General features: G+C 71.3%; 113 protein-coding genes (2 of these 113 running past the window's edge). 68 read left to right on the plus strand and 45 right to left on the minus strand.

Going from position 1 to position 110,603, the window contains the following annotated elements:
• Both AB0J42_RS18825 and AB0J42_RS18830 read right to left on the minus strand, forming a co-directional pair.
• On the minus strand, window positions 1–201 hold the start of the coding sequence (locus tag AB0J42_RS18825; protein WP_364295932.1) for an endonuclease/exonuclease/phosphatase family protein. Its footprint begins 792 nt before the window's first position; the window shows 201 of its 993 coding nt (coding positions 1–201); the start codon lies at window positions 199–201; the stop codon falls past the left edge of the window.
• 88 nt (window positions 202–289) lie between these two features.
• On the minus strand, window positions 290–1,036 hold the full coding sequence (locus AB0J42_RS18830; RefSeq protein ID WP_364295934.1) for an SDR family oxidoreductase: 747 nt from the start codon (window positions 1,034–1,036) through the stop codon (window positions 290–292).
• A 53-nt stretch (window positions 1,037–1,089) separates the two neighbouring features.
• Here AB0J42_RS18830 and AB0J42_RS18835 point away from each other — a divergent pair, with 53 nt between their 5' ends.
• The 4 genes from AB0J42_RS18835 (at window position 1,090) to AB0J42_RS18850 (ending at window position 3,306) form a co-directional block, all read left to right on the plus strand.
• Window positions 1,090–1,440 carry a helix-turn-helix domain-containing protein gene (locus AB0J42_RS18835; RefSeq protein WP_364295936.1) on the plus strand — a complete coding sequence of 117 codons (351 nt, stop codon included), beginning with the start codon at window positions 1,090–1,092 and terminating at the stop codon, window positions 1,438–1,440.
• Window positions 1,441–1,447: 7 nt separating this feature from the next.
• Entirely contained in the window at window positions 1,448–1,969 is a 522-nt protein-coding gene (locus AB0J42_RS18840; protein ID WP_364295938.1) for a GNAT family N-acetyltransferase, read from the plus strand.
• Window positions 1,966–2,448, plus strand: a complete 483-nt coding sequence (locus AB0J42_RS18845; protein WP_364295940.1) for a metallophosphoesterase family protein — start codon at window positions 1,966–1,968, stop codon at window positions 2,446–2,448. The genes AB0J42_RS18840 and AB0J42_RS18845 overlap by 4 nt, the downstream gene beginning before the upstream one ends.
• Window positions 2,449–2,520: 72 nt before the next feature.
• Window positions 2,521–3,306, plus strand: coding sequence for a hypothetical protein (locus AB0J42_RS18850; RefSeq protein WP_364295942.1), 786 nt, complete (start codon window positions 2,521–2,523; stop codon window positions 3,304–3,306).
• Here AB0J42_RS18850 and AB0J42_RS18855 read toward each other — a convergent pair whose 3' ends face one another.
• Together AB0J42_RS18855 and ctaD are read right to left on the minus strand one after the other, a co-directional pair.
• The gene (locus tag AB0J42_RS18855; RefSeq protein ID WP_364295944.1) at window positions 3,307–3,534 is read right to left on the minus strand and encodes a hypothetical protein; all 228 of its coding nucleotides are present in this window, start codon (window positions 3,532–3,534) and stop codon (window positions 3,307–3,309) included.
• Between the two features lie 72 nt (window positions 3,535–3,606).
• Entirely contained in the window at window positions 3,607–5,238 is a 1,632-nt protein-coding gene (gene ctaD / locus AB0J42_RS18860) for a cytochrome c oxidase subunit I (protein ID WP_364296180.1), read from the minus strand.
• A gap of 186 nt (window positions 5,239–5,424) precedes the next feature.
• On the opposite strand from ctaD, the gene AB0J42_RS18865 reads away from it, so the two are divergent.
• The 5 genes from AB0J42_RS18865 to AB0J42_RS18885 all read left to right on the plus strand — a co-directional run bounded on the left by AB0J42_RS18865 (window position 5,425) and on the right by AB0J42_RS18885 (window position 8,314).
• Window positions 5,425–5,688 carry a sigma-70 family RNA polymerase sigma factor gene (locus AB0J42_RS18865; protein ID WP_364295946.1) on the plus strand — a complete coding sequence of 88 codons (264 nt, stop codon included), beginning with the start codon at window positions 5,425–5,427 and terminating at the stop codon, window positions 5,686–5,688.
• The gene (locus AB0J42_RS18870) at window positions 5,685–5,915 is read left to right on the plus strand and encodes a hypothetical protein (RefSeq protein ID WP_364295948.1); all 231 of its coding nucleotides are present in this window, start codon (window positions 5,685–5,687) and stop codon (window positions 5,913–5,915) included. Before AB0J42_RS18865 ends, AB0J42_RS18870 begins: the two co-directional genes overlap by 4 nt.
• Before the next feature lie 57 nt (window positions 5,916–5,972).
• Entirely contained in the window at window positions 5,973–6,770 is a 798-nt protein-coding gene (locus tag AB0J42_RS18875) for a DUF1206 domain-containing protein (RefSeq protein WP_364295950.1), read from the plus strand.
• Window positions 6,771–6,790: 20 nt separating this feature from the next.
• Window positions 6,791–7,282, plus strand: coding sequence for an STAS domain-containing protein (locus AB0J42_RS18880; RefSeq protein WP_364295952.1), 492 nt, complete (start codon window positions 6,791–6,793; stop codon window positions 7,280–7,282).
• Window positions 7,283–7,348: 66 nt separating this feature from the next.
• Window positions 7,349–8,314, plus strand: a complete 966-nt coding sequence (locus tag AB0J42_RS18885) for a chemotaxis protein CheB (RefSeq protein WP_364295954.1) — start codon at window positions 7,349–7,351, stop codon at window positions 8,312–8,314.
• Window positions 8,315–8,428: 114 nt separating this feature from the next.
• Here the strand turns inward: AB0J42_RS18885 and AB0J42_RS18890 are convergent, their stop codons facing one another.
• Entirely contained in the window at window positions 8,429–9,943 is a 1,515-nt protein-coding gene (locus AB0J42_RS18890) for an N-acetylmuramoyl-L-alanine amidase (RefSeq protein WP_364295956.1), read from the minus strand.
• A gap of 188 nt (window positions 9,944–10,131) precedes the next feature.
• On the opposite strand from AB0J42_RS18890, the gene AB0J42_RS18895 reads away from it, so the two are divergent.
• Window positions 10,132–12,087, plus strand: coding sequence for a family 10 glycosylhydrolase (locus AB0J42_RS18895; protein WP_364295958.1), 1,956 nt, complete (start codon window positions 10,132–10,134; stop codon window positions 12,085–12,087).
• Here the strand turns inward: AB0J42_RS18895 and AB0J42_RS18900 are convergent.
• Window positions 12,074–12,670 (minus strand): AAA family ATPase, encoded by a 597-nt coding sequence (locus AB0J42_RS18900; RefSeq protein ID WP_364295960.1) that lies wholly within the window; start codon window positions 12,668–12,670, stop codon window positions 12,074–12,076. The two genes, AB0J42_RS18895 and AB0J42_RS18900, sit on opposite strands and share 14 nt — an antisense overlap.
• A gap of 78 nt (window positions 12,671–12,748) precedes the next feature.
• Here AB0J42_RS18900 and AB0J42_RS18905 point away from each other — a divergent pair, with 78 nt between their 5' ends.
• Entirely contained in the window at window positions 12,749–13,342 is a 594-nt protein-coding gene (locus tag AB0J42_RS18905) for a TetR/AcrR family transcriptional regulator (protein WP_364295962.1), read from the plus strand.
• Window positions 13,339–14,055: a phytanoyl-CoA dioxygenase family protein gene (locus tag AB0J42_RS18910; RefSeq protein ID WP_364295964.1), complete on the plus strand. Its 717-nt coding sequence runs from the start codon at window positions 13,339–13,341 to the stop codon at window positions 14,053–14,055. The genes AB0J42_RS18905 and AB0J42_RS18910 overlap by 4 nt, the downstream gene beginning before the upstream one ends.
• Window positions 14,056–14,151: 96 nt before the next feature.
• Here AB0J42_RS18910 and AB0J42_RS18915 read toward each other — a convergent pair whose 3' ends face one another.
• Window positions 14,152–15,078, minus strand: coding sequence for a helix-turn-helix domain-containing protein (locus AB0J42_RS18915; RefSeq protein WP_364295966.1), 927 nt, complete (start codon window positions 15,076–15,078; stop codon window positions 14,152–14,154).
• A 94-nt stretch (window positions 15,079–15,172) separates the two neighbouring features.
• Here AB0J42_RS18915 and AB0J42_RS18920 point away from each other — a divergent pair, with 94 nt between their 5' ends.
• From AB0J42_RS18920 to AB0J42_RS18940, 5 genes are all read left to right on the plus strand, one after another.
• Window positions 15,173–15,484, plus strand: coding sequence for a hypothetical protein (locus AB0J42_RS18920; RefSeq protein ID WP_364295968.1), 312 nt, complete (start codon window positions 15,173–15,175; stop codon window positions 15,482–15,484).
• Between the two features lie 39 nt (window positions 15,485–15,523).
• Window positions 15,524–16,084, plus strand: coding sequence for a TetR/AcrR family transcriptional regulator (locus tag AB0J42_RS18925; RefSeq protein ID WP_364295970.1), 561 nt, complete (start codon window positions 15,524–15,526; stop codon window positions 16,082–16,084).
• A gap of 168 nt (window positions 16,085–16,252) precedes the next feature.
• A complete protein-coding gene (locus tag AB0J42_RS18930) occupies window positions 16,253–16,999 on the plus strand; it encodes an alpha/beta hydrolase (protein WP_364295972.1) in 747 nt (248 codons plus the stop codon).
• Complete coding sequence (locus tag AB0J42_RS18935) at window positions 16,996–17,535, plus strand: DinB family protein (protein ID WP_364295974.1); 540 nt, start codon at window positions 16,996–16,998, stop codon at window positions 17,533–17,535. The genes AB0J42_RS18930 and AB0J42_RS18935 overlap by 4 nt, the downstream gene beginning before the upstream one ends.
• 112 nt (window positions 17,536–17,647) lie before the next feature.
• Window positions 17,648–18,508 (plus strand): SDR family oxidoreductase, encoded by an 861-nt coding sequence (locus AB0J42_RS18940; RefSeq protein WP_364295976.1) that lies wholly within the window; start codon window positions 17,648–17,650, stop codon window positions 18,506–18,508.
• A 15-nt stretch (window positions 18,509–18,523) separates the two neighbouring features.
• Here the strand turns inward: AB0J42_RS18940 and AB0J42_RS18945 are convergent, their stop codons facing one another.
• Both AB0J42_RS18945 and AB0J42_RS18950 read right to left on the minus strand, forming a co-directional pair.
• Window positions 18,524–18,889, minus strand: a complete 366-nt coding sequence (locus AB0J42_RS18945; RefSeq protein WP_364295978.1) for a helix-turn-helix domain-containing protein — start codon at window positions 18,887–18,889, stop codon at window positions 18,524–18,526.
• Window positions 18,890–18,915: 26 nt separating this feature from the next.
• Complete coding sequence (locus tag AB0J42_RS18950) at window positions 18,916–19,938, minus strand: LacI family DNA-binding transcriptional regulator (RefSeq protein WP_364295980.1); 1,023 nt, start codon at window positions 19,936–19,938, stop codon at window positions 18,916–18,918.
• 332 nt (window positions 19,939–20,270) lie between these two features.
• Here AB0J42_RS18950 and AB0J42_RS18955 point away from each other — a divergent pair, with 332 nt between their 5' ends.
• From AB0J42_RS18955 to AB0J42_RS18980, 6 genes are all read left to right on the plus strand, one after another.
• Entirely contained in the window at window positions 20,271–22,028 is a 1,758-nt protein-coding gene (locus AB0J42_RS18955; protein WP_364295982.1) for an ABC transporter substrate-binding protein, read from the plus strand.
• Window positions 22,029–22,094: 66 nt separating this feature from the next.
• Window positions 22,095–23,090 carry an ABC transporter permease gene (locus AB0J42_RS18960; protein ID WP_364295984.1) on the plus strand — a complete coding sequence of 332 codons (996 nt, stop codon included), beginning with the start codon at window positions 22,095–22,097 and terminating at the stop codon, window positions 23,088–23,090.
• Window positions 23,087–23,977 carry an ABC transporter permease gene (locus AB0J42_RS18965; protein ID WP_364295986.1) on the plus strand — a complete coding sequence of 297 codons (891 nt, stop codon included), beginning with the start codon at window positions 23,087–23,089 and terminating at the stop codon, window positions 23,975–23,977. The genes AB0J42_RS18960 and AB0J42_RS18965 overlap by 4 nt, the downstream gene beginning before the upstream one ends.
• Window positions 23,974–24,918 carry an ABC transporter ATP-binding protein gene (locus AB0J42_RS18970; RefSeq protein WP_364295988.1) on the plus strand — a complete coding sequence of 315 codons (945 nt, stop codon included), beginning with the start codon at window positions 23,974–23,976 and terminating at the stop codon, window positions 24,916–24,918. The genes AB0J42_RS18965 and AB0J42_RS18970 overlap by 4 nt, the downstream gene beginning before the upstream one ends.
• On the plus strand, window positions 24,918–25,808 hold the full coding sequence (locus tag AB0J42_RS18975) for an ATP-binding cassette domain-containing protein (RefSeq protein WP_364295990.1): 891 nt from the start codon (window positions 24,918–24,920) through the stop codon (window positions 25,806–25,808). The genes AB0J42_RS18970 and AB0J42_RS18975 overlap by 1 nt, the downstream gene beginning before the upstream one ends.
• Window positions 25,805–28,162: a glycoside hydrolase family 2 protein gene (locus AB0J42_RS18980; RefSeq protein ID WP_364295992.1), complete on the plus strand. Its 2,358-nt coding sequence runs from the start codon at window positions 25,805–25,807 to the stop codon at window positions 28,160–28,162. Before AB0J42_RS18975 ends, AB0J42_RS18980 begins: the two co-directional genes overlap by 4 nt.
• Before the next feature lie 12 nt (window positions 28,163–28,174).
• On the opposite strand, the gene AB0J42_RS18985 is transcribed toward AB0J42_RS18980, so the two are convergent.
• The 4 genes from AB0J42_RS18985 to AB0J42_RS19000 all read right to left on the minus strand — a co-directional run bounded on the left by AB0J42_RS18985 (window position 28,175) and on the right by AB0J42_RS19000 (window position 30,034).
• Window positions 28,175–28,525 (minus strand): VOC family protein, encoded by a 351-nt coding sequence (locus AB0J42_RS18985; protein WP_364295994.1) that lies wholly within the window; start codon window positions 28,523–28,525, stop codon window positions 28,175–28,177.
• 27 nt (window positions 28,526–28,552) lie between these two features.
• Window positions 28,553–28,765 (minus strand): hypothetical protein, encoded by a 213-nt coding sequence (locus AB0J42_RS18990; RefSeq protein ID WP_364295996.1) that lies wholly within the window; start codon window positions 28,763–28,765, stop codon window positions 28,553–28,555.
• A 164-nt stretch (window positions 28,766–28,929) separates the two neighbouring features.
• Window positions 28,930–29,142, minus strand: a complete 213-nt coding sequence (locus AB0J42_RS18995; protein ID WP_364295998.1) for a DUF397 domain-containing protein — start codon at window positions 29,140–29,142, stop codon at window positions 28,930–28,932.
• A gap of 31 nt (window positions 29,143–29,173) precedes the next feature.
• Complete coding sequence (locus AB0J42_RS19000; RefSeq protein WP_364296000.1) at window positions 29,174–30,034, minus strand: helix-turn-helix transcriptional regulator; 861 nt, start codon at window positions 30,032–30,034, stop codon at window positions 29,174–29,176.
• A 275-nt stretch (window positions 30,035–30,309) separates the two neighbouring features.
• Here AB0J42_RS19000 and AB0J42_RS19005 point away from each other — a divergent pair, with 275 nt between their 5' ends.
• Window positions 30,310–30,690, plus strand: a complete 381-nt coding sequence (locus tag AB0J42_RS19005) for an ATP-binding protein (RefSeq protein ID WP_364296182.1) — start codon at window positions 30,310–30,312, stop codon at window positions 30,688–30,690.
• Here the strand turns inward: AB0J42_RS19005 and AB0J42_RS19010 are convergent.
• On the minus strand, window positions 30,674–31,660 hold the full coding sequence (locus AB0J42_RS19010) for an RDD family protein (RefSeq protein ID WP_364296002.1): 987 nt from the start codon (window positions 31,658–31,660) through the stop codon (window positions 30,674–30,676). The two genes, AB0J42_RS19005 and AB0J42_RS19010, sit on opposite strands and share 17 nt — an antisense overlap.
• 154 nt (window positions 31,661–31,814) lie before the next feature.
• On the opposite strand from AB0J42_RS19010, the gene AB0J42_RS19015 reads away from it, so the two are divergent.
• Window positions 31,815–32,306, plus strand: coding sequence for a hypothetical protein (locus tag AB0J42_RS19015; RefSeq protein ID WP_364296004.1), 492 nt, complete (start codon window positions 31,815–31,817; stop codon window positions 32,304–32,306).
• A gap of 110 nt (window positions 32,307–32,416) precedes the next feature.
• Here the strand turns inward: AB0J42_RS19015 and AB0J42_RS19020 are convergent, their stop codons facing one another.
• A complete protein-coding gene (locus AB0J42_RS19020; protein ID WP_364296006.1) occupies window positions 32,417–33,835 on the minus strand; it encodes an aspartate aminotransferase family protein in 1,419 nt (472 codons plus the stop codon).
• Between the two features lie 99 nt (window positions 33,836–33,934).
• Here AB0J42_RS19020 and AB0J42_RS19025 point away from each other — a divergent pair, with 99 nt between their 5' ends.
• The gene (locus tag AB0J42_RS19025) at window positions 33,935–34,966 is read left to right on the plus strand and encodes a LacI family DNA-binding transcriptional regulator (protein ID WP_364296008.1); all 1,032 of its coding nucleotides are present in this window, start codon (window positions 33,935–33,937) and stop codon (window positions 34,964–34,966) included.
• Between the two features lie 18 nt (window positions 34,967–34,984).
• Here AB0J42_RS19025 and AB0J42_RS19030 read toward each other — a convergent pair whose 3' ends face one another.
• From AB0J42_RS19030 to AB0J42_RS19040, 3 genes are all read right to left on the minus strand, one after another.
• Complete coding sequence (locus AB0J42_RS19030) at window positions 34,985–35,413, minus strand: PIN domain-containing protein (RefSeq protein WP_364296010.1); 429 nt, start codon at window positions 35,411–35,413, stop codon at window positions 34,985–34,987.
• Window positions 35,410–35,652, minus strand: coding sequence for a type II toxin-antitoxin system CcdA family antitoxin (locus AB0J42_RS19035; protein ID WP_364296012.1), 243 nt, complete (start codon window positions 35,650–35,652; stop codon window positions 35,410–35,412). The genes AB0J42_RS19030 and AB0J42_RS19035 overlap by 4 nt, the downstream gene beginning before the upstream one ends.
• 253 nt (window positions 35,653–35,905) lie before the next feature.
• A complete protein-coding gene (locus AB0J42_RS19040; RefSeq protein ID WP_364296014.1) occupies window positions 35,906–37,396 on the minus strand; it encodes an alpha-N-arabinofuranosidase in 1,491 nt (496 codons plus the stop codon).
• A gap of 186 nt (window positions 37,397–37,582) precedes the next feature.
• On the opposite strand from AB0J42_RS19040, the gene AB0J42_RS19045 reads away from it, so the two are divergent.
• The 5 genes from AB0J42_RS19045 to AB0J42_RS19065 all read left to right on the plus strand — a co-directional run bounded on the left by AB0J42_RS19045 (window position 37,583) and on the right by AB0J42_RS19065 (window position 41,251).
• Window positions 37,583–38,914, plus strand: coding sequence for an extracellular solute-binding protein (locus AB0J42_RS19045; RefSeq protein ID WP_364296016.1), 1,332 nt, complete (start codon window positions 37,583–37,585; stop codon window positions 38,912–38,914).
• Window positions 38,911–39,546 carry a sugar ABC transporter permease gene (locus AB0J42_RS19050; protein ID WP_364296018.1) on the plus strand — a complete coding sequence of 212 codons (636 nt, stop codon included), beginning with the start codon at window positions 38,911–38,913 and terminating at the stop codon, window positions 39,544–39,546. The genes AB0J42_RS19045 and AB0J42_RS19050 overlap by 4 nt, the downstream gene beginning before the upstream one ends.
• A 27-nt stretch (window positions 39,547–39,573) precedes the next feature.
• Window positions 39,574–39,834, plus strand: coding sequence for a hypothetical protein (locus tag AB0J42_RS19055; protein ID WP_364296020.1), 261 nt, complete (start codon window positions 39,574–39,576; stop codon window positions 39,832–39,834).
• Window positions 39,831–40,664, plus strand: a complete 834-nt coding sequence (locus AB0J42_RS19060) for a carbohydrate ABC transporter permease (protein WP_364296022.1) — start codon at window positions 39,831–39,833, stop codon at window positions 40,662–40,664. The genes AB0J42_RS19055 and AB0J42_RS19060 overlap by 4 nt, the downstream gene beginning before the upstream one ends.
• Window positions 40,665–40,810: 146 nt before the next feature.
• Complete coding sequence (locus tag AB0J42_RS19065; protein ID WP_364296024.1) at window positions 40,811–41,251, plus strand: ATP-binding protein; 441 nt, start codon at window positions 40,811–40,813, stop codon at window positions 41,249–41,251.
• On the opposite strand, the gene AB0J42_RS19070 is transcribed toward AB0J42_RS19065, so the two are convergent.
• The 6 genes from AB0J42_RS19070 to AB0J42_RS19095 form a co-directional block, all read right to left on the minus strand.
• Window positions 41,252–41,857, minus strand: a complete 606-nt coding sequence (locus AB0J42_RS19070) for a VOC family protein (RefSeq protein ID WP_364296026.1) — start codon at window positions 41,855–41,857, stop codon at window positions 41,252–41,254. It lies immediately after the preceding gene.
• 36 nt (window positions 41,858–41,893) lie between these two features.
• Entirely contained in the window at window positions 41,894–43,009 is a 1,116-nt protein-coding gene (locus AB0J42_RS19075; RefSeq protein ID WP_364296028.1) for a class I SAM-dependent methyltransferase, read from the minus strand.
• 176 nt (window positions 43,010–43,185) lie between these two features.
• Window positions 43,186–46,371 carry a DUF87 domain-containing protein gene (locus AB0J42_RS19080; RefSeq protein WP_364296030.1) on the minus strand — a complete coding sequence of 1,062 codons (3,186 nt, stop codon included), beginning with the start codon at window positions 46,369–46,371 and terminating at the stop codon, window positions 43,186–43,188.
• Window positions 46,368–46,994 carry a hypothetical protein gene (locus tag AB0J42_RS19085; RefSeq protein WP_364296032.1) on the minus strand — a complete coding sequence of 209 codons (627 nt, stop codon included), beginning with the start codon at window positions 46,992–46,994 and terminating at the stop codon, window positions 46,368–46,370. Before AB0J42_RS19085 ends, AB0J42_RS19080 begins: the two co-directional genes overlap by 4 nt.
• 3 nt (window positions 46,995–46,997) lie before the next feature.
• Window positions 46,998–47,966: a DUF559 domain-containing protein gene (locus AB0J42_RS19090; RefSeq protein WP_364296034.1), complete on the minus strand. Its 969-nt coding sequence runs from the start codon at window positions 47,964–47,966 to the stop codon at window positions 46,998–47,000.
• 104 nt (window positions 47,967–48,070) lie between these two features.
• Window positions 48,071–48,838, minus strand: coding sequence for an intradiol ring-cleavage dioxygenase (locus AB0J42_RS19095; protein WP_364296036.1), 768 nt, complete (start codon window positions 48,836–48,838; stop codon window positions 48,071–48,073).
• Window positions 48,839–48,974: 136 nt separating this feature from the next.
• On the opposite strand from AB0J42_RS19095, the gene AB0J42_RS19100 reads away from it, so the two are divergent.
• The 9 genes from AB0J42_RS19100 (at window position 48,975) to AB0J42_RS19140 (ending at window position 59,169) form a co-directional block, all read left to right on the plus strand.
• Window positions 48,975–49,472, plus strand: coding sequence for a hypothetical protein (locus tag AB0J42_RS19100; RefSeq protein WP_364296038.1), 498 nt, complete (start codon window positions 48,975–48,977; stop codon window positions 49,470–49,472).
• Entirely contained in the window at window positions 49,472–50,923 is a 1,452-nt protein-coding gene (locus tag AB0J42_RS19105) for a hypothetical protein (RefSeq protein WP_364296040.1), read from the plus strand. Before AB0J42_RS19100 ends, AB0J42_RS19105 begins: the two co-directional genes overlap by 1 nt.
• Window positions 50,920–52,329: a VWA domain-containing protein gene (locus AB0J42_RS19110; RefSeq protein WP_364296042.1), complete on the plus strand. Its 1,410-nt coding sequence runs from the start codon at window positions 50,920–50,922 to the stop codon at window positions 52,327–52,329. The genes AB0J42_RS19105 and AB0J42_RS19110 overlap by 4 nt, the downstream gene beginning before the upstream one ends.
• Before the next feature lie 8 nt (window positions 52,330–52,337).
• Window positions 52,338–53,450 (plus strand): AAA family ATPase, encoded by a 1,113-nt coding sequence (locus tag AB0J42_RS19115; protein ID WP_364296044.1) that lies wholly within the window; start codon window positions 52,338–52,340, stop codon window positions 53,448–53,450.
• Window positions 53,451–53,499: 49 nt separating this feature from the next.
• Window positions 53,500–56,205, plus strand: a complete 2,706-nt coding sequence (locus AB0J42_RS19120; protein WP_364296046.1) for a DUF5682 family protein — start codon at window positions 53,500–53,502, stop codon at window positions 56,203–56,205.
• 207 nt (window positions 56,206–56,412) lie between these two features.
• The gene (locus AB0J42_RS19125; protein WP_364296048.1) at window positions 56,413–57,081 is read left to right on the plus strand and encodes a sensor domain-containing protein; all 669 of its coding nucleotides are present in this window, start codon (window positions 56,413–56,415) and stop codon (window positions 57,079–57,081) included.
• A 16-nt stretch (window positions 57,082–57,097) separates the two neighbouring features.
• Window positions 57,098–57,760: an AIM24 family protein gene (locus tag AB0J42_RS19130; protein ID WP_364296050.1), complete on the plus strand. Its 663-nt coding sequence runs from the start codon at window positions 57,098–57,100 to the stop codon at window positions 57,758–57,760.
• A 39-nt stretch (window positions 57,761–57,799) separates the two neighbouring features.
• Window positions 57,800–58,378 (plus strand): TetR/AcrR family transcriptional regulator, encoded by a 579-nt coding sequence (locus AB0J42_RS19135; RefSeq protein ID WP_364296052.1) that lies wholly within the window; start codon window positions 57,800–57,802, stop codon window positions 58,376–58,378.
• A gap of 56 nt (window positions 58,379–58,434) precedes the next feature.
• Window positions 58,435–59,169, plus strand: coding sequence for a glucose 1-dehydrogenase (locus tag AB0J42_RS19140; RefSeq protein WP_364296054.1), 735 nt, complete (start codon window positions 58,435–58,437; stop codon window positions 59,167–59,169).
• On the opposite strand, the gene AB0J42_RS19145 is transcribed toward AB0J42_RS19140, so the two are convergent.
• Window positions 59,166–59,447, minus strand: a complete 282-nt coding sequence (locus tag AB0J42_RS19145) for a hypothetical protein (RefSeq protein WP_364296055.1) — start codon at window positions 59,445–59,447, stop codon at window positions 59,166–59,168. The genes AB0J42_RS19140 and AB0J42_RS19145 overlap by 4 nt on opposite strands.
• A gap of 150 nt (window positions 59,448–59,597) precedes the next feature.
• Here AB0J42_RS19145 and AB0J42_RS19150 point away from each other — a divergent pair, with 150 nt between their 5' ends.
• On the plus strand, window positions 59,598–60,041 hold the full coding sequence (locus AB0J42_RS19150) for a hypothetical protein (RefSeq protein WP_364296057.1): 444 nt from the start codon (window positions 59,598–59,600) through the stop codon (window positions 60,039–60,041).
• Window positions 60,042–60,234: 193 nt separating this feature from the next.
• On the opposite strand, the gene AB0J42_RS19155 is transcribed toward AB0J42_RS19150, so the two are convergent.
• The gene (locus tag AB0J42_RS19155) at window positions 60,235–60,810 is read right to left on the minus strand and encodes a hemerythrin domain-containing protein (protein ID WP_364296059.1); all 576 of its coding nucleotides are present in this window, start codon (window positions 60,808–60,810) and stop codon (window positions 60,235–60,237) included.
• Between the two features lie 251 nt (window positions 60,811–61,061).
• Between AB0J42_RS19155 and AB0J42_RS19160 the strand changes: the two genes are divergently transcribed.
• Together AB0J42_RS19160 and AB0J42_RS19165 are read left to right on the plus strand one after the other, a co-directional pair.
• A complete protein-coding gene (locus AB0J42_RS19160) occupies window positions 61,062–62,264 on the plus strand; it encodes a hypothetical protein (RefSeq protein WP_364296061.1) in 1,203 nt (400 codons plus the stop codon).
• Complete coding sequence (locus AB0J42_RS19165; protein ID WP_364296063.1) at window positions 62,254–62,970, plus strand: hypothetical protein; 717 nt, start codon at window positions 62,254–62,256, stop codon at window positions 62,968–62,970. The genes AB0J42_RS19160 and AB0J42_RS19165 overlap by 11 nt, the downstream gene beginning before the upstream one ends.
• A gap of 72 nt (window positions 62,971–63,042) precedes the next feature.
• Here the strand turns inward: AB0J42_RS19165 and AB0J42_RS19170 are convergent, their stop codons facing one another.
• The 6 genes from AB0J42_RS19170 to AB0J42_RS19195 are packed head-to-tail and all read right to left on the minus strand — an operon-like array spanning window position 63,043 to window position 68,039.
• Entirely contained in the window at window positions 63,043–63,858 is an 816-nt protein-coding gene (locus AB0J42_RS19170; RefSeq protein ID WP_364296065.1) for an SAM-dependent methyltransferase, read from the minus strand.
• A 47-nt stretch (window positions 63,859–63,905) separates the two neighbouring features.
• Entirely contained in the window at window positions 63,906–64,862 is a 957-nt protein-coding gene (locus AB0J42_RS19175) for a zinc-binding dehydrogenase (RefSeq protein ID WP_364296184.1), read from the minus strand.
• A 2-nt stretch (window positions 64,863–64,864) separates the two neighbouring features.
• On the minus strand, window positions 64,865–65,227 hold the full coding sequence (locus AB0J42_RS19180) for a hypothetical protein (RefSeq protein ID WP_364296067.1): 363 nt from the start codon (window positions 65,225–65,227) through the stop codon (window positions 64,865–64,867).
• On the minus strand, window positions 65,224–66,087 hold the full coding sequence (locus tag AB0J42_RS19185) for an extradiol ring-cleavage dioxygenase (protein WP_364296068.1): 864 nt from the start codon (window positions 66,085–66,087) through the stop codon (window positions 65,224–65,226). Before AB0J42_RS19185 ends, AB0J42_RS19180 begins: the two co-directional genes overlap by 4 nt.
• Entirely contained in the window at window positions 66,080–66,889 is an 810-nt protein-coding gene (locus tag AB0J42_RS19190; protein ID WP_364296070.1) for a citryl-CoA lyase, read from the minus strand. The genes AB0J42_RS19185 and AB0J42_RS19190 overlap by 8 nt, the downstream gene beginning before the upstream one ends.
• The gene (locus tag AB0J42_RS19195) at window positions 66,882–68,039 is read right to left on the minus strand and encodes a CoA transferase (protein ID WP_364296072.1); all 1,158 of its coding nucleotides are present in this window, start codon (window positions 68,037–68,039) and stop codon (window positions 66,882–66,884) included. The genes AB0J42_RS19190 and AB0J42_RS19195 overlap by 8 nt, the downstream gene beginning before the upstream one ends.
• A gap of 178 nt (window positions 68,040–68,217) precedes the next feature.
• Here AB0J42_RS19195 and AB0J42_RS19200 point away from each other — a divergent pair, with 178 nt between their 5' ends.
• Both AB0J42_RS19200 and AB0J42_RS19205 read left to right on the plus strand, forming a co-directional pair.
• The gene (locus tag AB0J42_RS19200) at window positions 68,218–69,654 is read left to right on the plus strand and encodes an amidohydrolase family protein (RefSeq protein ID WP_364296074.1); all 1,437 of its coding nucleotides are present in this window, start codon (window positions 68,218–68,220) and stop codon (window positions 69,652–69,654) included.
• 36 nt (window positions 69,655–69,690) lie between these two features.
• The gene (locus AB0J42_RS19205; RefSeq protein ID WP_364296076.1) at window positions 69,691–70,491 is read left to right on the plus strand and encodes an IclR family transcriptional regulator C-terminal domain-containing protein; all 801 of its coding nucleotides are present in this window, start codon (window positions 69,691–69,693) and stop codon (window positions 70,489–70,491) included.
• On the opposite strand, the gene AB0J42_RS19210 is transcribed toward AB0J42_RS19205, so the two are convergent.
• Window positions 70,478–71,434: an NAD-dependent epimerase/dehydratase family protein gene (locus AB0J42_RS19210; protein ID WP_364296078.1), complete on the minus strand. Its 957-nt coding sequence runs from the start codon at window positions 71,432–71,434 to the stop codon at window positions 70,478–70,480. The genes AB0J42_RS19205 and AB0J42_RS19210 overlap by 14 nt on opposite strands.
• Before the next feature lie 58 nt (window positions 71,435–71,492).
• On the opposite strand from AB0J42_RS19210, the gene AB0J42_RS19215 reads away from it, so the two are divergent.
• From AB0J42_RS19215 to AB0J42_RS19240, 6 genes are all read left to right on the plus strand, one after another.
• The gene (locus AB0J42_RS19215) at window positions 71,493–72,041 is read left to right on the plus strand and encodes a hypothetical protein (protein WP_364296080.1); all 549 of its coding nucleotides are present in this window, start codon (window positions 71,493–71,495) and stop codon (window positions 72,039–72,041) included.
• 45 nt (window positions 72,042–72,086) lie between these two features.
• A complete protein-coding gene (locus AB0J42_RS19220) occupies window positions 72,087–72,233 on the plus strand; it encodes a hypothetical protein (RefSeq protein WP_364296082.1) in 147 nt (48 codons plus the stop codon).
• A 126-nt stretch (window positions 72,234–72,359) separates the two neighbouring features.
• A complete protein-coding gene (locus AB0J42_RS19225) occupies window positions 72,360–73,496 on the plus strand; it encodes an AI-2E family transporter (RefSeq protein ID WP_364296084.1) in 1,137 nt (378 codons plus the stop codon).
• 86 nt (window positions 73,497–73,582) lie between these two features.
• On the plus strand, window positions 73,583–73,792 hold the full coding sequence (locus tag AB0J42_RS19230; protein WP_364296086.1) for a hypothetical protein: 210 nt from the start codon (window positions 73,583–73,585) through the stop codon (window positions 73,790–73,792).
• Between the two features lie 24 nt (window positions 73,793–73,816).
• Window positions 73,817–75,340 carry a helix-turn-helix domain-containing protein gene (locus tag AB0J42_RS19235; RefSeq protein WP_364296088.1) on the plus strand — a complete coding sequence of 508 codons (1,524 nt, stop codon included), beginning with the start codon at window positions 73,817–73,819 and terminating at the stop codon, window positions 75,338–75,340.
• Window positions 75,341–75,449: 109 nt separating this feature from the next.
• Window positions 75,450–76,700, plus strand: a complete 1,251-nt coding sequence (locus tag AB0J42_RS19240; RefSeq protein WP_364296090.1) for an FAD-dependent oxidoreductase — start codon at window positions 75,450–75,452, stop codon at window positions 76,698–76,700.
• A gap of 111 nt (window positions 76,701–76,811) precedes the next feature.
• On the opposite strand, the gene AB0J42_RS19245 is transcribed toward AB0J42_RS19240, so the two are convergent.
• Window positions 76,812–77,123: a hypothetical protein gene (locus AB0J42_RS19245; RefSeq protein WP_364296092.1), complete on the minus strand. Its 312-nt coding sequence runs from the start codon at window positions 77,121–77,123 to the stop codon at window positions 76,812–76,814.
• Between the two features lie 290 nt (window positions 77,124–77,413).
• On the opposite strand from AB0J42_RS19245, the gene AB0J42_RS19250 reads away from it, so the two are divergent.
• Window positions 77,414–78,661: a C39 family peptidase gene (locus AB0J42_RS19250; protein WP_364296094.1), complete on the plus strand. Its 1,248-nt coding sequence runs from the start codon at window positions 77,414–77,416 to the stop codon at window positions 78,659–78,661.
• Here AB0J42_RS19250 and AB0J42_RS19255 read toward each other — a convergent pair whose 3' ends face one another.
• Window positions 78,662–79,912 carry a serine/threonine-protein kinase gene (locus AB0J42_RS19255; RefSeq protein WP_364296096.1) on the minus strand — a complete coding sequence of 417 codons (1,251 nt, stop codon included), beginning with the start codon at window positions 79,910–79,912 and terminating at the stop codon, window positions 78,662–78,664. It lies immediately after the preceding gene.
• A gap of 67 nt (window positions 79,913–79,979) precedes the next feature.
• A complete protein-coding gene (locus tag AB0J42_RS19260; protein ID WP_364296098.1) occupies window positions 79,980–81,500 on the minus strand; it encodes a D-aminoacylase in 1,521 nt (506 codons plus the stop codon).
• 118 nt (window positions 81,501–81,618) lie between these two features.
• Here AB0J42_RS19260 and AB0J42_RS19265 point away from each other — a divergent pair, with 118 nt between their 5' ends.
• Genes AB0J42_RS19265 through AB0J42_RS19275 form a run of 3 tightly spaced genes read left to right on the plus strand, consistent with a single transcriptional unit; the run spans window position 81,619 to window position 85,221 of the window.
• Window positions 81,619–82,890: a serine hydrolase domain-containing protein gene (locus tag AB0J42_RS19265; RefSeq protein ID WP_364296100.1), complete on the plus strand. Its 1,272-nt coding sequence runs from the start codon at window positions 81,619–81,621 to the stop codon at window positions 82,888–82,890.
• Window positions 82,887–83,666 (plus strand): GNAT family N-acetyltransferase, encoded by a 780-nt coding sequence (locus AB0J42_RS19270; RefSeq protein WP_364296102.1) that lies wholly within the window; start codon window positions 82,887–82,889, stop codon window positions 83,664–83,666. Before AB0J42_RS19265 ends, AB0J42_RS19270 begins: the two co-directional genes overlap by 4 nt.
• Complete coding sequence (locus AB0J42_RS19275; protein WP_364296104.1) at window positions 83,629–85,221, plus strand: helix-turn-helix domain-containing protein; 1,593 nt, start codon at window positions 83,629–83,631, stop codon at window positions 85,219–85,221. The genes AB0J42_RS19270 and AB0J42_RS19275 overlap by 38 nt, the downstream gene beginning before the upstream one ends.
• A 44-nt stretch (window positions 85,222–85,265) precedes the next feature.
• Here the strand turns inward: AB0J42_RS19275 and AB0J42_RS19280 are convergent, their stop codons facing one another.
• On the minus strand, window positions 85,266–86,855 hold the full coding sequence (locus AB0J42_RS19280; RefSeq protein WP_364296106.1) for an ABC transporter substrate-binding protein: 1,590 nt from the start codon (window positions 86,853–86,855) through the stop codon (window positions 85,266–85,268).
• A gap of 196 nt (window positions 86,856–87,051) precedes the next feature.
• Here AB0J42_RS19280 and AB0J42_RS19285 point away from each other — a divergent pair, with 196 nt between their 5' ends.
• From AB0J42_RS19285 to AB0J42_RS19295, 3 genes are all read left to right on the plus strand, one after another.
• Window positions 87,052–88,023 carry an ABC transporter permease gene (locus AB0J42_RS19285; RefSeq protein ID WP_364296108.1) on the plus strand — a complete coding sequence of 324 codons (972 nt, stop codon included), beginning with the start codon at window positions 87,052–87,054 and terminating at the stop codon, window positions 88,021–88,023.
• 1 nt (window position 88,024) lies between these two features.
• Entirely contained in the window at window positions 88,025–89,794 is a 1,770-nt protein-coding gene (locus AB0J42_RS19290) for a dipeptide/oligopeptide/nickel ABC transporter permease/ATP-binding protein (protein WP_364296110.1), read from the plus strand.
• 72 nt (window positions 89,795–89,866) lie between these two features.
• A complete protein-coding gene (locus tag AB0J42_RS19295) occupies window positions 89,867–90,607 on the plus strand; it encodes an ATP-binding cassette domain-containing protein (protein ID WP_364296112.1) in 741 nt (246 codons plus the stop codon).
• Here the strand turns inward: AB0J42_RS19295 and AB0J42_RS19300 are convergent.
• Window positions 90,604–93,003: a penicillin acylase family protein gene (locus AB0J42_RS19300; RefSeq protein ID WP_364296114.1), complete on the minus strand. Its 2,400-nt coding sequence runs from the start codon at window positions 93,001–93,003 to the stop codon at window positions 90,604–90,606. The two genes, AB0J42_RS19295 and AB0J42_RS19300, sit on opposite strands and share 4 nt — an antisense overlap.
• Before the next feature lie 78 nt (window positions 93,004–93,081).
• The gene (locus AB0J42_RS19305; RefSeq protein WP_364296116.1) at window positions 93,082–93,435 is read right to left on the minus strand and encodes a DUF488 family protein; all 354 of its coding nucleotides are present in this window, start codon (window positions 93,433–93,435) and stop codon (window positions 93,082–93,084) included.
• 147 nt (window positions 93,436–93,582) lie between these two features.
• On the opposite strand from AB0J42_RS19305, the gene AB0J42_RS19310 reads away from it, so the two are divergent.
• From AB0J42_RS19310 to mreC, 4 genes are all read left to right on the plus strand, one after another.
• A complete protein-coding gene (locus AB0J42_RS19310) occupies window positions 93,583–94,122 on the plus strand; it encodes a hypothetical protein (protein ID WP_364296118.1) in 540 nt (179 codons plus the stop codon).
• Between the two features lie 114 nt (window positions 94,123–94,236).
• Complete coding sequence (locus AB0J42_RS19315; RefSeq protein ID WP_364296120.1) at window positions 94,237–94,431, plus strand: CsbD family protein; 195 nt, start codon at window positions 94,237–94,239, stop codon at window positions 94,429–94,431.
• A 260-nt stretch (window positions 94,432–94,691) separates the two neighbouring features.
• The gene (locus tag AB0J42_RS19320; RefSeq protein WP_364296122.1) at window positions 94,692–95,723 is read left to right on the plus strand and encodes a rod shape-determining protein; all 1,032 of its coding nucleotides are present in this window, start codon (window positions 94,692–94,694) and stop codon (window positions 95,721–95,723) included.
• A 25-nt stretch (window positions 95,724–95,748) separates the two neighbouring features.
• Window positions 95,749–96,516 carry a rod shape-determining protein MreC gene (gene mreC, locus AB0J42_RS19325; RefSeq protein WP_364296124.1) on the plus strand — a complete coding sequence of 256 codons (768 nt, stop codon included), beginning with the start codon at window positions 95,749–95,751 and terminating at the stop codon, window positions 96,514–96,516.
• Here mreC and AB0J42_RS19330 read toward each other — a convergent pair.
• Window positions 96,479–97,057, minus strand: coding sequence for a hypothetical protein (locus tag AB0J42_RS19330; protein WP_364296126.1), 579 nt, complete (start codon window positions 97,055–97,057; stop codon window positions 96,479–96,481). The genes mreC and AB0J42_RS19330 overlap by 38 nt on opposite strands.
• 41 nt (window positions 97,058–97,098) lie before the next feature.
• On the opposite strand from AB0J42_RS19330, the gene mrdA reads away from it, so the two are divergent.
• Together mrdA and rodA are read left to right on the plus strand one after the other, a co-directional pair.
• Window positions 97,099–99,039 carry a penicillin-binding protein 2 gene (gene mrdA / locus AB0J42_RS19335; RefSeq protein ID WP_364296128.1) on the plus strand — a complete coding sequence of 647 codons (1,941 nt, stop codon included), beginning with the start codon at window positions 97,099–97,101 and terminating at the stop codon, window positions 99,037–99,039.
• Window positions 99,036–100,235, plus strand: coding sequence for a rod shape-determining protein RodA (gene rodA, locus AB0J42_RS19340; RefSeq protein ID WP_364296130.1), 1,200 nt, complete (start codon window positions 99,036–99,038; stop codon window positions 100,233–100,235). The genes mrdA and rodA overlap by 4 nt, the downstream gene beginning before the upstream one ends.
• A 4-nt stretch (window positions 100,236–100,239) precedes the next feature.
• Here rodA and AB0J42_RS19345 read toward each other — a convergent pair whose 3' ends face one another.
• Together AB0J42_RS19345 and AB0J42_RS19350 are read right to left on the minus strand one after the other, a co-directional pair.
• Complete coding sequence (locus AB0J42_RS19345; RefSeq protein WP_364296132.1) at window positions 100,240–100,974, minus strand: GntR family transcriptional regulator; 735 nt, start codon at window positions 100,972–100,974, stop codon at window positions 100,240–100,242.
• Entirely contained in the window at window positions 100,971–101,921 is a 951-nt protein-coding gene (locus AB0J42_RS19350; RefSeq protein WP_364296134.1) for a MaoC family dehydratase, read from the minus strand. Before AB0J42_RS19350 ends, AB0J42_RS19345 begins: the two co-directional genes overlap by 4 nt.
• Window positions 101,922–102,038: 117 nt before the next feature.
• Here AB0J42_RS19350 and AB0J42_RS19355 point away from each other — a divergent pair, with 117 nt between their 5' ends.
• The gene (locus AB0J42_RS19355) at window positions 102,039–103,241 is read left to right on the plus strand and encodes an acyl-CoA dehydrogenase family protein (RefSeq protein ID WP_364296136.1); all 1,203 of its coding nucleotides are present in this window, start codon (window positions 102,039–102,041) and stop codon (window positions 103,239–103,241) included.
• On the opposite strand, the gene AB0J42_RS19360 is transcribed toward AB0J42_RS19355, so the two are convergent.
• Both AB0J42_RS19360 and fabG read right to left on the minus strand, forming a co-directional pair.
• Window positions 103,226–103,684: a MaoC family dehydratase gene (locus tag AB0J42_RS19360; RefSeq protein WP_364296138.1), complete on the minus strand. Its 459-nt coding sequence runs from the start codon at window positions 103,682–103,684 to the stop codon at window positions 103,226–103,228. The two genes, AB0J42_RS19355 and AB0J42_RS19360, sit on opposite strands and share 16 nt — an antisense overlap.
• A complete protein-coding gene (gene fabG, locus AB0J42_RS19365) occupies window positions 103,684–104,433 on the minus strand; it encodes a 3-oxoacyl-ACP reductase FabG (protein ID WP_364296140.1) in 750 nt (249 codons plus the stop codon). Before fabG ends, AB0J42_RS19360 begins: the two co-directional genes overlap by 1 nt.
• A 161-nt stretch (window positions 104,434–104,594) precedes the next feature.
• Here fabG and AB0J42_RS19370 point away from each other — a divergent pair, with 161 nt between their 5' ends.
• Both AB0J42_RS19370 and AB0J42_RS19375 read left to right on the plus strand, forming a co-directional pair.
• Complete coding sequence (locus tag AB0J42_RS19370; RefSeq protein WP_364296142.1) at window positions 104,595–105,731, plus strand: MFS transporter; 1,137 nt, start codon at window positions 104,595–104,597, stop codon at window positions 105,729–105,731.
• 369 nt (window positions 105,732–106,100) lie between these two features.
• Complete coding sequence (locus tag AB0J42_RS19375; RefSeq protein ID WP_364296144.1) at window positions 106,101–107,945, plus strand: ABC transporter ATP-binding protein; 1,845 nt, start codon at window positions 106,101–106,103, stop codon at window positions 107,943–107,945.
• Window positions 107,946–107,993: 48 nt separating this feature from the next.
• Here AB0J42_RS19375 and AB0J42_RS19380 read toward each other — a convergent pair whose 3' ends face one another.
• Window positions 107,994–109,952, minus strand: a complete 1,959-nt coding sequence (locus tag AB0J42_RS19380; RefSeq protein ID WP_364296146.1) for a glycosyl hydrolase family 18 protein — start codon at window positions 109,950–109,952, stop codon at window positions 107,994–107,996.
• A 167-nt stretch (window positions 109,953–110,119) separates the two neighbouring features.
• On the opposite strand from AB0J42_RS19380, the gene AB0J42_RS19385 reads away from it, so the two are divergent.
• Window positions 110,120–110,603, plus strand: the start of a protein-coding gene (locus AB0J42_RS19385) for a serine/threonine-protein kinase (RefSeq protein WP_364296148.1). The gene runs 1,175 nt beyond the window's last position; 484 of the gene's 1,659 nt are visible here — the first part of the coding sequence; it begins with the start codon at window positions 110,120–110,122; its stop codon lies beyond the right edge, outside the window.

Raw genomic sequence — 110,603 nt, forward strand, 5'->3', positions numbered from 1 at the left:
CGCCAGCAGCAGACCGAGCACGGCACCGTACGGGGTGACGGTCATGAGCTGGGTGAGGAACGATCCAGACTCCAGCCCGCCGACCCGCACCACCGCCCATGCGGCGAGGCCCGTGACGGCCAGCCAGGAGACCCAGCGCCTCCGGAACCCACCCGCGGATCCCCGGCCTGCCGCCTGCTCCGCCTCGACGGTGATGCCCAACCTCTGCCGCCCGGTTCGTACGAGAGACCTTTACGGGGCGAGCCTAAGGGCTGGCGGGGGATCGGCGGTGATGCCTCGCGTTGCGTGATCAGGTCAGGTCGAGGCCGCCGTCGAGAGTGAGCACCTGGCCGGTGAGCCAGGTCGAGGCGGGGTCGGCCAGCCGGACGATCCAGGAGGCGACCTCCTCGGGCGTGCCGCGCCGGCCGAGCGGGATCCGGCCGGCCTCGTCGCGCTTGATCTGGTCCACCTCGGCCTCCGGCAGCCCCGCCCGCGCCAGCGCCCGGCTCTCCGTGGGCCCGGGCGCCAGGGCGTTGACCCGCACCCCGGACCCGGCCAGCTCCAGCGCCCAGCTCCGGGTGAGCTGTTCCAGGGCCGCCTTGGAGGCGGCGTAGTGGGATCCGCCCGGCAGCGGCCGGTGGCCGTAGGTGCTGGAGACGTTGACGATGGAGCCGCCGGACCGGCGCAGGTGAGGCAGCGCGGCCTGGGCGAGCAGGCTGGGCACGGTCACGTTCAGCTCGAACAGGTTCCGCGCCCGGCCGGCGTCGAACTGTTCCAGGGGCATGACGGCGGTGGCTCCGGCGTTGTTGACGAGCACGTCCAGGCCGCCCCACCGTTCGGCCGCGGCCCGGACGACCGCTTCCGGCGCGCCCGGGGCCGTGAGGTCGGCGGGGTGCACGGCGATGCCGGGGTGCTGCCCGGCGGTGTGGTCGAGTGCGTCCCGGTCCCGGCCGACGCCGAGCACCTGAGCGCCCGCGCGGGCGAACGCGACGGCGGTCGCGCGGCCGATGCCCGAGCTCGCCCCGGTCACGATGACGGTCTTGCCGTTCAGATCCATATGTCTCCTTCGTTCGATGTTCGTGAAACATCGAACAAGCTAGCATGGGATATATGAAACAAGCTCGCCATCCCTCCGTCGACGAGATGACGCTCGTCGCGGCGATGGCGGCGCTGAGCGACCCCATCCGCATCGGCCTGGTGCGGGTGCTGTCCCGCGGAGGTGAGCGCGGCTGGGGCGAGCTGCGCGCCCCGGTGGCCAAGTCCACGCTGAGCCACCACCTCAAGGTGCTCCGCGACGCCGGTATCACCCGTACCCGCCAGGAGGGCATCCGCTGCTACGTCGAGCTGCGCCGCGCCGACCTGGACCTGCGCTTCCCCGGGCTGCTCGACGCGGTGCTGGCCGCGGCCGACGGCGAGGACGTGGGCGACCAGGTGGGCCTCGCCCGGGAAGGGGATCGATAATGGAGGCGTGGAGCGACTCGACGGCCCCGCCTGTGTGACGATCTCCGATGAGATCTCCGGCCTCTACCGGCAGTGCTTCTCCGAGCCGCCGTGGTACGAGACCGAAGAGGACTTCGCGGCGTTCCCCGGCAAGCTGGCGCGGCAGGTCGAGCGGCCCGGGTTCGCGGCGTGGGTGGAGCGTGACGGCGGCGAGCTGGTGGGGGTCTGCTTCGGCTGGCCGACGCCCGCCGAGTTCTCGGGCAACGCGATCTACGAGGAGCTTCAGCGCAGCTGCACCCAGGCGACGGTGGCCTGGATGACCAAGGGTTCGTTCGAGGTGGTCGAGCTGTTCGTGAGCCCGCGCGCGCAGGGGCGGGGGATCGGGCGGCGGCTGCTGGGCGCGGCCGTGGACGGGTGGTCGCGGGCCTGGCTGCTCACCTCGCCGGCGGCGCCGGCCGCCCGCTTCTACCGTTCGCTCGGCTGGAAACGGGTCGGCTCGCTGCCCGAGCGGGCCCTGGAGGTGCTGGTGTTCCGGGCGGGCCGGTCATGAGGGTGGTGGCGCTGTCCGACACGCACGCGCCGCGCCGCTGGAAGTCGTGCCCGCCGCGGGTGGCCGGGCTGCTCGCCGGGGCCGACGTGATCCTGCACGCCGGTGACGTGTGCGTGCCGTCCGTGATCGACGAGCTTTCCGCGTACGCGCCCGTACACGTGGTGAAGGGCAACAACGACGGGCCGGACCTGGACGCGCCCGAGACGCTGGAGCTGGAGCTGGACGGGCTGCGGGTCGGGATGATCCACGACAGCGGGCCCGCGAAGGGGCGGCTGGCCCGGATGCGGCGGCGGTTCCCTGAGGCGGATCTGGTGGTGTTCGGTCACTCGCACATCCCGCTGGACGAGTCGGAGGCCGGGTTCCGCATCTTCAACCCGGGGTCGCCGACCGATCGGCGCCGCCAGCCGCACGGCACCGTGGGGGTGCTGCGAATCGAGGGCGGCGAGCTGGTGGCGGCCGAGATCGTCCCGGTGACCTGAACGGGTTTGCCGCGATGCCCTGGCGGTATGTCGATTACGATGAGTGACATATCGGCTACAAGGCGGCGCGACATGGACAGAGCGAGGCAGATCGCACAGGCCGTGCTGCACGATGGCCGCCCCTTCCACCGGCTGCTCAAGGACGGGCACCTGCACGGCCTCCACCCGGAGCCGTACGCCCGGGAGCACGCCGGCCTTCCCTGGCTCATGCAGACCCAGTGCCTGGTCGAGGCCGGGCCGGACGACACCGTGGACGTGCACGTACGGTTCCTGCAACTCATCACCCGTGAGGTGGCGCGGGCGCGCGGCAGCGAGCTGGAGCCCGCGACCGAGCTGATCGTCGACGGCACCCGCCACGTCCCGGGGCTGGAGGCGCGCGAGCGCGAGGCGGCCGTGTCGGGGCTGGCGCTCACCGACCTGGCGGGCGGCTCCTACACCATGCGCGTGGACGTGCCCGGCGACCAGGAGGCGATCTGGCTGATCGACGCCCGCGGCCGGGCCGGGGCGGTGCTGCGCTGCTGGGAGACGCTGCTCGGCCGGGCCGAGGTGCGCGCCGAGCCGCTGCGCGACCGCCTGTTCAGGCTCACGGTCACGGTGGCCAACAGCACCGACTGGCGGGGCGGCGACCGGGCGGCGGCGCTCAGGCACGCGTTCGTGTCGGCGCAGAGCGTGGTCCGCACCCGGGGCGGGCGGTTCGTCTCTCTCCTGAACCCGCCACCCGAGCTGCGCCCGCTGGCCGAGGGCTGCCGCAACATCGGCACCTGGCCGGTGCTGGTGGGCGAGATCGGCGAGCGCCACACGATGCTGTCGGCCCCCGTGTTCCTCTGCGACCACCCCCGGCTCAGCCACCTGGTGTGATCACGCCGGCGCGCGCTCGGCGGCGATGACCAGCACGACGCCCAGGGCGGCCAGGGCGAGGTTGGCGAAGAGCTCGTAGCCGGTGAGCGCGCCGATCCGGGGAATGATCACCCGGTTGAAGAAGTTCAGGAAGATGCCGAAGAACGGCTGGACGGCCAGGTGGTCGATGGCGCCGCTGATGCCTTGGAGCGCCAGGACCACGCCGGCGATCTGGATGGCTTTGCGCATGTCACGACGGTAGAGCGCGGCCACCCTCCGGCGGGTCGGCCCGAAGGATGCGCCGCCCCGACCAAAGTATGCTCACGCCTCGATCTCCTCCCGCTCCGGATGGCTGCGCGGGAAGTGCAGGTCGAACGCGGGCCGCTCGGAGCGGATGGGCGGGATGAAGGAGAAGTTGTGCCGGGGCGGCGGGCAGCTGGTGGCCCATTCGAGCGAGTTGCCGAAGCCCCACGGGTCGTCCAGCGTCACCCAGCGCGGCTTGCGCGAGGTGATCCAGACGTTGTAGAGGAACGGGATCGTCGACAGGCCGAGGATGAGCGCGCCCACCGACGAGATCTGGTTGAGCGTGGTGAACCCGTCGTTGACGCCGTAGTCGGCGTAGCGGCGCGGGAACCCGGCCCAGCCCAGCCAGTGCTGCACCAGGAACGTGGTGTGGAAGCCGATGAACAGCAGCCAGAAGTGCCAGAGGCCCAGCCGGTTGTCCAGCATCCGGCCGGTCATCTTCGGCCACCAGAAGTAGAAGCCGGAGAACATCGCGAACACCACGGTGCCGAACACCACGTAGTGGAAGTGGGCGACCACGAAGTAGGTGTCGGTCACATGAAAGTCCAGCGGCGGCGAGGCCAGGATGACGCCGGTGAGCCCGCCGAGCAGGAACGTGAGCAGGAACCCGATGGAGAACATCATCGGCGCCTCGAAGGTCAGATGACCCCGCCACATCGTGCCGACCCAGTTGAAGAACTTCACCCCGGTGGGCACTGCGATCAGGAACGACATGAAGGAGAAGAACGGCAGCAGCACCTGCCCGGTGCCGAACATGTGGTGCGCCCACACGGTCATCGACAGCCCGGCGATGGCGATCGTCGCGCCGACCAGGCCGACGTAGCCGAAGATCGGCTTGCGGCTGAAGACTGGGATGACCTCGGTGACGATGCCGAAGAACGGCAGCGCGATGATGTACACCTCGGGATGGCCGAAGAACCAGAACAAGTGCTGCCACAGCATCGGCCCGCCGTTGTTCGGGTCGTAGATGTGGGTGCCGAACTTGCGGTCCGACTCCAGCGCGAGCATCGCGGCGGCCAGCACCGGGAAGGCCATCAGCACGATCATGCTGGTCAGCAGGACGTTCCAGGTGAAGATCGACATCCGGAACATGGTCATGCCAGGCGCGCGCATACAGATGATCGTGGTGATGAAGTTGACCGAGCCGAGGATGGTGCCGAGGCCGGCCAGCACCAGCCCCATGATCCACAGGTCGCCGCCGACACCGGGCGAGTAGGTGGCGTCCGACAGCGGCGTGTAGGCGAACCAGCCGAAGCTCGGCGCGCCGCTGTTGGTGAAGAAGCTGGAGACGGTGATGAGCCCGCCGAACAGGAACAGCCAGTAGCTGACCATGTTGAGCCGGGGGAAGGCCACGTCCGGCGCGCCGATCTGCAGCGGCATGATCGCGTTCGCGAACCCGGCGAAGAGCGGGGTGGCGAAGAGCAGCAGCATGATCACGCCGTGGTTGGTGAACAGCTCGTTGTAACGCTCCCCGTTCACGAACTGCAGCCCCGGCTCCCAGAGCTCGGCCCTGATGAACAGTGCCAGGATGCCCGCGAACAGGAAGAACCCGAACGAGGTGATCAGATACAGGTAGCCGATCACCTTGTGATCAGTGGAGGTCAGCCACTTGGCGAGCGCGGCTCCAGTACGGCTGTGAACTGGGGCCAGCGGCGAAGTCGGCGGCTCGCCTCTCTGCTTCTGGATCGTCACCCTGGTGTCCCCTCGACAGGCATTCGTAAGGACGTGACTACCCTTCGCGTTGCCACGGTAGGCCCAAGAAAGTCCTGGCATGCGGCATAGCGGGCGGCAGAATCCGGCGTCTGAGGGGTGACAAGTCGAACCCTGGGAGGTGACGTGGACGCCGAGGACCTGGTGCAGGCGGCGCCGGCGAAGCTGGCGGGCCGCTGGCGCCTGGTGCTCCGCGCGGCGCTGGCCAAGCTCACCGCCAGGCAGCGCACCGTCCTGGTGCTGCGCTACTTCGAGGACCTGCCGGAGCAGGAGGTGGCCCGCCAGCTGGGCTGCTCGGTCGGCACCGTACGCAGCACCACGCACCGGTCGCTGGCCCGGCTGCGCGCGGTCGCCCCGGAACTCGCCGAGGAACTGGAGGCCACGCTATGACCAGGCTGCTCCGCGAGACGGTCGCCGGCCGCCAGAACGTGCTCCAGCTCCTCGGCTGGGCCGACGACGACCGCGTCATCGCGCTCGGCTGCGCGGGCCGGTGCGAGAACGAGTTCCGCAGCCGGCTGGTGCTCGTCACCGTCGACGGCCGGATGGAGACCTATCTCACCGGCGACCAGGACACCCGGGACGACGGGAGCTGGCACCCGGTGTTCACGCTCCGGTGACTGGACGGGGATTTTATGGGCACTTGACGGTCCTTCGACCCCCTGAAGGAGGACCCCGTGACTACTGCGCAGAGCGCCGCCCGGCGAGCGGCCGATCATCCGGCCCTGGAGCGGCTGGCCCGGGTCGGGCTGGCCTGCCGGGGCGTGCTGTACGCGCTGATCGGCGTGCTGGCCATCCAGATCGCCCTGGGCGGCGGCGGTGAGGAGGCCGACAAGGGCGGCGCCATCGCCACCGTCGCGGAGCTGCCGTTCGGGGCGGTGATCCTCTGGGTGATGGTCGCCGGTTTCGCCGCGTTAGCCCTGTGGCAGGCGTCCGAGGCGCTGCTCGGCCACGGCGAGACCCTCGACCGGGTAGAGGCGGCGGCCAGGGCCGTGGTCTACGCGCTGATCGTGTTCACCCTGCTCAGCATGGTGCTGGCCGGGCGGGCGGCGTCGCAGGACGAGAAGTCGCAGGACATCACCGGCACGCTGCTCGGCCTCCCGGGCGGGCAGCTGATCGTGGGCGCCGCCGGTCTCGGCATCGTCGCGCTCGGCGTCTACTGGGTGTGGCGGGGCGTCACCAAGAAGTTCCGCGAGGACCTCGACACCGGGCGGATGCCGCCCAAGGCCCGCTCCGTGATGGACAGGCTGGGGATGGCGGGCTTCGCGGCCCGGGGCGTCATCGCCGGGCTCGCCGGGGTGCTGGTCGTGCAGGCGGCCGTCACCCACGACGAGGACAAGGCGGGCGGGATCGACCACGCGCTGCGCGCCTTCGCCGACACCCCGGCCGGGCCGTGGCTGCTGGTCGCGGTCGCGCTCGGGCTGGTGCTGTTCGCCGGCTACTGCTTCGGCGAGTCCCGCTGGCGCCGCACCTGAGTGCGCCGGGAGGAGGAGCCATGCACCTGTCGGTACAGCTGACCCCGGTGTCGGACACGACGGTCGTCGTCGCCCTCACGGGGGAGCTGGACGCGAGCACCGTCCCTATCCTGTCCGCGACGCTCGGCCCGCTGCCCGCGTCCCCCGTCCTGCGCGTCGCCGTGGCGGCCGGCGAGCTCTGGTTCTGCGACCTGAGCGGGCTGGCGCTGCTGCTCGGAGCCCGGCGGGAGCTGCGGGCCAAGGGCGGCGAACTGGTCCTCGCCGAGGCGAGCCCGGCCCTCCGCCGGCTGATCGCGCTCCTGCCGGGCGGCGGGCCGTCGCTGCCGGTCTTCGACACCCTGCCCGAGGCGCTGGCCGCGTTCGGCGCGCGGGAGAGGCGGCGGCGTCCCCTGCCCCGGCTGCGTTGCACCGGACCCGGGCACCCCGCCCCGCCGCGTTCCCCGAGGCCGGGGCCGCCGGGCACGGACAAGCCGCGGGTGCGGAGACGCCCGATGCCCCCGCGCCACGCATGAGCCCGTGTCCGGGGGGACAGAGGGATCACGCATGACCCCGCGTCTGAGGGACAGAGGGACAGGGTGTTGACAGTAGGACGAGACACGATCGTGGTCGCCGCCTCCGCAGGGGGCGTCGAGGCGCTGCGCGTCCTGCTCGGCACGCTGCCCGCGGAGCTGCCCGCCGCGGTGCTCGTGGCGCCGCACCTGCCGCCCCGCGACGGCGGCGGCCTGGCCGGGGTGCTCGACCGGGCCGGGCCGCTGAAGGCAGTCCCGGCCGAGGACGCGGCGACCGTGGAGCACGGCCACGTCTACGTGGCCAGGCCCGGCCACCACCTGCTCGTGCACGACGGCCGGATCCGGCTGTCGCACGGCCCGCGCCACCACGGCCACCGCCCCGCCGCCGACCCGCTCTTCATCAGCGCCGCGCTGGACGCCGGGGTGCGGGTGGCGGGCGTCGTGCTGAGCGGCGCCCTGGACGACGGCGCGCGGGGCTGCGTCGCGGTGGAGGGGAGAGGCGGCGCGGTCGCGGTGCAGGATCCGGCGGAGGCCGCCTTCCCGGGCATGCCGTCCGCGGCGCTGGAGGCGGTCCCGAACGCCGCCGTGCTGCCCGTACGAGAGCTCGCCGGCTGGCTGGTGCGGCAGACCCGCACGCCGGTCATCACCGAGGGGGAGGCGGACGACGCGGAGATACGGCGCGAGATCTCCCGGCTGCTGCCCGGCCCGGACCCGGCGGAGCCGGACGGCGCGCTCGCCGGGCTGGGCTGCCCGGAGTGCGGCGGCGCGATGTACGAGCGGGCGGGCCACTACGTCTGCCGGGTGGGGCACGCCTGGTCGGGGGAGAGCTTCGTGGACGCCCAGTCGGACGCGGTGGAACGGGCGCTCTGGGTGGCCGTGCAGAGGCTGGAGGAACGCGTACGGATCCTCGACCGGATGGCGGGGCGGCGCTTCGCGGCCCGCGAGGAGGCGGCGCGCGCCCGCGAGGCGCTGGACACCATCCGCGTCCTGCAGGTCCAGGTCGGCGGCGGGGACGGCAGCCTGCTGGCGCGGTGACACACCGCTCGGCGACGTGGACGACGGCCTGCTGGCGCGGTGACGTGCCGGTCGGCGGCCTGCTGGCGGCGTTGAGAGGCGGAGGGCGCCGCGCCGGTGCCCTCCGCCGGGTTCCTAGAGGCGGGAGATGCGGACGGCGTCCGCGATCACGTAGCCGGTGCCCGCGGTCCACCGGCTGACACCCACGACATCGTAGGTGCCCGCGTTGAGCTGGAAGGTGCCGATGCTCCGCCACGCGCCGCCGCCGGAGCGCTGGTCGACGTAGACGGTCTGGTTGCCGCTCGCGGTGGCGACGATGTACGGGGCCGAGCTGTTGTATCCGGGATCGCTGGGATACCAGACCTCCACCCGGTACGTGCCGGCGCTGGGGATGCTGGCGGAGTACCAGGCCGGGTCACTGGCCGACACCGGGTCGGCGAACCGGTAGTCGGCGCCGTGGCGCTGGCTGGAGTAGGCCGAGGTGCCCCAGTTGGTGCTGGCGGTGAACTGGGCGCTGGCGTTGTCCACCGTGGTGGTCCAGGTCGGCGGGTTGGTGCTGCCGCCGGTCACGTAGTTCATGTACGTGGTCCAGTTCCAGTTCGGACCCGGGTCGGTGTGGGTCGCGCCGGGCACCTGGTTGTGGCCGATGATGCCGGTGCGGTTCTTCGGGATGCCGTACTTGTCGGCCAGGTGGCGGGCGAGCGCGGCCGAGGACCGGTACATCGCGTCGGTGAACCAGGACGCGTCGTTGACCCAGCCTTCGTGCTCGATGCCGATGGAGCGGTTGTTGTAGGAGGAGTTCCCGGCGTGCCAGGCCACGTCCTTGTCGCGCACCATCTGGGTGACGGCGCCGTTGGAGGACTTGATCACGTAGTGGGCCGAGACGTTGGAGCTGGGGTTCTGGAACCAGGAGATCGTGCCCGCGTACGAGCCCTGGGTGACGTGGATGACGATCCGGTCGATGTTGTAGCTGCTCTCGCGGCTGGACGCGCGGTAGTTGCTGGAGTGGGCCGCAACCCACGCGGCGGGCGGGTAGTCGGCGCTGGCGATGGAGGCTCTGGCGTTGAGGTCGCGGACCTTGGCGTACTCGCCGCGGTCGGCGGTGACCTCCTGCGGCTTGACGGTGACCGGGCCGGCCTCGATGCCGAGGCCGAGGAGCTCGTAGACGGCGTCGGCGTACAGGCGGGCGGTCTCGGGGGAGGAGGCGTGCCCGTACTGGGCGACGGCCTTGTACCAGCGGCCGGCGTCCTCGCGGGCGGACTCGTCGAGGCCGAGCTTGTCGGCGTACGAGCGCAGGACGGCGGCGGCGCCGCGGATGTTGGCGGCGTCGTCGCTCTTCAGCGTCTCGGCGGGCAGGCCGGTGAGCTCGGCGGCTTCCTGGAGCGTCTGGTTGGTGGGGTTGTCGACGAGGTGCATGAGCCCGTAGCCGCCGCTGGCGCTGGGCTCACCGTTGTGTCCGTCGAGGTGGGTCTCCGCGTAGCCGAGGGCGACGAGCAGGTCACGGGGGACGTCGTACTCGGCGGCGGCCTGGTCGAAGGCGTCGGGGAGGGGAGCGGCGTGTTCGGCTGCGGCCGGTTGACCTGCGAGGACGAGGACGGTGGCGAAGACGGCGGCGGCGAGAGCGACTAATCGGGTGCGTACCAGTGTCATGACGGCTCCACTCTCGGGGGGTACCGATTGGCACATTAAGGGACCTTCATGACAGATGTCGATAATTGACATTACTCACCGGTTAAAGGAAACTTTCCGCCTGCGCGTCGGCCGGCTCCGCGAAGTTGGGCCCCCTGAAGATCTGAAAACTATTGCGTTCCGATAACGGGTCGCTGAAACTTCTCTTCGTGAGCACGTTGCTGCGCCTCGCCCTCGTGGCACTCACCGCCGCGCTCGGCACCCTCGTCGTGCCGGCCGCGCCCGTGACCGCCACGACCGCCTGCGCGACCGACCCCGCCACCCCCAAGCGCCAGCTCCGAGCCATGTGGATCTCCAGCGTCGCCAACATCGACTGGCCCAGCAGGACCGGCCTGAGCGTCTCCGCCCAGCAGGCCGAGTTCCGCGCCTGGCTCGACCTGGCCGTCCAGCGGCGCATGAACGCCGTGGTCGTCCAGGTCAGGCCCACCGCCGACACGTTCTGGCCGTCCTCGCTCGAACCGTGGTCGCAGTGGCTCACCGGCACCCAGGGCGCCGGCCCGGGCTACGACCCGCTCGCGTTCATGGTCACCGAGGCGCACCGGCGCAACCTGGAACTGCACGCCTGGTTCAACCCGTACCGGGTGGCCAACCACGCCGACCCCAACCGGCTGGTCTCCTCGCACCCCGCCCGCCGCAACCCCTCCTGGCGCTTCGCCTACGACGGCAAGCTCTACTACAACCCGGGCTTACCGCAGGTGCGCCGCTTCATCGAAGACGTGATCATGGAAGCGGTCACCGAGTACGACCTCGACGGCGTCCACCTCGACGACTACTTCTACCCGTATCCGGTCAGCGGCCAGACCATCCCCGACTCGGCCGCGTACGCCCAGTATGGCGGCGGCTTCGCCAGCGTGCACGACTGGCGGCGGGAGAACGTCGACCTGCTGGTACGGGAGCTCGACCAGCGCATCCACGCGGCCAAGCCGCACGTGTCGTTCGGCATCAGCCCCTTCGGCATCTGGCGCAACGCCGCCACCGACCCGCTCGGCTCACAGACCTCGGGCCTCCAGTCGTACGACGCGATCTACGCCGACACCCGCAGGTGGGTGAAGGAGGGCTGGGTCGACTACATCGCGCCGCAGCTCTACTGGCACATCGGGTACGGGATCGCCGACTACGAGGTGCTGACCGCCTGGTGGGCGGAGACGGTCCGGAACACCGGCGTGCGGCTGCTCATCGGCCAGGCCTCCTACCGGGCCGGGGTCAGCAGCCACGGCCAAGACTGGCAGGACCCGGACGAGCTCAGCGACCACCTGCACGTCAACCGGCGGCACCCCGAGGTCGGCGGCGACATCTACTTCAGCGCCAAGGACGTGCGAGCCGACCGGATCAACTCCTTCTCCATCCTGGCCGGCGACCACTACACCAGGCCGTCGCTGCCCCACCCGCACGGCTCGGCCGGCGCCCCCGCCGCGCCCGCCATCACCTCGGCCACCCGCGGCTCGGGCGGCGTGTCGCTCGCCTGGAACGGCGCCGGCACCTCCTACGCCGTCTACCGGGTGACCGGCACCCCCTCGGCCGCCGACCCGTGCGCGTTCGCCGACGCCCGCAACCTGCTCGGCACCACCCGGCAGCGGACGTTCACCGACACCACGGCCGCCGCGGGCACCGCCTACACCTATTACGTGACCGCGCTCGCCCGCACCCACCAGGAGAGCGCGCCCAGCGCGGGCCGGGCCGTGACCGGCTCAGGCGGCGGGTTCAGCGTCACCGTGGACAACGCCGACGCCGGGTTCACCGCCGGGACGTCCTGGGGCACCTCCGCGTACTCGCCCCAGCGGCACGGCGCCGACTACCGCTTCGCCGACCCGGTGGCCGCCAGCGACCCCGCCTGGTTCCGGGCGAGCATCCCGAGCGCGGGCACGTACCGGGTCGAGATCTGGCATCCGGCCGATCCCGGCTACAACAGCGCGACCCCGTACATCGTCGCCGCCTCGGGCGGCAACCAGACCGTCACCGTCGACCAGCGGACCGGCGGCGGCGCGTGGCGGAGCCTCGGCACCTTCCAGCTCGGCGCGGGCACCTACAACGTGGTCGGCGTGAGCCGCTGGACCTCCGCCACCGGCTACGTGGTCGCCGACGCGGTCCGCATCACTCGAACCTGATGCCCGGCAACCGCCCCGCGGCCTCCCGGTCCAGCACCTGGACGGTGGCCGCCGGGGCGGGGTCGCCGGACCGGGCGCGGGCCAGCAGCGCCGCGCAGTGGCGGCGGTGCCGGGCGAACGTACGCGCGCGTACGACCCGGCCCCGGGCGTGCTGGCCCGCCACCGCCGCCTCGGCCGGCACATCCAAGACCAGAAGGTGGAAGCCCGCGCCCGCCCGCCGCGCCAGCCGGGCGAAGGCGCGCAGCACCAGCGGGCCGCAGCCCCGGTTGTGGGCGACCACCGACTCGCCGCGCCGGAGCGCGGCCCGGATGCGCCGGACGTGCGTGGCGAACACCACGGCCGTGCGGACCCGCTTCGGAGCCCAGGCGAGTGCGGACGCCCAGCGCAGCCGCGACTGCATCGAGTCGATCACCGTCACCCCGCCCGCCTGCACCGGCGCGGTCTCGGTCCCGGTCAGCGCGTAGAGGCGGCTCAGCAGCGTCGACTTGCCCGCGCCCGGCAAGCCCGTGATCACCACCAGCGAGCCCGGGGGGTAGCTCAGCGGCTCGGCCGCCTTCCTGGTCGCGGGAACCGGGACGGTCAAAAGGTCACATCCTCCCTAGAAACGGCAGGAGTATAGAGGCACTGGCTCGTTGAGTTGAACTCAACTAACCTGGGAGGCGTGCAGGAGCTGTCCGAACGCGCCGCCGCCACCCGGCGGCGCATCCTCGAAGCCGCCGCCGCCGAGCTGGCCGAGACCGGTGACCTGGAGGTGGCCGCCGTCGCCCGGCGCGCCGGGCTCAGCACCGGCCTGCCCTACCGCTACTTCGGCACCCGCAGCGGCCTGATGAGCGCCCTGCTCGAAGACTTCTACGGCCGGCTCGTCGCCGAGACCGTGCTCGGCCACTTCACCGGCGACACCTGGCTCGACCGCTGGCGGGCCCAGGTCACCCGGTGGGTCGACTGGGTCTACGACGAACCGCTCGCCCCCGTCGTGCTCGGCCGCATGGTCGGCGACGCCCGGGTCGCCGCGATGGAAGCACGCTGCACCCGGCAGGTGATCGCGATCGGCGCCAAGCACGTCGCCGCCGGGCAGGCCGAAGGCGCCGTCACCCGCGGGCGCGACCCCGAGCTGATGTCGGCCGCCGTCGTCGGGGGCATGCGCTCCATCCTCGCCGTCGTCCTCGACCAGGACCCGCGCCCCGACCGGGCCGGCATCCGCGAGGAGATCTGGCGCTTCTCCACCGCCGCCCTCGGCGCCGGGGACCGGTCATGACAAGCATGTCGGCGCTCCACCGCGACGGCTACCTCATCCTGCCCGGCCTGCTCACCCCGCCCGCCTGCCGCGGCATCCGCGACGACCTCACCCCGCTGCTCGCCCCCGCCGGCCGCGACCCCTTCCGCTCCCGCCACGTCCGCCGCGTCTACGGGGTGCTGCACAACACCCGGGCCACCGACTCCCTCATCGACCACCCCCGCGTGCTCGCCCTCGTCGACCGGCTGCTGCTGCCCAACTTCCTGCTCTCCCAGCTGGAGGTCGTCGAGGTCGGCGCCGGCGCCCCCGCCCGCCCTCCGGCCCACGACGATCAGCACTACCCGCTGCCCAGGCCCCGCCCCGCGCTCTCCGTCGCCGCGCTGTGGACCCTCGACCCCGGCACCACCCTCACCCTCTGGCCGGGCAGCCACCGCTGGGCCGCCCGCCGCCCCGCCACACCCGGCGTCCCCCTCACACCCCCGCCCGGCTCCTGCACCCTCCTCCTCGGCACCCTCTGGCACGCCCGCCCCCCGCACCCGCCCGCGCCCTACCTGACCGTCACCGCCCACTACTGCGAACCCTGGCTCCGCACCCGCGAGGCCTTCACCCTCTCCCCGGGCAGGGACGTCGCCCGGCAACTCAGCGCCCGCACCCGCCGCATGCTCGGCTACAGCATCCACCCACCGGACACGGGCCTGGTCGACGGCGTCCACCCGCACCGTCTCTTCACCTGACCCCGAGCCGGTACGCGCCCGTTTCTGGTGAGTCACGAGAGCTCCCGGCGCGCCCGTTTCATCGGGTGTCTGAGTCACAAGCACCCCGCTCCGGAGTCACGTGCGCCCCCGGTACGCGCGCCGGTAGGCCGTCGGCGTGGTGGCCGCGTCCCGGCGCAGGTGGAAGCGGAGGTTCGCCGCCGTGCCCAGCCCGGAGCGCCGGGCGACCTCGTCCACGGGCAGATCCGTCTGCTCCAGCAGCCGCCGCGCCTCCAGGACCCGCTGGGCGGCCAGCCACCGATGCGGCGGCATCCCGATCTCGGCGGTGAACCGCCGGGCGAAGGTCCGCGCCGACCAGCCCGCCCGCCGCGCCAGGTCGGCCACGGTCAGCGGCTCCGCCAGGTGCCGCAGGGCCCAGTCGCAGATCGCCGCCATGCCCTCGCCGCTCTCGGGCAAGGGCCGTTCGAGGAACTGGGCCTGGCCGCCCTCGCGGTGCGGGGCCACGACCATGCGGCGCGCGACCCGGATCGCGGCCTCCGCCCCATAGTCCGTACGTACGAGATGAAGGCAGAGATCGATGCCGGCGGCGAAACCGGCGCTGGTCAGGGTGCCGCCGCCGTCCGCGTAGAGCGTGTCGGGGTCCACCTGGACGGTCGGGTAGCGGGCGGCCAGCTCGGGCGCGTCCATCCAGTGCGTGGTCGCCGGGCGGCCGTCGAGCAGGCCCGCGGCGGCGAGCGCGAAGGCGCCGGTGCAGACCGAGACCACCCGGGCGCCCCGCGCGGCGGCGGCGCGCAGCGCGTCCAGCACGTCGGCGGGCGGCTCCTCCAGCGGTGCGTAGCCCGGCACGACGACGGTGCCGGCGGCGTCGAGTGCGTCGAGCCCCGACGGGATGTGGACGCTGACGCCGGGGGTGGTGGAGGGCACGTGGCCGGGCGACGGGGTGCAGACGGTGAAGGAGTAGCCGTCGCCGCTGAACACCTCGGCCGGGATGGCCAGGTCGAACATCACCACCGCGGGCAGGGCAAGAGCAACGACGCGCTGCATGGCAGGATTTTTGCGGAAATAGGCATCTCTGTCACTCGCCGCCCCGCCGCCGATGGCCGAGGATCGGGCACGTCCGTGAACAGAAGGAGCTGCCGTGATCTTCCTCAACGCCCGTACCTTCAAGGCCGAACGGGCCTGGGGCGCCGCCGACATCACCGAGATCGACACCGCCACCGTGCGGTTGCACTGGACCGACGAGCCGTACGTCTGGCACGTCAACGACGGCCCCGAGGTCTTCGCCGTCCTCGACGGCGCGGTCGACATGCACTACCGCCGCGACGGCGAGGAACACGTCGAACGCCTCACCCCCGGCGTCGTCTGCTACGCCGAACCCGGCGACGAACACGTCGCGCACCCTGCCCCCGAGGCCCGCATCCTCGTGATCGAACGCAAGGGCAGCCTCTGACGGTTGCGCATAATATGAAGACCGGTCTATTTTGATCCTATGGGACGTAAGGGTGACCAGACGCGGGGGCGGCTGCTCGACGCGACGCAGGAGCTGATCGAAGCCGGGGGATACTCCGGCGCCGGGCTGAACCAGGTGATCGCCCTCAGTGGCATGCCCCGGGGGTCGCTCTACTTCCACTTTCCCGGCGGCAAGGATCAACTGGTCGCCGAGGCGCTGCGGCGGGCCGGGCGGGAGATCGAGCAGGCCGTGCGGGACCTCGCGGAGACCGCGCCCGACACCGCCGCCCTGGTCACCGGCGTCATCCAGCTGCTGGCCGAGCGGCTGCAAGGGTCGGGCTGGCGCAAGGGCTGCCCGGTGGCGACGGTCGCCCTGGAGATGGCGGCCGGTCATGACGAGCTCCAGCGGGTCTGCGCCGAGGTGTACGACTCGTGGGAGGCCGTCATCCGGGAACGGCTCGCCGCCGACGGGCATCCCGACGCGGACGACACCGCCACGACCGTCCTGGTCCTGATCGAAGGCGCGCTGCTGCTCGCCAGGGCACGGCGCAGCCGGGCGCCTCTGGACAGCGCGGCCCGGCGCATCATCGCACTGCTGTAAACCGGGCCGGCAATATGTAGACCCATCTATTTAAGCGCTCCCATAGAACCGGACTCGATCGTCTTCGGTGCTGCCGGGTTCGTCGGGCGTGCGCTGGTCGGGGAGCTCCTGCGGCGCGGCCACGGCGTCGCCGCCGCCGTACGCCTGAACATCCCGGAGGCGCGAGCGGTGAACGTCGCCGGGCTGCTGCGGCGCCTCCCCCGTACGATCACCGGAGCCGAGCCCGAGACCCTGTCCTTCCTGTCCTCCGACCGCTACGACACCGCCCCGGGGCGGGCCGTCGCCAAGCGCCCCATGCCACCGGTCGGACCGGCGCTCAGCCGCTGGGCCGACGACCTGGTCGCCACCGCCTTCGGCATCACGGCCCCGCCACCAGGACCGTACGGGTTCCGGCAGGTCGCGGGCAGCGCGACCTGGCTGAGCGGGGAGCGCGCGAACCCGTCCCACGTCCTGCTGCACGGGCTGCCGCTCGACTCCACCTCCTGGTCGGAGGTGATACAAGGGCTGGACGCGCCGGTTCTCGCCGCCGACCTGCCCGGGCTCCTCCAGGCGCCCGCTCCCCGGCTGTGGCGCTCCCGGTTCGCCGTGCCCGTGCTGCGACGCGTGACCTCCGCCCGCCTGGCCGGCGCCCTGGGCGTTCCGGAGAGCCCGGCCACCGCCGGCGCCGCGGCGAACCTGGCCCGCCCGGGCCACGCGCGCCGCGTCGTCGCCGCGCTGCGAGCCGCCCGCGACGACCTGGTGAGCACGCTTGCGCGGGTGACCGTCCCCGTGGAGATCGTGACCGGCTCGGCCGACCCGCTGACGGTGACCGTGGACAGGCCGGTGACCGTGATCGAGGGAGCCGGCCACTACCCCCAGCTGACCCATCCGGACGCCCTCGTCCGGACGCTTGGCACCTACACTCATCGATCATGACAAACCTAGACGCGCAGGGCAGGCCCGAACCCCCGGCCGCCGCCGACGAGGCAGGCACCCTCCTGGGCTTCCTCGACTTCCACCGCGCCACGTTCGCCTGGAAGTGCGCGGGCCTCGACGCGACCGGCCTGAACACCACCGCCGCCGCCTCCCCGATGACCCTCGGCGGCATGATGAAGCACCTGTCCTATGTCGAGGACCACTGGTTCTCGGTCGTCCTGCACGGCCGCGACCCCCACCCGCCGTGGGACACCGTCGACTGGCAGGCCGACCGCGACTGGGACTGGCACTCCGCCGCCTCCGACACCCCCGACCACCTCCGGCGGCTCTGGGAGGACACGGTCACCCGCTCCCGCACCGCCCTCGACGAGGCCCTGACCACCGGCGACCTCGGCCTCCTCGCCCGCCGCACCCTCTCCACCGGCGAGCACCCCAGCCTCCGCTGGATCCTCTGCCACATGATCGAGGAGTACGCCCGCCACAACGGCCACGCCGACCTCATCCGCGAATCCATCGACGGCACCACCGGCGAGTAGCCCCGTCACCCTTACTTTCACACCAGTGCCTTACTTTGAAGTGGGTACTTCTGCGCAGGTGAGACCGCTGCTTAGGCTCGAATCCGTCTGAATCGGGTCTTAGGGGGTCATCATGGGATATGTCGTCACCGGTGCCACGGGGCAGCTGGGCGGCCTGGTCGTGGACGGCCTGCTCGCCGCGGGCGTGCCGGCCGACCGGATCGCCGCGGTCGTGCGCGACGAGCACAAGGCCGCCCGGCTCCGCGACCTGGGCGTGGAGCTGCGCGTCGCCGACTACGACGACGCCGGGGCGATGCGGACCGTCTTCCGTACGGGCGACCGCGTGCTGCTCGTCTCCGCCAGCGAACCGGGCCGCCGGGAGCCCCAGCACCGCAACGTCATCGAGGCCGCCCGCGCCGCGGACGTCGCGCTGCTCGCCTACACCAGCATCCTCGGCGGGCCCGACGCCGACTTCATCCTCGCCGCCGACCACAAGGCCACCGAGCAGGTCATCCTCGACTCCGGCGTGCCCTACACCCTGCTGCGCAACGGCTTCTACCACGAGGTCTACACCGACACCATCCCGCAGATCCTGGAGCGCGGCGCCGTCACCGCCTCCGCCGGCGACGGCCGCCTCGCCACCGCCGCCCGCGCCGACTACGCCGCCGCGGCCGTCGCCGTCCTCACCGGCCAGGGCCACGAAGGCAAGGCGTACGAACTGAGCGGCGACACGGCATGGTCCTTCGCCGACTTCGCGGCCGAACTGTCCAAGCAGACGGGCCGGGAGATCGCGTACCACCCGCTGACCACCGACGAACACCGGAACACCCTGCTCCAGGCCGGACTCCCGGAGCCGGTGGCCGACCTGGTGGCCGACATCGACCGGGCCATCGAACGCGGCCTGCTCGCCCGTACCTCCGAAGACCTGCGCCACCTCACCGGCCGCCCCGCGACCACCCTCGCCGACGCCATAGCGACCGCCCTCAAGGGCTGACTCCTGTGCGAGCCGTCAGGACCTTGACGCGTCGTACTGCTCGCGGGCCGTCTGGACGGCGGGGAGGCTGCGCTGGGTCCATTCGGCCAGCTTGCGGACCTGGGCGGCGGCTTCGCGGCCGAGCGGGGTGAGGGAGTAGTCGACGTGGGGCGGGATGACGGGGCGGGCGTTCCGGTGGATCATGCCGTCGCGTTCGAGGGTCTGGAGGGTCTGGGCGAGCATCTTCTCGCTGACGCGGCCGATCGTGCGGCGTAGCTCGCTGAAGCGGTGGGTGCGCTCCTCCAGGGCGAGCAGGATGAGGACGCCCCAGCGGCTGGTGACGTGTTCCAGGACGAGCCGGTACGGGCAGGTTTCCTCGGAGGTCCTGTTACTTACTTTCACGTCTGTACCCTATTTGCGGACCGGGTTCAGGAACCGACCCCGGGTGGGGCGGTGCTGCCGCGGGGGACGAGGCGGGGGGCCTCGTCTTCGACGGGGGTGACCTCGTCGCCCTCGATGAGGCGGAGCAGTGTCCGCGCCGCGTGTGCCCCGTACGCGGGGATGTCGCGGGTGATGGCGCTGAGCGCGGGGCGGACGATCTGGGAGAGCGGCGAGTCGTCCCAGGCCACGATGGACAGGTCGGCGGGGACGCGGAGGCGCAGCTCGTCGGCGGCGGACATGCCGGCGACGGCCATGATGTCGTTGTCGTACATGATGGCGGTCGGGCGGGTGACGGCGCTCATCAGCCGCCGGGTGGCGTGGGCGCCCTCCTCGCCGGTGTAGTCGGTGTGGGCGATCGTGTGCCAGTCGAGGCCGCGCTCCTGGCAGGCGGCGGTGAAGGCCTGGTCGCGCAGGACGGTGTGGACGAGGTCGGGCAGGCCGGCGACGCGGGCGATGCGGCGGTGGCCGAGGGCGTGGAGGTATGAGACGGTCTCGCGGACGGCGGCGGCGTCGTCGGCCCAGACGGGGGTGAGCGCGCCGGCCGCCGAGGGGTCGCCGAGGACGACGGCGGGCATGCCGAGCTCGTCGAGCGCGGTGACGCGGGAGTCGGAGAAGCGCAGGTCGACGAGGATGGCGCCGTCGACGCGGCCCTCGCCCCACCAGCGCCGGTAGAGCTCGGTCTCCTGTTCGGGGGTGGTGACGACCTGGAGCATGAGGGCGTAGGAGCGGGGGGACAGCTCGGTCTCGATGCCGCTGATCAGCTCCATGAAGAACGGTTCGACGCCGAGGACGCGGGCGGGCCGGCACAGGGTGAGGCCGACGGAGCGGGCGCGGGCGTCGTTGAGGGCGCGGGCGGCGCTGTTGGGCCGCCAGCCGATCTCCTCGGCGATGGCCTTGATCGCGGCGCGCTTGGCCGGTGACACGCCGGGGCGGTCGTTGAGCGCGTAGGAGACGGCGACTTTGGAGACGCCTGCCCTGCGCGCGATGTCGGCGATCGTCGGTCGCTTCACCGAGCCCCCTTGGTGAACCGGTTAGCCAGGTACGTTTCTGCACCTTACTACCGGCCTGGGGGGCGCGCACCTGCGATTCTGTGTTTGGGAGCGCTCCCCAGGCTTAACCGAGCCGCATCTCAAACGGGTTACGAACCTTGACGGACTGGTGGCCGGATTTTACCGTCGCGGTACTTATCCGGTTCAGCGATAAGTCGTCCGGGCCATTTCGGGAGCGCTCCCAAAATGCCTGGTCGGCGCAGTACGGCGGCGTTTTGTCCCGGGCCGCCCAGTTTTCGGGGGTTGCACAGACGGTCGACCCTCCGCCGAGCGGCGGGGGAAGGAGAGCACACATGCAGACCCGGGCGCGGATTCTCATACCGCTCCTCGCGGCGGGCCTGGCCGCAGCCGCCTGTACCGGTGGCGGCGGCGCCGCCGCACCGACACCCGCAAACACCGAGGCGGCCAGCGCGCCCGCCGACGCCAACGCCGGCGGGTTGCCCCGTAACGAGACGCTCTACACGACCGGCACCCAGTGGGGCCCGCCGGCCAACTTCAACCCGATCCGCGAGTGGGACTCGGCCACCGGCACCAAGGGCCTGGTGTACGAGACGCTCTTCCACTACGACCCCAACGAGGCCAAACTCGTCCCCTGGATCGCCGAGAGCGGCAGCTGGGCCGACGACAAGACGTACGAGGTCAAGGTCCGCCAGGGCGTCACCTGGGCCGACGGCAAGCCGCTGACCGCCAAGGACGTCGCCTTCTCCTACAGCCTCGGCAAGATGGAGACCGTCCCCTTCCACAACATGTGGGACTGGCTGGAGAACGTCGAGGCGACCGACGACCAGACGGTCCGCTTCACCTTCTCCGACGCCCGATACCAGGAGTGGGACTACAACCTCTACAGCCGCGTCATCGTCCCCGAGCACATCTGGGGCGGCCTCTCCGAGGAGGACGTGCTCAACGGCGTCAACGAGAACCCGGTCGGCAGCGGCGCCTACAGCTACCAGAGCCACGACCAGGACCGCGTCGTCTGGGTCAAGCGCGACGGCTGGTGGGGCAAGGACGCGCTCGGCATGGACCCCAAGCCGAAGTACATCGTCGACGTGGCCACCCCGAGCAACGAGGTCGCCATGGGCATGCTGCTGCAGAAGGGCCTGGACCTCAGCAACAACTTCCTGCCCGGCGTGTCCAACCTGATCAACGGCAACTTCGGGATCACCTCGTACTACAACGAGCCCCCGTACATGCTGTCGGCCAACACCGCCTGGCTGGTGCCCAACACCACCAAGAAGCCGATGGACGACCCGGCCTTCCGCAAGGCGCTGGCCACCTCCGTGGACGTCAAGAAGATCGTCGAAGGCGTCTACGGCAACCTGGTCAAGGAGGCCAGCCCGACCGGCCTGCTGCCGCAGTGGGACCAGTTCGTCGACCAGGGCGTGGTCAGCTCCGACGGCTTCACGTTCAGCACCGACGAGGCCAAGAAGATGCTCGCCGACGCCGGCTACCGCGACCGTGACGGCGACGGCCTGGTGGAGAACAAGGACGGCTCGAAGATCAGCCTGACCATCGAGGTGCCCACCGGCTGGACCGACTGGATGGAGGCGGCCCGCGTCATCGCCGCCAGCGGCAAGGCGGCCGGCATCGAGATCACGCCCGAGTTCCCCGACTTCAACGCCCTGGTCGAGAACCGCAGCAAGGGCAACTTCGACCTCATCATCAACAACGAGCGCCAGCTGTCCAGCAGCCCCTGGACCTACTACGACTACATGTTCAACCTCCCGATCCAGAAGACGCAGAACACCGTCAACTTCGGGCGGTACGAGAACAAGGAGGCCTGGAAGCTCGTCCAGGAGCTCGACGGCGTCAAGACGGACGACATCGAGGGCATGAAGGAGGTCATCTCCAAGATCCAGAAGATCCACCTGGACGAGATGCCGATCATCCCGCTCTGGTACAACGGCCTGTGGGCCCAGTCCAGCAACTCCACCTGGAAGAACTGGCCCTCCTCGGCGGAAGGCGCCCCCAAGTACGCGGCCACGATGTGGCGCAACTGGATGGAGCTCGGCGGTTTCGAAACCCTGACCCAGCTCCAGCCCGCGGCCGACTGACCTGACACTTCGGCGCCCCCTCCGCCCCGTCCTCCCGGGGCGGAGGGGGCACCTGGGGAGATCTTCGTGCGCCAATACTTCGGCAGGAAACTGTTCATCTACGGCCTGACCTTCGTGGCCGCCGTCACGGTCAACTGGATGATCCCGCGCTTCATGCCCGGCGACCCGGTCGCGAGCATGCTGGCCAGGGCCCGAGTCTCGCAGCCCGAGGCCGTCGAGGCGATGCGGGCCTACTACACCAGCCTGTTCGGCTTCGACCAGCCGGTCTGGCAGCAGTACCTGAACTTCTGGGGGGCGATGTTCCGCGGCGACTTCGGGATCAGCATCTACGTGTTCCCGACGCCGGTGACCGACCTCATCCTGGGGGCCGTCCCGTACACGCTGGGTCTGATGATCCCGGCGGTGCTGCTCAGCTACTGGGCGGGCAACCGGCTCGGCGCCTTCGCCGCCCGCCGCCAGCTGCTGGACAACAGCGTGCTCCCGGTCGGCTACATCCTCACCGCGACCCCGTACATGTGGCTGGCCGTGCTGCTGGCCTGGGGGCTCGGCGTGGTGGCCGGGTGGTTCCCGGTGGCCGGCGGCTACGCCTTCTCGCTCCAGCCGAGCTGGTCCTGGCCGTTCATCGAGAGCCTGCTGCACCACTGGGCGCTGCCGTTCCTGTCGCTGTTCCTGGTGGCGCTCGGCGGGTGGGCGATCGGCATGCGCAACATGATCATCTACGAGCTGGAGTCGGACTACTCCACCTACCTGGCGGCGCTCGGCGCGCCGGCCCGCCTGATCCGCCGCTACGCCTACCGCAACGCCATGCTGCCCCAGATCACCGGCCTGGCGCTGCAACTCGGCGTGCTGGTCGCGGGCGCGCTGGTCACCGAGATCGTCTTCTCCTATCCCGGGATCGGCAGCCTCATCCTGAAGGCCATCCAGAACCAGGACTTCTTCCTGCTCCAGGGCTCGTTCATGTTCATCGTCGTCGGGGTGCTGGTGGCCAACTTCATCATCGACATCGTGTACGTGCTCATCGATCCGCGCACGCGCACCGGGATGGCGGGAGCACAGGCATGACCACCACCACACCGACGGCACTGCCCACCGAGGAACGCGTGGTCCGCCGCGAAGCCCTGTACTTCGCCGTGCGGAACCCCAAACTGGTGATCGGCTTCTCCATCGTGTTCGTGTTCGCCGTGATCGGCCTGCTCGGGCCGGTCCTCCTGGACGTGGACTCGCCCAACGAGTACGTGGCGATGCCCATGCTGCCGCCCTCGTCCGAACACTGGTTCGGCACCACCACGCAGGGCCAGGACGTCTTCACCCAGTTCGTGTACGGAGTGCGCACCACCTTCCTGGCCGGGGCGATCGGCGGCGGCATCGCGGCCGTCATCGCGATGGCGATCGGCTTCACCGCCGGCTACCGGGGCGGGCTGGTGGACGAGGCGCTCAACATGCTCACCAACATCGTCCTGGTCATCCCCACCCTGGCCGTGCTGCTGATCATCAACGCCTACCTCGGCATCCGCAGCGTCGGCATGCAGGCCCTGCTCATCGGCCTCACCTCCTGGCCGTGGGCGGCGCGCGCCATCCGGGCCCAGACGTTCTCCCTGCGGTCCCGGGACTTCGTCGACCTGGCGAGGCTGAGCGGCGTCGGCACCCCCAGGATCATCGCCCGCGAGATCGCGCCGAACATGAGCTCCTACCTGTTCATGACGTTCATCCTGCTGTTCGGCAGCTCGGTGCTGATCGCCGCCTCGCTGGACTTCATCGGGCTCGGGCCCACCGAAGGCGTCTCGCTCGGGCTGATGCTGCAGAACGCCACCCAGTGGAGCGCGCTCCAGCTCGGCCTCTGGTGGTGGTTCGTCCCGCCGGGCGCGGCCATCACCGCCGTCGTCGGCGCCCTGTACGTGGCCAACGTCGGCCTCGACGAGGTCTTCAACCCGAAGCTGAGGGAGACATGAGTCTGCGGGTAAGCGACCTGAGGGTGCACTACCGGACCCTCAGAGGAGATGTGAAGGCGCTCGACGGGGTCTCCTTCGCCATGGACGACGGGGAGATCCTCGGCCTGGCGGGCGAGTCCGGGTGTGGGAAGACCACGCTGGGCAAGAGCCTCATCCGGATGGACGGCCGGATGCGCCACATCGGCGGCTCCGTCGAGCTGGACGGCCGCGAGCTGCCGATCGGCGACGACCGGGCCATGAACGGGTTCCGGTTCCACGAGATCTCGCTCATCCCGCAGTACTCGATGAGCGCGATGAACCCGACCCGCCGGATCGGCAAGATGATCAACGAGCTGCTCCGCTCGCGCGGCGTGACGCTCGACCGCGAGGAGCTGGAGCGCCGGATCGCCCAGGTGGGGCTGCCGGTCGAGGTGCTCGGCCGCTACCCGATCGAGCTGTCCGGCGGCCAGAAACAGCGCGTGGTCATGGTCATCTCGACGCTGCTCGACCCGGCGCTGCTGATCGCCGACGAGATCACCTCCGCGCTCGACGTGTCCACCCAGAAGGCGGTGGCCAAGGCGCTGCTCGACTTCCGCGACCGCGGCTACGTCAAGAGCATGATCTTCATCACGCACGACCTGGCGCTCACCGCGCACATCGCCGACACGATCATGGTGATGTACGCGGGCAAGCTGGCGGAGAAGGCGCCCACCGAGGAACTGATCAAGGCGCCGAAGCACCCGTACACGAAACTCCTGATCAACTCGCTGCCGGAGATCGGCGTCCGGTTCGAGGAACGCAAGCTGGAGGGCATCCCCGGCAGCCCGCCGTCGCTGCTCAGGCCGCCGCAGGGCTGCCGGTTCCGGGACCGCTGCCCGCTGGCCTCCGAGCAGTGCGTCGAGGAGCCGCCGGCGACCGAGGTCGAGCCGAATCACTACGTCGCGTGCTGGAAGGCCGCCTGATGCTGAAAGTCGAGAACCTCACCAAGGTCTACAAGGTCGGGACCTTCGGCGGGCGGACGCTGAAGGCCGTCGACGCCGTGAGCTTCGAGGTGCCGCAGGGCGAGGTCGTCTCCCTCATCGGGGAGAGCGGCAGCGGCAAGAGCACGATCGGCAAGATGATCCTCGGTCTCATCCCGATGACCAGCGGGACCATCACCGTGGACGGCGTGCCGGTCAGGGCGGGCAGGGAGTACTACCGGACCGTCCAGGGCGTCTTCCAGGACCCGTTCAGCTGCTACAACCCGGTCTTCAAGGCCGACCGGGTCTTCCAGCTGATCAAGGACAGCTACTATCCGTCGGTCTCCGACAAGGAGTGGGCCGAGCGGGTCCACGTGGCGATCGAGGACGTGCGGCTCAACCCGCGCGAGGTGCTCGGCAAGTTCCCGCACCAGCTCAGCGGCGGCCAGCTGCAGCGCCTGCTGATCGCGCGGGCGCTCCTGCTGGACCTGAAGCTGCTGATCGCCGACGAGATCACCAGCATGCTCGACGCCTCCACCCGCATCGATGTGCTGAACCTGCTCGCCGAGCTGAAGACCCGCGGGCTGAGCGTGCTGTACGTGACGCACGACCTGTCGCTCGGCCACTACCTCGCCGAACGCACCGTCGTGCTGCGCAGCGGCACGATCGTCGAGATGGGCCTGACGCACAAGGTGTTCGACGGCCCGCTGCACCCCTACACCAGGCAGCTCCTGTCGTCCGTGCCCCGGCTGCACGCCCCGTGGGAGGACGCCGCGGCGGTGGAGACCTGCCTGTACCACGAGCGCGGCGGGAAGGGCGGCCTGTACGAGGCCGAACCCGGTCATTTCGTGGCCTGCGCCCAGCTCGACGACTGCCAAGGAGAACCTTCTTGACCTCGTACCGACCGCTGCACGACGGCTGGGTCCTGTCGGCCCCCTCGCGGGACCTGGCCGGCGTGCCCGCCAGCGTGCCCGGCTGCGTCCATACCGATCTGCTGGCCGCCGGTCTCATCGACGATCCGTACCTGGACGACAACGAGAGCCGGCTCGGCTGGATCGGCCGCACCGCGTGGACGTACACGACCTCGTTCTCCTGGTCGCGCGACGAGCACGAGCGCACCGACCTGGTGTGCGCGGGGCTGGACACGGTCGCGGAGGTCACGCTCAACGGGGTGCGCGTCGGCGCCACCGCCAACCAGCACCGCTCCTACCGGTTCCCGGTGCGGCACCTGCTGCGCGAGGGTGAGAACACGCTCACCGTCACCTTCTCCTCCGCCCTGGAGTACGCCGAGGAGCGGCAGGCCGTGCTCGGCCACCGCCCCGGCGCGTACCACTCGCCTTACGCGTTCATCCGCAAGATGGCCTGCAACTTCGGCTGGGACTGGGGGCCCGACCTGGTCACCGGCGGCATCTGGCGCCCGATCGGGCTGGAGAGCTGGAGCGGCGCCCGCCTCGCCGCGGTCCGCCCGCTCGCCGACGCCTCCGGCCGGGTGGACGTGCACGTGACGGTCGAGCGCGCCACCGAGGCGCCGCTCACGCTGACCGCCGAGGTGGCCGGGGTGTCGGCGGAGGTGCGGCTCGCCGCCGGCCAGCGCACGGCCGTCGTGCCGCTCACCGTGCCGGAGCCGCGGCTGTGGTGGCCTCGCGGGTACGGGGAGCCGCACCGCTACGGCCTGACCGTGCGCCTCGGCGACGCGTCGTGGACCGGGAAGATCGGCTTCCGCACGGTCGAGCTGGAACGGGAGGAGTTCCGGCTGACGGTCAACGGGACGCCGGTGTTCGTCCGGGGCGTCAACTGGATCCCCGACGACTGCTTCCCCTCCCGCATCACCCGCGACCGGCTCGCCGGCCGCTTCGGCCAGGCGATCGACGCCGGGGTCAACCTGCTGCGCGTATGGGGCGGGGGCCTGTACGAGAGCGAGGACTTCTACGACCTGGCCGACGAGCTCGGGCTGATGGTGTGGCAGGATTTCCCGTTCGCCTGCGCCGCCTACCCGGAGGAGGAGCCGTTCCGGACGGAGGTCGAGGCCGAGGCGCGCGAGCAGGTGACCCGGCTCTCCGCCCATCCCAGCCTGATGCTGTGGTGCGGCAACAACGAGAACCTGGAGGGGTACGCCGACTGGGGCTGGCAGGACAAGCTGGAAGGCCGGAGCTGGGGCGCCGCCTTCTACCGCGAGCTGCTGCCGTCCATCGTGGCCGAGCTCGACCCGACGCGGCCGTACATCCCCGGCAGCCCCTTCTCCGCCGACCCCGCCGACCCGCCGCAGGACCCGTCCACCGGCACCATCCACATCTGGGACGTGTGGAACCGGAAGGACTACAGCCACTACGCCGCCTACACGCCCCGCTTCGTCGCCGAGTTCGGCTTCCAGGGCCCGCCCGCGTACGCCACCCTCCGCCGCGCCGTCTCCGGCGACCTGGCCGCCGACGCCCCCCTCGTCCTCCACCACCAGAAGGCCATCGACGGCCACGGCAAGCTGATGCGCGGCCTCGGCGACCACCTGCCCGCGCCCGCCACCTTCGACGACTGGCACTACCTGACCCAGCTCAACCAGGCCCGCGCCCTCACCTTCGGCATCGAACGCTTCCGCGCGCTCATGCCGCACTGCATGGGCACGATCGTCTGGCAGCTCAACGACTGCTGGCCGGTCATCTCCTGGTCCGCGGTCGACGGCGACGGGCGTCGCAAACCCCTCTGGTACGCGCTGCGCCGCGTCTACGCCGACCGCCTCCTCACCGTGCAGGGCTCCTCGGTGGCCGTGGTCAACGACTCGGGGACGGCCTGGCGGGGCGACCTCGTCGTCACCCGCCTCACCCTGGACGGCAAACCCCTCGCCGAGCAGGTCTCGCAGGTGACGGCGGACCCCCGCTCGGTGGCCCGGCTGCCGATCCCCGCCGCCGTCGCGACGTCCGACGACCCTTCCCGGGAACTCCTCTCGGTCCGCCTCGGCGACCAGCGCACCCTGTCCTTCTTCGCCGAGGACCCGGCCGTGGCCTTCCCGCCCGCGGCCTACGACGCCACCGTGGACCGGGCGGACGGCGGCTACCGCGTCACGGTCACCGCCCGCACGATCCTCCGCGACCTGGCCCTCTTCCCCGACCGCCTCGACCCCGCCGCCTCCGTGGACACCATGCTGCTCACCCTCCTACCAGGCGAAACCGCCACCTTCCACATCACCACCACCGCGCCCCTGGACACGACGGCACTCACCACCCCCCCGGTCCTCCGCTGCGTCAACGATCCATGACCCGTTCAAAGGTCAGGACTGGTGGCTGACGACGTTGACCACCTTGCCGTCCGGGTCGCGGGCGAAGAAGCGCCGGACGCCCCAGTCCTCGTCGGTGATGGGGTGCACGATCTCCGCGCCGGTCGCGCGTACGGCCTCGTAGACGGCGTCGACGTCCTCGACCTCGACGCTGAGGTCCGGGTTCACAGGTGCCGCCGCGTCCTTGGTGATGAGGATGACCTGGGCGGTGGGGTTGGACGGCGAGACCAGGTTGACGACCCAGCCGAGGTTCATCTCCTCGCGGAAGCCGAGGAGTTGGTAGAAGGCGCTGCTCGCGGCCGGGTCGGAGGTCGTGATGTCGGGTACGGAACGACGAATGGTCATGCGCCGGACGCTAACACCCACCCGGCCCTAGACCATGTCAAGGAGCTCTGACCGCTGTGGCACGCCCATCGAGCCGATCGGCCGCAGACAGGCGAGAAGTCCGGCCAGCACCAGCACCGACGGCAGCGCCCACCGCAACGCCACCTCCCCGAACGAGCCCAGGTCGGCGAGCAGCGGCGTCAGCACCGGAGTGCCAGCGAAGTCGGAAGGCGACTGGGCCGGACTGTAGAACACGGTCATCCTTCGCACGTCCTCCGGCGGGTGCAACTCCCGCCACAGCTCCCACCGCCACCAGGAGGGCAGGAAAGCAGCGACGGCAGCGAGAGGCCAAGTGGCGAGGAGAGGACGCGGTAACGGGAGCATGATCACAAACGGTACTGCCTGTAGATCACCAAGAGGGACGGTTAGGGAATGTCGAACTCTCTCTTGCTCGCGCCATCAAGGAACGCGTCCCATTCCCGGTGGCTGAAAACCAGTACAGAGCCATCAGGGTCTTTGCTGTCGCGTACCGCCACGATGTCGGGCAGGTTCAGAGCGACCTCCACACATGCCCCACCCTGACCGTTGCTCTTGGAAGCCTTGCGCCAACGGGCACGCGACAGGTCCGGCTGCGCCATCTAACCCTTCCTCTTCTGCGTATGGGATCCGCTACTCACGTAGATCATGGGCAATCTGCTTGATGAGTGAGCAGGAGTCACTCACCGAGAGCGCTGTAGCGCGGAGATGGTCGAACTTCTGTAGGTATCGCCCTATTTCGTGTGCCTTCTCCAAATAGAGCGTACCTGTGTGGTACTCGATGTACACGACGCTGGGGTCTGCCGGCTCGAAGCCGAGCACGTGAAACGCCCCGTCCATGGACGGATGAGCGCCGGCTGTGAACGGAAGTACCTGAAGTGTGACGTTGGGCAGTTTCGTCGCCTCAAGCAGTCGTTCGAGCTGCGCCCGCATGATCAGAGGACCGCCTACGACGCGTCGGATGACGGCTTCGTTGACCACCATCCAGAGCTTCGGAGCGTTTTCACGGGTCAGGAGCTTCTGCCGGGTCAGCCGTACGGTCACCCGCTGCTCGATGTCTTGATCATCGGCGTCTACGAGTGTGGCTCTGTGAACCTCGCGAATGTAGTCCTCGGTCTGGACGAGACCAGGGATGAACTCGCTCTCGTAGATCTGCAACGAGGACGCTGCTGCTTCCAGGCCCAGGTAGACCTTGAACCCTTCAGGGACCGCCTGTCCATACGCGTGCCACCAGTCCCGCTGGCGTGCCTCGCGTGCCAGGACGAGCAGGTTGTCGCGGTCCGCTCGGTCTACCTGATAAACGTCCAACAGCGCTCGGACGTCGCTGGGCTGGATTGCCCTGCGAGCCGTCTCGAACCGGCTGAGCTTCGTCGGATGCCAATCGAGATGGCCGACGACTTGTTCGATGCTCAGGCCACGCTCTTCTCGTAGCTCACGAAGGGCGCTTGCCAACTGCCGTCGCCGCACGGTTGGACTCCGGGTCTCGTGCGCCATCGGATCACTTTCCAATCTCCCAGCCGGGGGTACAACCCGCACTAGTCGGGCAGTTGCTGTTGGGCACTTGCCAATTTACATGTGCCCGTTGGACACTTGGCCGTGATGTCGCCGGGGGACCGGCTTCTGTCGGGCTAGGTTAGGTAGCTGAAAGTAGTGGGTCTGCTACGAAACCGCTAAGTGATCTCGCTGCCAGGACGACGGCCCGGTTACGCAAGAGTTGGAGACAGGAATCGGGAGGCGGCGTGGTGCACGAAAGATTCCTTGCCGAGGTGGTGCTGCCTGGAGCCCCGCGATCAGTCTCAGTGGCTCGACACTGTGTCGGCCGAGTCCTGATGGACGCCGGACATCGCAACGTGGACAACGTGCTCCTCGCGGTCAGCGAACTGGTTTCCAACGCCGTACGTCATACCGTCTCAGGTTTGGCCGGTGGGCTGATCACGGTCGACGTCAGAGAGATCGGGGACGCCATCGCCCGGATCTCCGTCATTGATCAGGGAGCCAAGACCGTTCCTCGGCTGCGCGAGCCCGAGGAGATGGAGTGCACAGGTCGAGGGCTCCGCATCGTCCATGAGATCTCGGCCCGCTGGGGTGCGGAAGACGACGCGCTCGGCGGGAGGGCGGTGTGGGCTGAAGTGTTCACGACGGGGACCTGACTGAGGTGCCCAGAAGTCGGTCGTGCAGCAGCTGCCCGTTTCGGTCCACGAACGACCAGAGGGCGTCGGCGGTCAGCCACAGGACCCCGTACTCGGGCCACAACACGGCGACGGGGAAGAGCAGTGCCCGGAGCGCCGCCTTGCCCGGTGTGGCGCCTTCCACCCGGAGTCCGACCAGGCGTTTGCCCACGGTCGTGCCGCGCGGGATCCACACGTACAGGAACATCAGCGCGACCACGGCCAGGTCGGTGCCCACCGGCAGCGGCCCCGCTTCCACATGGGAGAGCAGCCCCCGGAAACCGGCGAAGTCGAGGAAGTCGTGGTTCTCGTAGAGCAGCGGCACCACCAGGCCGAGCGCCACGCAGAAGATCACGTAGTCGGCCAGCAGCGCGGCGGCCCTGAGCCCGAACCCGTCAGAAGTGGCACCGGGACGGTGGGGCATGCGGAGGGAGGCGACCAGCACCAGCGCGGCGGCGAGCAGGTAGCAGACCTGGTCGCGTCCCCAGACGCCGGCCATGGCTACGAACCACTGCGGGCTGAGGATCGTCAGCGCGAAATCCTGCGCGAGGGTCGGCACCGCCGCCGCCACCACCAGCCCCCAGGCGACCCGCCGCGCCACCGCCTCCGGATCGCCCTGTCGAAGGCAGCCAAGGAACCCGGCCAGCACCAGCACGGCCGGGAGCGCGCAACCGTACGCCACGTTCGAGACCACGCACAGATCGTTGACCAGTGGAGACAGGACCGGCGTCGGGTTGAAGCTGTCGAACGTGCGCACTACGCCGTAGGTGACGACGTAGTACCGCTCCTCGAAGATCGGCTCTGGCCCCCACCCCGACAGATCGACACCTTCCACCAACGGGCGCAGCGCATCCGACATCAACCACCCCTCCCACATCCACCAGGTGGGGACGAAAGCAACGACGACGGCGGCCGACCAGGCGGCGATGACGGGGCGCGGTAAAGGAGGCACGACCGCGAACGCTACCGGCTGTAGATCACCGACAGGAAGCGGATCAGGATCGCCTCTCGGCCGGGAGTATCCGCCTAGTGGCCGGCCTGCTCCAGCAGGTGCAGCCAGTGAATATCGGGTGGTGGGCTTTCCGATCGTGTCGGATGCTGGGGTCATGATCAGGATTCCGCCGCGTACGGCTACCGACGCCTACTTCGCCAAGCAGGGCGGGTCGAGGCAGCTCGACATAGTCTTCGACATCGATCTCGGGGAACTGTTGGAAGGCCACCATGTGGTCGCCCGCGGACTGGAGCTGTCGGACGTCGGCGGCGTGCTGCACTACGAGTTCGTTCCCGGATTGTGGGAGCACGAGAAGGAAACCAAAGGACCGTTCTTCTGGTATTGGATGCTGTCCACCGAGGATGACCTGGGCACCCCCTACGACGACGACAACCGTGGTGCTTTCGATTCAGAGGGCAAGACGGCTGCGCATGGAACTCGCTACCTCGGCGGGCCGGTTCCCCACGAGGCCCGCCGGCTTCGGGTGAACTTCACGCCGGCCGAGGGATGGACGCCGACGCGATCTTGGTGTCGGCAGCTGAATATCGCACTGCCGGGCGGTCGCGTCACCGAGACGTGGACCGACCCGAAACGGGACGCCCGATAGACGCCCGATAACGGTCAGGGCACCGGCCCGCGCCCGGCGGAATCCAGTTCCGAACCGTACTAGGGGAAGTCAGCAGGCGGGCGCGGTAACGAGGATGGGTGCAAACCGTACTAGCTGTAGATCACCGACAGGAACCGGATCAGGATCGCCTCCCGCAGCGGGGCCGGGAGCGCGTCCAGGACGGTGTTGACCACGGCCATCCGGGGCTGCCCCGATCCGGGCCGCAGGTCGACGCCCACCGAGGCGGCCAGTTCGGCGAAGGTGGCGTCGTCGAGGGCGTCCAGGTCCAGGCCGGTGATCAGTTCGACCAGGCCGTCGGGGACGGCGGGAGGGCCGAGCCGCCTGGCCGCCTCCGTCGATTCGGCGATCACCTTGAGCATCGCGTCCACCCCGGCCAACGTCACCCCCGTGACCGTGATGTGCAGGTTCGCCGGGATCCCTGCGTACGAGAGCTGGGGTTGCAGGAACCAGCCGCGCGCCCGCGCCTCGTCGGCGAGCACGAACACGTCCACCTCGTCGGAGGCGAAGGCCACCAGCGTGGACTCCGGCGAGCCGAGCACCCGCAGCCCGCCGATCCCGGCCAGCCCGGCGCGCAGCCGGTCCGCTGCCTCCAGGGTGGCGCGGCCCAGCTCGACGTAGCCTTCGCGGCCGAGGGCCTGGAGGGTCGCCCAGGCGCCGCCGAGCGGCCCCGCCGACCGGGAGCTCTGCACGGTCGCGTTGATGATCGTGTAGCCGGGCCAGGCCGCCGACGCGAAGTAGGCCCGCCGCCGCATCGCCGGGTCGGCGAAGAGCACCACCGACGCCCCCTTCGGTGCGTACCCGAACTTGTGCAGGTCGCAGGAGATCGACGTCACCCCGGGCACCGACAGGTCGAACGGCGGCACGTCCGCGCCCGCCTCCCGCAGCCACGGCAGCAGCCAGCCGCCCACGCACGCGTCCACGTGGCAGCACACCCCGGCCTCCGCCGCGATCGCGGCGATCTCGCCGACCGGGTCGATCACCCCTTGCGGGTACGAGGGAGCGGACGCGACCACCAGCACCGTGTCCTCGTCCACGGCGTCGGCGACCGCCCGCACGTCGGCCTTGAACGTCTCCAGGTCCACCGGCACCGGCCTGACCTCGACCCCAAGGTAGTGGGCCGCCTTGTGGAAGGCGGGGTGGGCGGTGACCGGCAGCACCAGGTTCGGCCTGGACCGGCCGGCCGCGTCGCGGGCCGCCTTCACCGCCAGCATGATCGACTCGGTGCCGCCGCTGGTGAAGACGCCGTGGCCGCCGCCCAGCACGTCCGCCACCGCCCCGACGACCTGCTTCTCCATCTCCACGATGCTGGGGAACGCCGTCGGGTCGAGACAGTTGACCTCCAGCATCGCCGCGTAGGCGCGCGCCGCCGTGTCGTGCACCTCCGGCCGTCCCGTGTCGTACACATAAGAGGTCACCTGGCCGCCCCGCACGGGCAGGTCGTGCTCGGTGAGCCCGGCCAGCTCGGCGAGCAGATCCTCGGCGGTCCTCCCGGTCTCGGGCAGATTCAACGCGCACTCCTCAGTCCCGTGGATCGTTTCACCGAAGGGTAAAGCGCGGAACCGGAATTCGCCCTGTTAGCGTTATTGCAAAAAAGAGGGGGTGAGCGCATGGCCGGTAAAGGGGACGCTTCCGAGGCCCCGCGCAGGCCCGCCGTGCTGGGCGATGTGGCGGCACTGGCGGGGGTTTCGGCGATGACGGTCTCGCGGGTGCTCAACGCACCGCATCGGGTGCGAGCCGAGACCCGCGAACGCGTGCTCGCCGCCGTCCGCGAGCTCGATTACTGGCCCAACCTGGCCGCACGCCAGCTCGTCACCGGCCGTTCCGGCGTGCTCGGCGTGGTCAGCATCGACACCACTCTGTACGGTCCCGCGTCCACGCTCTACTGCATCGAGCAGACGGCCAGGCTGAGCGGCTACAGCGTCAGCATCGCCAGCCTGAGCATGCTCAGCAGGAAGTCCATCGAGGAGGCGATCCGGCGGCTGCGCGCCCAGGCGGTCGACGGCGTCGTCATCCTGGCCCCGCACGAGTCGGCCGCCGACGGGCTGCGCCACCTGCCGCTCGACCTGCCCGTGGTCGCGGTCGACGCCGGCGAGGACATCCCGGTCCCGGTCGTCACCGTCGACCAGCGCGCCGGGGCCGCCCGCGCCACCCGCCACCTCCTCGACCTCGGCCACGCGACCGTCCACCACCTGGGCGGCCCGGTCAACTGGCTCGACGCCAACTACCGCATCGACGGCTGGCGCGAAGTCCTCGCCGCCGCCGGCCGCCCCGCCCCGGAGCCGCTGCGCGGCGACTGGAGCCCCCGCTCGGGCTACGAACTCGGCAAACGCCTCGCCGCCGACCCCTCCGTGACCGCGATCTTCGTCGGCAACGACCAGATGGCGCTCGGCCTCAAACGCGCCCTCCGCGAGGTGGGCCGCCGGGTGCCGGACGACGTGAGCGTGGTGGGCTTCGACGACATCCCCGAGGCCGCGTACTTCTGGCCCCCGCTCACGACGGTGCGCCAGGAGTTCGCCGAGGTCGGCCGGCACGCCTTCCACCTCCTGCTCGACCGCATGGCCGGCCACACGGAGCCGGCCCGCCGCCTGGTCGAACCCCAGCTGATCGTACGAGAGAGCACCGCTCCCGCTCCCCGATGAGGGAGCTCGTCGGGGGTCTTATTCGTCGGGGTCGGCGATCTGGATGATGTGCAGCGGCTCGTCCAGCGCACTGGATGGCTCGTCCCACCTGGTCCGATCGAGGGTCAGGATCGGGCACACGGATGCGTCCGCCACAGCGGCGACGTGCGCATCCCACGGGGGCAGGCCGGTCCGAGAGATGACGTCCGCCAGGTTGGCGGCCTGCTCGGGGCCGGCGAGCGGCGCGACGGTGACCGCGTCAAGGAGGTCCAGCCCGGCCAGCAGGTCGTCTGCTTCGTCGCTGCGCGCGTCGAGTGAGGCGCCGGCGAGCGCGAGTGTGGGCACGACGAGCGGCTGGTCACGGGAGTCGAAGGTCTGTATGAGCGTGATGAGGCCCAGGTCGCCGCGGGCGATTTCGGTGAGGATGCCCGTGTCGATGATGTAGGGGGTGGGGGTGTGGGTGCTCACAGTTGGCGCTGGCTCTCCACGTGAGCGATCATGCGGTCCACCTTGGCCGTCACGGCGGGGTCGGCCTTGGCTTCTGCGACCTTCGACTGCCAGAGAGCGCGGAGGCGGCGCTCACGGTGGACGCGGTCGGCGAGGGCTTCGTTGACGTACGCGGACACGTTGTCGGCGCGGCTTTCCGCGTAGTCCAGAAGATCGGCGTCCACCGTCACGGTGACGGCGCGCTTACGGCTCTTGCTCATGGTTGAATCATATGACGCTCATATGATGCCGTCGAGGACGCACGCGGAACACTCCGAGCCGAGCACCCGATGTATGGAGACTCGGAACGTTGCAGGGTGCGGGCCGATCAGCACGCCCGCGTCCCGCATCCTGCCTCGCCGGTCGGGATCAGGAGCTGACGGTGACCTTCCATTCGCCAGGGTCGGGATCGACGTTGGAGCGCGAGGCCTCCGAGGTGGTTTCGCTTGAGGGACCACCTCGGAGGCCTTGCTGTCAGGACAGGTGGATGACGTTCCAGCTGACCGGGGGCAGGAGGACGCGCAGCGGGTCCTGTTCGACGTTCTCGTTCGTACGGGGGGAGACGCGGTCCGGGTCGTCGGCCGTGTTGCGGGCGTAGACGTCCGGGTCGGTGAGGGTGGTGGCGGAGGTGATGCGGGCGTCGCCGAGGGCGCGGGCGTCGAGTTCCAGGGAGAGGGGGGCGTCGCTGGCGCGGTTGATGGCGAAGATGGTGACGCCCTGGTCGGAGTGGGTGGCGACGGCGTGGAGGAGGGGCTGGTCGCCGTAGTCGGCGGTCTCGTACATGGGGGAGTCGGGCTCTACGCGCAGGACGTCGCCGGCGGCGTGCCGGCTGGCCTGGGCGAAGGGGTGGAAGGTGGTCTGGCGCCAGGCGCGGCCGCCGGGCTCGGTCATGATGGGGGCGATGACGTTGACGAGCTGGGCCAGGGAGGCGGCCGTCACGCGGTCGCTGTTGCGGAGCAGGGTGATGAGGAGGCCGCCGAAGGCGACCGCGTCCGCGAGGTGGTAGTGGTCTTCGAGGAGCGGCGGGGCGATCGGCCAGTCCGCGGGCGGTTCGGCGGACTGGAAGCGCGACAGGTACCAGACGTTCCACTCGTCGAAGGAGATGTCGATCCGCTTGCGTGACTTGAGCTTGGCGCCGACGTGGTCGGCGGTGGCGGCGACGGAGCGGATGAAGTACTCCATGTCGGCGGAGCAGGCGAGGAAGCTGCCGAGGTCGCCGTCCTTCTCCTCGTAGTAGGCGTGGCAGGAGATGTAGTCGACGACGTCGTACGTCTCTTCCAGCACGGTCGCCTCCCACGCGCCGAAGGTCGGCATGGTGGAGCCGGAGCTGCCGCAGGCGACGAGTTCGAGGTCGCGGTCGACCATGCGCATGGCGCGGGCGGTCTCGGCGGCGAGGCGCCCGTATTCGTGCGCGGTCTTGTGGCCGGTCTGCCAGGGGCCGTCCATCTCGTTGCCGAGGCACCACATGCGGATGCCGTGGGGTTCCTTGGCGCCGTTGGCGATGCGCAGGTCGGACAGGGCGGTGCCGGAGGGGTGGTTGCAGTATTCGAGGAGGTCGAGGGCTTCGGCGATGCCGCGGGTGCCGAGGTTGAGCGCCATCATGGGTTCGGCTCCGGCCTTGCGGCACCAGCGGACGAACTCGTCGACGCCGACTTCGTTGGTCTCGGTGCTGTGCCAGGCGAGGTCGAGGCGGCGGGGGCGGTTCTCCTTGGGGCCGATGCCGTCTTCCCAGCGGTAGCCGGAGACGAAGTTGCCGCCGGGGTAGCGGACGGTGCTGATGCCCAGCTCGCGGGTGAGGTCGAGGACGTCGCGGCGGAAGCCGTCCTCGTCCGCGCCGGGGTGGTCGGGCTCGTAGATGCCGGTGTAGACGCATCGGCCCAGGTGCTCGACGAAGGTGCCGAAGGTGCGGCGCCGCACCGGCGCCACCCGGAACGCGGGATCGATCGTGAGGCGGGCGTTGTGCACGGAGGGCTCCTTGCGGTTGGTGGTGCTCCTGTGATTGTTAGCGTTATCAACGCGCGGGTCAAGGGTCCGGCAAGCGCTTGCCGGACAAGCCTTGACAGAGGTCGTGTTACCGCTAACACTCGGGTCACCCAGCCCTCAGTGCCCCTGTGTCCGTGAGAACACTCCTCGTCGAAGGAAGTGGCCACTGTGCAAGACCCCCCATTCATCACCCGCCGGCATCTGCTCGGCGGAAGCCTTGCCCTCCTCGGCGCCGCCGCCTCCGGCTGCGCCATCCCCGTGGGACTCGGTTCGTCCCAGACCCGTGTCAAGTACTGGCACTTCCTCGGCGCCAGCGACGGCATCATCATGAACCGGATGGTCGGCGCGTTCGCCCAGGACAACCCCGGCATCTTCATCGAGGAGAACGTGCTCGCCTGGGGCGAGCCGTACTACACGAAGATCGCCATGGCGGGCGCCGGCGGCCGCTCGCCCGACGTCGCCACGTTCCACCTCGCCCGGCTCGCCGGCATCGGCGCGGGTGAGCTCCTCGACCCGATCAACCTGGACCTATTAGCGGAGGTCGGGCTCCAGCCGTCCGACTTCAGCCCGCCCATCTGGGAACGCGCCCACTACAAGGGCACGCTGTACGCGGTGCCGTTCGACGCGCACCCGATGGTGCAGTACTACAACACCGACCTCTGCGAGCAGGCCGGACTGCTCGGCCCCGACGGCAAGCTCCAGCCCACCACCGGCCAGGACCAGCTCCTCGACCAGCTCCGCAAGGCCAAGCAGGTGCTCGGCGGCAAGCCGCCGCTGGTCTTCGACGCGCTCGGCCTCGGCACCGTCGGCCCCTGGCGGGTCTGGTACTCGCTCTACCCGCAGAGCGGCGGCACCCTGCTGTCGGAGGACGGCAGCCAGGTCACCATCGACGACCAGAAGGCGCTGGACGCGCTCCGGTTCATGCGCCGCCTCGGCGAGGAAGGGCTCTGCGACCCGACCACCGACTACGGCGCCTCGGTGGCGAAGTTCACCAACAGCGAGGCCGCGTTCCTGTGGAACGGCGACTGGGAGGTCACCGGCCTCAAGGAACGCGGGACGCCGTTCAGCATGGGGCGCTTCCCCAGCGTGTTCGGCAGCGGCGCCGCCCAGGCCGACTGCCACGTGTTCGTCCTGCCGCACCAGCGCGACCGCGACCCCGAGGTGGAACGGGCGACCTACCAGTTCATCGCCTACCTGGTGAAGAACAGCGCCGACTGGGCCGTGGCCGGGCACGTGCCCTCCTACCTGCCCGCCCTCCAGGAACCCGACTACCTGGCGCTCCAGCCGCAGTCGGAGTACCGCTCGGTCATCACCGACGTCGCCCTCGACCCTCAGGTCTGGTACACCGGCTCCGCCTCCCGGCTGTGGATCGAGTTCGGCGGCGCGTTCTCCCCGGTCATCAGCGGTGAACGCACCCCGGAAGAGGGGCTGGCCGCCGCCAAGGCGGCGCTGAACCGGCTCATGTCCGCCCCGAACCCCTTCCCCGCCGAGGAGCGATGATGACCACCACCGTCGCCGCCCCCGCGACCACATCCCCCGCCGAGAAAGCCCAGGTCAAGCGGAGCTGGACGCAGCACGGCCTGCTGTTCGTCATCCCCTTCCTGCTGATCTACGTCGCCTTCCTCGTCTGGCCGACGCTGCTCGGCTTACGGATGAGCTTCACCGACGTCAACATCGCCGGCAGCAACGACCGCTTCGTCGGGTTCGCGAACTACGTCGAGGCGTTCGCCGACCCGCGCATGTGGCGCTCGCTCTGGAACACGCTCGTCTTCACCGTGCTCAGCACGGTCCCGCTGGTGATCCTCGGCCTGGCCCTGGCCCTGCTCGTGCACCACCTGCGGTTCATGCAGTGGCTGTGGCGGCTGTCGTTCTTCGGGCCGTTCCTGCTGCCGTCCGCCGTGGTGTCGATCCTCTGGCTGCAGATGATCTACCCGCCCGAGTACGGCCTGCTCAACGGCACGCTCGGCACCGACATCCTCTGGCTGGGCGACCCCTCCCTGGCCATGTGGTCGGTCGTGCTCACCACCGTCTGGTGGACGGTCGGCTTCAACTTCCTGCTCTACCTGGCCGCTCTCCAGTCGATCCCGCAGCACCTGTACGAGGCCGCCTCGATCGACGGGGCGTCCGCCTAGGACAAGCTCCGGTCGATCACCCTGCCGATGCTCGGTCGTACGACAGCGCTGATCATCGTGCTGCAGCTGCTCGCCTCGCTGAAGGTGTTCGACCAGATCTACCTGATGACCGGCGGCGGGCCGGAGGACGCCACCCGGCCGATCATCGAGTACGCCTACGACGTGGGCTTCACCGGTTACCGCATCGGCTACGCGTCCGCCGTCTCCTACATCCTCTTCGTCCTGATCGTCATCGTGTCCCTGGCGCAGCTCCGGCTGTTCCGCAAGCGTGCGGAGGTCTCGTCATGACCAAGCGGTTCAGCGTGAGCCAGCTCATCCTGCTGGTGGTCGCCCTGGTGCTGGCGGTCATCTGGATCGCGCCCATCGCCTGGGCGGTGGCCACCTCGCTCAAGCCCGAGGACGAGACCACCAAGCTGCCGCTGGAGTGGTTCGGCAGCCGCGTCACGCTCGACGCCTACGAGCTGGTGCTGGGCACCGGCGGCATCATCAAGTGGGCCGTCAACTCCACCGTGACCGCGGTGATCGTCACGTTCATGACCGTCCTGCTGTCGGCGATGGCCGCGTACGGGTTCGCCCGTACGCAGTTCAAGGGGCAGCGGGCGCTGCTGGCGCTGATCCTGGCCGGGATCATGGTGCCGCCGCAGGTGCTGATCGCGCCGCTGTTCGCCGAGATGGTCGCGCTCGGGCTGGTCGACACCTGGTGGGCGATCATCCTGCCGCAGGTGGCGGCGCCGCTGATCGTCTTCATCCTGTACAAGTTCTTCCAGGACGTGCCGGCGGAGCTGGAACAGGCCGCGTTCGTGGACGGGGCCGGGCGCTGGCGGGTGTTCTTCCAGATCGTGCTGCCGCTCTCGCGGCCGGTGCTGGCCGCGGTGTCGATCTTCACGTTCATCACCACGTGGAACAACTTCCTCTGGCCGTTCCTGGTCTCCACCGACCCGAACACGATGACGCTGCCGGTCGGCCTGGCCAACGTGGTGCAGGGCACCTTCGGCCTCCGGTACGCGCAGATCATGGCCTCGGTCGTGCTCGCGGGACTGCCGCTGATGGTGGTGTTCGTGCTGTTCCAGCGCCAGATCGTGCGCGGCGTCGCGCACACCGGACTGGCCGGCCAGTGACCGGGTGCTCGCCGGCGAGCACCCTTACCCGCCGCCGCCGTGAGGTGATTGTCACGGCGGCGGCACAGCCGTGAGGTCAACCCGTCACCCTCTTCTCTACGTACAGGTTTCGACAGCGCCCGGGACCGTTTCAGGAGAGGGACGACATGGCCACCCTGAGATCAGCTCCGCAGAGCCGCACCCAGTACGCGTGGCCGCTGCCCGGCGACGCCCGCGCGGTGGCCAGCGCCCGCGCCGACGCGCGCAAGGCACTGGAAGGGCTCGGCCTGGACGCCGAGGCGGTCGACGACGCGGTGCTGATGGTGAGCGAGATCGTCACCAACGCCCTGCTGTACGGGGACCCGCCGTACGAGATGACGGTCCGCGCCGACCCGGCGGAGATCGTCTGCGCGGTCGTGGACAGCGGCCGGCCGCTGCCCGCGCCGCGCTCGCCGGGCAGCGGCGACGAGCGGGGGCGCGGCCTGCACATCGTGGCGATCCTGTCGGACGGGTTCTACGGCTGCCACCCCCAGCGCTACCTCGCCTGGCCCGCCCGCCTGGGCAAGGCGACCTGGTTCGCCCTGCCCCGCGGGACGGAGGCCGCCTGATCAGCGTTCCAGGGTGATGCCTTCCCTTCGCAGGTCCTCGATGACGCCGTCCACCAGGCGGGTGCTGACCGTGTGGGAGAGCCGGCCGGTCTCGCGGAGCTCCCGGACGGCCGGGACCGGGTCGGGGTCGGCGAACAGGCGCTCGTCGGTGTGGTCCGCCGGCCTGCCGGTCGCGTCGAGCGCCCACCAGGACGCCTCCATCGCGATCCCGTTGGGGTCGCTGAAGTAGATGGAGCGCAGGAAGCCGTGGTCGATGACGTCGGTGACCTCGCAGCCGTGCTCCTTGAGCCGGTCGCGGAGCCGGACCAGGGCGTCCTCGTCGGGCAGGTGGAGCGAGAGGTGGTCGAACTGGGAGGCCTTGGCGTACGGGACGCCGGCGGGCTTGGCGAAGCTGTCGATCTCCTGGTCGGTGTATTCGAAGAAGGCGACCGTGCTGCCGGGGCCGACTTCGAAGAAGTAGTGCCGGAACGCGGGGATGGCCAGCGTGGCGACGAGGCGGGCATCGAGGACGCCGTGCCAGAACCTGACCGTGGCGTCCATGTCGGCCGTGATGAGGGCGAGGTGGTGAACGCCCCGCCAGTGCACCGTTTCTGGGGTTGCAGCCATGCCGCAACCGTACGCGTTTCAACTACTTCCGGGTAGTCACGTACCGGTGAGATCCATTGGCGCCGTCGTCGGCTGGGCGCGCAGGCGGCGCACCTCCCGCGGACCGGCCCAGCGGGTGATCGCCTCCTCGTCGGCGAAGGCCACCGCGCGCAGCATGTTGCCGCCGTCCGTCGCCTCGACCGTGCGGCGCAGCCGCTCCCGCAGCCGCTCCGGCAGCTTCGTGGTGCCGGCCTCGATCGTGTCGCCGTAGAAGGGCGCGAATCCCACCCCCGCGAAGCCGGTACGGCGCAGCAGCACGGGCAGCGTGTCGGCCGAGTAGAACATCAGATGGTTCCTGGTGAAGCCGCTCCACGCCGACCCGTACGCCTTGAGCAGCAGCGAGTTGGCGTTGACCGTGAGGATCATCAGCACCCCGCCCGGCGCCAGCAGCTCCCGGAACCGGCTGAAGTCCTCCAGCGGCCGGGGCAGGTGCGCCAGCACCGACCAGAGCGTGATCACGTCGAAGCCGCCCGCGGCGATCTCCGGCACGTCCTCCGGCGCGCCCAGGTACGCCCGCGCCCGGGACAGCCGCTCGTTGGCCTGGGCGACAGAGTCGGGCGACAGGTCCACGCCCACCGCGTCGAAACCGCGCTCCTCGGCCAGCTCCAGGAACAGCCCCGCGCCGCAGCCGAAGTCGAGCAGCCGCCGCCCCGCGCCGTCGTCGAAGACCGGGGAGAACGCGTCCATCGTGAGCTGGTAGCGGCGCTGCCGGTTGGCCGCGTACTTGCCGGTCAGGAACTTGCTGTAGCCCTTGGCGTACAGGTCGCCGAGCCGTTCGGGCAGGATGTTCGGGTCGCGGTAGAGGAAGCCGCACGAGGGGCAGCGCACCACCCGGTAGCGCCACTTGTCCCCGTCGCCCACCGGCTCGAACAGCGGCTGCACCCGCGGCTCGCCGCAGAGCATGCAGTCGACGAACTCCTCGATCTCGCGCAGCGGCACGGACGCCCGGTAGTCCTCCGGCTCCACGATCGGCGACCGTCTCAGCAGCCTGCGCCACTGCGCCTCGCGTGCCAGCCGCTCTCCCGGCCGGACGTAGACCCGCTGCGCCCACGGCACCTTGTCGTAGCGCGAGCCGTAGACCAGCTTGGCGAGCAGCCGTCGGGCCGAGACCATGGCGAACCCCTAACGCAGACGTATGCGCGGGATTTGCCCTACCTCATTTCCGACTATTCCATTGCTGAAGTCAGCAAGCCATCACCAAAAGGCCAAGGCGGGCGCTTGGTGACGGATTGACAAGGCTGCCCTGGGAGAGCAGGGCCGCGAACGGAGAGCGCTCTCCCAGCACAAGGTCACCGGCGGGCCGCGCGGGCCAGCACCTCCTCCGTCGTCAGCGGCGCCCGCGGATGGTGGCTCAGGCACATCGGCACCCGGGCCTTCGCGAACGCGCTCCCCTCCGGCGCCACATAGAACTCACCCGAGGACAGCCGGGCGATGTCCGGCGTCGAACCGCCCTTGGCCCGCGCCATCTCCCTGGCCGCCTCGATCTGCGCCGGCGCGTTCAGCAGGCCGAAGAACTGCGTGGCGGCGTTGCCCGGGATCTGGTTGTGCAGGCCCTTCGGCGCCTGGGTGGCGAACACCAGGCCCAGCCCGTACTTGCGGGCCTGCGACGACAGCGCCAGCGTGCTGTACGTGCAGGCTGTCACCCGGCCGTTGCCCGGCGCGAAACTCTGCGCCTCGTCCATCACGAACAGCCCGCCCAGCGGCCGGTCACCCGCCGGGTTCTTCTTGATCCAGGCGAACAGCGCCATCTGAAGCTGACTGACGAAGCTCTGCCGCTGCTCGTCGTTCGGCAGCCCGACGAAACTGATCACCGACACCCGCGCCCGCTTACCCGGCGACGGCGTCAGCAGCAGACCCGGATCCACCGGCTCGCCCCCGCCGCCGAACAGCGGATCGTTGTCCATCGCCGCCTGCAACGACTGCGCCACGTCCGCCGCGATCCGGTGCGCGTTCGCCAGCTCGCTCACCCCGTCCGGCAGATCGGCCAGCAGCCCGATCAGCCCCTTCAGGGTCGACCCGCCGCCCCGGCCGTAGTGCTCCAGAGCCTTGCGCAGCACCGCCTGCCCGAACCGCGCCTTCTGCGTCTGCGCGTCCAGCCTCGCCCGCGGCACGATCGACGTCACCGCCGACTCCACCGCCTCCGCGAACTCGTCCGGATCGTCGGCCACCTGCGCGAAGTCCGGCAGCGGCTGGAAACTCAGCGGCCTGCCCGCCTCGCGGCGCGGCGTCCACACCACCACCTCGGTGCTTTCGAGGTACTCCGCGGCCTTCCGCTCGTCCCCCTCCAGCCAGCCCTGCGGCCGCTGCGGCCATCCGTCACCCAGCCGGGCCAGGTCGTTGTTCGGGTCCAGCACGATCGCGGACACGCCGAGCAGCGCGCACTCCTCGACCAGCCGCCTGATCAGCACCGTCTTCCCCGAACCGGAGCCCGCGAAGATCGCCGTGTGCTTCCGCAGCGCCTCCAGCGCCACCCCCACCGGCTGCCCGCCCTCGACGGTCCTCCCCAGCGGGACGTACGGGACGGCCTTCTCGACTCTCGCCGGCTGCTCCGGCCGTGCGGCCGTTCGCGGATCCCGGCCGACCGGCGGAAAGGGCTCCTTCCGTACGGGAGCGTCCCCGACCCGGGTGAGCGGATCGCTCAGGGCCTCCGTGAGGAAGCTGACGGCACGGGTGGGACGGCGGGAAGCCAGCCAGGACGCCAGCCCGGGCGGCCCCTCCGCGATCAGGTCCTTGAGTGCGGCCAGAACACGCAGGTCGTCATCCGTATAGGACAGGGTTTTTCCGCCCGCCCGCTCGAAGGCCGCGATCACCTCGCGGGTCCGCGCCCCCTTCGACCAGTCCGCGTTGCGCAGCAGGAAGAGCCGCCGCTTGGGCACCTGGGCATCCAGACCCGCCGCCAGCGAGGCCTTCCGGATCCGGTTGAGCGCCGAGACCGCGTGCCCGGCGGTGACCGCCCGGAACGCCCAGTGCGCCTCGTCCTCCGTGGCCTCGTCCAAGGTGCGCCGGAGCCGCGCGTGCAGCGGCGGCTTGGCGCTGGGCGGCGGGTCGACGCTGAACGACGCCCCGTGCGCGCCCTGCTCGGTCACCCACGCCGACAGCCCGGCCGCCAGCAGCGGCGGCATGAGCACGTCCTCGGTGGCCTGCTCGATCTGAGGCGCGGCACCGGCGTCGCGGAGCGTGGCGAAGCGGGCGTCCAGAGCGGCGTGCGCCGCCGCTGTGGGTTCGGCCCTGGTTTGTTCCGGCCTGCCGGCCGCTGGTTCGCGCCGGCCCTCGCCCGCCGGAGGGTACGGCTGGGCGGTGAGGCTGGTCAGCTCCCTGGCCTCGCCGCTGAGCAGGCAGCCCCGGACGTGCTTGTCGATCGCGATGAGCAGCTGCCGCGCGGTGAACCCGGGCGCCCGGTCGAACGCCTCCGGCCTGACCGGCCAGGTCGGGTACGGCGGCTCGACCCCGGCGGCCCCGTACTGCACGCCGAACCGCTTGGCCACCAGCTCGCGCGCCGTCTCCGGGTCGGGGATGGTCTTGAGCTGCACCGCCGTACGGAACCGGTCGCGGACCGTGTCGACCGCCTCCCGCTCGATGAGCGTCCAGGTCTGCGGGATGCAGGAGACGACCGTCAGCGTGCGCCGGGTGTTCTCGCGCAGCGACATCAGGCCGCCCGCGATCCGTTCCAGGAGCAGGACGTCGCCGTGGCCGCCGTCCGTGACCGCGTCGGTCGAGGTCCAGGACTGGGCGACCAGCGGGTCGATCTGGTCGACCGCGATGACCGTCGGCCCGGTGAGCGCCAGCAGGTGGGACACTTCCCTGACGATCTCCTGCGGTGTCTTCCTGATCGGCCGGATGCCCCAGCGGGCGCGCTCACCTTCCTCACCCTCGGGCATCGCGTACAGGAACGACTCGCCGATGTCCTGCAGCGCCGGCTCGGGGGAGGCGTAGAGCACCAGCGCCCGCGCGGTGTCCTGGGCGCCGCGCCCGACCGCCTCGTTCATCTGCCGCAGCGAGAGGATGAACGCGTCCAGCTCCTCCCGAGAGAGCGTTTTCTTGCCCGTCACCGCCCGGCGCGGCATCCGGGACAGGTCGGCGAGCGCCGCCAGCCGCGACAGCAGGACCCTGAGCTGCGACTCCCGGCCCACCCCCGGACGCGAGAAGCTGTCGAGGAGCGACACCATGACGCTCTCCCAGAAGCCCTTCGCGTCGAGCAGCCCGACCAGGACGAAGTAGCCGCCCTCGCGCTGGACCACCTGCCGCAGCCAGCCGAGCAGATGCGTCTTCCCGGTGCCGCGCTGACCTTGGACGACCACCCCGATGGGGCTGCCCGCGTGCTCCCCGCTCGCCTGGGCCAGCCCGTCCAGCATGATCTTGGACGACTGCCCGTGCAGACCCTCCACGTGGTACGGGGAGTCCTGCCACACGTCGTCGGCCGCTTCGGTGTAGTGGAAGCTGAGCGCTCTGAGGGCGTCGACGCCTGGGCCTGTCATGCTTCACCGATCCACAGCAGGTGCTTCTCCTGATCCCCGATGATCACCCCGGCTTCCCGGTCTTCGGGGGTGAGGGTCTTCTGGTTGGACTCCGGGACGATGTTCACGTCGGGAAGCCGTTCCATCCGCGTGAGCGCGGCGTCAACCTCGTCCCGGGGCGCGTCGCCCAGCAGCGGCCGGAGCCGGGCCAGCCCCACCCAGGAGCCGGGTGCCGGAGCCAGCTGCGCGTACGCGGCGCGGATGCGCTTTTCCAGGTCGCCGGGCGGCGGTTCGAGGGGTGCGGACACGTCGGCGAACGTGAGCCGGGAACGCTCCATATATTTCTGCAGCCAGCCGACCAGGCCACGGGCGACGACCGCCGGCGAGCCGGTCATCGCGGGAAGCCTTCCTTCGCGCAGGTCGTCCTGGAGGCGAGCCCAGCCGCTGTCGGTGAGCACGTGTACGAACCCTCGGCCCTTTTTCCAGCTGTCGACCAGCTTCAGGTCGTTAAGATCGCGGCGTTTGTCGCCGTCGATGGTCAGGCCGTACCGCTCCTTGAGGACAAGGTTGGTGACCTCGGCGTTCTCCATGGCCAGCGCCATCAGCGCGGCGAATTCCGGGAGCGACAGCTTGCGCTCAGACATGTTTCATCCTTCTCGTGAGGCACGGCGGTTCCGCAGGAAAAGCTCGATCTGTCGGACCACTGCCTGGGGATCGGTCAGCACCTGGACATCGGTGAAACGGAGCACGGCGTAACCGGCGATCTGAAGCCGCACGTCACGGGCCCTGTCGTCGGCGAACTTCTCCGGGGTCCGGTGATCGGATCCGTCCACTTCGACGATGCACCGCTCGTCCGCCCAGAGCAGGTCCACCCGTACAGGAGAGGCGAGAGCACTGGGACAGAGCGTCTGGTTCCACGCCCGCCCGGCCGCCCACGGGCACCCGCGCAGCGCGGACTCCAGCGCGTGCTCCACGGCGCTCGCCGGATGCGGCTTCCCGGCCACGGGCGGGTGGCTTTTCGGCGGTGCGGGCTGGGCGATGAGGACGGTTTCCACCCGGTCCACCGCCGGGAGCGGCCCGGAGAGCCAGACGCCCAGCCCGGCGCGGTGGGCGAGCCATTCACCGGCCGCCACCAGGGCTTCCTGACCGGCGGGTGAGAGCCCTTCCGGGACGTCCACCAGGAGGGCCGCGCCGGGACGGGAGAAGGCAGCGGCCAGCGCCCTGGCCAGCCCGACCGCCCGCACCTCCGACGGGAACCGGCTGGGCCGGATCTCGGGCGCGAGGCTGGCCCGCAGGTCCGGGAGCGAGCCGGGGCGGGCGTGCAGGGCGCGTTCCGCCAGTTCGGCGAGGAACGGTCCGAAGTGGGCGGTGGTGGCGGCGGTGCGGAGGGCGAGGGCGCGTACGGCGGGCAGGCCCGCGCCGCCTGGGCCGTCGATGCCCCGGGCGTCCGGCAGCCAGGCGGGGAACAGGCCGAGCACCGTGGCGTCCAGTTCGTCCAGGATCGCGGAGACCAGCGCCTTCGGAGAGCGCGCCTCGCGGACGGCGCAGGTGAGGATCGCGGGGGCCTCGCGGGGCAGGGAGTCGGCGGCGAGCGGCAGCGCGCCGGCGCCTTCCAAGCGTACGACCTTCCCCGTCGGTAACGCGACCCAGGACCGCACCGCTCGCCTCCGTCATCGGACAGTGGTGGCGACGTTATACGGCGGTGCGCGTGGCTGTCCCGCTATCGGCCGTTCTGGCCAGGGTCGGCCGCGAAGACGATGGCGCCGAGGTAGCCGTCGCCGTCGGGGGTGACCTTCATGAGCATCTCCTCCCGGAAGATGCCGTCGGTCTCGTTGCGCGTGTTCCGGTCGCCGCGGGCCGCGTACGGGTTCTCCGCCAGGACCCGGTCGTTGAGCGCCTCGTCGAACATCACCTGCGTGGTCAGCACCCGGGCGTCGCTGATGTGCACCATCGCGTGGATGTGTACGCATCGTCCCGGGTACCAGCCTGGCCAGATCGTGGTGAACTCCACGATCCCGTCGGCGTTGGTGACCTGGGCGCCGCGCAGGTAGCGCTGGTCGTCCTGCGGGGTCAGGTCGCCGGAGCCCCGGGACATCGCCTCGGCGCCCGAGTACAGGCCGCCCGCGTCGCAGTGCCAGATCTCCACCACCGCGTCCTTGATCGGGGTGCAGCTCCCGCTGTCCTGGACCTTGACGGCGACCCGCAGCCGGACGCCCTCCCGGTCCTCGCGGATGTCGGAGCGGACCTTGTCGGCGTCGAAGTAGAACGGGCCGGCAGTCGTGGCGGGGGTGAGCGTGCAGGTGTTCGCGCCGTCGAACAGCGAGGTGAGGTCGTCGGCGGTGGTCGCGCGCGGGACGACGGTCTCGCCGGTGGAGGTGGTGACCGGCTGCCCGCCGGACGTGCAGGCGGCGACGAGAGCGCCGAGCCCGAGGGAGCCGACGCCCGCGATCAGCCTCCGCCTGCTGACCCGCTGGCCTTCATGATGCATGTCGTTCCCTTCGGCGGGGTTTCGACGCTAAAGGGCCGACATGAACGTCTCCTGAGAACGGGCACGCCGATTGTCGGTGGCCTCCGCTAGTTTTCCGGTCGTTGATCGTCGCCGAACCGGCTGGAGGTCGTTCATCATGCCCGCGGACCAGACCGCGTGGGAGCAGAGCAGCGTGACGTGTGTGGTGCCTCCAGTCCAGCCGCGCAAGCTGGCCAAGGTGCCGTTCGTCGAGCTAGCCGACGGCAGGCTGCAGGGGGTCGTGTCGAGCGGATCCGACATCGCTCGCGTGTACGTCTCCTCCATCGCCGCGGAATCCCACGCCTTCAACTGCAGCACCAACAACAACCGCCCGTGCGGGGGCCTGCGCGGCTCGCTCTGCAAGCACCTGCGGTCCCTGGTGGACGAGGCGGTCGTGCAGTACGGGGCCGAACGGGTCGCCCGATACCTGCGGGTCGATGCGGCCGAGACGGCGGCGTCCGGGGCCGACCTGGTGGCCCGGCTCGACGGGTCGCCGGAGCCGCTGCCCGCGGCCGTGGTGTTCAGCCGCTTCCTCCGCCATCTGGGCTACCTGGAGCTGCCCGTCACCACCGCGCCGCTCCCCGAGATGCACTGGTTCCCCGGGACGGTGCGCTGATGCTGGGAGTGCAGCTGAACGAGCTGGTCGGCGGGCTCCCTGCTGGCCTCGCCGAGGCGCTGGAGCTGGTCGACGGCTTCGACGAGGCCCTGTCCCACGGTCTCGGGCGGATGAGCGAGCAGCGGGCCGCCGCGATCGGCGCGCTGGCGGGCGCGGTCGCGGCCACCCCGCTGGGCGACCGGGTCACCGAGGCGGCCGCCAAGGTGTCGGCGGGGTCCGTCGGCGGTGAACACCTGACGGCGCTGGCGGCGGCGCGCGCCGCGCTGCTGGGCGCCGCCCACGACGCCCTCCTGTCCGGCTTGGACGAGTCCCTGAACAGGCAGCGAGACCCCGGTCCTTCGGCGGAGCAGACCGACGGTGATTCGTCGGAGACGCCTGACGACGCCGGTGGGTCGCTCGTACTCGAAGGGCTGCTCGCCGGGTGCCGGTCGTGGCTGCACGAGCTGGCCATCACCGGCTGGCGGGGGGTGAGCCACGACCTGGCCTCCGCCGGTGACCAGGCGATCGAGAGCGCGCTCGCCGAGCCGAGGCTGCGCCGCCTGGCCGTGCTGCTCGACGGGCTCGCCGCCGAGCTGCGGGACTCGTCGCCGGTGTCCACGATGGAGCGGCTGCCCGTGCGCCGCTGGGCGGACCTGTGGATGCGGGCGACCTTGCTGGCCGAACCGGGCTGGCCGGCGTCCACGCGAGGCGGGGAAGGTGCCGAGTCGGTGTCGGGGCGGCTGCTGCCGCTCGGGGCCGATGTGCATGAGCACGGCACCGCCGTACAGGTTCAGCTGCACGCGGTGCTGGAGCCCGCCGGCGGTGGGACGCCGCGGCTGGTACGGGCGAACGTCGCGGCGGGCAAGGTCGACACCATCACCGGGCCTGCCGTGTGGGGGCTGTTCCAGGCTTATCCGGTGCTGCTGGCCGCGCTGGCGAAACACCTGGCCGTGACGGTCGACGGCATGACGTTGCTGCCCGGCGGCGACCTGGTCTGGCAGGAGGAGAAGGCCGCCGCGGGCGAGCTGACGAACCCGTTCGCCACGGCCCGGCTGATGCTCTCGGGCGCGCTCGCCCCGCCGGTCCCGCCGCTGGACCGTCACCCGGCGCGCGTCGCGGAACCGGTCCTGGTCGAGGGCTATCAAGCGACGAAGACCGACGACGGGGTCACACTCACGCTCGACGGCGCCACCCTGCCGTTCACCACCGGCCGCCTGCCTGGGTGCGGCCCCCTCACCCCCGAACTGCTCGCCGCCTCCACCGCCTGCGTCGGACTGCTGCGCTGGGACGCCGGCGGATGGCTGCTACAGCCGCTCGCCGTCCAGGCCACGGTCAAGAAGAAGCCGGTCGCCGTCCACAACGGCGACTGGGCGCTGGGCACCACCGACCCCAAGGCGGCCAAGGCCACCGCCAAGACAGGCGACCCCGTAAGCGTGCTCCGCGAACGAGCAGGACGGTTGCTCCGCAAATGACCACCCCCGAAACCCCTACGAGCAGTTCCGTCACCACTCCGGACGGGACTGACGCCCACGACATCACCGCTCCTGAGGGGACCGCTCGCGGCGCGGTCAGCGAGAGGACACCGCAGGACATCGCCGAGGCGAATCGGCGGCAAGTGCTGCTCTGGCGGTTGCTGGCCCGGGTGTTCGGCGCCGAGGAGCAGCCGTCGCTGGAGTCCGCGAGCGTGGCCGTGGTCGACGATCTCGGGCTGCCGGCCCAGGTGCTGGATCCGTCCGTGTCCGTGGACAACCTGGTGCAGCGTTTCCCCGAGCTGGCCGACGAGTTCCGGGGGCTGATGACGGGTGATGACGAGCGGGACCGCGCCCGTACCGCCGCGCTCGCCTCGAAACTGCTGCTCAACCTGTTCGCGACCGGCCAGGGGAACGTGAGCGCCACCCAGCTGGCCGCCTGGCAGCGGGACGCGGGCTGGTTCGAGCAGGCGCTCGGCTGTCAGCCCGGCGAGCTGCGTGCCCAGGCCGGTCAGGACGAGCTGGGCGGGATGCTCGCCGGTCTCGAAGGCGACCTGGTGCGGCGGATGCGGCTGCGGGAGGTGCTCAAGGACCCGGCGCTGGCCAGGCAGCTGACGCCCAGTATGTCGCTCATCGAGCAGTTGCTCCGCGACAAGGCCAACCTGTCCGGGGTGGCGCTGGCCAACGCCAAGGCGCTGATCCGCCGTTATGTGGACGAAGTCGCCCAGGTGCTGCGTACGCAGGTGCAGCAGACGAGTGTGGGCACGGTCGACCGGTCCGTGCCGCCGAAGCGGGTCTTCCGTAACCTCGACCTGGACCGGACGATCTGGAAGAACCTCACCAACTGGAACAGCGAGGACGAGCGGCTGTACGTGGACCGGCTCTTCTACCGGCACACCGCCCGCCGCACGACCCCCGCCCGCATGATCGTGGTCGTCGACCAGTCGGGCTCGATGGTGGACTCGATGGTCAACTGCACCATCCTGGCCTCGATCTTCGCCGGGCTGCCCAGGGTCGACGTCCACCTGATCGCCTACGACACGCGGGCGATCGACCTGACACCGTGGGTGAACGACCCGTTCGAGGTGCTGCTCCGTACCAACCTCGGCGGCGGCAACGACGGGCCGGTCGCGATGGCGATGGCCCGCCCCAAGATCACCGATCCGCGCAACACCGTGATGGTGTGGATCTCCGACTTCTACGAGTTCGACCGGTCTCAGCCGTTGTTCGACGGCATCCAGGCGGTCCATCGGTCGGGGGTCAAGTTCATCCCGGTGGGGTCGGTCAACAGCTCAGGCCGGCAGAGCGTGGAGCCGTGGTTCCGCCAGAAGTTCAAGGACCTGGGCACGCCCGTCATCTCGGGCCACATCGACAAACTCGTGTTCGAGCTCAAGAGCTTCCTCACCTAGGAGATCCCATGACGGAGATGCTGCGCGCCCCCGCCGAGGTCAAGTACGCCGAAGAGCTCGACTGGCTGGAGTCGGTCGACGACGGGCCCAAGCCGTTCTCGTGGCGGCTGAGCCCGCGCATGGTCCGGCTGTTCGTGCTCGGCTCCGAACGCTCCGACGGGCTCGACCGGGAGATCCCGCAGAAGTGGTTCGGCGACCGGAGCTTCGTCGAGCGGGCCATCGTCACGCTCGCGTCCGACCGGGGCCTGCTGCTGATCGGCGACCCGGGCACCGGCAAGAGCTGGCTGGCCGAGCTGCTGTCGGCCGCCATCTGCCGCAACTCGACGCTGGTCGTGCAGGGCACCGCCGGCACCACCGAGGACCACATCAAGTACTCGTGGAACGTGTCCATGGTGATCGCCAAGGGCCAGTCACGCGAGTCGATGATCCCGTCCCCGATCATGACGGCGATGGAGCAGGGCGTGATCGGCCGGTTCGAGGAGCTGACCCGCGCCACCAGCGACGTGCAGGACGCGCTCATCTCGATCCTGTCGGAGAAGTACGTGTCGATCCCCGAGCTGGACGACGACAACATCGTCTTCGCCAAGCCGGGCTTCTCCGTCATCGCCACCGCCAACAGCCGCGACCGGGGCGTCAACGACCTGTCGTCGGCGCTCAAGCGGCGCTTCAACTTCGTCCGCATCCCGGTGGTGACCAACAAGCGGAGCGAGGCGGAGATCGTCCGCTTCCGCACCACCGAGCTGCTGCGCCGGCACCGCATCGAGCTGGAGGTGCCGCCGACGCTCCTCGACATCCTGCTGCAGAGCTTCGCCGACCTGCGGGCCGCCGCCGAGTCGGCGACCGGCGACGACGAGCGGCTGGAGTCGGCGCTGTCCACCGCCGAGCAGATCGGCGTGCTGGAGGACGCGATCCTGCACAGCAACTTCTTCGGCGACCGCACGCTCCGCGCCGGCACGCTGGCCGGGTCGCTGGTCGGCTCGCTGGCCCGGCGCAGCCCCGAGGACCTGGCCATCCTCAACAAGTACTGGCACGGCGTGGTCGAGCCGCGCAGCAAGAAGGAGGGCGGCGCGTGGCCCGAGTTCCTGGAGGGCGGCCGCCAGGCGATCGAGACCCTGTCGTGATGCCCTCCCCACACCCGGAGGCGGGGTCCGCTGTGCCCAAGGAGATTCGATGAGCCCGTTCGCCGCGCTGCGCGAGCAGTTGCACGCCGCCGCCGAGGAGTTCGCCGACGGGCCGGGCGTGCTGTCCGGCATCCTGTCGGGCATGGTCGACGACGTCGACCGGGCGCTGGCCGAGCCGCTGGAGATCTTCCCGGTCTGCCACCACTCCCCGGCGTCGGCGCTGGCCATGGCCCGGCGGCTGCGCGAGAAGCAGCCCGAGGTCATCTATCTGGAGCTCTGCGAGGACCTGCGGCCGGTCCTCGACGAGCTACGCAACTGCCGGCTGCCGGTCGCGCTGCAGGCGTTCGCCACCGAGCTCGACGGCTTCCCCGCCGACTGGGGCCCGCTCAACGTGATCGCGCCCATCACCGAAACCTCCGCCGAGTACCAGGCCATCGCCTACGCGCTCGACACGCCCGGCGTGGAGCTGGTGCTGGTGGACCGCTCGGCCGACCACGTCTACCAGTGGCTGCCGAAGGAGCGCCCGGAAGAGCCCGTCGGCATCGAGATCGGCGACCTGCGCCCGCGCTTCGCCGAGCTGGAGGAGCACCTGCTCCACCACGCCAAGGTCCGCCACTGGTCGGAGTGGTGGGACCAGTACGTGGAGCAGCCGCTCTCCGGCGCCGACTACGACACCTACCGGCAGGTCATGGTGCTGATCGGCAGCCTGTTCCGGCGGCTCACCCCGGAGGGCTCGCCCCGGCTGGCCGGCGACGAGGAGCGCGAGCGCCACATGTGGACGCGCATGCGCGAGCACCTGGCCTCTTCCGGCGCCGACCCGTCCCGCTGCCTGTACGTGTGCGGCGCCTTCCACGCGGCCAGCCGGGTCGCGGAGTTCGGCCTGCGGCCGGAGAAGGCCGAGTACGAAGTCACGCCGCGTACCGGCACCACCTGGCAGTACGGCGTCGTCCCGGCCAGCCACTCCGCCATCGAGGCGCAGTTCGGGCTGGCCCCCGGCTCGGTGTCGATCGCCGCCGCCACCTTCGCCAAGGCGGTCACCCGAGGCCGAGTCAGCACGTACCGGCTCAAGGGGCAGCCCGCGAAGGCCGGAAAGCGCAAGAAGGCCCCCGCCACGCAGGAGCCGGTGGCCGACCGGCTCACCGGCTACCTGTCCAGCCCGCCCGCCCTGGACGAGCTGGACGAGGCCGAACTGCTCGGCTGGTGCGTCGACATCGTCCGGCTGGCCCGCCGCAACGGCTACCTGGCCAGCACCGCCGACGCCATCGCCGTCTTCGAGACGTCGATCCTGCTGGCCGGGATGCGCAACCGCGCCAGGCCCACCCCGTACGACTTCCAGGACGCGGCCGTCACCTGCATCGAGAAGGAGGCCGTGCCCGGCCGCAGGAACGTGGCGCAGCTCTGCGAGATCCTGCTCGGCGGCGACCGGATCGGCGAGGTCGGCTACGCGTCGCTGCCGCCGCTCGCCCAGGACGTCTACGACCGGCTCGAACCGCTCGGCGTCGACCTGCGCAAACGGGCCGTGCACCGGGTGCTGCTCGACTTCGGCGCCGACCCTGACCTGCTGCCCTGCTCCCACCTGCTGTGGATGCTGCACCGGCTGCTGCCGCAAGGCGCGGTGCGGCCGATCATGGGCACCCGCGCGCTGGGCGAGCGCTCCCGGCAGGAGAGCTGGGACGTGGCCGTCGGGCACCACCAGCGGGCGCTCATCGAGCTCGGCTACGAGGGCGTCACCGTCGAGCAGGTGCTGGAGCAGCGGCTCCGCGCGATGGTGACCGACCCGAAGGCGACCGCCGCCGTCGCGCTGCAGGCGGTGGAGGAGTCGATCGTGCTGCTGGGCAGCCCCCGGTTCACCGAGGAGCTGGGGGCCCGGGCGGTGGAGCTGCTGGCCGCCGAGCGCAGCGTCGACGACGCGCCCGACGTGCTGCGCCGCATCCGGCGGCTGCTCGCCCACTACCGGTCCGCCGAGCCCGCGCTGCCCGGCTGGGCCGAGCGGTTCGTCACCACCGGATACGCGCAGTACTGCACGCTGCTGCCGACCGCTTTCGTGGCCGACGACACCGGGGTGCGGCAGGTGGCGGCCATGCTCGGGTTCCTGGCCGGCATGGAGAGCCTGGCGATCTCGCTCGGCTGCGACCGCGCCCAGCTTGAGCTGGCGGTCAAGCAGTCGCACCCGACGGCGCCGGGCAAGGTGGCGCTGCTGTGGGCGGCCCGGTTCCAGCTCGGCCTGCTGACGCTGGGGGAGCTGCGGGAGCGCTGCGCGGAGCTGCTGGCCAACCCGCTGGTGGTGCCGTCGTTCCCGGCCTATCTGAGCGGGTTCGTGCAGGCGCTCGAACCCGCGCCCACGCTGACGCCGTTCGTGGTCGAGCTGATCTCCGACGCCTTCGCGAACCTGCCGGACAGCGTGCTGCTGCCGTGGCTGCCCAAGCTGATCACCACATTCAGGGACGAGGCCGCCGAACTGGTTCCGGTCCTCGTACGAGAGGCGGGCCGGACCTTCCCCGGCACACTCGCGGCGGTGGATTCCTGGACCCCGCCCTGGAACACCCCGCCCACCCCATCCGCACCCGCCCCTTCGAGCGGACCGGTAGCGGACCTGCTCACCGCCCACCCGGCCACGACCGACGCCCTGGCGACCCTCCTCGGCTGCGAAGGCACCTGGCCCGAGACAGGGAACCCGGCGTCCACCCTCCTGACCCGCCACCCCGCCACAGCCGAAGCCCTCGCAGCGCTGCTGACGGTCGGTGAGGGAACGTGAGTGAGCGGCCCCGGCGGCTTCGGAAGCCGGGAAACGCGGACGGACCGCAACGGTGTCGATGCACGCCGTGGGCGGGCCGCCTGCAACTGGCGGGACGAGGGCATACCGGGCGGGCGATGACGTCCGGCGGGGGTAGGGCCAGCACTACCCCCGTTTCGCCCGCTCACGGGAATGATCCGGAGGCCGCTGCTCCCTAGCGTTGCCGGTATGACTCCCCTCCGCCGGCGCATCGCCATCGACTCTCGTTATCTGCTCCTGTCCTTCCCCACCGCCCTGGTCTCGTTTCCGCTGGTCGTCGGTGGGGTGTCGGCCGGACTGGGCGCCGCGGTCGCTTTCGTGGGGCTGCCCGTGCTGGCCGCGACCGCCGCGCTGGCCAGGAACGTCGCCGATGTGGAGCGCGCGTCGCTGCCCGCCGTGCTCGGCTACCCGGTCGCCCGCCCCCGCTACCGGGAGGCGCCCTCCTGGGCGGGCTGGTTCCGCCGTACGATGACCCCGCTCACCAGCGGCCAGGCGGTCATGGACCTGCTGCACGCGATCGTGTCTTTCCCGATCTCGGTCGCGGCGTTCGTGGTGGCCGCCGTCTGGTGGACGGGCACGCTGGCGGGTCTGACCTTCCCGCTGTACGGGTGGATCATCGCGGCCATCCCCGGGGCGATGGAGGGGTCCGTGCTCTGGTTGCTCGGGCTCGGCGGCGACCCGGCGCTGTTCGTGGTCTGCCACACCGTGCTCGGCCTGCTGTTCGCCATCACTCTGGCACCCGTGCTGCGCGGCACCGCGCTGGTGAAGGCTAGCCTGTCCGCACTGATGCTCACCAGGCGCGATCTCTCGCGTCCCGGGGCCGTGACCCCTATCGTGGACCCGAGGATCACAGCCTGATTCTTAAGGAAAACCCGTGCGCAGCCCCATCTTCGGAAACCTCACCCCCCAGCAGTTCCCGCCCGGTTTCGCCCTGCAGAACGCCAAGATGCTCCGTGTCGACTTGCCGGAGGTCCTGGCCAAGCAGGGGTCGATGGTCGCCTTCCAAGGCGACTGGGACTTCGACTACGAGGGCGCGGGCGGCCTCAGCAAACTACTCAAGAAGGCGGTGACCGGCGAGGGCACGTCGCTCATGCGGGTGCGCGGTCAGGGCCTGCTCTACCTCGCCCACAACGCCGAGGACATCCACCTGTTCTACCTGGAGAACGAGGGCCTGACCGTCAACGGCCGCAACCTGCTCGCCTTCCAGCCCGACATCGACTGGGACATCCGGCGGGTCCAGGGCGCGGGAGTGGCCGCGGGCGGCCTGTTCAACACCACGCTCACCGGCACCGGCTGGGTCGCCGTCACCACCCACGGCACCCCGGTCCTGCTCGACGCCGGCGCGATGCCGACCTTCGCCGACAGCCAGTCGGCGGTCTGCTGGAGCTCCAACCTCCAGGTCGGCGTCAACCGGACCTTCAAGGTCGGCGCCCTGATCGGCCGGGGCAGCGGCGAGGCCGTGCAGCTGGCGTTCCGCGGCCAGGGCTTCGTGCTCGTCCAGGCCAGCGAGGGCCCGCCGATCCCGCAGTCCTCCTGAACTTGACCGATCGTTCTGGAAAGGGTTAGCGTCTGAGGCGTGGCGAGGAGCAAGGAGTTCGACCCCGACGTGGTGTTGCAGCGCGCCCTGGAGCTGTTCTGGGAGCGCGGCTACGAGGCGACGTCCATGGCCGACCTCGTCGCTCATCTGGGGATCGCGCGGGCCAGCATCTACGCGACCTTCGGCGGCAAGCACCAGCTCTACCTGAAGGCGCTGGAGCGCTATCTGCACAACATGGACCCGGCCGTCCTGGACGCGCTGTCCCAGCCGGGGCCGGTGCTGCCGGCCGTGCGGGCGCTGATCAGGTCGTACGCGGCCGAGTCCGGCGGTGACGACCGGCGCGGGTGCATGGTCGTCAACGCCGCGGTGGAGCTGGCGCCGCGCGACCCGGCGGCGGCCGCGTTCGTGGAGGCGAGCTGGAGTCACCTGGAGACCGCGCTGACCTCGGCTCTCATCCGGGCGCGGGCCCAGGGGGAGCTGAGTCCCGACAAGGATCCGCGGGCCGTCGCGCGGATGCTGCTGGTGCTCATGCAGGGCATCCGGGTGCTCGGCAGGACGCCCGGCGGGGCGGCCCGGCTGGACGACGCCGTCGATCAGGCGCTGTCCGTTCTGGGCTGACCCGGCGTTTTTTTATGCCCAAATACTAGACCGATCGTTCTGAAAAAGAGGTTCTCATGCAGGGCAAAGTCGTTCTCATCACGGGTGGTTCCGCCGGTATCGGCTATGCGACCGCTCGCGCGTTCACGAACGAGGGCGCGACGGTCGTGATCACGGGGCGGGACGAGGGCCGGCTCGCCGACGCCGCCAAGCGGCTCGGCGCCGACTGGATCGCCGCCGACGTCTCCAGTGCCGCCGACTGCGCCCGCATGGTCGCCGCCACCGCCGACCGGCACGGCGGCCTGCACGTGGCCGTCAACAACGCGGGGATCCTCGGCCGTCCGGGCCCTCTCGCCGACCTGGATCCCGCCGACTGGACGTCGGTGCTCGACGCCAACCTGACCGGCGTGTTCCACACCATGAAGTACGAGATCGCGTACATGAAGGAGCACGGCGGCGGATCCATCGTGAACGTGGCTTCCAACATCGGCGCGCACCTGCGCATCCCCGGCATGGCCGCCTACGCCGCCTCCAAGGCCGCGGTGAGCGTGCTGTCTCGCGCGGCGGCGCTGGAGTACGCGGCCGACGGCATCCGGGTCAACGCCGTCAGCCCGGGCGCCACGGACACGACCATGACCTACCTGCCCGGCGAGACCACCGCCGAGCGGGACGCCAGGCTCGGGCCCGCGATCCCGCTCGGCCGGGTCGCCGACCCCGACGAGGTGGCCGCCGCCGTGCTCTGGCTCGCCTCGGGACGGTCGAGCTTCGTCCTCGGGCACGACCTCGTGGTGGACGGCGCCGCCAGCGCCTAGGCGAAGAACAGGTGGGCGGCGGGCAGCCCCGAGATCGTCATGATCCCGACCGCTGCCAGGTAGGGCACCATCGTGGCGACCTCCAGCACGCCCGCCGTCAGCCCGAGCACCACCATCGCCCGCGGCCCGCCCATCCGGGGGCGCAGCCGCGGGCCGGTGGCGCGCTTGCCGTCGAACCGGAAGCTCAGCGCGAACAGCCCCACCCCGAGAGCGAGCTGCACCCAGGAGGCGGCCCGGCTGTGGAGCGCGTCGCCGAAGTTCTCCACAACTGTGGACAACCGGATGAGCCCCACGCCGTGGTGAGGTAGAGCAGCAGCCGCGTACATCTGTCTGCTTACGCCGGCGTCCGCCGCGTACCGACCGGAGCGTACGAAGGAGCCGCCCCTCGGGCGACGTCCGCCGCCGGACCTCGCTTCTACGGTCGGACGATGCGGAAGAAAGACTCTCTCGGAATGCCGTGGATCGCGATCATCGGGCTGGCCGCGCTCGGTGTGCCCCGGGTGGTCGCGCACGATCTGGGGCCGGTCGGCCCGGCCGTCAACGCGGTGCTGGTGTTCCTGCCGGTCGTGGTCTGGCTCGGCGTCGTGCTGTGGAGGCGGGTGCCGAACCCGTTCCTGACCCTGCTGGCGGTCGGCGGCGTCTATGGGGTGCTGCTCGCCGTCACCCACCAGCTGCTCTGGTCGGCGGCGTACGGGGGCGAGCCGCCGCGGCTGGGCGGGAACCTCGCCGGGGCGCTGTCACCCGGAGCGGAGGAGGTGCTGATGCGGACGTTCGCGTTCGGCAGCAGCCTGCTCACCGGGGTCGTGGTCGGCGCCGTCGTGGGGGCGGTCGGCTGGGCGCTCGCGCGGGCGGTGCCCGCGTTCCGGCCATAGAAACGCGTTCCCGGCCCTGAAAAGCGTGTTCCACCCCTGGGAAAGCGCCGTGCGCGGCCGCGGCCGGGGAACGGCCGCGCACGGGTGGTGCCAGCGGACGGCGGGACGGCGCCGCTGCGACCCCGAACAGCAGATGCACGATGTTGTGCGGGATGGACACCTGGAACACGCCCAGGAGCATTGCCGGGATCCGTCAGTCCTTCTTCATGGCTTTCCGGATGACGTCCTTGACCCGGTCCATCATCGCCATCGGGGTGCCCATGAGCACGTTCTTGGTCGCCGACTCGACGCCGGGATGCGGGTGGGTGGGGGCCATCGCCTCGGCGGCCTTGACCCCGGCGCCCAGCGCGCGCCGCTGCGCCTCGCTGGTGTGCTGGATGATCTTGGAGAACTCGTACCGCTCCTCGGCGCGGGCGTGCGCCTCGACGGCGGCGCGCAGCACCTGGAGGTTCTCCATGAAGTCGGGCGCGTCCACGCCGGCCTGGTCCATCTGCTGGAGGAGCTGCTTGGCCTCGTTCTCCTCCTGGAGGCGGTCGTCGACGACGGCCGAGCCGCCGTCCATGGCGGTGCGGGCGAACGGGTGGAGGATCTCCTCCTCGGCCGTCTCGTGCACGGCCAGCATCCGTACCAGCCGGGTGAAGGCCTCCTTGCGCTTGTCGGGCGCTGCCTGCTCGACGTCGTCAAACATGTTCCTGATCACGCCGTGCTGGGCGATCAGGAGCTCGATGACGTCCGTTTCCTGCATTCTTTCCGGAGCCGTCTTCGTCATTTCTCTCTCCTTCCGAAGTACCGCGGGTGCCTACCCGGGGTCCGGCTGGTCACGCCTGCGCTTACCCTTTCCGGGCGCTCCGGCGGTGACCTGAGGAGATTGCTCCCCAACTCCTCGGGTAGGCCCGATTTCGTCGCCCGCCCCCGGCGCACCACGGTTCAGGAGGGGAAACCGCGGGCGTGCCGGCGCGGCCGACCCGGGCGCGGGGCCCAGGCCCCCGCCGAGTCGAGCAGCTCAAGGAGCGCAAGCACATGACCTTCAATCCGTTGCAGGAGCGGGGCATCCCGCTGGACAAGCAGCTGCGCAACTGGCGCGAGCTGAACGTCATGCCGATCGACCCCGACCACGCGGACCCGTACACTCGCTGCCGCGTCATCACGATGAACGGCATCGAGACCGAGGCGATCTTCTTCAGCCACCACATGGCCCGGCACTGCCCGAGCATCGACATCAAGCAGCAGCTCGCCCGCGTCCGGTACATCGAGGCGCAGCAGCAGAAGGCGGTCAACTGGCTGCTCCCGGGCGTCGCCTCGGTGCTGGAGACCACCATCGCCTACGAGCAGGTCGCCGTGGACCTGACCGCCTGGGTGGCCCGCATGGAGCCCGACCCGTACCTCAAGCAGGCCTACCAGTTCGGAGTCCTGGAGGACTTCGACCACCTCTACCGGTACTCCAACCTGTACGAGATGATCGAGCACCGCAAGGCCGAGAAGATCGTCGACAACCTGACCGAGATCATGCCCGGCCGGCCGACGTACCTCCACCACCGCGACCCGATGGACAACGTCCGCGAACCGTACGACAAGTCGTCGGCGGAGCCGATCTCGAAGCTGCACGCGCTCACGATCATGTCGACCGAGCAGCAGACGATGAACTTCTACATGAACGTCGGCCCCACCTACATGGAGCCGATCGCCCGCCAGCTCTACCAGGAGATCGGGCTGATCGAGGAGGAGCACGTCACCCACTACGAGTCGCTGGTCGACCCGGGCGAGAGCTGGTGGGAGATGCTGCTCAACCACGAGTACAACGAGTGCTACCTGTACCACTCGTTCATGGAGACCGAGTCCGACCCCAAGGTGAAGAACATCTGGGAGCTCCACCTCAACATGGAGCTGGAGCACCTGCGCCTGGCCGCCGAACTGTTCAAGCGGCACGACGGCCGCGACCCGGAGCAGGTGCTGCCGCCCGCGCTGCCGGCTCCGATGACGTTCGAGCCGAACAAAGCGTTCATCCGCGAACTGCTCACCACCCAGATCGACTACACCACGCTCGGCACCGGCTACGTCCAGGAGGCCCACGAGCGGTTCGAGAAGTTCCAGGAGGCCATCATGGGCGGCGAGCGTGCGCCGTCCGAGCTGGTCATGGAGGAGAACATGCACAAGTCCGGCGAGGAGTACCGGCTGGAGACCGAGGGTCCCCATCCGGTGCCCAGCCTCCGGCTTGGCCGCTGACCTGGCGGGGGCGCTCTCGGAGCTGGGGGCCCGGCTGCGCCGCGGCCGGGCCCTCCATCCGCGGGGCCGCCTGCTGTCCGGCACTCTGGAGGTGACCGGTGCGGGCGATCTCGGCGTTCCGGTGCTGGACGAGCCCGGCCGGTACGAGGTGATCGCCCGTCTGTCGAAGGGCGGCTCCCTGCCCGGCCGCCTGCCCGACGTGCTCGGCCTGGCGACGCGCCTGCCCGGGCCGCTCGACATCCTGCTGTCCACCTGCGGGGCGGCGCCGTGGCTGCTGTGGCCGAGAGCCGGGTTCACCGCGGGCCCGTACTCCAGCGTCGTGCCTTACCTGACCCACGCGGGACCGGTCTGGCTGGTCGCCATGCCGGAAGGGGAGAACGTCCCGGCCCGCCCGGCCCTGCTGCCGGAGGCGCTGGCGCGCGGCCCGCTCCTGTTCCACCTGCTCGCCGCCCGCCGCGACGCGCCCGCCCGGCACCTGGCGACGCTCACCGTACGAACGACGCTGCCGGAAAGCACCGACCTGTCCTTCGACCCGATACGACACGGCCACCCGGCCCTGCGCATCGGAGGCACGCTCGCCCGTCTCCGCCGCCACGCCTACGGCGGCTCCCGAAGAGGACGCCACGCCCGCTTGGACGAGGGGCTGTCAGGGGCGGAACCCGCCAGGGCCTCGGTGGAGCCGGCTCGGGCCGCGGATCGTCTGTAACACCGGGGCCGCCGATGTCATTGAGCACCTGCGGGCCGCCGGCCGCAACGCGCGCCGGCCCGCCCCGGTCGATCAGCCCGGCTTGCGGCCGATTCCGGCGGCGATCCAGGTCTTGGCCGCCTCCGCGTCGGAGACCGGGGCCTCCGGACGCCACTGCCTGACGTAGACGAAGCCCGGCTCGATCAGTTCCAGCCCGTCGAAGAAGCGCTCGGCCTCGGCCATCGTGCGGGGCTTGCCGGTGGGGCGGCCGAGCGCTTCGCGGTAGATGTCGGCGACCGCCTCGGCGATGTCGGGCCGGGTGTCGAACACCGCGTGCGTGATGGCGACGTGGCTGCCCGGCGCGAGCCGGTCGGAGAGGGCGGCCACGCTCTCGTAGATCCCGTAGTCGTCGGGGATGTACTGCAGCATGCCGAACAGCAGCACCATCACCGGCTGGGAGAGGTCGAGCTGGCGCCGCGTCATCGGGTGTTCGAGGATCTTGTCGGGGTCGAGGATGTTGCCCTCGGCGACCCCGGTGCGCTCGTCGGTGGCCAGCAGGGCGCGGGCGTGGTTGAGGGCCACGGCGTCGTCGGCGACGTAGACGGTCCGCGACTCGGGCGCGAGGTCCTGGGCGATCTGGTGGACGTTGCGCGGGACCGGCAGCCAGGCGCCTATCTGGAGGAACTGCCGCACCCCCGCCCGGATCAGGTGGGTGACGGACCGTTCGCGGAACGCCTGGACGTGCACCCCCATCTCCTTGGCCTCGGGGGCCAGGGTGAGGACCTTCTCGCCGATCGCCCGGTCTATGGCGAAGTTGTCCTTGCCGCCCGCGAAGTAGTTGTTGATCCGAGCGACGCTGGGCTTGCCGGCCGACACGCCCGGGACCGGCGGCTGGGGTGCATCGCTCATGGGTGATCTCCTGTTCGCGGAGCGCTACCCAGCACGGTAGCGGGTTCTCAACGTACGGACAGGACGATCCGGCCAGAAGGAGCGCCCGCCGCTTGACGCTGCCATGCTTTCCCGGTGTCGTCGAGCGGCATTTTCTCATGATCCACCGACAGTGCGCCCCGGGCCGCGTGCCCGGCGATCTCGGCGACGGCGGCGGCGCGCTGGGCGGGCGTCAGCTCGTTGTTGGTGTAGCCGAGCAGCCGCAGCGACTTGCCGCGCAGGGTCGAGGAGTCGATGGGGGAGCTCTCGGAGGCGGAGCCGCCGAGGTTGACGAGCCGTCCGCCGGGGCGGAGCACCCGGGCCGCCGCCGCGGCGGGCGCGCCGAAGAGCGGGTCGAGCACCAGGTCGGCGGGCCCGTCGAGGGCGGCGGTGAGCCGGGCGGCCAGTTCGCCGACGTCCTCGGTGTCGAGCGCGACCACCGCGTCGGCCCCGGCCTTCGCGGCGCGTTCCCGGCCGGTGGCGGACCGGGCGGCGGCCACCACCCGGCGGGCGCCCCCCAGGCGGGCGAGCTGGACGGCTGCCTGGCCGACGGTCCCGCCCGCGCCGAGCACGACCACCTGCTCGCCCGCTGTCAGCTCGCCGCGCCAAACGAGCGCCATGGACGCGGCGACGGCCGACAGGCCCAGGGCGGCCACGACCACCGGGTCGGCGCCGGCCGGCAGCTCCACCAGGTCGTTCTCGGGCACCGCGGCCAGCTCGGCCATGCTGCCGTCGCCCGGCGCCATGCCCGCCGTGGTGGGGAACCAGACGGTCCGGCCGCCGACGGTGCCCACCCCCTGGACGCCCGGCACGTACGGGGTGGGCGGGGTGCCGAAGTAGGACGTGCCGGTCGCGCAGAGCAGGTCGAGCGGCGTGACCGGGGCGGCGACGACCTCGACGAGCACCTGGCCGGGGCCGGGCGCCGGGGCGGGGCGCTCGGCCACGACCGGCGGCTCGCCGCAGGTGCGGATCTGGGCTGCGCGCATGGTCACGTGGCGATGTCCGGGTAGGGCAGGCTCATGTGACCGAGTTTGCGCGCGTACTCCTTCTGGAACCCGAGAGGCTCCTCGTAGTCGCGCTCGAACATGGCGATGAAGAGCGTGAGCGTCAGGAACGGGTGGGCGCCCATCTCGAACAGCTTCACGTAGTCGTGGGAGGCCAGCGCCTCCCGCTCGGCGTCCTCGAAGCGCAGCCAGGTGGACGCCTCGCCGCCGTGGCAGTTGAGGATGAGGTTGGCCTGGGTGGACTCCCACCAGTCGACCGTGCCGCGCGGGTCCTCGCGGTAGCGTTCGACCAGCTCGGGGTCGCGATCGACGGTGAACAGGAACTTGTTCAGCAGATACTTGCTCACGGCCGGCCTCCGCGCGGGTACCAGGTGAAGTACGCCTCCATGGTGTGGAACAGGTCGTAGGTGTCGACGTAGTCGGCCTTCTCGCCCTCGCCCGCCACGCCCATCATGAGCATGAAGTCCATGAAGCCGTGGGTGGCGTTGCCCGGCTTGTGCAGGCTGTCGAGGGTGACCTCGGCCAGGCAGCCCTCGATGTCGCCGTTGGCGATCCACTCGACGGCCTTGGCGTCGAACTCGGGGTCGGGCCCGTGCGGCCCGAACTGGCGCGGCCCGCCCAGCTCCAGCGACAGGTGGCCGGTGCCGATGACCGCGACCCGCAGGTCCGACGGCCACGACTCGACGAGCTGCCGGATCGTCCTGCCCAGCTCCACGAACCGCTTCGGGCGCGGCAGCGGCGGCGCGAAGATGTTCGTGTAGATGGGGACGATCGGCAGGTCGTTCTCCGGCCGCAGCGTGATGATCGGGCACGTGATGGAGTGGTCGATCCGCAGCTCGTTGGAGAAGGCCAGGTCGAAGCCCGCGTCGATGCCCTCGCGCAGGATGTGCTCCGACAGGTCCTCCTGGCCGGTGAGGAGCATCCGGGGCAGCCCGAACTCGCGCTCCTCGTTGTACCAGTTGGCGTCGTAGAAGGGCGCCTTGCCCACGAGGAACTGCGGCATGTTGTCGAGCCAGAACTGGTGGAAGTGGTCGGAGCCGACCATCACCAGCACGTCGGGCCTGGCCCGGGTGAGGGTTTCGCGGAAGGCCAGCACCTTGCGCACCCACTCGTCGGCGAACGGCGGCCTGTCCTCGCCGGTGGCCGTGCTGGCGCGATAGTAGAACGGATGGTGCGTGGACGCGATCACGGCGACGAGTTCAGCCATGCGTGCCTCCAGGGGGGTACGGGTCGGGGGCGACGGACCGGTTGTTGAGGTCGACCGACAGGAAGATGTCGTTGGCCACCGGGTGACGCAGCTCCTCGGCGAGCTGGCCGATGAGCCCGGCGGTCCTGGCGAGCAGGGCGAAGCCGCGCAGCAGTTCCAGCGGCAGCCCCAGGTCGGCCAGCGCCGCCCCGCAGGCGCCGGCCCCGTTCAGCGGCAGCGTCTTGCCCAGCACCTGGGGGTGGACGCGGCCGATGGCGGCGAAGAGCGACAGGTGAGGCCCGAAGAGCCCCTCCTCGGCGGCGATCCGCATCAGCCGCGGGGTGCGCGGGTCGCCGTTCTTGTGCACGTGGTGGCCCAGCCCGGGGACGAACTTCCCCAGCTCGCGCTGGGCGCGCACGGTCTTCAGCGCGAGCGCGTCCCACCCGGCCTCGTCGTCCGGCCGCTCGTTGGCGGAGAGCACGTCGTGCAGGAACCGGCCGCAGTCCTCGGTCACGCCGAGGAACCGGGACCCGCCGCCGAGCAGCCCCGCCGCCAGCGCGCCCTGCACCGAGTCGGGCGCCGACAGGTAGGTGAGCCGGGTGACGATCGCGGTGGGCGTGAACCCGTGGTCGGCCAGCGCGGCGAGCACGGCCTCGAACACCCGGGTCTCGCCGGGGGAGGGCCTGCGCTGGGTGGCCAGCCAGAACGCCAGCTCCCCGAAGCCCACCTGGCCCATCACGTCCTCGGCGAGGTCGTGGCCGAGCAGCGTGATCTTCTCGACCGATGAGGCACCGAGCGCCGTCGGATACTCTCGCTCAGTCACGGTCGTCCTCCTTCTCGGCCAGCCAGGCGCGCAGTTCCTCGCCGTGCTCGTCCAGCTCGGGCGGCGGCAGCTCGTACGTGAGCGTGCTCTCGGAGAACCGGATCGGGTGCCGTGTGGTCGGCACCGCCCGCTCGCCCTCGCCGACCTCCACCACGGGGTCGAGCCCGAACCGCTCGGCCATCGCGAAGCCGCCGTCGACCGTGTTGATCGGCCCGCTCGGCACCCCGGCCTCCACCAGCAGGTCGAACCACTCCACGGCGGTCTTGGTGCGCAGCCGCTCGACGAGGATCGGCCGCAGCTCCTCGCGGTTGGCGGTCCGGCCCGAGTTGCGGGCGAAGCGCGGGTCGTCGGCGATCTCGGGGATGCCCAGCACCTCGCAGAGCTTGCGGAACTGGCCGTCGTTCCCGGTCGCCACGATCAGCTCGGTGTCGGCGGCCGGCAGCGGCTCGTACGGGAACACGCTCGGATGCGCGTTGCCCATCCGGAACGGCACCACCCCGCCCGCCACGTACGCCGAGCTCTGGTTGACCATCGCGGTCAGCGCCGACGACAGCAGGTTGATCTCCACGTGCTGCCCGTTGCCGGTGGCGTCGCGGTGGCGCAGCGCGGCCAGGATGCCGATGACCGCGTGGTTGCCCGCCATCACGTCGAACACCGAGATCCCGGCCCGGTACGGCGGCCCGTCGGGGTCGCCGGTGAGGCTCATCAGCCCGGACATGGCCTGAACCATCAGGTCGTATCCGGGCACCTTGGCCCCCGCGCCGGAGCCGAACCCGCTGATGGACGCGTACACGATGCCGGGGTTGGCCTCGCGCACCGCCTGGTAGCCGAGGCCGTACTTGTCCAGCCCGCCCGGCTTGAAGTTCTCGATCAGCACGTCGGCCCGCCGCGCCAGCTCCCTGGCCAGCCCGGCGTCCTCCTCGTCGCGCAGGTCCAGCGCGATCGACCGCTTCCCCCGGTTGACGCCCAGGTAGTAGGTGGCCGTCTCGCCGCGGGCCGGCGGCATCCACGTCCGGGTGTCGTCCCCCTGGGGGCCCTCGACCTTGACCACCTCGGCCCCCAGGTCGGCCAGGAGCATCGTGGCGTACGGGCCCGCCAGCACGCGGGAGAAGTCGGCCACCAGCACACCGGACAGTGGTCCTGCTGTCATCCGGCTCCGCCCTCCAATATCCGTTCAGCGGACAAACGTCCGTGGCGCTCATTCTCCCCATCGAACTGCACCAGCGTCAACCATTGACAGGCCGGGCGCTCATCATCAGAGTGTCCTCTATCAGCAGTGACCGTACGACGGACAGTCGTACGCTGTAATCGGGGTGAGGGAGTCCAAGATGACGGAATTCGAGGCCGGACGCCCCGTGGTGCTGCGCGGCGGCACGGTGCTGCCGATGAACGACAGCCGCGAGGTGCTGGCCGGCGCCGACGTGCTCGTCGACGGCGACCGCATCGCCGCCGTGGGCCCGGAGCTGGCCGTCCCCGACGGCACGATCGAGATCGACGCCACCGACGGCATCGTCATGCCCGGCATGATCGACACCCACCGGCACATGTGGCAGACCGCGATGCGCGGCTACGGCGCCGACTGGACGCTCACGCAGTACTTCGTCTGGTACTACCTGGAGCACGGCAAGCTGTTCCGCCCCGAGGACGTGCACGCGGGCAACACGCTGGCCGCCATCGAGGCGATCGACGCCGGCGTCACCACCGTCGTCGACTGGTCCCACGGGCTGCAGACCGTCGACCACGCCGACGCCGCCGTGGACGCCCTCCAGTCGGTGCCGGGCCGGTTCGTGCTCGCGTACGGCAACATCCAGGCGCCGCCCGCCGAGTGGACCGCCGCGCCCGAGTTCCGCGATTTCGTGAACCGGCGCATCACGGGCGACGACATGCTCGGCTTCCAGATCGCCTTCGACGTGCTCGGCGACCCGTCCTTCCCGGAGAAGCCCGCCTTCGAGGTCGCCCGCGACCTCGGCGTGGCCGTCACCACCCACGCCGGCGTGTGGGGCGCCACCAGCGACGAGGGCATCAAGCTCATGTACGAGCACGGCTTCATGACGCCGGGCACCGTCTACGTGCACGCCGCCACGCTGGAGGCCGACTCCTACCACCGCATCGCCGCCACCGGCGGCTCGATCTCGGTCTCCACCGAGAGCGAGCAGAGCGCCGGCCAGGGCTACCCGCCCACCTGGGCGATCCGTCAGCACGACATCCCGGTCTCGCTCTCCATGGACACCAGCGTCTGGTGGAGCGGCGACCTGTTCTCCGCCATGCGCACCACGCTCGGCGCCGACCGCTCCCGCGCCCACCTGGAGGCGCACGCCAAGGGCGAGACCGTCACGCACTGCGCGCTCCGCGCCGACCAGGTCGTGGAGTGGGCCACCAGGGGCGGCGCGCACACGCTCGGCCGCGACGACCTCGGCAGCCTGGAGCCCGGCAAGAAGGCCGACCTGGTGCTCATCAAGAACGACCGCTCGCCGGTGTCGTTCCCGCTGCTCAACCCGTACGGGCACGTGGTGTTCCAGGCGCAGCGCGGCGACGTGCACACGGTGATCGTCAACGGCCGGGTGGTCAAGCACGAGCACGAGCTGATCGGGGTCGACCTGGCCGCCGCCCGCCGCGGGGTGGAGTCGACCATCGAGTACCTGCGCTCCACGATGGGCGAGGAGACCTGGATCAAGGGCATGAACCCCGACATTCCGGAAACCAAGATTCTCGATAACCCGTACACGTACACGGACTACCGAAGCTCCGCCACGCGCGACCGTTAAAGTTCCTACCCGTGACCCCTGTTGAGCGAGGCGTCGATGGCACGCGCTGACACCGGACCCGATTTCATCGAGGCCCTGGCCCGCGGCCTCGACGTGATCAAGGCGTTCCAGCCCGGCCGTCCCGTCATGACCCTGACCGAGGTGGCGACCGCGACCGGGCTGGCCCGGCCGACCGCCCGCCGCATCCTGCTGACGCTGACCGAGCTCGGCTACGCGCGCTCGGAGCAGAACGGGTTCGCGCTCACGCCGCGGGTGCTGGAGCTGGGCGTGTCGTACGTACGATCGATGGGGCTGTGGGAGGTCGCCCGGCCGCATATGGAGCGGCTGGTGGCCCAGACGCACGAATCGTCGTCGATCGCCCAGCTCGACGGGTCCGACGTCGTCTACGTGGCCAGGGTGGCGGTCCCCAAGATCGTCACCCTGTCGGTGCAGATCGGCACCCGGTTCCCGGCGCTGCAGACGTCGCTGGGCAAGGTGCTGCTGGCCGCGCTGCCGCCCGGCGAGGTGGAGCGGGTGCTGGCCGAGCCGAGCCGGTCGGGCATCACCCCGCGCTGGCGGCCCGGCCGCGAGGAGCGGGAGGCCGCGCTGCGCGCGGTCCGGGCCAAGGGCTGGGCGCTCACCGACGAGGAGCTGGCGCTCGGCATCAGGTCGGTGGCCGCGCCGCTGCGCGACGGCGAGGGCAACGTGATAGCCGCCGTCAACGTCAACGCGCACGCCGCCGAGACCTCGGTGGAGAAACTGACCGAGGAGCATCTGCCGCTGCTGCTCAAGACGGCGAGCGCGATCAGCGCCGACTGGGCGCACTACCAGGCGGTGCCGCAGGTCACCGCGTCTTGATGACGCCCTCCCTGACCAGCCACTCCACCGACTCGCGGATCGCCTCGAAGGGCGTGTAACGCGGCCGGAACCCGAGCAGCCGCTCGGCCTTCTCCATGCTGCAGTGCGGGCTGTGCAGGATGTGGTCCCAGGTCGCCTCGGCGTCCTCGGCGGAGACCGTCTCCTTCCACCGCTCCCACGGCAGGAACGACAGCTTCGCCTCCTGGCCGAACCAGCCCGCCGCCGTCTCCGCGTACCCGCGCAGCGTGACCGCCGAGGCGGAGACGGCGTGGAACGCCTCACCCACGGCGGCCGACCGGTTGGCCAGCGCTGCCATGAACAGGCGGGCCACGTCGTCGGCGTGCACGTGCTGCACGGTCTCCAGGCCCAGGTTGGGCAGCGCCAGCTCGCCGCCGTCGGCGAGCACCTGGAAGGCGGCCGGGTTGACGTTGCCCGCCGGGGTGACCGGCACCCAGCCGGGGCCGACGATGTGGCCGGGGTGGATCAGCGTGGCGGGGAAGCCGTCGCGCTGCGCCCGGTCGAGCAGGTACGCCTCGATCGCGGCCTTCTTGACCCCGTAGTCGCCGAACGGCCGCCTGGGCGCGTCCTCCCTGGTCGGCACGTGGACGCTGGGGCCGTGGACCCAGATCGTGCCGCAGTGCAGGAAGTGGCGGACCCGGCCCGCCAGCGCGTCGGCCAGGTGGCGGGCGCTGGACTCCTCGAAGCAGATGAGGTCGATGACCGCGTCGGGCTCCAGGGCGGCGACGCGCTCGCCGAACGTGCCGGCCGCCTCCTCCGCCACCCGGTCGGCGGTCACCGTGGTGACCCGCCGCCAGGCGCCGTGCGGGGTGTAGGGCTTACTGGTGCCGCGGCTCACGGCGACCACGTCGTGGCCCGCCTCCACCAGCCGGGGAACCAGGTACGTGCCGATGTGCCCGCTGGCACCGATGACCACTACTCGCATGGCGCAAGCTTAGATCCCGGCCCGGTTTGGCGATATCCGGCCGGGGCAGCCGCCGGACATGGCCGACAAGTACCGCCGCCGCCTCGACGCCGCCCGGCTGGCACGCGCGCAAGGAGTGTTCAACATCGCCTGCGGGCTCTGGCCCGCCGTCTCCATGTCCAGTTACGAGCGGGTGTTCGGGGTCAAGAAGGACCAGTTCCTCGTCCGTACCATCGGAAGCCTGCTCGTCGGGATCGGGCTCAACCAGCTCCGGGCCGCCGCCCGCCCGGAGGGGCTGCTCTACGCCCGGCGCATCGGCACGTCGGCGGCGATGACCCAGCTCCGCCTGGACGTGCTCAACGTCTTCACCGGGCGGGTCCCGCCCACGTACCTCCTCGACGCCGCCGCCCAGGCGGGCTGGCTGTACGCGTGGCGGCGCTCCACCCTGCCGCCCGCGCCGCCCGGGCCGGGGGTGCGGGCCGCCGCCGTGGCCGGGGTGGCGTTCACCGGGATGGCGCTCGGCGCCGGGCTGGCGGTGGCCGGGGACGCGTTGCAGCGGCGGCTCACCCGTGCCCGCGAGCGGACCGGGGACGGACGGGCGCCGAAGGCGGAGTTCGAGCCGGTTTGACCGGTGCCGCCGAGGTCAGAGGACAGGGGAGACGAGGGGGACACCATGAGCGAGCAGCCAGGATACGAGGCCGAGCGCGACATCATCGAGGGCGAGGACCTTCCGCGCGGCGCCACTCCCGGGGTCGAGGACAGCATCGACGAGCACGAGCTGCGCCGGCTCACCGAGCTCAACCCCGACGACTTCGAGTAACCCAGCACCACCTTTTCTCGCCGGACGGTTGTCAGGCCGCCCGCGAGGACGGACGATCCCGCGTGTGTAAAGGCCGGATGAAACGGCAGTTTCCTGGCAGATGGTTCGCATCGCGCGGGAGGGTCCATGACGACGGGGAAGAAGCCCGAGCCCCCGGTGACGGCGGCGGTCCGCGTGCTGTTCTCGCCGGGGAACATCTGGCGGTCCGGGCTCGTCGTCGTCGGCGTCGTGGCCTTCGCGATGTTCCTGCGGTTCGTGCTGATCGACGCCGGCTCGTTCCTCCTGCTGGTCGTGGTGGCCTGGTTCCTGTCGCTGGCGATGGAGCCGGCGGTGAGCCGGCTGTCGGACCACATGCGGCGCGGCGCCGCGGCGGCGCTGGTGATGGCGGGGCTCGGCCTGTTCGCGGTGGCCTTCCTGGTGCTGTTCGGGCAGCTCTTCGTGGAGCAGGTGGCGCTGCTGGTCGGCGGGCTGCCCGACGTGCTGACGGCCGTGGTGGAGTGGGTCAACCGGCAGTTCGGGACCAACTACCAGGTCTCCGACATCCTCGAATCGTTCAAGCTGACGCCGCAGGAGGCCGCCGGATACGCGCAGGGGCTGCTCGCGGGCGTGCTCGGCGTGCTGGGCACGCTGGCCGGGCTGGTGTTCAACGCCTTCTCGCTCATGCTGCTCACCTTCTACCTGTCGGCCGACGGGCCGCGCGCCCGCCGGTGGCTGGCCCGGCTGCTGCCCGGCCGCTCCCAGCAGGTCTTCACCAGCGTGTGGGACATCGCGCTGGCCAAGACCGGCGGGTACGTCGCCGCCCGGCTGATCCTCTCGCTGATCAACGGCGCCCTGTCGACGCTGGTGTTCCTGCTGCTCGGCATGCCGTCCTGGCTCGCGCTGGGCGTGTGGACCGGGGTGGTGGCCCAGTTCGTGCCGACGATCGGCACGTACATCGCGATCGCGCTGCCCGTCGTGGTCGGGCTGGTCTCCGACCGGCCGTGGACCGGGCTGGCGGCGCTGGCCTGGGGCATCCTCTACCAGCAGGTGGAGAACCTCACCCTGGAGCCCAGGATCAGCGGGTGGGGGGTCAACATCCACCCGGGCGTCTCGTTCTCCGCCGCGATCACCGGGGCGCTGCTGTTCGGCGTGACGGGGGCGCTGCTCGCGATCCCGATCGTGGCCATGCTGCTGGCGCTGCTGGACACCTTCGGCACCCACCACAAGCTCGAACCGCCGGTCAAACCACCCCCGGCGAAGCCGCCGCCGCCTGAGAAGAAATGAGGCGCGCACCAAGGTCATCTGTGCCAGCATGATCCGTTGGCTGATCGTCTCAACCGACAGTCATCAGATCGTGAAAGGACTACTGCGTGCGTAAGCCCGCGACCTACACCACCGCCAAGCTCTGGGTGAAGGGCCGGAGCAAGGCCTACACCGACTCCGGCAAGTACAGGTACTACGCCGCCGTCATCGCCTCGGCCGGGGGCAAGTGCGTCAAGTACCAGGGCACCACCCGTGACACCCGCGTCGACTTCCGCGAGGCCAAGGGCGGGCGTTCCAGCTGGGGCAACTGCGGCTGATCCTGCGGGTACGCTTCGGCCAAGATGCTGAAGCTCGATCGGTTGGTCAACGTTCTGGGCGGGTACGGGGCGCGCCTGGTGTGCGCCCCGTCCTCCCGCGACGTGCCGCTGCGCAGCGTGGTGGTGCACGATCCGACCGATCCCGCGCCCGCCACCGGCGACGTGTTCCTGGCCGTCGGCGTCGAGTCGGCGGCCGAGGCGGTCCGGCTGGGCAAGGCCGCCCGCGCCGCCGCGGTGCTGGTGCGCGACGAGGCCGGCGGCGCGGCGGCGCGCGAAGGGCTCGCCGCCGGGCTCGCCGTCCTGCTGGTCGACCCCGCCGTGTCCTGGAGCCAGCTGCTCGGGGTCGTGTACGGGCTGGTCCTCGAAGGGCGTGAGACCGAGGCGGGACGCGGGCCCACCGACCTGTTCGCGTTCGCCGACACGCTCGCCGGAGAGCTGGGCTACCCGGTCACCGTCGAGGACCAGTCGTCGCGGGTGCTCGCCTACTCCGGCTCGCAGCAGACCGCCGACCCCGTCCGGCTGGAGACGATCCTCGGGCGGCGGGTCCCCGAGGAGATGCGCGGCCTGCTGGAACGCAAGGGCGTCTTCTCCCACCTGGCCGCCTCCGACGAGCCGCTGTTCGTGAAGCCGTCGCCGGAGCACGGGCTGCGCGGCCGCATGGTGGCGGCCGTCCGGGCCGGGCGGGAGCTGCTGGGGTCCATCTGGGTCGAGTGCGAGCGCCCGCTGACCGGCAGGCAGCGCGACCGGCTGGCCGACGGGGCCCGCGCCGTCGCCCTCCACCTGCTGCGCTCCCGGGTGAGCGCCGACCTGGAACGGCAGGTCGAGTCGGACCTGGTCATCCAGCTCATGGAGGGCACCGCCGACGCGCACGCCCTGATCAGCAGGCTCGGGCTGCCCGGCGGCCAGTTCCGGGTGATCGCGCTGCAGGCGCACGTCGGGGCGGAGCGGCACGCGGCCGTGCTCACCGCCTTCGAACGGGCCACGACCGGCTTCGGCTGGTCCCGGCCGGGCCGCAGCGCGCTGTTCGGCAACACCCTCTACACGGTGCTGCCCTGCGGCAACGACGCCGCCCCGGCCCTCGACTGGGTGCGCGCGATGGTCTCGGCGCTGCCGCGCGGCGTCACCGTACCGGCCGGAGTGGGCGGGCCCGCCGGGCCCGCCGAGCTGCCCGCCAGCAGGCAGGAGGCCGACGAGAGCCTGGCGCTGCGCGCGGCGTCGCCGGGCGGTCCCGTCGTCTACGACGAGTCGTGGGACCGGATCCTGCTCCAGCGGCTGCGCACCGCGGCGTCGTCCGGCCGGGCGCCCGCCCGCGGCCCGGTCGCCGAGCTGACCAAGCACGACGCCGAGCACGGCACCCGCTACGTCGAGACCCTGCGCGCCTGGCTGGAGGCGCAGGGCGACCTGGCCGCCGTGGCCGCCCGGCTCGGCGTCCACCCGAACACCGTCCGCTACCGGCTGCGGAAGATGGCCGGGATCACCACCCTGGAGCTCGACCGGCCGGAGAAACGGCTCGCGATGATCATCGCGCTCGCGGTCCAGCAAGAGTGACCTTTGTCGCAGCCGGACAAAGTACCCCTGAGTGGTTGTCCTCACAGCACAGCGTTATTTAGCGTGGTAGGGGCGATCCTTCCTCATATCCAGGAAGGAGATGGCAGTAATGGGCATCGACGGTGGGCCGCGTACGGCAGTGGTGATCGGCGCCGGTGTGGTGGGCTTGTCCACCGCCTGGTTCCTCCAAGAACGCGGTGTGGAGGTCACCGTGGTCGACCGCGACGGCGTCGCCGCGGGGGCGTCGTGGGGCAACGCGGGCTGGCTGTCCCCGGGCCTGGCCATCCCGCTGAACGAGCCGGGCGTGCTCCGCTACGGGCTGCGCTCGCTGCTCGACAAGGACGCCCCGCTGCACGTCCCGGCCACTCCCGACGTGGGGCTCTGGTCCTTCCTGACGCGGTTCGCGCTCAACTGCAACTGGCGCGCGTGGGGCCGCGCGGTGCGGGCCAACATGCCCTTCAACGAGGAGTGCCTGGAAGCGTTCGACGTCCTCACCGGCAACGGCGTCGAGGCGCCGACCATCGACGCGCCGATCATGGCGGCCTTCGGCAAGCAGAAGGAGGCGGTCGCGCTCCTGCACGAGCTGCGCCGCATCAACGACACCGGGCTGCACATCCCGTACACCGCCTTCGAAGGCGAGGAGCTGCGCGCGCAGATGCCGCAGCTCTCGGCCGCCGCCGTCGCCGGTGTGCGGCTCGACGGCCAGCGCTACATCGACCCCGGCGCGTTCACGCACGCCCTGGCCGACGCGGTCCGGGCGCGCGGCGCCGAGATCCGGTCCGGCTTCCGGGTGACCGACGTGACGCGCGAGCCGGGCGGGCTCGTGGTCAAGTCCGGCGCCGGCGACGCGGTCAAGGGTGACGTCGTGGTCCTGGCCACCGGCGCGTGGCTGAACCAGCTCGGCAAGCAGTGGGGCGTGCGGACCCGGGTCCAGGCCGGTCGCGGCTACTCGTTCACGGTGCCGACCGACGAGCCGGTGCCGAACCCCCTCTACCTCGCGGCCGTGCGCGTCGCCTGCACTCCGTACCAGGGCAAGCTGCGCGTGGCGGGCACGATGGAGTTCCGCGACGCGGACGCGCCGCTGTTCGAGAGGCGGGTCGAGGCGATCATCAAGTCCGCCCGGCCGCTGATGACCGGCGTGCACTGGGAGGAGCGGACCGACACCTGGGTCGGCGCGCGGCCCGTCACCCCGGACGGCAAGCCGCTGGTCGGCGCGACCAACATGCCCGGCGTCTACGCCGCCGGCGGGCACGGCATGTGGGGCGTCACGCACGGCCCGGCCACCGGCCGGATGCTGGCCGAGCAGATCACCACGCGCAAGACCTCCCCGGTCCTGCGCGAGTTCGACCCCACCCGCTGACACGCACGACGGGCCACCGCCAGGCGGCCCTAACAGATCACCACTGCGCGAGTCCGGCACGCACGACGGGCCACCGCCAGGAGAGGCGGCGGCCCGTCGGGGCTTCTGAAGTCAGAGACCGATCGACTGGTTCTTCAGCCGGTAGCCGTTCGGGCAGTTGAGCACGTTACGGCGCCCATTGAACCGCTCGGTGAGCTCGACGGAGATGGGGCCGTTCTCACACCGGATCCAGTGGACGTACTTGTCGCGGTAGCGGCAGTTGGCGAGCGAGGCGTGGCCCCGGTCGACGCTGCCCAGCTTGCACTCGAAGCGCTGCGACGGCGGCGGCGGCGCGGCGGCGGCGCTGGCGCTTCCTCCCATCGCGAGAAGCCCGGTGGCGAGCATGGCAGGGACGGCAAGCGAGATGAGGGTCCGCTTGAGCATGTAAACCTCCTGAACGAGGCGACACCTGGTGATGTCGCACCTTTCGTGACGGCGCGTTCACGCCGCGTAGCCATGCTGGTCCCATCCGCACGTCAGGTGGGGGAGCGGCAGGGCCGAAGAGGTTCAAATTCCCGTCAGATCCACCGGCGATGACGGGCATAGCATCGGGAAACTTTCCTAAAGGGGAAGACGTACTCGATCTCACGAAATCGGTAGATTCGCCGATGTGCGACCCGCGGAGCGCACCTAAGGTCAGCGGACCTGACCGCGTCCTCCTCGAAGGTTGGTCCATGCGCTCGCTGACCGCGTTCCTCTCCACCGTCCTGCTGGCGACCGCGCTCACCGCGCCCGCCGAGGCGGCTCCGAAGAAACCCGCGGGAGGCGCCGCCGACGTCGTCTTCAAACGGGCCGACTTCACCGCCGGGACCGGCGAAGGCACCGTCGCGGGCGACGGGCTGGCCTTCGCCGCCGCCGCGGGCACCACCACCTACACCGACGCGCTCGGCACCAGGACCTGGGAGTACGCCCGCTGGACCGGCCCCGAACGGTCGCTGGAGTTCCCCGCCACCGAGCTGATCGCCTCCTGGACGGCCGACGTCCCGGCGGGCAGCTGGGTGCAGATCGAGGCGCGGGCCCGCAACGCCACCGGCCTGACCCGCTGGTACGTGCTCGGCCGCTGGGCCTACGGCGAGGGCGACATCCGCCGCACGTCGGTGCCCGGCCAGCGCGACGACGACGCCCGGGTGGCCGTCGACACGCTCGTCGCGGCCCGCAGGATCTCCGCCTACCAGCTCCGCGTCACCCTCTACCGCACCCCCGGCTCCTCCGTCGTGCCGCGCGTGCGCACCCTGGGGGCGATGGCCTCGCACGTACCAGAACGCGAGAGCGTGCCGGTGAGCCCCGGCGGCGGCGCCTGGGGCACCGAGCTGGACGTGCCGCGCCGCTCCCAGAGCGTCCACGCCGGCCACTACCCCGAGTGGAACGGCGGCGGCCAGGCGTGGTGCAGCCCCACCTCGGCCACGATGGTGCTGGGCTACTGGGGCCGCTGGCCGAGCGAGGAGGACACCTCCTGGGTGGACCCGTCCGACCCCGACCCCGAGGTCGACTACGCCGCCCGCCACACCTACGACCACGCCTACGGAGGCGCCGGCAACTGGCCGTTCAACATCGCCTACGCGGGCCGCTACGGCCTGGACGGCTTCGTCACCCGGCTGCGCACCCTCACCGAGCTGGAGCGGCTGATCAGCGCGGGCATCCCGGTGATCACCTCGCAGTCGTTCGAGGAGCACGAGCTGCCCGGCGCCGGATACGGCACGAACGGCCACATCATGGTGGTGATCGGCTTCACCGGCGACGGCGACGTCATCGCCAACGACCCGTCGTCACCCACCAACGCGGCCGTCCGCCGCGTCTACCCCCGGGCCGCCTTCGAGAACGTCTGGCTGCGCAGCTCCAGCAGCGGCGGCATCGTCTACCTCATCCACCCGCCGGGCCACGAACTGCCCGCCACCACCCCGGGCCTGCCCGCCAACTGGTGATCACTTGTAGTGCCCCTTCGCCTTGCCCCGCGGCTGGGACTTGCCCGGGGTCTTGGTGCGGACCCGCCCCTGGTTCTGGGCCGCGCGCGTGGCCCTCGTGGCGGGCGCGGCGGTGCGCTTCGGTGCGGTCTCTCTCGCGGGGGCCTCTCTCGTGGTGGTGCGCTCCGTACGAGTGATCTCGGTACGGGGACGCGCCGAGGAGGGCTCGGAACGGAGGACGGCGGTGGGGGAGTCGCTCGCCGGCCGCGGAACGGGCTGGGCATGCCGCCGCGGCTCGGTAGCCGCGTGCAGAGAGACGGTGGCGATCACGGTGGCGACCAGGGCGGCCGTCGCGGCGGCCTCCCGCCACCGGGAGGCGACCAGCCGCAGCACCCGGGGCGCGACCGGCGCCCGCGGCGCGGCGGGCCGCACGCCCTTGGCCCGGCCGGGCACCTGCCGCAGCAGCTCCTCCACCCGCGCCGCGTCCGCCCGCTCGGCCGGATCCTTCACCAGGATGGCCCGCAGCACCGGCTCCAGCTCGCCGGCCCGCTCGAAGGGTGCCGGATCGCGGGTCAGCACCGCGTTCAGCGTGTCGAGCCGGCCGCCGCCCTGCCCGAACGGCGCCCGCCCCTCCACCGCCGTGTAGAGCGTGGCCCCCAGCGACCACACGTCGGACAGCGCGCTCGCCCGCCCGCCCGCCGCCCGCTCCGGAGCCAGATAGGCGGGCGTCCCCATCACCATGTTCTGCTGCGTGAGCGCGGCGCTGTCGTCGTCGATCGTGGTGGCCAGCCCGAAGTCGGTCAGCACCGCGTGACCGTCGGCGGTGAGCAGGATGTTGGCCGGCTTGATGTCGCGGTGCAGCACCCCGGCGGCGTGCGCGGCCCTCAGCGCCGCCAGCACCTCCAGCCCGATCCTGGTCACGGTCGGCACCGTCAGCGGGCCCCGGTCGTAGATCTCGTCGGCCAGGCTCCGCGACCGCACCAGCTGCATGACGATCCACGGCCGCTCGTCGGCCAGCACCACGTCGTACACGGCGGCGATGCCGGGATGGTGCAGCCGCGCGGCGATCCGCGCCTCCCGCATCGTCCGCTCTATCAGCACCTCGCGCTGCTCCGGCGGCGAGGACGGCACCGACAGCTCCTTGACCGCCACCTCCCGGTCCAGCAGCTCGTCGTAGGCCCGCCAGACCGTGCCCATGCCGCCGCGGCCCAGCTCGGACCGTATCCGGTAGCGTCCGCTCAGTAACGTTCCGTCGTCGCGCGCTTCGGGCATGGCAGCAGACTTACCCGATCATCCCCGCCGCACAACGGGCCCTCCGCACTCCGTTTGAATATCGTTGTCATGCCCGCAGGACGCGGCCGCGGCGCTCGCCGGTGAACTCTGTGGAATCCACCACCACCTGCCCTTCCAGCAAGACGTGCGTGACTCCGGACGGCCGGGCGTCCGGGGCGGCGTAGCTGCCCGCGTGGCCCACCTCGGCAGGGTCGAAGACGCAGACGTCCGCGTACGCTCCCACGCCCAGCCAGCCGCGCCCGCGCAGCCCGAACTGGTCCGCGGTGGCCGAGGTCGCCTTCCTGATCGCCTCGGGCCAGCCGACCACCCCGCGTTCCCGTACGTATTCGCCCAGGAAGCGGGGGAAGCACCCCCACGTGCGGGGATGCTCCAGGCCGACAGGCGGGCCGTTGTCCGAGCCGATGCCGATCAGCGGGTCGCCCATGATCTCGACCACGTCCTCCTCGGCCATCAGCTCGACGACCATCTGCGCGGCCGGATCCGCGGCCACCAGGTCGCAGAGCGTCTCCCACGGGTCGCCGCCGCCGGCCAGGTCGGCCAGCGAGCGCCCGGCGGCCGAGCCGCCGGCGTGCGAGGTGACCAGGACGCCGGCCGGGGTGGAGTCCTGCCACAGGCCGGCGCCGGTGCCGCCCGCTTCGGCGACGGCCCGCAGCCGGGCCCGCTCCGCGGGGGAGCCGAGCAGTTCGCGCACGTCGCCGCCAGCCATCGCCGACGGGGGCAGCAGCGCCGCCAGGACGGTCGACCCGGCCGTGTACGGGTACTGGTCGCCGCGCACGTCCACTCCCGACACGCGGGCCTCGCGCAGCTTGTCCAGCAGTATCCCGGCTCCGCCGTGGTTGCGTCTCCCGGCGACCTTGCAGTGCGACACCTGCAGCCGGACCCGGGCCCTGCGGGCGATCTCGATCGCCTCGTCCAGCGCCCGGCCCAGCGCCGAGCCCTCGTCGCGCAGGTGTGTGGCGTACGGGACGCCGTAGCGGTGCGCGACCCGGGCCAGCTCGACGAGCTCTTCGGTGTCGCCGTAGCTGCCGGGCGGGTAGATGAGTCCGCTGGACAGCCCGCACGCCCCGGCCTCGAACGCCTCGGCGGCCAGCTCGCACATCCGCGCCAGCTCGCCGGGGCGCAGCTCCGGGCGGAAACCCGCCACCGCGCCGCGCAGCGTCGAGTGGCCGACCAGCGTCGCCACGTGGTTGGCGGGCCCCGCTTGGGAGATCGCCGCCAGATACTCGGCGAACGTCCAGTCCGGCACCGGCTCGCCGGTCAGCTCCTCGATCCCGGTCGCGTCCGGCGCGTACGAGAAGCCGCAGTTGCCGTTGATCTCCGTGGTGACGCCCTGCAGCAGCTTGAACGGCTGCGGCTCCGGCATCAGCGGCACCAGGTCCGAGTGGGCGTGCGCGTCCACGAAGCCGGGAGCCACGATCAGTCCGGTCACGTCCAGCACCCGCCGGGCGGCGCCCGGGTCCCCGCCGACGGCGACCACCCGGCCCCCATCGATCGCCACGTCGGCGGTCACGCCCGGGGAGCCGAGCCCGTCGTGCACGGTCCCGCCCCGCAACACCAGATCGATCATAACGACCACCCAACACGTGAAAAGTCTGGATATCTTGTGATGACCGACCCAAGAGGGTGACTCCTGTTGGTGCGAAACGACGATGAGCGCCGTACGGACCACCGCCTAGCGTGCGGGCATGACCAAGAGGCTGGCTGAACTGATCGAGGAGTTCCGGGTGCCCGGGGCTTCCTTGGCCTACTGGCACGGGGGCGAGATCCACCAGGAGGCGGCCGGGCTGCTCAACCGGAGCACTGGAGTGGAGGTGACGCCCGAATCCCTGTTCCAGATCGGCTCGGTGACCAAGATCTGGACGACGGCCCAGATCATGCTCCTGGCCGAGCGGGGTGAACTGTCGCTGGACACCCCGGTCGCCGACGTACTGCCCGAGATCGGGCACGGCATCCGGATCGAGCACCTGCTCTGCCACACCAGCGGCCTCGACGGGGACTTCTTCCACGACACGGGGCGCGGCGACGACTGCCTGTCCGCGTACGTCACCGCGCTCGCCGCGCGGCCGCTGACCCACCCGGTCGGCGTCACCCACTCCTACAGCAACGGCGCGTTCTCCGTGGCCGGTCGCGTGATCGAGGTGGTCACCGGCCAGGTGTGGGACGCGGCGCTGCGCGAGCAGCTGATCGAACCGCTCGGGCTCACCCACACCTGGACGCTGCCGGAGGACGTGCTGCGCTTCCGCAGCGCCACCGGCCACCTGGGCGAGGCCGGCGAGCCCACACCCACCTGGGCCATGCCACGCTCCAACAGCCCGGCGGGCCAGATCTGCTCCACCGCCGCCGACCTGGTGCGCTTCGGCCGCAGCTTTCTGGAGGCCAGGGTGCTGGACCGGGCGAGCGTCGAGGCCATGGCACGGCCCCGAGTCGAGCCGCCCTGCCACGTCTACGGCAGCCACTGGGGGCTCGGCTGGATCGTCGACGCCTGGGACGGCGCACCTGTCTGGCTGCACGGCGGCAACACGATCGGGCAGGCCGCCATGCTCTGGGTGGTGCCCGACCTCGGCACCGTCGTCGCCCTGCTGTGCAACGGCGGCGACAGCGACGGCCTCATCCAGGCCGTGGCCCGCGGCCTGTTCCCGAAGCTGTGCGGGCTCCGGCCGCCGGCGCCGCCCGCGCCCGGCCCTCCGGCGGGAGGTGGTCTCGATTCGTACGAGGGCGTCTACGAGCGTACGGGCGTCCGGCTCACGGTCGGGAACGGGCGTCTCACGTACGAGAACATCGGTGAACTCGCCGACCTGCAGCCGCCTCTGCACTTCGACCTCGTGCCGGGCGACGGCGGCGGTTTCCTGGCCCGGCGGCCCGGCGACCGGGTCTGGGCCCGCGGAGCCTTCTACAGGCTGCCCGACGGCACGCCGTACCTGTACTTCGGCGTACGTTCGACCCCCAAGGTCTCGTGACGCTCTCCGTCGCCGAGCTGACCGCGATCGACGAGCACCAGAGGGGCGCCGAACTGATCGGGAGGATCTGGCGCAGGGAGATCCTGGAGGCGGGGCTGATCCGTACCATCGCGCACGTCGGCGGGTACGTGGCGGGCGCCCGGTCCGGCGGCGAGCTGATCGGCGTCTCGGTCGGCTTCTTCGCCGCCGACGGCCACCTGCACTCGCACATCACCGGCGTGCTGCCCGATGCCCGCGGCGGCACCGGATACGCGCTCAAGAAGCACCAGCGAGCGTGGGCGCTGGCCCGGGGCGTCCACCAGGTGTCGTGGACGTTCGACCCGCTGGTCAGCAGGAACGCCTACCTCAACTTCCACAAGCTGGGCGCCCGAGCCGGTGCGTACCTGCCGAACTTCTACGGCGCCATGCGCGACGCGATCAACGCGGGCGAGGCCACCGACCGCATCTACGTCGAGTGGGACCTGGCGGCCGAGCCGGGCCCGCGGCCGGAGCCGGACCTGGCCCGCGCGCTGGTCCTGCTGGACCGGGACGGCGAGGAACCGGTGCGCACCGGCGCGAAGCCGGAGCCGGGCATGCGGCTGGCGGTGGCGATGCCGCGTGACGTGGAGCGGCTGCGCGCCGAGTCGCCCGCGACCGCCCGGCGCTGGCGGTACGCCGTGCGCGAGGCGCTGCTCACCGCCTGGGAAGCGGGGCTGGTGATAGTCGACGTGGCCCGGGACGGCTGGTATGTCCTGGGGGATGGGACTCGGGTTGACGACTCTCGGCCGCATACTTGACGACCTCGGCTCCACGCTGCTGGAAGTCGTCGCCTCCGCGGGCGACGTGGAGGTCCAGGTGTCCACGGTGCAGATCTACGACCCGCTGGACGACCCGGAGGTGCCGCCGGGCACGATACTGCTCGGCGTGGGAGTGGAAGGCGGCGACCGGATCTGCGCGCTGCTGTCGGCGCTCGGCGCCGCCGGCGCCGCCGGCCTGGTGGTCAAGTCCCCGGTCGCGGTGGACGAGGCGGTGCGCGCCAAGGTGCTGGAGACCGGGGTGGTGCTGCTCGGCCTGACCAGGGCCGCGTCCTGGGCGCAGGTGGCCGCTCTGCTCCGGTCGCTGCTCGCCGAGGGCGACGTGGGCGACCCTGGAGACCCGGCGGAGATCGCCGATGACCTGTTCACGCTGGCGAACGCGGTGTGCGAGCTGCTCGACGCGCCGATCACGATCGAGGACCGGTCGTCGCGGGTGCTCGCCTTCTCTGGCCGCCAAGACGAGTCCGACCAGGCCCGGGTGGAGACCGTGCTCGGGCGCAAGGTGCCCGAGAAATACCAGCGGATGCAGGAGGAACGCGGCGTCTACCGCGAGCTCTACCAGAGCCGCGATCCGATCTTCTTCGACCTGGGCGGCGGCATGCTGCCCCGCACCGCGATCGCGGTGCGGGCCGGTGACGAGATCCTCGGCTCGATGTGGGCGACCGTGCCGGGGCCGCTCCCCGAGCACCGGCGGCGGGCGTTCGGCGACGCCGCCAAGATCGTGGCACTGCACCTGCTGCGGCAGCGGGCCGGCGCGGACGCGCAGCGGAGGCTCCGCGCCGACCTGCTCTCCACGGTGCTGGAGGGCGGCCGGGACGCCGCCGACGCGGCCGCCCGGCTGGGCATCGCCACCGAGCGGGTCTGCGTGCTGGCCGCGGGGCTGGACGAGAGCGCTTTCGAGGACGCGGCCGGGCGGGAGGGGGAGCGGCAGCGGTTCTGCGACGCGCTGGCGCTGCACGTCGGCGCCATGCACCCGCACGCCGCCGCGGCCCTCGTCGGCGGCATCGCGTACGCGGTCCTGCCGCTGCACGCGCAGGGGGCCGACGCCGAGCAGCGGGCGGTAAAGGTGGCCGAGAGCTTCCTGGCGCGGACCGGCCGGCGCTTCCCCGCCGCGATCGGCGTGGGCCGGCTGGTGGGCACCCTGGCCGAGGTGGGCAGGTCACGGGCGGACGCGGCCCGGGCGCTGCGCGTGCTGCGGGCGCGGGGTGCGTCCGGGGTGGCCGCCTCGTACACCGAGGTGTACTTCGAGTCGCTGCTGCTGCAGCTCGGCGACCTGGTGGCGGCCGAGGAGCAACCGCCCGCCGGCCCGTACCAGAAGCTGGTCGCGTACGACGCCGAGCACGGCACGGATCTGGTCGCCACGCTCAAGGCGTATCTGGACTGCCTGGGTAACGTGCAAGCCGCCGCCCAGGTTGTCCGGGTGCACCAGAACACGTTCCGCTACCGGCTGCGCCGGCTGGCCGCGATCTCCGGGCTGGACCTGGCCGACCCGGATGCCAGGCTGGCCATGGCCCTGCAGTTACGCCTGTACTCATGACGAAGGCGCCGCGCCCTTCTCTGAAGGCACGGCGCTCCTCCGTCCTACTTGTTCACCATGCGGATGGTGCTCGGCGCGAACGCGCCGCCCAGGCGGCCGAACTCCGCGCCGTTGCCGTACAGCGGGCTGGTCATGTCGGCGAAGGGCACGATGTCCGCCTTGGCGAACAGCGCCTTCTCCGCGTCGTTCCACGCGGCGCAGCTCTCGTCGCCGGTGGTCCCGGCGGCCTCCGCCACCAGCCGGTCGTAGTCGGCGTTCTGAATGGACGACCAGTTGGCGCCCTTGGGCGGGCCCTCACCGGACAGGAAGGGCACGATCATGCTGGGCAGCGGCACGTTCACCTGGATCCACCCGGCGTCCCAGTCGGTGGAGCCGTCGTTCACGCCGCCGAGCTGAGAACTGGGGATCTGCGACAGCTCGGTGGGCACGCCCAGCTCCGTCCACTTCTGCTTGATCAGCTCCGCCGCCGACTTGCCGGGGTCGCCGTGCTCGGTCAGGTAGAGGAAGGTGACCTCCAGCTTCTCGCCGTCCTTGGCCCGGACGCCGTCGGCGCCCTTGACCCAGCCGGCCTCGTCCAGCAGGGCCGCCGCCCTGGCCGGGTCGTGCGCGGGCAGCGCCGTGGTGGTCACGTCCGGGCAGATCCGCGGCTGCATGCTCAGCCCGTCCGGCCGGACACCGGTGCCGCCGGTCGCCACCCTGGCGAGCTCGTCCAGGTCCAGTGCCGCGGTCAGCGCCTGCCGCACTCTCTCGTCCCGGGTGGGCCGGCCCTCGGCCTGGTTGAACGTGTACTCGCCGAACATGAGCCGGATCTCGCTCTTGAACAGCTGCTTCTGGTCCAGCCGCGCCCGGTCGGGGCCGATCACGGCGGCCGCGTTGAGCTGGTTGCCCAGGAGCAGGTTCGCCGCGGTGGTCTCGTTCTTGACCACCTTGAGCACGACCTGCTCCGGCAGGCCCGGCTCCTCGGCGGTGACCCCGCCCGGGCCCCACGTGTACTCGGGGCGCCGGGTCATCGTGTAGTGGTCGTCGGCCACGGACTCGGTGATCTGGTAGAGGCCGGTGCCGTGCTTGCCGGCCTTAAGCCCGTCGGGGTCGGTCAGCCCCTTGCCGCAGACGATGAACACCGACGACAGCCTGCGCAGCAGGAACGGATCCGGCGTCTCCACCGTCATCGTCACCTTGCCGGCCGCCTCGTCCGCGGTGGCCTTCATGTCGGCGGGCACGTACAGGCCGCGGAGCTGGGACGAGTTGGCCTCGTCCGCGATGAAGTTCACGCTACCGGCCACGTCCCCGGCCGTCAGCGGCGAGCCGTCGGCGCAGGTGACGCCCTTGGCCAGGGTGAACTCCACCGACGTGGCCGTGTCCTGCCACTCGGTGGCCAGGCCGGGCAGGACCGTGCCGTCGTCCTGGTACGAGACGAGCGTGTCGTACAGGAAGGAGGCGACCTGCCGGGGTTCGGACAGGGCGGTCATCAGCGGGTTCAGGTCGCCGGGTTCCAGGATGGCCATCGTGAACGTGGCGCTCTCGGCGTAGCGGCCCGTGCCCGCGGGCGCGGGCTCCTCGCCGGACCCGGAGGTCCCGCACGCCGCGGACGTCAGGGCCACCGCGCACAGCAGCCCGAGCAGGCGAGCGCGCATATCGTCTCCCATCCAAGTGTTGCGGATACGGGCCAGCGTGGTCCCGTGGCGAGAAGTGGTCATCGTGGGATCCGACGAAGCCACGAAATATCCCGGTGGATATCGACGAGTCCTTGTGACACCTGACATATCGGGGTTCCATCTCTGGGCGAATCCCACGATTCCCCCAGGGGAGGCGGCTGACAGGATGCCCGCCATGGCCATCCAGACGAGTCATCCCTGGGCCGCTTACCTGGGCAGGCGCCTGATGCGCTTCCTGCTCTCGCTGGCCCTGCTGGTGACCGCCACGTTCGGGATGGTGCACGTCATCCCCGGCGATCCGGTCAGGGCCGCGCTGGGCGTCACCGCCTCACCGGAGCTGATCGCCGCCCGTACCGCCGAGCTCGGCCTGGATTTGCCCATCTGGGAGCAGTACGGACGCTACGTGACCGGCCTGTTCACCGGGGAGCTGGGCCAGTCGATGGTGTCCGGGCTGCCGGTGGCCCAGACCATCGCCGACCGGCTGCCGTACACCGCGCTGCTGGCGCTGGTGGCGTTCGCGGTCGTGATGGTCACCGCGGTCCCGGTCGGGATGGCGCTCGCCGCGTGGACCAGGGGCGGCCGGCGGCGCGGCCTGGAGCTGGTGTTCACCGGGGTGAGCGGTCTCCTCGCCGTGGTGCCGGAGTTCCTGCTCGCGGTGGCGCTGATCGTGGTGTTCGCCGTCACACTGGAACTGCTGCCGGTCGCGGACGTCACCGGGGCGATGGGGCCCGAACACTACGTGCTGCCCGCGCTGGCACTGGCCGCCGGACCGGCCGCCGCGCTCGCCCGGATCGTCCGGGTGGAAGGGCTCGGCGTCCTCTCGTCCGACTACCTGCGCACCGCGCGGGCCAAACGGCTGCCCGCCCGGCTGATCCACCTGCGGCACGCGCTGCCGAACCTGCTCACCGGTGCGCTCACCATCGGCGGTCTCCTCATCTCCGGGCTGATCGCCGGAAGCGTGCTGGTGGAGAACGTGTTCGCCTGGCCCGGCCTCGGCGACGCGCTGGTGGAGGCGATCAAGGCCAAGGACTACCCGGTCGTGCAGGGCGTGGTGCTCATCTACGGCGGGGCCGTGCTGCTGGTGAACCTCGCGGTCGACGTGGCCCTCGGCAAGCTCGACCCCCGTTCCACGATCCGAGAGGACTGACATGCGCAGGCTGCGCACCCCGCTGGGCTTCGCGGCGGTCGCCTCGCTGGCGTTCCTGCTGTTCATGGTCGTGCTCGGACCGATCATCTGGGTCGGCGAGGCGGTGCGCACCGACACGATGGCGCTCAACCAGGGGCCCTCCGCCGAGCACCTGGTCGGCACCGACGGGCTCGGCCGGGACGTGCTCGCCCGCGTCATGGTGGCCTCCCGGCTCACCGTCGGGCTGGCGCTGCTCGCCACCGCGATCGCGGTCGGCGGCGGCCTCGTGATCGGCGGGCTGCCAGCTGTGCTCGGCCGCCGGGCAGGGCGGCTGATCAGCGGCTTCATCGGGCTCGTGGTGGCCTTCCCCGGGCTGCTGATCGCACTGGTGCTCGCCGTGGTGCTGGGCAGCGGCGGCACCTCGGCGGCGCTGGCCATCGGGCTGGCGAGCGTGCCGGCGTTCGCCCGGCTCACGCAGACGCTGGCCGCCTCGGTGGCCGGGCGGGACTTCGTCGCCGCGGCCCGGGTGCTCGGGGTGGGCCGGGTGCGGATGCTGTTCCGGCACATCCTGCCGAACATCGGAGAGCCGCTCATCGTCCAGGCCACGCTCGGCGCGGGCGGCGCGCTGCTGGCCTTCGCCGCGCTGTCGTTCCTCGGACTGGGCGTGCAGGCGCCCGACTACGACTGGGGGCTGCTGCTCAACGAAGGACTCAACCGCGTCTACCTCAACCCGGCCGCCGCGCTCGCGCCCGGCGCCGCCGTGGCGCTCGCCGGGCTGGCGTTCAACGTGCTGGGCGAGTTCGCCGCCCAGGTGTTCGGCGGGCGGGCCACCGCCGCCCCCGCGGCCGGCCGCTCCGCCCGCCCGGCCCCCGGCGACGCCCTCACCGTCGAGGACCTGCGGGTCGCGTACGGCGACGCCGAACCGGTCAAGGGCGTGTCGTTCAGCCTCGAGCCGGGCGAGCGGGTCGGCCTGGTAGGCGAGTCCGGCTCCGGCAAGTCGCTCACCGCACTGGCCGTCGCCGGGCTGATCGAGCCGCCCGGCGTGGTGCACGGCACGATCAGCTCCGGCGAGACGGCGATGGTGTTCCAGGACCCGATGACCTCGCTCAACCCGGCGCTGCGGGTCGGCACCCAGCTCGCCGAGGTGGCCCGCGTGCACGGGCGGCTGTCCCGCAAGGCCGCCTGGGAACGGGCCGTGACCCGGCTCACCGACGTGCACATCGCCGCCGCGGCCCGGGTCGTCCGGCAGTACCCGCACGAGCTGTCGGGCGGCATGCGGCAGCGGGCCATGATCGCGATGGGACTGATGGGCAGCCCGCGCGTGATCATCGCCGACGAGCCGACGACCGCGCTGGACGTGACCGTACAGAAGCAGATCCTGGACCTGCTCCGCGAGGTCAGCGACCGTTCCGGGGCGGCCATCCTGCTCATCTCGCACGACCTCGCCGTGGTGGGTCAGCTCTGCTCGCGGGTTCTGGTCATGTACGCGGGCGTCATCGTCGAGGATCTGACCGTGGAGCGCCTGCGGGCTGGGCCGGCTCACCCGTACACGCGGGCGCTGCTGGCCTCGGTGCCGGACATGGCGGCCGACCGGTCGCAGCCGCTGGCCACGATTCCGGGCAGGATGCCGTCACCGGCGGAACGCCTGCCCGGCTGCGCGTTCGCCCCCCGCTGCCCGCTCGCAGACTCCCGCTGCCATGCCTCCCCTCCACCGCTTGAGAACGGGGTCCGTTGCTGGCATCCGGTTGCCGGGGAGTCGGTGACGGTCGCGGAGAAAGGGAGTGAGGGGTGACGAGAACGGGGTCCGTTGCTGGCATCCGGTTGCCGGGCAGTCGGTGACGGTCATGGAGGAAGGGAGCGAGCGGTGACGGCGCTGGAGTTCCACGGTGTCCGGGTGCGGCTGGGGCGCGGCAGGCAGGCCAAGGAGATCGTGCGCGGTGTGGACCTGGAGGTGCCCTCGGGCACCGTGGTGGGCCTGGTCGGCGAGTCCGGCTGCGGCAAGTCGACGCTCGCGCGGTCGGCGGTCGGCTTGGTGCCGCTCGCCGCCGGCCATGTCGTGCCGGGCCGCCGGCGGGCCGTCCAGCTCGTCTTCCAGGACCCGTACTCCTCGCTGGACCCGCGCATGACGGTCGGTGCGGCCATCACCGAAGCCCTGCCCCGGCGCCGCCTCTTCGCCCGGCCGTCCGCGCGTCCTCCCGGGGCAGCTGCGGCGGAGGTGGCGCGGTTTCTGGATCTCGTCGGGCTGGAGGCCGCGCACGCTCAGCGGCTTCCGGGCCACCTGTCCGGGGGACAGCGGCAGCGGGTGGCGCTGGCGAGGGCGCTGGCCGCCCGCCCCGAGGTGGTGATCGCCGACGAGATCACCTCGGCGCTCGACGTGTCCGTGCAGGGGATGGTGCTCAACCTGGTCAAGGACATCCAGCGCGAGCTGGGCCTCACGCTGCTGTTCATCTCGCACAACCTGGCCGTCGTCCGGTACGTGAGCGACCGGGTGGCGGTGATGAGCGAGGGACGGGTCGTCGAGGAGGGCCCAGTGGACGAGGTGATGGGCTCGCCACGGGACCCGTACACCCGGACCCTGCTGGAGTCGGTCCCCAGGCTGCGCTAACCGGTCACGGTGACCGTCCGCAGCCCGGGCGACGCCAGGATGTCCGCCTCGCAGAAGCGCTGGGTGATCCACCGCTTGGCGGCGAACTCGGCCGTCTGGTCGGCATAGTGCGGCGAGGCCGGGTTCTCGGACTGCGAGTACGCCAGGAAGCCGCGCACGTCAGGGCAGGAGCCGCCGTCGAACGACACCGCATGGACATAACTGGAGCCGTGCAGCATCTCCGCGTACCCGGCGGCCGGGTCCCACTCGGAGATGTTCAGGTTGTAGACGCCACCGGTCGACCCGCCGCCGCCGTGGATGGCGATCTTCACCCCGTTGCGGGTCACGGAGTGGTGGTCGCCGAACTTCGCGCCGTACGGGATCCCCGCGCCCTTGAGATCCTGCAGCGCGTTGCCGAAGTCGATGCGGTGCCCTGGCGTGATGTTCAGGCCGCTGGGCGTGCCGATCGGGTCGGCCGCGGAGAACGGCGTCAGCCAAGGGTTCTTGATCGCGTGCTCGGGCAGCGTGGCGCCGATCGTGGCGCGCTCCCAGAACCGCTGGAACAGCAGGGCGCCGCAGCTGTCGGGGTCGTTGCGCAGGTCCCAGTCTTCCAGCACGTCGCAGGAGTCGCCGACCGCGATCGGCCCCTTGGCCGACGGGGCGAACCCGAACGGCATGCTCCGGCACATCGCCACCACGTCGTCCCTGGTCAGCTCGGCCGCGTACACCCGGTTGGAGAACAGCAGCTCCTCCAGATCGGCCCTGGTGAGCTGCCCCATCCCGGGGATGGTGGTCAGCGCGTACCGGGACCGCAGGTCCTGCGCGACGTCCGTCTTGACCATCGCCTTCGGCAGCGTGGTGAACCGGTCGCCCGGGTAGTGGTTGACGAGCCAGGGGCTGTCGTTGGAGTTCTGCACGTACGTGCGCACGGTCTTCGACGGCTGGTTGCCCGGCCCGAAGATGCCGGGCACGATCGCGTCCGGGTCGTCCCCGGGCAGGCAGGCGGTGCGGGTGCCGTCCAGCACCGTCAGGTTGTACAGCGCGGTCACCTGGCCGAGCACGGTGACGCAGTCGGCCAGCTGGGCATCGGAGATGTTCGGCACCACCTGGATGTCGGCGAAGTAGGCGTCGCCGGCGGAGTCGGCGGCGATCGTGTTCACCCACGGGATGCCCTGGTTGTCGCGGAGCGCCCGGTCCAGGTCGGCGGTGCTCTGCGCGTGGTTGAAGTCGAACCAGGCGTTGACCGCCCGCAGGTTCGTCACGTTGGCGTCGGCGACGCTGAAGGCCAGCAGCCCGCCCCACGGCAGCGGCAGCGGTCCCACCTGGGTGGTGACCGGACCGTACCGGCTGTACCAGATCCTTCGGGTCACCGTGCTGCCGCCCGGTACCGGCACCTCGATGTCCCGGCTGGTCATCTGCTCGACCTGGCCGTCCACGTAGTAGGAGGTGGGGGTGCCCGGCACTGTCTTCAGGTCGTAGACGACGAACGGGTAGGCGGCGCTGACCGTGTGGCTCCACGCCACCCCGGCGGTGTAGCCGATCTGGATACCCGGCAGGCCGAGCAGCGAAGCGCCCGACACGTTCAGCTCACCGGGGATGGTTAGGTGCGACTGCCAGAATCGCAGCCCGTCGTGCCAGGGGAAGTGCGGGTTGCCCAGCAGCAGGCCGCGTCCGTGCGCCGAGAGGTCGCCGCCGGCCGCGACCGCGTTGCTGCCGAGCTGCCGCTCCCGCAGCATCTTCCGGGCCGCGCCGGACGCCACCTCCTCGCTCGGCGCGACCGGCGAGCCGGTGCCGTGTTCCCCGTCGGCCTGGGCGATGCCCATGGCCGCCTGCCCCAGGCCGGCGTACATGAGCCTGACGTAGACGTACTTCCAGGCGTCCTCCTCGCTGATGGCGCGCACCCACGGCTCGCCCGCGCACCGGGTGTCGGTGATGCCGCCCTCGGCGACGGCCTTGTTGTAGCCGGCCACGTAGCCGCGCATGATCTCCTTGACCTCTTCGCGCGAGCCCAGCGGGTACGGCTTGGCGAGCAGATCGGCGAGCACCCCGCCGGCGAACAGGCCGCGGACGTAGACGTCGCTGTCGAGGTTGTTCCGGGCCGTGGAGTACACGTTGGCGCCGGGCACGTGCAGCGGCTCGGAGTCCACCCCGAAGGCGTCCCCGTCCGGTCCGAAGAACAGCGACCGCTCGCCGCGCACGGTCACGTAGCCGTTGGCGAGCGTGCACAGGTTGTCCCGGGCCATGGCGTAGCCCTGGCCGAACCCGACGTCGCCGTAGCCGTCGGCGGTGATGTGCGGGATGCCGTACTCGGTGTAGCGGATGGTGGCCGAATAGCCGGTGGCGGCGGTGGCGGCCGACCCCGGTGCCGCGAGCGCGCCCGCGACCATGATGAGGACGCATAACAGACGTGTGATCATGTCGCGAGTGTCCGCCCGGGCCCTGGGGCGGGCATCGTCGAACAGGACCAAGGCGGCGCCCGGTGTTGGTCTGATCGGCTAGCCGGGGTGCTCCAGCAGGTAGTCGCGGAGGACGACGGCCTGGTTGTGTTCGGTGTCCTTGGCCGAGTAGAGGAGGGTCACCGGGCCGGCGGCGGCGGCGTCGAGGAGGGGGCGCAGGGCTTCCCGGGCGGCGTCGAGTTCGGCCCGGTAGCGGTCGGTGAACTCGGCGAAGCGTTCGGGGCGGTGGCCGAACCACTGGCGTAGCTCGTTCGACGGGGCGACGTCGCGCAGCCAGCCGTCGAGGCGCAGACTGTCCTTGCGGACGCCGCGCGGCCATACCCGGTCGACCAGGAAGACGGCGCCCTCGGCGGGCTGGTGGTCGTAGACGCGCTGAATCGTGATGGGTCCCACACCTGTGTGCATACCCCATGAGGACGGACGTCCGCCCGGGCGGGGTCCAAGGTCCCATCGGGGCGGGGACGTACGGCTCTGCCTGCGGATTCGCGGATGCGATGGACTGAGGTCAGAGCGAAAGGCCCCCGACAGAAAGCAGGAGCCATGGCCACCACCACGTACCCCCGGCCCGCGACCCGCATCCCGGTGCAGACCCCCGCGACGACGCACCGCCGCCCCGTCGACTACGTGTGGGCCGTCGCGCGGATCGCACTCGGCTGGACCTTCCTGTGGGCCTTCCTCGACAAGACCTTCGGCCTGGGCTTCGCCACCGCTCCCGAGAAGGCGTGGCTGGCCGGCGGCACCCCCACCACCGGCTACCTGATGGGCACCGAGGAGAACGCGCTGGGCGGGTTCTTCACCGCGCTGGCCGGGCAGGCCTGGGTGGACTGGCTGTTCATGACCGGCCTCCTCGGCATCGGCCTCGCGCTCATGCTCGGCGTCGGCACCCGCGTCGCGGCCGTCGCCGGCGGCCTGATGATGGTGCTGATGTGGGCGGCGGCGCTCCCGCTGACCACCAACCCGTTCCTGGACGAGCACCTCGTGTACGCGATCGTCCTGGCCGGGCTGGCGATGGGCAACGCCGGCGAGACCCTCGGCCTCGGCAGGCTGGCCATCGTGCGGCGGCACCCGATCCTCAAGTGAGCACCGGCGGCGAGCCCGGCCCCCCGCGAGGGCCGGGCTCTCTGACGTTTCCGGGCGGCCGGCTCGGATAGGGGGCCGGGGGTTCTTTCACCGGACAGGAAGTGGGGGCGGCTGATGGGCGCCGACGACAAGTTCTCGAACAAGGCCGAAGAGATGAAGGGCCGGGCCAAGGAAGGCGTAGGCCGGGTGACGGACGACGAGAGTCTGGAGGCGGAGGGCCGCGCCGACCAGTCGGAGAGCAAGGTGAAGCAGGCCGGGGAGAAGGCGAAGGACGCCGTCAAGAACGTCAAGGACGCCTTCAAGCGCTGACCGCGCCCGGCGTTTGAGGGGGGCGGGGCCGCCACCGGGGATGACCCGGCGGCGGCCCCGTCATGTCCGGACATAAAACCCTCGATCCGAACCTTCGTCGTCAAGATTGCGTCTACCGACATGTAGTGCTAAATAGGGAATTAGCACTCTCCTGGGGAGAGTGCTAACCCTTGAGGCACTCCGGTACCGCTTCCCGCCCCTGGAGCATGCCGGTGTTCGCGCGTGCCGGGGGCGCTCGAATACGGGTGGGGTGGTGTGCGATGGGCTCGGTGCTGGACGTCCTCGGCCGTGACATGGCGGTGGACCTGGGCACGGCCAACACGCTGGTCTACGTCCGCAACCGGGGAATCGTCCTGGACGAACCCTCCGTCGTGGCCGTCAACAGCCGGACGGAGAAGATCGTCGCCGTCGGCACCGAGGCGAAACAGATGATCGGCCGCACCCCCGGCCACATCGTCGCCATCCGCCCCCTCGCCGACGGGGTCATCACCGAGCTGGAAGTGGCCGAGCAGATGCTGCGCTACTTCATCCAGAAGGTGCACCGCCGCCGCTACCTCGCCCAGCCGCGGCTCGTCGTGGCCGTGCCGAGCGGCACCACCGGCGTCGAGCAGCGGGCCGTCAAAGAGGCGGGCTACCACGCGGGCGCGCGCAAGGTCTACATCCTGGAAGAGCCGATGGCCGCCGCCATCGGTGCCGGGCTGCCCGTCAACGAGGCCATCGGCAGCATGGTCGTCGACATCGGCGGCGGCACCACCGAAGTCGCCGTGATCTCACTCGGCGGCATCGTCACCGCCCGCTCCCTGCGCGTCGGCGGTGACGAACTCGACGCCGCGATCGTCTCGTACGTGAAGAAAGAGCACGCGCTGCTCCTCGGCGAGCGTACGGCGGAGCAGGTCAAGATGGAGCTCGGGTTCGCCTGGCCGCAGGAGAACGAGCCCACGGCCGAAGTGCGCGGGCGCGACCTGGTGACCGGCCTGCCCAGGACCGTCACCCTGTCGGCGGGCGAGGTCCGCGAGGCCATCGAGGAACCGGTCCACGCCATCCTGGACGCCGTCCAGACCGCGCTCGACCAGTGCCCGCCCGAACTGGCCGGTGACCTGGTCAAGACCGGCATCACGCTCACCGGCGGCGGCGCGCTGCTGCGCGGCCTGGACCGGCGGCTCGGCGAGGCGACCGGCATGCCGATCACGACCGCGGAGAACCCGCTGCACTCGGTGGCGCTCGGCACGGGGCGGTGCGTGGAGGAGTTCGACAGCCTCCAGAACGTCCTGATGCCCGAACCCCGCCGCTGACCCCCGACCTTTCCGGAGAACGGACATGCGCCCGCGCCCCTTCCGTGTCCTCGCCCTGCTCGTCGTCGCCGCCGCCGTGCTGATCGCCGTCGACCTGCGCGGCGACGCCTCCGCCCTGCGCACCGCGGGCGCCGCCGTGACCGGCCCCGCCCAGCAGGCGCTCGCCGCGGCCAAACCCGGCGACGACCGCGTCAGGGAACTGGAGAAACAGAACGCCGAACTGGCCGCCGCGCTCTGGGCCTCGCGCGCCGAGCGCTCCGCCCAGGACCAGCGCGCCGCCGTCCGTGCCGCGCATCCGGGGCTTTCCCTGGTCAGCGCCCGGGTGATCGCCGTACGAGGGGACGCGGTCACCATCGACGCCGGCACCCGCGACGGGGTGCGGGAGGACATGGCGGTGGTGACGGCCGACGGGCTGGCCGGGCGGATCGTCACGGCCGGGCCCGCGGTCTCGACGGTCATGCTGCCCACCGACCCGTCCGCGGGCATCGGCGTCCGCATGACCGGGTCGCGCGAGATCGGCAGCGTCCGCGGCGCCCAACACGACGGCCTGCTGCGGCTCCGCCTCCTCGACGCCGACGCCGGCCTCGAACCCGGGCAGCCGGTGGAGACCCTCGGCTCCCGCCGCTCCCGCCCGTACCCGCCCGGGATCCCGGTGGGCGAGATCGTCGAGGTCGAGCCGCCGAAGGACCAGCTCACCCGGACCGCCCTCGTCCGCCCGGCCGTCGACTTCAGCACGCTCGACATCGTCGGCGTGATCACCGCCAGCGAAAAGGGACGTGCCGATGCCAAGTGACAAGAGCTCTCCCCGGCACACGGCCGGGGGTCGACGTCCTCTCTTCCTGGGGTGTGGCCACGGAGGTGAGGTTGTTGCGGCTGCGGCGTGATAGCGGGTGGGTGGGGGAGGCGATTCCGGCGGGGGAGCCGCCGGTGCGGCGGCTGGGGTTGCTGGTGCTGCTGGTGCCGGTGTTGCAGGTCACCGTCGTGGCCGGGCTGCCGTTCGGGGTGGATCTGGTGATGTTGGTGGCGGTGGTGGCCGGGCTGGCGTTCGGGCCGGTGACGGGGAGTGTCACGGGGTTCGCCGTGGGGCTGGTCGCCGATGTGGTGCCGCCCGCGGTGCCGCCTGCGGGGCGTACGGCGCTGGTGCTCTGTCTGGCGGGGTACGCGTGCGGGCTCCTCACCAGGTTGCCCGTCTTGGCACGGGTGCCTGCCGGGGTCCTGGTCGGGGCGATGGCGGTCGCCGCGCCGGGGGGTTGGTGGCCCGCGCCGGATCCGCCGCCGTTCGCCGCTCTCCCGTACACGTTGTCGCTGGCCCCGGTGGTGTGGGTGCTGCTCACCCGGCGCCGCCGGGATCCCTTCCGGATCATGAGGACCACGGATGCGAAGTCGATCACCCTCCCGCCTGCTGCTGGTGCACGTGATGGTGGCCCTTCTCTTCCTGACCCTGCTCGGACGCCTGTGGCAGGTGCAGATCACGGACGGCCGCCGCTACGCCGGCGTGGCCGCCGCCGACCACGTACGCCACATCGCCATCCCGCCGGTGCGGGGGCGCGTCGTTGACGACCGGGGCCGCCCCCTGGTGCGCAACCGCACCGCGATGACGGTCGCGGTGGACCGCGCGGCGCTGCGCCGGCTGCCTAGCGGCGGCGAGAGCGTGCTGCGGCGGCTGGCGAAGACGCTGGACCGCCCGTACCGGGAGATCGCCGACCGGGTGCGGCTGTGCGGGCCGGGGGTGGAGGGCCCGTGCTGGGCGGGCTCGCCGTACCAGCCGATCCCCGTGGCGGAGGGCGTGGACGAGCGGGTGGCGACGCAGATCCTGGAGCGACCGGAGGCGTTCCCGGCGGTGACGGCCGAGCCGCAGCCGGTGCGTGACCATCCGTACGGGAAGCTGGCCGCGCACGTGCTCGGCTACGTCGCGCCGGGCGACGGCGACCATCCGAGCGGTCTCACGCTGGTCGGCAAGGACGGCCTGGAGGCGGCGTACGAGGAGGAGCTGCGCGGCACGCCGGGCCGGCGCGAGGTGGTGGTCGACAGCGAGGGCCAGGTCCTGCGTACGGTGCGCGAGCAGCAGCCCACGGCCGGGGCGACGCTGGTCACCAGCCTGGACGCGGACGTGCAGCGGGTGGTGGAGCGGGCGCTGCGGCGGGCCGCCCGCAAGGCGGAGTCCGGCGCGGCGGTGGTGCTGGACGCCCGCGAGGGCCGCGTCGTCGCGATGGCCTCCTACCCCGGCTACGACCCGGGGGTGTGGACGGGCGGCATCGCCGAGTCCGCCTACCGCAGGCTCACCGGCGGGAACGCGCCGCTGATGTCCAGGGCGCTGCAGGGGCAGTGGCCGCCCGCCTCCACCTGGAAGATCGTCTCCACGGCCGCCGCGGCCGAGGACGGTTACGATCCGCGCGGCAGCTACGACTGCTCCGGCTCGTACCGGATCGGCGACCGCGAGTTCCGCAACTTCCGCGGCGTCAACCACGGCCCGATGAACCTGCACCGCGCCCTCGTGGTGTCCTGCGACACGATCTTCTACCGGTTCGCGCACCAGATGTGGCAGCGGGGCACGGAGCCGATGCAGGAGATGGCCCGCGCGTTCGGGTTCGGCGCGCCCACCGGGATCGACCTGCCGGGCGAGCCCGCCGGACGGGTGCCGGACAAGGCGTGGAAGCGGAAGTTCTGGGAGCAGACCAAGGCCGACACGTGCCGGGCGGCCCGCAAGGGCTACCCCCGGGTGGCCGAGACCGACCCGGCGCGGGCCGCGTACCTGAAGGCCATCGCGAAGGAGAACTGCGCGCGGGGCTACGTGTACGGGGCCGGTGACGCGGCCAACTTCTCCATCGGCCAGGGCGACGTGCTGGTCACCCCGTTGCAGCTCGCGAGGGCGTACGCGGCGCTGGCCAACGGCGGCACGCTGTTCAGCCCGCGCGTCGGCAAGGAGGTGCGCGGCCCGGACGGCCGGGTGCTGCGCACGATCGAGCCGCCGGAGGCGGGGCGGCTGCCGGTGGCGAAGAAGACGCTGGCCTACATGCGCGACGCGCTCGCCGAGGTGCCCAGGTCGGGCACGGCGGCGGGCGCCTTCGCGGGCTTCCCGTTCGGGAAGCTGGCCGTCGCCGGCAAGACCGGCACGGCGGAGGCGTTCGGGGAGACCGACACCTCCTGGTTCGCCTCGTACGCGCCCGCGGACGACCCCCGGTACGTGGTCGTCGTCGTGGTGTCGGAGGGCGGAGCCGGCGGGGAGGCCGCGGCCCCGGCGGTCCGCGAGATCTGGTCCGGCATGTACGGCCTGGAAGGGAAGAAGGCGGCGTTGCCGAAGGAGAAGAGGTTTTGACGGCGTTCCGCAGCGGATCGTTCGACAGCCGGCTGCTGGGCAGGGTCACGGGTGAGCTCGATTTCCGGGGCAGGTCGCCGGGCGGGGCGTGGCGGCGGCTGGACTGGCGGCTGTTGGCCGTGGTCGTCGCGCTCTGCGTGCTCGGCGTGCTCCTGGTGTGGTCCGCGACCCAGCCGCGGCTGCTGGTCGACGGGGGTGACCCGCAGACGTACCTCAAGCGGCAGGCCCTGAACGTGCTGGTCGGGCTGGCCGTGATGGTCGCGGTGGGGCTCGCCGACCACGGCACGCTGCGCACCTGGACACCCCTGGCCTACCTGGGGAGCTGTCTGGCGCTGGCGGCCGTGCTGACCCCGCTGGGCAAGACCGTGAACGGCGCGCAGTCCTGGCTGGCGGTCGGCGGGCTGGAGGCGCAGCCGTCGGAGCTGGCCAAGCCGGTGCTGGTGCTCACGCTCGCCACCCTGCTCGGCGAGCGGCCCGGCGGGGACCGGCGCCCGCGCGGCGTCCAGCTCGGGCTGGCGCTGGCGGCGGCCGCGGTGCCGCTCGGGCTGATCATGCTCCAGCCGGACCTGGGCACCGCCGCGATCATCGTGGTGACCGTGTTCGGCATGCTGCTGGTCGCCGGGGTGCGCTGGCGGTGGCTGCTGCTCCTGGTGGGGGCGGGCCTGGCGGCGGCGGTGGCGGCCTGGTTCCTGGGCCTGCTCAAGCCGCACCAGGTGGCGCGGCTGCTCACCTTCGCCGACCCGATGGCCGACCCGCAGGGCGCCGGCTACAACGCCGCGCAGGCGCTGGTGACGGTCGGCTCCGGCGGGGCGTTCGGCCGGGGGCTGTTCCAGGGCGACCAGACGGCCGGGCGGTTCGTGCCCGAGCAGCACACGGACTTCGTCTTCACGGTGGCGGGGGAGGAGCTCGGCTTCGCCGGGTCGGCGCTGATCCTGGTCCTGCTCTGGCTGGTGCTCTGGCGGGCGCTGCGCATCGCGTCGCAGGCGGTCTCGCCGTACGGGACGCTCGCCGCCGCCGGGATCGCCTGCTGGCTCGGCGCGCAGACGTTCATCAACGTGGGCATGGTGATCGGCCTGGCGCCGATCGTCGGCGTCCCGCTGCCGTTCGTCTCGTACGGGGGATCGTCCGTGGTCGCCTGCCTGGCCGCGGCGGGTGTGCTCACCTCGATCCACCGGCAGACCCCGCGCCGTCTCTGACCGGTCAGGTGACGCTGCGGCGCAGGCGGGTGCGGTAGGAGTACTGCTCGGGCAGGAAGAGGCTGACGGCCAGCTCGACCGGGGTCCCTTCGGTGTCGCGGTAGAGCCGGTCGATCCGGAGCAGCGGATGGCCGGGCGCGCAGCCGAGGTGGCGGGCCGCCGGAGGGTCGGCCGCCGCGACCGTGATGCTCTGGTCGGCCTCCGCGATGGGCGCGGCGAGCCGGGTGTCGAGCAGCCCGATGACCGTCGCCGCGCTGGAGGCGCCCTCGGCCGCCAGCTCCGGCACGTCCCGCAGCAGCGCGCCGACGTGCGGCGGCAGGCACACCGTGGTCAGGCAGAACGGCACCCCGTCGTGGAGCCGCCGGAACGCCACGCTGCTCACCGCGTCGCCGGTCAGCCGCAGCCGCCCGGCCGCCGCCACGTCCACCCGCCGGTGCAGCGGCACGGTGATGTCCATCCGGGTGTCCACCGAGAGCGCCATCAGGTCCTCGACCGAGCCGAACTGGCGCAGGTAGCCGCACTCCCGGGGCCGGGCGAACGTGCCCCTGCCCGGGACCCGGTAGACCAGCCCCTCGGCGACCAGGTCCTGGAAGGCGCGGCGGACCGTCTGCCTGCTCACCCGGTGCCGCTCGGCCAGCTCGGCCTCGGTGGGCAGCCGCCGCCCGTCCGCGTAGCGGCCCGCCAGGACGTCGGCGCGGACCTGCCGGGCGAGGGCGCGGTAGCCGCTCTCCCGGGTCACGCCAGCACCGCCGCGAACCGCCAGTCGAGCACGTCCGCCGCCCGGTTGGCGCGCACCCGCGAGCGCAGGTGGGCCAGCGTGCCGGACGGCAGCGGCTCCAGCCGCTCGACCTCGACGGTGCTGGTGAGCGTGTCGTTCTCGCGCACCGGGCCCAGGTGGTCGCAGCCGTGCCAGCCGACGACCGTGACCAGTGACGGCAGCGCCCGCACGGCCTGGTGGAGCGCGATCCCGATGGTGTGCCCGCCGTACACCAGCCGCTCGCCCGCCCCCGCGTCGTGGTGGACCCGGGCGACGTTGAGCGTGAGCCGGGCCAGCTCGGGCGCGGACGTGACCACGTCGCCGCCCGCCACCTCGAACACCTCACCCGCCTCGGGGCGGCCTGCTCCGGGGTGCGCGTCCAGGTCCCAGGCCGCCGTCACCGCGGCCAGCTCGTCGCGGGTCGGCGCGGTGCCGATCGCCGACAGGTCGTCGGCGTGGCCGGTGTCGAGGCCGCTGTCGCGCAGCGGCAGCATCGCGCACCGCCAGAAGTCCAGGACCGGGCGGCCCTCCTGGTCGGCGGTGCTGATCCGGAGCGCGGCCAGCCCGGTCGGCGCGCGGCCGGGGCGGCGCGAGTTCTGCCGCAAACCGGCCACCTCCGTCACCGTCGTGAGCGTGTCGCCGATCATGGGCGCCCGCCGGAACACCACGCCCCGGTAGAACAGGTTGGCCACCACGGTGTGGGTGACCACCGTGGACTGGCCGATCGCGACGTCCCAGACCAGGTTGGGCGCGGCCAGCACCCCGCCGGTGACCCGGCGCGACAGGCCGTGGTCGAGCGCGAGCGGCAGCCGGCAGCCGACGATCGCCCGGTGCGCCGCCGCCAGGCCCTCGGTGAGCGTGACGGCCGGGGCGTCGAACCGCATCCCGGCGCGCAGGTCCTCGAAGTACGGGCCGTCCACGATCGCCACCTCCCGAATGTACGGCCAAATGAAAACCTGTCCGTCACATGGGTGTCAACCATGCCTTGTCGCTCGTACCAGCCCTGTGGGTAAATATGGCCGTACAAATCGACGAGGAGGTACGCCATGCGGCGGCTCGCGCAGACCGACGGGCTCACCGACGTCCAGCAGGAGATTCTCCGCACGGTCCGGGAGTTCGTGGACAAGGAGATCCTGCCCGTGGCCCAGCGGCTGGAACGCGAGGACGCCTACCCGCAGGAGATCGTCGACGGGATGCGGGAGCTGGGGCTGTTCGGGCTCACCATCCCCGAGGAGTACGGCGGGCTCGGCGAGTCGCTGCTGACCTACGCCCTGGCCGTGGAGGAGATCGCCCGGGGCTGGATGAGCGTGTCAGGCATCGTCAACACCCACTTCATCGTCGCGTACATGATCATGCAGCACGGCACCGACGAGCAGAAGCGCCGCTACCTGCCCCGGATGGCCGCCGGCGAGATGCGCGGCGCGTTCTCCATGTCCGAGCCCGGCTGCGGGTCGGACGTCTCCGCGATCACCACGCGGGCCGCCCGCGACGGCGACGGGTACGTGATCGACGGGCAGAAGATGTGGCTCACCAACGGCGCCACCGCCGGCCTGGTCGCCGTGCTGGTCAAGACCGACGAGGGGGCCGACTCGGTCTACCGGAACATGACCGCGTTCCTGGTCGAGAAGGAGCCCGGATACGGCGAGGTCCAGCCGGGGCTCACCATCCCGGGCAAGATCTCCAAGCTGGGCTACAAGGGCGTCGACACCACCGAGCTGCTCTTCGACGGCTACCGCATCCCCGCCGCGCAGGTGCTCGGCGGCACCCCCGGGCGGGGCTTCTACCAGATGATGGACGGCGTCGAGGTCGGCCGGGTCAACGTCGCCGCCCGCGGCTGCGGGGTCGCGCTGCGCGCCTTCGAGCTGGCGGTCCGGTACGCGCAGGAACGCCGGACGTTCGGCAAGCGGATCGCCGACCACCAGGCCGTGCAGTTCAGGCTCGCCGACATGGCCACCAAGATCGAGGCCGCGCACCAGCTGACGGTCATGGCCGCCCGGAGGAAGGACTCCGGGCAGCGCAACGACCTGGAGGCGGGGATGGCCAAGTACCTCGCCTCCGAGTACTGCAAGGAGGTGGTCGAGGAGGCGTTCCGCATCCACGGCGGCTACGCCTACTCCACCGAGTACGAGATCGAGCGCCTCTACCGGGAGGCCCCGATGCTGCTCATCGGGGAGGGCACGGCCGACATCCAGCGCATGATCATCGGCCGCCGCCTGCTGGAGGAGTACGGGTCTCAGTCCGCGGGGTAGTAGAGCGAGATCGTCTCGGCCACCAGGGCCGGTTTCTTCCGGCCCTCGACCTCCATGGTCGAGCCCAGCACGGCCATGACGCCGCCGTTCGCCTCCTTCGCCTCCCGCAGCTCGGTGGTGACCCGCACCCGCGAGCCGACCGGCACCGGGCTGGGGAAGCGCACCTTGTTCAGCCCGTAGTTGACGGCCATCCGCAGGCCCTCGATCCGGTAGATCCGGCCGACCAGGACCGGCAGCAGCGACAGCGACAGGTAGCCGTGCGCGATCGTGGCGCCGAACGGCCCCTCGGCGGCCCGTACCGGATCGACGTGGATCCACTGGTGGTCGCCGGTGGCGTCGGCGAACGTGCCGACCCGCTCCTGCGTGATCTCCATCCAGTCGCCGGTGCCGAGCGTCTGCCCGGCCTGCGCGGCGAACTCGTCGAGACTCTGGAAAACCCGCATCACATGTGCCTTCCGCCGGCGACTTCCAGGGTGATCCCGGTGACGAAGGAGGACAGGTCGGAGGCGAGGTAGAGGGCGGCGTTGGCGATGTCCTCCGGCTCGCCGATGCGGCCCAGCGGGATGTTGTCGACCATCTTCTGGAGCGCCTCGGGCGGCATGGCGGCGGTCATGGCGGTGCGGATGGGGCCGGGCTGAATGGCGTTGACCCGGATCTGGTGGCGGGCGAGCTCGCGGGCGGAGGCCTTGGTGAGGCCGACCATGCCGGCCTTGGCGGAGCTGTAGTTCGTCTGCCCGAAGTTTCCGGCTTTTCCGGAAATGGAGGAGATGTTGATGATGGCGCCGCGCCGCTGCTCCCGCATGATCCGGGCCGCCGCCTTGGTGCCCAGCCAGGCCCCGGTCAGGTGGACGTCCACCACCTTCCTGAAGTCCTCCAGCGTCATCTTCGGCAGTGTGGCGTCGCGGGTGATGCCGGCGTTGTTGACCATGACGTCCAGCGACCCGAAGCTCGCCGCGCACGCGTCGGCCAGCGCCTCCATCGCCGCCTCGTCGGTGACGTCGCACGCCACCGCGATCGCCTTCAGCCCGTCGGCCTTCAGCCCCTCGGCGGCTTTCTCGGCCCCCTCCGCGTTGACGTCGCTGACCACCACCGACGCCCCGTGGCGGGCCAGCACCGTGGCGATCGCCAGGCCGATGCCCTGCGCCGCACCGGTGATCACAGCCGCGCGGCCGTCGAGCAGGCTCATTCCCATACCTCTTCCTTTACGGAATCCCGCGACTAGAACCTTCGTCTGGTCATGATGCCTCAATGGCCTGTCGCTGCCCACCCCCATGAGCTCCTGACCGTGGGACGGCCGAACCCGGCTTGTACCATGACACGCCGAATCCCGATCCCCTTTTCTTGGAGTGCCGAATGCGGCGGCCGGTCCAGCTTGTGATCGCCCTGACGGTCTTCGTCGACCTGCTGGGCTTCACGCTGATCCTGCCCGCGCTGCCGTTCTTCGCCGCCGATCTGGGCGCCACCGGCCTCTGGTACGGGCTCACGGTCAGCGCCTATTCGATCGCGCAGTTCCTCGCCGCGCCGCTGCTCGGCCGGCTCTCCGACCGGTACGGGCGACGCCCCGTCCTGCTGCTGGCCCTGGCGGGGTCGGTGCTGTCGCTGGCCCTGACCGGCGTGGCGGGCTCGCTGGGCTGGCTGATCGCCGCCCGGGCGCTGGCCGGGGGCTTCGGCGGGAGCATCGGCGTGGCCCAGGCGTACCTGGCCGACGCGGTGCCGGAGGAGCAGCGCACGGGGGCGATGGCCCGGCTGGGCATGGCCATCGGCACGGCGTTCGTGGTGGGCCCCGCGCTGGGGGCGGCGCTGTCCCCGTGGGGTTTCCAGGCTGCCGCGTTCGCTGCCGCCGGTCTGGCCGCCGCGAACCTGGTGGCGGCCTTCTTCCTGCTCCCGGAGCCGGAGCGGCACGGGCAGGCGCGGGGGCGTGCGGGCGCGCCGGGCACCGCCGTGCTGCTGCTGTGCGGGACCGGTTTCCTGACGATGGCGGCGTTCGTCGGGATGGAGACCACGCTGGCCTTCCTCGGCCGGGACCGGTACGGCTGGGGGCCCGCCGCGATCGGCCTGGCGATGGCCGCCGCCGGGCTGTCGATGGCGGCGGTGCAGGCGGGGCCGGTCACGCTGCTGGCCAGGCGGTGGGGCGACGCGAAGGTGGCGGCGGCCGGGGCGGTGGTGATGGCGGCCTGCCTGCCCCTCGTGCCCGCGGGACCGGCCTGGCTCTGCGTGCTGGCCGTGTGCGTGCTGTCGGCCGGGAACGGGCTGGTCACGCCGACGGTGGCGAGCATGCTGGCGGCGGCGGGCCCGCCGGAGCGGCGCGGCGCCCGGCTGGGGGCCGGTCAGTCGGCGAGCGCGTTCGCCAGGATCGCCGGGCCGGCGGGCGCGGGGGTGCTGTTCGACGTGGGGGTCTCGGTGCCCTACCTGGCGGGCGCGGGGCTGGCGGGGCTGGCGGCGGTCACGGTCATGGCGTCGCGGAGCGCGGACCGGGTCAGCACGGGCTGAAACGGCCTCTCCGGGGGCGTAGCGCAAATATCTGCCCCGGGAACACTCGGCAGCTCAGGAACGCGGGTCTCCTCCGTCACATCCGCCTCACATTCCGAACCCCGTTCGGTCCGAAGCTTGGCGGCGGCTTCGGAGAAGGAAAAGCAGCCGCGCGTTCGATATTTGCTACCTGTTTGTGGCACTTCGGGATTGTTAGTCCTTTGCTGGGTGTAATGGGTCAATTCTACCTTTACGGATGTTTCTGAGGTTGTTTGAGGGCATACAGGGGTTACCGCCCGAAAGGGTGGTCGATTCGGAGGAGGCAGAAATGACTCTTACGAGCGGATGCTGCAAGCGACGCTGCTGCCGCAAGCGCTACCGTCGCTGTGGTTGCCACCGCTGCTGCCGCAGGTGGTGGTGTTGGTAGTGGAAAGTCGGGAGAGCCGGCGGGTGACCCGCCGGCTCTCCCTCCAGCCGTCCGACCGGAGCGAGCGAGGGCCGCTGGCGCCGGCCGTCACCCTCCGCCGTACTTTCCGGGAATTCTGGCCGGACACCCGCGGGCTGCGGCGGTTCTTCGCCGTCGGAGTGGTCTTCGCGGTGCTGGCCTCGATCTGCGAGGTCGTCGCCATCCGGCTGTTCGGCCACATCACCGACGAGGTGCTGGCCACCCGCGACATGTCGGCCTTCTGGACGCCGGCCGCCGCGTGGCTGGTGCTGGCGGCCGTCGCCGGGCTGGCCTCCATCGCCGGCGGATACTCGACCGCGGTGGGCGCCGAGCGGTTCCTGCTGAGCCTGCGCGACCGCGTCTTCGCGCACCTGCAGAAGCTGTCGCCGGACTTCTCCGAGAACCGCCGCCTGGGCGACCTGATGGCCCGGCTGACCGACGACATCGCGGCCATCGAGGAGCTGATGGGCTCGGGGCTGGTCAAGCTGCTGACCACGGTGGCGAGCGCGGTGTTCTTCGCCGCCGCCGCGTTCCTCATCCGCTGGGACCTGGCGCTGGTCACGTTCGCGCTGTTCCCGGCGTTCCTGGTGGCCTCCAAGGTGTTCGCGTCCCGGTTCCGCACCGCCTCGGCCACCGAGCGCGCCAGCAACGGCGACATGAACAGCGTCATCGAGGAGAGCCTGGCGAACCAGGCGCTCGTGCACGCGTACAACCGCCAGACGAACGAGTCGCGGCGGCTGCACCGCGCCGGCCGCGGCTGGCTGCGCGCGAACCTGCGGCAGGCGTGGCTGTCGAGCGTGTACGGGCCGCTCATGCAGGTCATGGAGACCGTCTGCCTGATCATCATCCTCGGCGTGGGCGCCTGGCAGATCGCCACCGGCCGGCTCACGCTCGGCGGGCTGCTGGCCTTCGCCGCGTACCTGGCCATGCTCTACCCGGCCGTGCAGAACCTCGGCGAGATCGCGCTCACCGTGTCGGAGGCGGCGGCCGGCTCCGACCGGATCATCGAGGTGCTGCGGGTGCGGCCCACGGTGACGGACCGGCCGGGCGCCAAGCCGCTCCCGGCCCGCAGCCGCGGCCGGGTCGCCTTCGACGGGGTCACCTTCACCTATCCGGGACGCCGGCGGCCGACGCTGGCGGACCTGTCGTTCACCGTCGAGCCGGGCGAACTGGTCGTGTGCACCGGCCCGAGCGGGGCGGGCAAGTCGACGCTGGCCAAACTGCTGCTGCGGTTCTACGACCCGGAGTCGGGCCGCGTGCTGCTGGACGGCGCCGACGTGCGCGACCTGACCCGGGAGTCCCTGCGCGACAACGTCACGATCCTGCACCAGGAGACGATGCTGTTCTCCGGCTCCGTACGCGACAACATCGCCTACGGACGGCCGGACGCCACGCCCGACGAGGTGATCAGGGCGGCCGAGCTGGCCGGGGTGCACGAGTTCGTCAGGACGCTGCCGCACGGCTACGACAGCTCGGTGGGCCAGCGGGGCAGGCTGCTGTCCGGCGGGCAGCGGCAGCGGCTCGCCATCGCCCGGGCGATCCTGCGCGACGCCCCGGTGCTGGTGCTGGACGAGCCCATGACCGGGCTGGACGAGGCGACGGTCGCCCGCATCATGGAGCCGCTGCGGCGGCTGATGGCGGGCCGCACCACCATCATGATCACCCACGACCTGCGGCACGTGCCGGAGGGCGCCCGCGTGATCAACCTGGAGCCCGCCGAGCCGCGCAGCCCGATCAGGTTCAGGCGCTCCATCACCGGCGCCACGTCCCTGGTCACCCGCGGGACGTGAAAGGGCCGGCCCCGGATTCCCGGAGCCGGCCCAGTCAGCGGGTGCGGATCAGCGCAGGCCGTTCCGCATCGAGGTGATCAGTTCGCCGTTGGTCGTGTCACCGCTGAGCTCCCAGAAGAACGCGCCGCCGAGGCCCTGGTCCTTCGAGTAGCCCATCTTGCCGCCGATCGTGGCGGGGGTGTCGTAGCTCCACCACTGGTTGCCGCAGTGCGCGTACGCGGTGCCCGCGACGGTGCCGGTGACGGGGCAGCGGTTCTTGAGCACCTTGTAGTCCTCGATGCCCGCCTCGTAGGTGCCGGGCGCGGCGCCGGTGGCCGAGCCGCCGGGGGCGGCCTGGCTGACGCCGGTCCAGCCGCGGCCGTAGAAGCCGATGCCGAGCAGCAGCTTGCTCGCCGGGATGCCCTTGCTCTTCAGCTTCTGGATCGCGGCGTCGGAGTAGAACCCGGCGGTCGGGATCCCGCTGTAGGAGGTGAGCGGCGAGTGCGGGGCGGTCGGGCCCTGCGCGGCGAAGGCGCCGAAGTAGTCGTAGGTCATGACGTTGTACCAGTCGACGTACTGGGCGGCGCCCGCGTAGTCGGCGGCGTCGATCTTGCCGCCGTTGGTGCCGTCGGCCGTGATGGCGGCGGTCACCAGGTTGCCGGAGCCGAACCGGTCGCGCAGCGCCTGCATGAGGTTGCGGAAGGCGGCCGGGCCGCTGTTGTCGCAGGTCTCACCGCAGGCGTTCGGGTACTCCCAGTCGATGTCGATGCCGTCGAACACGTCCGCCCAGCGCGGGTCCTCCACCAGGCGGTAGCAGGACTCGGCGAACGCGGCCGGGTTCTGCGCGGCCTGGCCGAAGCCGCTGGACAGGGTCCAGCCGCCGACCGAGAGCAGCACCTTGATGTGCGGGTGCTTCTGCTTGAGCTTGCGCAGCTGGTTGAAGTTGCCGCGCAGGGCGCCGTTGTCCCAGGTGTCGGCGACGCCGTCCACGCTCTCCGCGGCGCTGTAGAAGCGGTCGTAGTCGGCGTAGGTGTCGGTCAGCGCGCACTGGCCGTTGCGCACGTCGGCGAAGGCGTAGTTGATGTGCGTGAGCTTGGCGGCCGAGCCGCTGGTGTCGATGTCCTTGACGTGGTAGTTGCGCTGGTAGACGCCCCAGTTCACGAAGTAGCCGAGGAGCTTGTCCCCGCCCCCGCCGCCTCCGGTGGAGGTCCTGGCGGTGACGGCGGCGCTGGCGGCGGAGCGGTTGCCGGCGGCGTCGCGGGCGCGGACGGTGTAGGTGTAGCTGGTGTTCGGGCTCAGGCCGGTGTCGGTGTGGCTGGTGCCGGTGACGGTGGTGACGAGGGTGGAGCCGCGGTAGACCTCGTAGCCGGTGACGCCGACGTTGTCGGTGGAGGCGTTCCAGGCGAGGGAGACGCTGGTGCTGGTGACGCCGGTCGAGCGGAGGTTGCCGGGCACTGTCGGGGCCTGCGTGTCGCTGCCGCCTCCGGTGGAGGTCCTGGCGGTGACGGCGGCGCTGGCGGCGGAGCGGTTGCCGGCGGCGTCGCGGGCGCGGACGGTGTAGGTGTACGAGGTGTTGGCGCTCAGGCCGGTGTCGGTGTGGCTGGTGCCGGTGACGGTGGTGACGAGGGTGGAGCCGCGGTAGACCTCGTAGCCGGTGACGCCGACGTTGTCGGTGGAGGCGTTCCAGGCCAGGGAGACGCTGCTGCTGGTCACGCCGGTCGAGCGGAGGTTGCCCGGCACCGACGGGGCCTGCGTGTCACCGCCGCCTCCGCCGTCGTCGTCGACGGGCAGCCAGAGCGCCAGCACGTTCGGCGGCTCCCAGCCGGGCAGCGAGGTGTGGCTCTGCCGGCACTCGTACGCGGCGCCCTGGTAGGTGACCCGCTGGCCCGCGGTGTAGGCGGTGTGCGGGGCCCACTCGGCGAGCGCGGCCAGCCCGGCGGAGGAGGCGGAGGCCGTCGCCGGGACGGCGACCAGCACGGTCAGAGGCATGACTAATGCGGCGAGAATGGCCAGGATCCGGTGTTTCATGATGCTCCGTCATCCGTGTGGAGGGTGGACGGGGGGTGGGATGGGAGTCGCGCCAAGGGAAACTAATAGTAAAGTTTCCTTTATATTGGGATGAAGATAACGCCGCCCGAGTCGGTCGTCAAGCGTCTTGCAAGTCAGCGATCCGGTCATCCGGCACAATCAGGACCATGCCTTCGATCAGCGGGGTCCGCCCCCTCCGCGCCACCGACCCCACCGAGATCGCCGGCTACAGGCTGCACGGCCGCCTGGGCGAAGGCGGCCAGGGCGTCGTGTTCCTCGGCGAATCCGCCTCCGGGCAGCAGGTCGCGGTCAAGCTCCTGCACGCCGACTTCGGCAACGACACCGAGGCCAGGCGCTACTTCCACCGCGAACTCGCCGCCCTGCAGAAGGTCGCGCCGTTCTGCACCGCCCCGGTCCTCGCCGCCGACCCCGAGGCCGACCCGCCCTACGTGATCAGCGAGTACGTGCGAGGCCCGTCCCTCCAGGAGGCGGTGCGCGAACGCGGCGTCATGACCGGCACCGACCTGGACCGGCTGGCCGTGGCCACCGCGACCGCCCTGGGCGCCATCCACGCCGCGGGCATCGTCCACCGAGACTTCAAACCGGGCAACGTGCTGCTGGCGGCCGACGGGCCACGGGTGATCGACTTCG

Origin of the sequence: Nonomuraea sp. NPDC049649, assembly GCF_040675175.1 — a bacterium.
GTDB lineage: Bacteria > Actinomycetota > Actinomycetes > Streptosporangiales > Streptosporangiaceae > Nonomuraea.

Bases quoted from the DNA above. Each gene is read 5' to 3' on its own strand.
- AB0J42_RS18830 (WP_364295934.1), bottom strand. From the start codon at position 1,036: ATGGATCTGAACGGCAAGACCGTCATCGTGACCGGGGCGAGCTCGGGC.
- AB0J42_RS19195 (WP_364296072.1), bottom strand. From the start codon at position 68,039: ATGACAGCAGGACCACTGTCCGGTGTGCTGGTGGCCGACTTCTCCCGC.
- AB0J42_RS19160 (WP_364296061.1), top strand. From the start codon at position 61,062: ATGACCTTCAATCCGTTGCAGGAGCGGGGCATCCCGCTGGACAAGCAG.
- AB0J42_RS19015 (WP_364296004.1), top strand. From the start codon at position 31,815: ATGATCAGGATTCCGCCGCGTACGGCTACCGACGCCTACTTCGCCAAG.
- AB0J42_RS19075 (WP_364296028.1), bottom strand. From the start codon at position 43,009: ATGGTCTCGGCCCGACGGCTGCTCGCCAAGCTGGTCTACGGCTCGCGC.
- AB0J42_RS19265 (WP_364296100.1), top strand. From the start codon at position 81,619: ATGACCAAGAGGCTGGCTGAACTGATCGAGGAGTTCCGGGTGCCCGGG.
- AB0J42_RS19240 (WP_364296090.1), top strand. From the start codon at position 75,450: ATGGGCATCGACGGTGGGCCGCGTACGGCAGTGGTGATCGGCGCCGGT.
- AB0J42_RS19185 (WP_364296068.1), bottom strand. From the start codon at position 66,087: ATGGCTGAACTCGTCGCCGTGATCGCGTCCACGCACCATCCGTTCTAC.
- fabG (WP_364296140.1), bottom strand. From the start codon at position 104,433: ATGGGAATGAGCCTGCTCGACGGCCGCGCGGCTGTGATCACCGGTGCG.
- AB0J42_RS19290 (WP_364296110.1), top strand. From the start codon at position 88,025: ATGCGCAGGCTGCGCACCCCGCTGGGCTTCGCGGCGGTCGCCTCGCTG.
- AB0J42_RS18995 (WP_364295998.1), bottom strand. From the start codon at position 29,142: ATGGCGCAGCCGGACCTGTCGCGTGCCCGTTGGCGCAAGGCTTCCAAG.
- AB0J42_RS18910 (WP_364295964.1), top strand. From the start codon at position 13,339: ATGACAAGCATGTCGGCGCTCCACCGCGACGGCTACCTCATCCTGCCC.
- AB0J42_RS19065 (WP_364296024.1), top strand. From the start codon at position 40,811: ATGGCCACCCTGAGATCAGCTCCGCAGAGCCGCACCCAGTACGCGTGG.
- AB0J42_RS18870 (WP_364295948.1), top strand. From the start codon at position 5,685: ATGACCAGGCTGCTCCGCGAGACGGTCGCCGGCCGCCAGAACGTGCTC.
- AB0J42_RS19080 (WP_364296030.1), bottom strand. From the start codon at position 46,371: ATGACAGGCCCAGGCGTCGACGCCCTCAGAGCGCTCAGCTTCCACTAC.
- AB0J42_RS19110 (WP_364296042.1), top strand. From the start codon at position 50,920: ATGACCACCCCCGAAACCCCTACGAGCAGTTCCGTCACCACTCCGGAC.
- AB0J42_RS18990 (WP_364295996.1), bottom strand. From the start codon at position 28,765: ATGACCGTGTTCTACAGTCCGGCCCAGTCGCCTTCCGACTTCGCTGGC.
- AB0J42_RS18915 (WP_364295966.1), bottom strand. From the start codon at position 15,078: ATGCAGCGCGTCGTTGCTCTTGCCCTGCCCGCGGTGGTGATGTTCGAC.
- AB0J42_RS18850 (WP_364295942.1), top strand. From the start codon at position 2,521: ATGGACAGAGCGAGGCAGATCGCACAGGCCGTGCTGCACGATGGCCGC.
- AB0J42_RS18935 (WP_364295974.1), top strand. From the start codon at position 16,996: ATGACAAACCTAGACGCGCAGGGCAGGCCCGAACCCCCGGCCGCCGCC.
- AB0J42_RS19050 (WP_364296018.1), top strand. From the start codon at position 38,911: ATGATGACCACCACCGTCGCCGCCCCCGCGACCACATCCCCCGCCGAG.
- AB0J42_RS19275 (WP_364296104.1), top strand. From the start codon at position 83,629: ATGGGACTCGGGTTGACGACTCTCGGCCGCATACTTGACGACCTCGGC.
- AB0J42_RS19235 (WP_364296088.1), top strand. From the start codon at position 73,817: ATGCTGAAGCTCGATCGGTTGGTCAACGTTCTGGGCGGGTACGGGGCG.
- AB0J42_RS19140 (WP_364296054.1), top strand. From the start codon at position 58,435: ATGCAGGGCAAAGTCGTTCTCATCACGGGTGGTTCCGCCGGTATCGGC.
- AB0J42_RS18855 (WP_364295944.1), bottom strand. From the start codon at position 3,534: ATGCGCAAAGCCATCCAGATCGCCGGCGTGGTCCTGGCGCTCCAAGGC.
- AB0J42_RS19250 (WP_364296094.1), top strand. From the start codon at position 77,414: ATGCGCTCGCTGACCGCGTTCCTCTCCACCGTCCTGCTGGCGACCGCG.
- AB0J42_RS19315 (WP_364296120.1), top strand. From the start codon at position 94,237: ATGGGCGCCGACGACAAGTTCTCGAACAAGGCCGAAGAGATGAAGGGC.
- AB0J42_RS19175 (WP_364296184.1), bottom strand. From the start codon at position 64,862: ATGCGCGCAGCCCAGATCCGCACCTGCGGCGAGCCGCCGGTCGTGGCC.
- AB0J42_RS19060 (WP_364296022.1), top strand. From the start codon at position 39,831: ATGACCAAGCGGTTCAGCGTGAGCCAGCTCATCCTGCTGGTGGTCGCC.
- AB0J42_RS19205 (WP_364296076.1), top strand. From the start codon at position 69,691: ATGGCACGCGCTGACACCGGACCCGATTTCATCGAGGCCCTGGCCCGC.
- AB0J42_RS19100 (WP_364296038.1), top strand. From the start codon at position 48,975: ATGCCCGCGGACCAGACCGCGTGGGAGCAGAGCAGCGTGACGTGTGTG.
- AB0J42_RS19380 (WP_364296146.1), bottom strand. From the start codon at position 109,952: ATGAAACACCGGATCCTGGCCATTCTCGCCGCATTAGTCATGCCTCTG.
- AB0J42_RS19155 (WP_364296059.1), bottom strand. From the start codon at position 60,810: ATGACGAAGACGGCTCCGGAAAGAATGCAGGAAACGGACGTCATCGAG.
- AB0J42_RS19150 (WP_364296057.1), top strand. From the start codon at position 59,598: ATGCGGAAGAAAGACTCTCTCGGAATGCCGTGGATCGCGATCATCGGG.
- AB0J42_RS19035 (WP_364296012.1), bottom strand. From the start codon at position 35,652: ATGAGCAAGAGCCGTAAGCGCGCCGTCACCGTGACGGTGGACGCCGAT.
- AB0J42_RS19115 (WP_364296044.1), top strand. From the start codon at position 52,338: ATGACGGAGATGCTGCGCGCCCCCGCCGAGGTCAAGTACGCCGAAGAG.
- AB0J42_RS19025 (WP_364296008.1), top strand. From the start codon at position 33,935: ATGGCCGGTAAAGGGGACGCTTCCGAGGCCCCGCGCAGGCCCGCCGTG.
- AB0J42_RS18845 (WP_364295940.1), top strand. From the start codon at position 1,966: ATGAGGGTGGTGGCGCTGTCCGACACGCACGCGCCGCGCCGCTGGAAG.
- AB0J42_RS19210 (WP_364296078.1), bottom strand. From the start codon at position 71,434: ATGCGAGTAGTGGTCATCGGTGCCAGCGGGCACATCGGCACGTACCTG.
- AB0J42_RS19200 (WP_364296074.1), top strand. From the start codon at position 68,218: ATGACGGAATTCGAGGCCGGACGCCCCGTGGTGCTGCGCGGCGGCACG.
- AB0J42_RS19055 (WP_364296020.1), top strand. From the start codon at position 39,574: ATGCTCGGTCGTACGACAGCGCTGATCATCGTGCTGCAGCTGCTCGCC.
- AB0J42_RS19360 (WP_364296138.1), bottom strand. From the start codon at position 103,684: ATGCGGGTTTTCCAGAGTCTCGACGAGTTCGCCGCGCAGGCCGGGCAG.
- AB0J42_RS19370 (WP_364296142.1), top strand. From the start codon at position 104,595: ATGCGGCGGCCGGTCCAGCTTGTGATCGCCCTGACGGTCTTCGTCGAC.
- AB0J42_RS19120 (WP_364296046.1), top strand. From the start codon at position 53,500: ATGAGCCCGTTCGCCGCGCTGCGCGAGCAGTTGCACGCCGCCGCCGAG.
- AB0J42_RS19355 (WP_364296136.1), top strand. From the start codon at position 102,039: ATGCGGCGGCTCGCGCAGACCGACGGGCTCACCGACGTCCAGCAGGAG.
- AB0J42_RS19000 (WP_364296000.1), bottom strand. From the start codon at position 30,034: ATGGCGCACGAGACCCGGAGTCCAACCGTGCGGCGACGGCAGTTGGCA.
- AB0J42_RS19070 (WP_364296026.1), bottom strand. From the start codon at position 41,857: ATGGCTGCAACCCCAGAAACGGTGCACTGGCGGGGCGTTCACCACCTC.
- AB0J42_RS19225 (WP_364296084.1), top strand. From the start codon at position 72,360: ATGACGACGGGGAAGAAGCCCGAGCCCCCGGTGACGGCGGCGGTCCGC.
- AB0J42_RS18985 (WP_364295994.1), bottom strand. From the start codon at position 28,525: ATGACCATTCGTCGTTCCGTACCCGACATCACGACCTCCGACCCGGCC.
- AB0J42_RS19310 (WP_364296118.1), top strand. From the start codon at position 93,583: ATGGCCACCACCACGTACCCCCGGCCCGCGACCCGCATCCCGGTGCAG.
- AB0J42_RS18975 (WP_364295990.1), top strand. From the start codon at position 24,918: ATGCTGAAAGTCGAGAACCTCACCAAGGTCTACAAGGTCGGGACCTTC.
- AB0J42_RS19215 (WP_364296080.1), top strand. From the start codon at position 71,493: ATGGCCGACAAGTACCGCCGCCGCCTCGACGCCGCCCGGCTGGCACGC.
- AB0J42_RS19245 (WP_364296092.1), bottom strand. From the start codon at position 77,123: ATGCTCAAGCGGACCCTCATCTCGCTTGCCGTCCCTGCCATGCTCGCC.
- AB0J42_RS19260 (WP_364296098.1), bottom strand. From the start codon at position 81,500: ATGATCGATCTGGTGTTGCGGGGCGGGACCGTGCACGACGGGCTCGGC.
- AB0J42_RS19170 (WP_364296065.1), bottom strand. From the start codon at position 63,858: ATGAGCGATGCACCCCAGCCGCCGGTCCCGGGCGTGTCGGCCGGCAAG.
- mrdA (WP_364296128.1), top strand. From the start codon at position 97,099: ATGCGAAGTCGATCACCCTCCCGCCTGCTGCTGGTGCACGTGATGGTG.
- AB0J42_RS18970 (WP_364295988.1), top strand. From the start codon at position 23,974: ATGAGTCTGCGGGTAAGCGACCTGAGGGTGCACTACCGGACCCTCAGA.
- AB0J42_RS18925 (WP_364295970.1), top strand. From the start codon at position 15,524: ATGGGACGTAAGGGTGACCAGACGCGGGGGCGGCTGCTCGACGCGACG.
- AB0J42_RS19125 (WP_364296048.1), top strand. From the start codon at position 56,413: ATGACTCCCCTCCGCCGGCGCATCGCCATCGACTCTCGTTATCTGCTC.
- AB0J42_RS18940 (WP_364295976.1), top strand. From the start codon at position 17,648: ATGGGATATGTCGTCACCGGTGCCACGGGGCAGCTGGGCGGCCTGGTC.
- AB0J42_RS19220 (WP_364296082.1), top strand. From the start codon at position 72,087: ATGAGCGAGCAGCCAGGATACGAGGCCGAGCGCGACATCATCGAGGGC.
- AB0J42_RS18880 (WP_364295952.1), top strand. From the start codon at position 6,791: ATGCACCTGTCGGTACAGCTGACCCCGGTGTCGGACACGACGGTCGTC.
- AB0J42_RS18890 (WP_364295956.1), bottom strand. From the start codon at position 9,943: ATGACACTGGTACGCACCCGATTAGTCGCTCTCGCCGCCGCCGTCTTC.
- AB0J42_RS19095 (WP_364296036.1), bottom strand. From the start codon at position 48,838: ATGCATCATGAAGGCCAGCGGGTCAGCAGGCGGAGGCTGATCGCGGGC.
- AB0J42_RS19280 (WP_364296106.1), bottom strand. From the start codon at position 86,855: ATGCGCGCTCGCCTGCTCGGGCTGCTGTGCGCGGTGGCCCTGACGTCC.
- AB0J42_RS19105 (WP_364296040.1), top strand. From the start codon at position 49,472: ATGCTGGGAGTGCAGCTGAACGAGCTGGTCGGCGGGCTCCCTGCTGGC.
- AB0J42_RS19285 (WP_364296108.1), top strand. From the start codon at position 87,052: ATGGCCATCCAGACGAGTCATCCCTGGGCCGCTTACCTGGGCAGGCGC.
- AB0J42_RS18965 (WP_364295986.1), top strand. From the start codon at position 23,087: ATGACCACCACCACACCGACGGCACTGCCCACCGAGGAACGCGTGGTC.
- AB0J42_RS18835 (WP_364295936.1), top strand. From the start codon at position 1,090: ATGAAACAAGCTCGCCATCCCTCCGTCGACGAGATGACGCTCGTCGCG.
- mreC (WP_364296124.1), top strand. From the start codon at position 95,749: ATGCGCCCGCGCCCCTTCCGTGTCCTCGCCCTGCTCGTCGTCGCCGCC.
- AB0J42_RS18955 (WP_364295982.1), top strand. From the start codon at position 20,271: ATGCAGACCCGGGCGCGGATTCTCATACCGCTCCTCGCGGCGGGCCTG.
- AB0J42_RS19300 (WP_364296114.1), bottom strand. From the start codon at position 93,003: ATGATCACACGTCTGTTATGCGTCCTCATCATGGTCGCGGGCGCGCTC.
- AB0J42_RS19320 (WP_364296122.1), top strand. From the start codon at position 94,692: ATGGGCTCGGTGCTGGACGTCCTCGGCCGTGACATGGCGGTGGACCTG.
- AB0J42_RS19255 (WP_364296096.1), bottom strand. From the start codon at position 79,912: ATGCCCGAAGCGCGCGACGACGGAACGTTACTGAGCGGACGCTACCGG.
- AB0J42_RS19085 (WP_364296032.1), bottom strand. From the start codon at position 46,994: ATGTCTGAGCGCAAGCTGTCGCTCCCGGAATTCGCCGCGCTGATGGCG.